The organism is Salmonella sp. 2018103, assembly GCF_026247685.1.
Lineage (GTDB): Bacteria > Pseudomonadota > Gammaproteobacteria > Enterobacterales > Enterobacteriaceae > Salmonella > Salmonella enterica.
The window spans coordinates 1,087,598-1,202,940 of sequence record NZ_CP111029.1; the positions used below are offsets into that span (position 1 = coordinate 1,087,598).

104 protein-coding genes, 1 tRNA gene, 3 rRNA genes, 1 other RNA gene, 3 pseudogenes and 1 other annotated feature (2 of these 113 running past the window's edge) are annotated in these 115,343 nt (G+C 51.7%); of the genes and pseudogenes, 72 read left to right on the forward strand and 40 right to left on the reverse strand.

Translation table 11 applies throughout. The features are described 5' to 3' along the window. From lhgD to OLG56_RS05275, 5 genes are all read right to left on the reverse strand, one after another. A protein-coding gene (gene lhgD / locus OLG56_RS05255; RefSeq protein WP_023212485.1) for an L-2-hydroxyglutarate dehydrogenase crosses the window boundary here: on the reverse strand, positions 1–416 show its 5' portion. Its footprint begins 853 nt before the window's first position; only the first 416 of its 1,269 coding nucleotides appear in the window; its start codon is at positions 414–416; its stop codon lies beyond the left edge, outside the window. A 25-nt stretch (positions 417–441) separates the two neighbouring features. Next, positions 442–1,419 carry a glutarate dioxygenase GlaH gene (glaH, locus tag OLG56_RS05260; RefSeq protein WP_000993105.1) on the reverse strand — a complete coding sequence of 326 codons (978 nt, stop codon included), beginning with the start codon at positions 1,417–1,419 and terminating at the stop codon, positions 442–444. Between the two features lie 301 nt (positions 1,420–1,720). Then, positions 1,721–3,235, reverse strand: a complete 1,515-nt coding sequence (locus OLG56_RS05265; RefSeq protein ID WP_000382034.1) for a tripartite tricarboxylate transporter permease — start codon at positions 3,233–3,235, stop codon at positions 1,721–1,723. A 10-nt stretch (positions 3,236–3,245) separates the two neighbouring features. Then, complete coding sequence (locus OLG56_RS05270) at positions 3,246–3,680, reverse strand: tripartite tricarboxylate transporter TctB family protein (protein WP_001574835.1); 435 nt, start codon at positions 3,678–3,680, stop codon at positions 3,246–3,248. An 11-nt stretch (positions 3,681–3,691) separates the two neighbouring features. Continuing rightward, a complete protein-coding gene (locus OLG56_RS05275; RefSeq protein WP_000744413.1) occupies positions 3,692–4,669 on the reverse strand; it encodes a Bug family tripartite tricarboxylate transporter substrate binding protein in 978 nt (325 codons plus the stop codon). Between the two features lie 154 nt (positions 4,670–4,823). On the opposite strand from OLG56_RS05275, the gene tctD reads away from it, so the two are divergent. From tctD to OLG56_RS05290, 3 genes are all read left to right on the forward strand, one after another. Next, positions 4,824–5,498 carry a transcriptional regulator TctD gene (gene tctD, locus OLG56_RS05280; protein WP_207011543.1) on the forward strand — a complete coding sequence of 225 codons (675 nt, stop codon included), beginning with the start codon at positions 4,824–4,826 and terminating at the stop codon, positions 5,496–5,498. Beyond that, complete coding sequence (locus OLG56_RS05285; protein WP_000872340.1) at positions 5,485–6,900, forward strand: sensor histidine kinase; 1,416 nt, start codon at positions 5,485–5,487, stop codon at positions 6,898–6,900. Before tctD ends, OLG56_RS05285 begins: the two co-directional genes overlap by 14 nt. 132 nt (positions 6,901–7,032) lie before the next feature. After that, positions 7,033–8,046, forward strand: a complete 1,014-nt coding sequence (locus OLG56_RS05290) for a HoxN/HupN/NixA family nickel/cobalt transporter (RefSeq protein ID WP_001059353.1) — start codon at positions 7,033–7,035, stop codon at positions 8,044–8,046. Positions 8,047–8,767: 721 nt separating this feature from the next. Here the strand turns inward: OLG56_RS05290 and OLG56_RS05295 are convergent. Together OLG56_RS05295 and OLG56_RS05300 are read right to left on the reverse strand one after the other, a co-directional pair. Then, a complete protein-coding gene (locus OLG56_RS05295; protein ID WP_000701508.1) occupies positions 8,768–9,664 on the reverse strand; it encodes an antimicrobial resistance protein Mig-14 in 897 nt (298 codons plus the stop codon). A gap of 293 nt (positions 9,665–9,957) precedes the next feature. Beyond that, the gene (locus OLG56_RS05300; protein ID WP_000178742.1) at positions 9,958–10,887 is read right to left on the reverse strand and encodes a VirK family antimicrobial peptide resistance protein; all 930 of its coding nucleotides are present in this window, start codon (positions 10,885–10,887) and stop codon (positions 9,958–9,960) included. 516 nt (positions 10,888–11,403) lie between these two features. Between OLG56_RS05300 and pipB2 the strand changes: the two genes are divergently transcribed. From pipB2 to OLG56_RS05315, 3 genes are all read left to right on the forward strand, one after another. Then, positions 11,404–12,396, forward strand: coding sequence for a type III secretion system effector PipB2 (gene pipB2 / locus OLG56_RS05305; RefSeq protein ID WP_023136559.1), 993 nt, complete (start codon positions 11,404–11,406; stop codon positions 12,394–12,396). A gap of 174 nt (positions 12,397–12,570) precedes the next feature. Next, the gene (locus OLG56_RS05310) at positions 12,571–12,903 is read left to right on the forward strand and encodes a hypothetical protein (protein ID WP_077910037.1); all 333 of its coding nucleotides are present in this window, start codon (positions 12,571–12,573) and stop codon (positions 12,901–12,903) included. A gap of 530 nt (positions 12,904–13,433) precedes the next feature. Further along, the gene (locus OLG56_RS05315) at positions 13,434–15,608 is read left to right on the forward strand and encodes a TonB-dependent siderophore receptor (protein WP_061377562.1); all 2,175 of its coding nucleotides are present in this window, start codon (positions 13,434–13,436) and stop codon (positions 15,606–15,608) included. A 41-nt stretch (positions 15,609–15,649) separates the two neighbouring features. Here OLG56_RS05315 and OLG56_RS05320 read toward each other — a convergent pair whose 3' ends face one another. The 5 genes from OLG56_RS05320 to hin all read right to left on the reverse strand — a co-directional run bounded on the left by OLG56_RS05320 (position 15,650) and on the right by hin (position 24,358). After that, positions 15,650–16,585 (reverse strand): alpha/beta hydrolase, encoded by a 936-nt coding sequence (locus OLG56_RS05320; RefSeq protein ID WP_061377561.1) that lies wholly within the window; start codon positions 16,583–16,585, stop codon positions 15,650–15,652. A 31-nt stretch (positions 16,586–16,616) separates the two neighbouring features. After that, positions 16,617–17,861 carry an alpha/beta hydrolase-fold protein gene (locus OLG56_RS05325; protein WP_061377560.1) on the reverse strand — a complete coding sequence of 415 codons (1,245 nt, stop codon included), beginning with the start codon at positions 17,859–17,861 and terminating at the stop codon, positions 16,617–16,619. A 109-nt stretch (positions 17,862–17,970) separates the two neighbouring features. Further along, on the reverse strand, positions 17,971–21,627 hold the full coding sequence (gene iroC, locus OLG56_RS05330; protein ID WP_061377559.1) for a salmochelin/enterobactin export ABC transporter IroC: 3,657 nt from the start codon (positions 21,625–21,627) through the stop codon (positions 17,971–17,973). 80 nt (positions 21,628–21,707) lie between these two features. Further along, the gene (gene iroB, locus OLG56_RS05335) at positions 21,708–22,823 is read right to left on the reverse strand and encodes a salmochelin biosynthesis C-glycosyltransferase IroB (protein ID WP_001221109.1); all 1,116 of its coding nucleotides are present in this window, start codon (positions 22,821–22,823) and stop codon (positions 21,708–21,710) included. A 962-nt stretch (positions 22,824–23,785) separates the two neighbouring features. Next, positions 23,786–24,358, reverse strand: coding sequence for a flagellar phase variation DNA invertase Hin (hin, locus tag OLG56_RS05340; RefSeq protein WP_000190917.1), 573 nt, complete (start codon positions 24,356–24,358; stop codon positions 23,786–23,788). A 91-nt stretch (positions 24,359–24,449) separates the two neighbouring features. Between hin and OLG56_RS05345 the strand changes: the two genes are divergently transcribed. The 3 genes and pseudogenes from OLG56_RS05345 to OLG56_RS05355 all read left to right on the forward strand — a co-directional run. Next, entirely contained in the window at positions 24,450–25,955 is a 1,506-nt protein-coding gene (locus OLG56_RS05345; RefSeq protein WP_023219298.1) for a FliC/FljB family flagellin, read from the forward strand. 67 nt (positions 25,956–26,022) lie between these two features. Beyond that, the gene (gene fljA, locus OLG56_RS05350) at positions 26,023–26,562 is read left to right on the forward strand and encodes a phase 1 flagellin gene repressor FljA (RefSeq protein WP_000389002.1); all 540 of its coding nucleotides are present in this window, start codon (positions 26,023–26,025) and stop codon (positions 26,560–26,562) included. A gap of 27 nt (positions 26,563–26,589) precedes the next feature. Next, positions 26,590–26,810 (forward strand): annotated as a pseudogene (locus tag OLG56_RS05355) (helix-turn-helix domain-containing protein); the annotation flags it as partial. Positions 26,811–27,428: 618 nt separating this feature from the next. Here the strand turns inward: OLG56_RS05355 and OLG56_RS05360 are convergent. Beyond that, a protein-coding gene (locus tag OLG56_RS05360) for an IS3 family transposase (RefSeq protein ID WP_094300896.1) occupies positions 27,429–28,540 on the reverse strand; the annotation gives its coding sequence in 2 pieces (ribosomal slippage) (positions 27,429–28,279 and positions 28,279–28,540; 1,113 coding nt in all). An 85-nt stretch (positions 28,541–28,625) separates the two neighbouring features. Further along, a complete protein-coding gene (locus OLG56_RS05365; protein WP_077948849.1) occupies positions 28,626–29,855 on the reverse strand; it encodes an integrase domain-containing protein in 1,230 nt (409 codons plus the stop codon). Positions 29,856–30,252: 397 nt separating this feature from the next. Between OLG56_RS05365 and OLG56_RS05370 the strand changes: the two genes are divergently transcribed. Beyond that, positions 30,253–31,338 carry a hypothetical protein gene (locus tag OLG56_RS05370; RefSeq protein WP_023230750.1) on the forward strand — a complete coding sequence of 362 codons (1,086 nt, stop codon included), beginning with the start codon at positions 30,253–30,255 and terminating at the stop codon, positions 31,336–31,338. Between the two features lie 19 nt (positions 31,339–31,357). On the opposite strand, the gene OLG56_RS05375 is transcribed toward OLG56_RS05370, so the two are convergent. After that, positions 31,358–32,386, reverse strand: a complete 1,029-nt coding sequence (locus OLG56_RS05375; protein ID WP_023230749.1) for a site-specific integrase — start codon at positions 32,384–32,386, stop codon at positions 31,358–31,360. Between the two features lies 1 nt (position 32,387). Further along, a complete protein-coding gene (locus OLG56_RS05380) occupies positions 32,388–33,020 on the reverse strand; it encodes a phage repressor protein CI (RefSeq protein WP_052929430.1) in 633 nt (210 codons plus the stop codon). A 119-nt stretch (positions 33,021–33,139) separates the two neighbouring features. Here OLG56_RS05380 and OLG56_RS05385 point away from each other — a divergent pair, with 119 nt between their 5' ends. The 13 genes from OLG56_RS05385 to OLG56_RS05445 all read left to right on the forward strand — a co-directional run bounded on the left by OLG56_RS05385 (position 33,140) and on the right by OLG56_RS05445 (position 40,618). Next, positions 33,140–33,382 carry a Rha family transcriptional regulator gene (locus OLG56_RS05385; RefSeq protein WP_000102105.1) on the forward strand — a complete coding sequence of 81 codons (243 nt, stop codon included), beginning with the start codon at positions 33,140–33,142 and terminating at the stop codon, positions 33,380–33,382. 33 nt (positions 33,383–33,415) lie between these two features. Next, positions 33,416–33,925, forward strand: coding sequence for a phage regulatory CII family protein (locus OLG56_RS05390; protein WP_000460848.1), 510 nt, complete (start codon positions 33,416–33,418; stop codon positions 33,923–33,925). Positions 33,926–33,932: 7 nt separating this feature from the next. Continuing rightward, positions 33,933–34,133, forward strand: coding sequence for a phage filamentation protein Fil family protein (locus OLG56_RS05395; protein WP_000956190.1), 201 nt, complete (start codon positions 33,933–33,935; stop codon positions 34,131–34,133). Further along, positions 34,097–34,438: a DUF5347 domain-containing protein gene (locus tag OLG56_RS05400; protein ID WP_000963474.1), complete on the forward strand. Its 342-nt coding sequence runs from the start codon at positions 34,097–34,099 to the stop codon at positions 34,436–34,438. Before OLG56_RS05395 ends, OLG56_RS05400 begins: the two co-directional genes overlap by 37 nt. Before the next feature lie 67 nt (positions 34,439–34,505). Beyond that, complete coding sequence (locus OLG56_RS05405) at positions 34,506–34,739, forward strand: DUF2732 family protein (protein WP_001244219.1); 234 nt, start codon at positions 34,506–34,508, stop codon at positions 34,737–34,739. Continuing rightward, entirely contained in the window at positions 34,739–34,966 is a 228-nt protein-coding gene (locus tag OLG56_RS05410; RefSeq protein WP_000752613.1) for a TraR/DksA family transcriptional regulator, read from the forward strand. The genes OLG56_RS05405 and OLG56_RS05410 overlap by 1 nt, the downstream gene beginning before the upstream one ends. Further along, complete coding sequence (locus tag OLG56_RS05415) at positions 34,963–35,820, forward strand: DNA adenine methylase (protein ID WP_000104186.1); 858 nt, start codon at positions 34,963–34,965, stop codon at positions 35,818–35,820. The genes OLG56_RS05410 and OLG56_RS05415 overlap by 4 nt, the downstream gene beginning before the upstream one ends. After that, positions 35,817–38,231: a replication endonuclease gene (locus tag OLG56_RS05420; RefSeq protein ID WP_079962202.1), complete on the forward strand. Its 2,415-nt coding sequence runs from the start codon at positions 35,817–35,819 to the stop codon at positions 38,229–38,231. Before OLG56_RS05415 ends, OLG56_RS05420 begins: the two co-directional genes overlap by 4 nt. Positions 38,232–38,384: 153 nt before the next feature. Continuing rightward, positions 38,385–38,573 (forward strand): hypothetical protein, encoded by a 189-nt coding sequence (locus tag OLG56_RS05425; protein WP_023230747.1) that lies wholly within the window; start codon positions 38,385–38,387, stop codon positions 38,571–38,573. A 10-nt stretch (positions 38,574–38,583) separates the two neighbouring features. Beyond that, positions 38,584–38,817 (forward strand): DinI-like family protein, encoded by a 234-nt coding sequence (locus OLG56_RS05430; protein ID WP_001217575.1) that lies wholly within the window; start codon positions 38,584–38,586, stop codon positions 38,815–38,817. A gap of 396 nt (positions 38,818–39,213) precedes the next feature. Then, positions 39,214–39,684, forward strand: coding sequence for a hypothetical protein (locus OLG56_RS05435; protein WP_024144839.1), 471 nt, complete (start codon positions 39,214–39,216; stop codon positions 39,682–39,684). 3 nt (positions 39,685–39,687) lie between these two features. Then, positions 39,688–40,269 (forward strand): hypothetical protein, encoded by a 582-nt coding sequence (locus OLG56_RS05440; RefSeq protein WP_024144838.1) that lies wholly within the window; start codon positions 39,688–39,690, stop codon positions 40,267–40,269. Continuing rightward, positions 40,247–40,618, forward strand: a complete 372-nt coding sequence (locus tag OLG56_RS05445; protein WP_023226820.1) for an ASCH domain-containing protein — start codon at positions 40,247–40,249, stop codon at positions 40,616–40,618. Before OLG56_RS05440 ends, OLG56_RS05445 begins: the two co-directional genes overlap by 23 nt. Here the strand turns inward: OLG56_RS05445 and OLG56_RS05450 are convergent. Continuing rightward, a complete protein-coding gene (locus OLG56_RS05450) occupies positions 40,613–41,104 on the reverse strand; it encodes an AAA family ATPase (RefSeq protein WP_023230746.1) in 492 nt (163 codons plus the stop codon). The two genes, OLG56_RS05445 and OLG56_RS05450, sit on opposite strands and share 6 nt — an antisense overlap. Before the next feature lie 120 nt (positions 41,105–41,224). On the opposite strand from OLG56_RS05450, the gene OLG56_RS05455 reads away from it, so the two are divergent. Then, positions 41,225–41,602 (forward strand): ASCH domain-containing protein, encoded by a 378-nt coding sequence (locus tag OLG56_RS05455; protein ID WP_023230745.1) that lies wholly within the window; start codon positions 41,225–41,227, stop codon positions 41,600–41,602. 11 nt (positions 41,603–41,613) lie between these two features. Next, entirely contained in the window at positions 41,614–42,405 is a 792-nt protein-coding gene (locus tag OLG56_RS05460) for a putative phage abortive infection protein (protein WP_023135804.1), read from the forward strand. Here the strand turns inward: OLG56_RS05460 and OLG56_RS05465 are convergent. Both OLG56_RS05465 and OLG56_RS05470 read right to left on the reverse strand, forming a co-directional pair. After that, positions 42,402–43,445 (reverse strand): phage portal protein, encoded by a 1,044-nt coding sequence (locus OLG56_RS05465; protein ID WP_023230744.1) that lies wholly within the window; start codon positions 43,443–43,445, stop codon positions 42,402–42,404. The genes OLG56_RS05460 and OLG56_RS05465 overlap by 4 nt on opposite strands. Further along, positions 43,445–45,211: a terminase ATPase subunit family protein gene (locus tag OLG56_RS05470; protein ID WP_023230743.1), complete on the reverse strand. Its 1,767-nt coding sequence runs from the start codon at positions 45,209–45,211 to the stop codon at positions 43,445–43,447. Before OLG56_RS05470 ends, OLG56_RS05465 begins: the two co-directional genes overlap by 1 nt. A gap of 142 nt (positions 45,212–45,353) precedes the next feature. On the opposite strand from OLG56_RS05470, the gene OLG56_RS05475 reads away from it, so the two are divergent. The 12 genes from OLG56_RS05475 to OLG56_RS05530 all read left to right on the forward strand — a co-directional run bounded on the left by OLG56_RS05475 (position 45,354) and on the right by OLG56_RS05530 (position 51,165). Next, positions 45,354–46,187 (forward strand): GPO family capsid scaffolding protein, encoded by an 834-nt coding sequence (locus OLG56_RS05475; RefSeq protein WP_079962205.1) that lies wholly within the window; start codon positions 45,354–45,356, stop codon positions 46,185–46,187. 16 nt (positions 46,188–46,203) lie between these two features. Beyond that, positions 46,204–47,268 (forward strand): phage major capsid protein, P2 family, encoded by a 1,065-nt coding sequence (locus OLG56_RS05480; protein ID WP_023230741.1) that lies wholly within the window; start codon positions 46,204–46,206, stop codon positions 47,266–47,268. A 3-nt stretch (positions 47,269–47,271) separates the two neighbouring features. Further along, the gene (gene gpM / locus OLG56_RS05485; RefSeq protein ID WP_000059172.1) at positions 47,272–47,922 is read left to right on the forward strand and encodes a phage terminase small subunit; all 651 of its coding nucleotides are present in this window, start codon (positions 47,272–47,274) and stop codon (positions 47,920–47,922) included. A 93-nt stretch (positions 47,923–48,015) separates the two neighbouring features. Beyond that, positions 48,016–48,480 carry a head completion/stabilization protein gene (locus tag OLG56_RS05490; RefSeq protein WP_001528530.1) on the forward strand — a complete coding sequence of 155 codons (465 nt, stop codon included), beginning with the start codon at positions 48,016–48,018 and terminating at the stop codon, positions 48,478–48,480. After that, positions 48,480–48,683 (forward strand): tail protein X, encoded by a 204-nt coding sequence (locus OLG56_RS05495; RefSeq protein WP_000868175.1) that lies wholly within the window; start codon positions 48,480–48,482, stop codon positions 48,681–48,683. The genes OLG56_RS05490 and OLG56_RS05495 overlap by 1 nt, the downstream gene beginning before the upstream one ends. Before the next feature lie 3 nt (positions 48,684–48,686). After that, entirely contained in the window at positions 48,687–48,902 is a 216-nt protein-coding gene (locus tag OLG56_RS05500) for an HP1 family phage holin (RefSeq protein ID WP_000171568.1), read from the forward strand. Beyond that, a complete protein-coding gene (locus OLG56_RS05505; RefSeq protein WP_023230739.1) occupies positions 48,883–49,392 on the forward strand; it encodes a lysozyme in 510 nt (169 codons plus the stop codon). Before OLG56_RS05500 ends, OLG56_RS05505 begins: the two co-directional genes overlap by 20 nt. Positions 49,393–49,396: 4 nt before the next feature. Then, entirely contained in the window at positions 49,397–49,774 is a 378-nt protein-coding gene (locus OLG56_RS05510) for a DNZ54_00345 family protein (RefSeq protein ID WP_023230738.1), read from the forward strand. Continuing rightward, positions 49,771–50,199, forward strand: a complete 429-nt coding sequence (lysB, locus tag OLG56_RS05515; RefSeq protein ID WP_024133383.1) for an Rz-like lysis system protein LysB — start codon at positions 49,771–49,773, stop codon at positions 50,197–50,199. The genes OLG56_RS05510 and lysB overlap by 4 nt, the downstream gene beginning before the upstream one ends. Further along, a complete protein-coding gene (gene lysC, locus OLG56_RS05520; protein WP_223149275.1) occupies positions 50,084–50,332 on the forward strand; it encodes an Rz1-like lysis system protein LysC in 249 nt (82 codons plus the stop codon). Before lysB ends, lysC begins: the two co-directional genes overlap by 116 nt. Then, the gene (locus OLG56_RS05525) at positions 50,295–50,726 is read left to right on the forward strand and encodes a phage tail protein (RefSeq protein ID WP_001039961.1); all 432 of its coding nucleotides are present in this window, start codon (positions 50,295–50,297) and stop codon (positions 50,724–50,726) included. Before lysC ends, OLG56_RS05525 begins: the two co-directional genes overlap by 38 nt. Beyond that, positions 50,719–51,165 (forward strand): phage virion morphogenesis protein, encoded by a 447-nt coding sequence (locus OLG56_RS05530; protein ID WP_207011542.1) that lies wholly within the window; start codon positions 50,719–50,721, stop codon positions 51,163–51,165. Before OLG56_RS05525 ends, OLG56_RS05530 begins: the two co-directional genes overlap by 8 nt. A gap of 1 nt (position 51,166) precedes the next feature. Here OLG56_RS05530 and OLG56_RS05535 read toward each other — a convergent pair whose 3' ends face one another. Further along, on the reverse strand, positions 51,167–52,018 hold the full coding sequence (locus tag OLG56_RS05535; RefSeq protein ID WP_079962207.1) for a hypothetical protein: 852 nt from the start codon (positions 52,016–52,018) through the stop codon (positions 51,167–51,169). Positions 52,019–52,095: 77 nt separating this feature from the next. Here OLG56_RS05535 and OLG56_RS05540 point away from each other — a divergent pair. The 6 genes and pseudogenes from OLG56_RS05540 to OLG56_RS05565 all read left to right on the forward strand — a co-directional run bounded on the left by OLG56_RS05540 (position 52,096) and on the right by OLG56_RS05565 (position 56,717). Further along, positions 52,096–52,674 (forward strand): annotated as a pseudogene (locus tag OLG56_RS05540) (phage baseplate assembly protein V). Next, on the forward strand, positions 52,671–53,030 hold the full coding sequence (locus tag OLG56_RS05545) for a GPW/gp25 family protein (protein WP_023230735.1): 360 nt from the start codon (positions 52,671–52,673) through the stop codon (positions 53,028–53,030). Before OLG56_RS05540 ends, OLG56_RS05545 begins: the two are co-directional and overlap by 4 nt. After that, the gene (locus tag OLG56_RS05550; protein WP_023230734.1) at positions 53,017–53,925 is read left to right on the forward strand and encodes a baseplate assembly protein; all 909 of its coding nucleotides are present in this window, start codon (positions 53,017–53,019) and stop codon (positions 53,923–53,925) included. Before OLG56_RS05545 ends, OLG56_RS05550 begins: the two co-directional genes overlap by 14 nt. Beyond that, on the forward strand, positions 53,918–54,523 hold the full coding sequence (locus OLG56_RS05555; RefSeq protein ID WP_023230733.1) for a phage tail protein I: 606 nt from the start codon (positions 53,918–53,920) through the stop codon (positions 54,521–54,523). Before OLG56_RS05550 ends, OLG56_RS05555 begins: the two co-directional genes overlap by 8 nt. Next, a complete protein-coding gene (locus tag OLG56_RS05560; RefSeq protein ID WP_023230732.1) occupies positions 54,520–56,175 on the forward strand; it encodes a phage tail protein in 1,656 nt (551 codons plus the stop codon). Before OLG56_RS05555 ends, OLG56_RS05560 begins: the two co-directional genes overlap by 4 nt. Positions 56,176–56,177: 2 nt before the next feature. Then, positions 56,178–56,717, forward strand: a complete 540-nt coding sequence (locus OLG56_RS05565) for a tail fiber assembly protein (protein WP_207011540.1) — start codon at positions 56,178–56,180, stop codon at positions 56,715–56,717. A 3-nt stretch (positions 56,718–56,720) separates the two neighbouring features. Here OLG56_RS05565 and OLG56_RS05570 read toward each other — a convergent pair whose 3' ends face one another. Further along, entirely contained in the window at positions 56,721–57,338 is a 618-nt protein-coding gene (locus OLG56_RS05570) for a tail fiber assembly protein (protein WP_207011541.1), read from the reverse strand. Further along, positions 57,308–58,261, reverse strand: a pseudogene (locus tag OLG56_RS05575) (phage tail protein); the annotation flags it as partial. The gene OLG56_RS05570 and the pseudogene OLG56_RS05575, both read right to left, overlap by 31 nt. Positions 58,262–58,326: 65 nt before the next feature. Here OLG56_RS05575 and fin point away from each other — a divergent pair. The 9 genes from fin to OLG56_RS05620 all read left to right on the forward strand — a co-directional run bounded on the left by fin (position 58,327) and on the right by OLG56_RS05620 (position 65,841). Further along, positions 58,327–58,884 (forward strand): serine-type DNA invertase Fin, encoded by a 558-nt coding sequence (gene fin / locus OLG56_RS05580; RefSeq protein ID WP_023230730.1) that lies wholly within the window; start codon positions 58,327–58,329, stop codon positions 58,882–58,884. 102 nt (positions 58,885–58,986) lie between these two features. Next, the gene (locus OLG56_RS05585; RefSeq protein WP_023230729.1) at positions 58,987–60,159 is read left to right on the forward strand and encodes a phage tail sheath protein; all 1,173 of its coding nucleotides are present in this window, start codon (positions 58,987–58,989) and stop codon (positions 60,157–60,159) included. Between the two features lie 9 nt (positions 60,160–60,168). Then, entirely contained in the window at positions 60,169–60,684 is a 516-nt protein-coding gene (locus OLG56_RS05590) for a phage major tail tube protein (protein ID WP_001207652.1), read from the forward strand. 54 nt (positions 60,685–60,738) lie between these two features. Continuing rightward, positions 60,739–61,041 (forward strand): phage tail assembly protein, encoded by a 303-nt coding sequence (locus tag OLG56_RS05595; protein WP_023230728.1) that lies wholly within the window; start codon positions 60,739–60,741, stop codon positions 61,039–61,041. Between the two features lie 14 nt (positions 61,042–61,055). Next, complete coding sequence (locus OLG56_RS05600; protein ID WP_000763317.1) at positions 61,056–61,175, forward strand: GpE family phage tail protein; 120 nt, start codon at positions 61,056–61,058, stop codon at positions 61,173–61,175. Then, complete coding sequence (locus OLG56_RS05605; protein ID WP_023230727.1) at positions 61,168–63,975, forward strand: phage tail tape measure protein; 2,808 nt, start codon at positions 61,168–61,170, stop codon at positions 63,973–63,975. The genes OLG56_RS05600 and OLG56_RS05605 overlap by 8 nt, the downstream gene beginning before the upstream one ends. Then, positions 63,972–64,457 carry a phage tail protein gene (locus OLG56_RS05610; RefSeq protein ID WP_000980409.1) on the forward strand — a complete coding sequence of 162 codons (486 nt, stop codon included), beginning with the start codon at positions 63,972–63,974 and terminating at the stop codon, positions 64,455–64,457. Before OLG56_RS05605 ends, OLG56_RS05610 begins: the two co-directional genes overlap by 4 nt. Further along, a complete protein-coding gene (locus OLG56_RS05615) occupies positions 64,454–65,554 on the forward strand; it encodes a phage late control D family protein (protein WP_023230726.1) in 1,101 nt (366 codons plus the stop codon). Before OLG56_RS05610 ends, OLG56_RS05615 begins: the two co-directional genes overlap by 4 nt. Positions 65,555–65,622: 68 nt before the next feature. Continuing rightward, positions 65,623–65,841: an ogr/Delta-like zinc finger family protein gene (locus OLG56_RS05620; protein ID WP_000980498.1), complete on the forward strand. Its 219-nt coding sequence runs from the start codon at positions 65,623–65,625 to the stop codon at positions 65,839–65,841. 116 nt (positions 65,842–65,957) lie between these two features. Here the strand turns inward: OLG56_RS05620 and ssrA are convergent. From ssrA to smpB, 6 genes are all read right to left on the reverse strand, one after another. Beyond that, positions 65,958–66,320, reverse strand: a transfer-messenger RNA (tmRNA) gene (ssrA, locus tag OLG56_RS05625). A gap of 71 nt (positions 66,321–66,391) precedes the next feature. Continuing rightward, complete coding sequence (locus OLG56_RS05630) at positions 66,392–67,555, reverse strand: HlyD family type I secretion periplasmic adaptor subunit (protein ID WP_072101449.1); 1,164 nt, start codon at positions 67,553–67,555, stop codon at positions 66,392–66,394. Between the two features lie 7 nt (positions 67,556–67,562). Then, on the reverse strand, positions 67,563–69,743 hold the full coding sequence (locus tag OLG56_RS05635) for a type I secretion system permease/ATPase (RefSeq protein WP_023196890.1): 2,181 nt from the start codon (positions 69,741–69,743) through the stop codon (positions 67,563–67,565). Beyond that, positions 69,740–71,149: a TolC family outer membrane protein gene (locus OLG56_RS05640; protein ID WP_000533871.1), complete on the reverse strand. Its 1,410-nt coding sequence runs from the start codon at positions 71,147–71,149 to the stop codon at positions 69,740–69,742. The genes OLG56_RS05635 and OLG56_RS05640 overlap by 4 nt, the downstream gene beginning before the upstream one ends. A 64-nt stretch (positions 71,150–71,213) precedes the next feature. Beyond that, positions 71,214–82,688 carry a biofilm-associated protein BapA gene (gene bapA / locus OLG56_RS05645; protein ID WP_079900565.1) on the reverse strand — a complete coding sequence of 3,825 codons (11,475 nt, stop codon included), beginning with the start codon at positions 82,686–82,688 and terminating at the stop codon, positions 71,214–71,216. Between the two features lie 617 nt (positions 82,689–83,305). After that, positions 83,306–83,788 (reverse strand): SsrA-binding protein SmpB, encoded by a 483-nt coding sequence (gene smpB, locus OLG56_RS05650; protein WP_001518569.1) that lies wholly within the window; start codon positions 83,786–83,788, stop codon positions 83,306–83,308. 188 nt (positions 83,789–83,976) lie between these two features. Here smpB and OLG56_RS05655 point away from each other — a divergent pair, with 188 nt between their 5' ends. Further along, positions 83,977–84,414 carry a type II toxin-antitoxin system RatA family toxin gene (locus tag OLG56_RS05655; RefSeq protein WP_001537508.1) on the forward strand — a complete coding sequence of 146 codons (438 nt, stop codon included), beginning with the start codon at positions 83,977–83,979 and terminating at the stop codon, positions 84,412–84,414. After that, positions 84,404–84,694, forward strand: coding sequence for an RnfH family protein (locus OLG56_RS05660; protein ID WP_001112990.1), 291 nt, complete (start codon positions 84,404–84,406; stop codon positions 84,692–84,694). The genes OLG56_RS05655 and OLG56_RS05660 overlap by 11 nt, the downstream gene beginning before the upstream one ends. 161 nt (positions 84,695–84,855) lie before the next feature. On the opposite strand, the gene bamE is transcribed toward OLG56_RS05660, so the two are convergent. The 3 genes from bamE to nadK all read right to left on the reverse strand — a co-directional run bounded on the left by bamE (position 84,856) and on the right by nadK (position 87,968). After that, positions 84,856–85,194, reverse strand: coding sequence for an outer membrane protein assembly factor BamE (bamE, locus tag OLG56_RS05665; RefSeq protein WP_001203445.1), 339 nt, complete (start codon positions 85,192–85,194; stop codon positions 84,856–84,858). A gap of 148 nt (positions 85,195–85,342) precedes the next feature. Continuing rightward, on the reverse strand, positions 85,343–87,004 hold the full coding sequence (recN, locus tag OLG56_RS05670) for a DNA repair protein RecN (protein WP_000880965.1): 1,662 nt from the start codon (positions 87,002–87,004) through the stop codon (positions 85,343–85,345). Positions 87,005–87,089: 85 nt separating this feature from the next. Then, positions 87,090–87,968 (reverse strand): NAD(+) kinase, encoded by an 879-nt coding sequence (gene nadK, locus OLG56_RS05675; RefSeq protein ID WP_001059155.1) that lies wholly within the window; start codon positions 87,966–87,968, stop codon positions 87,090–87,092. A 122-nt stretch (positions 87,969–88,090) separates the two neighbouring features. On the opposite strand from nadK, the gene grpE reads away from it, so the two are divergent. Beyond that, complete coding sequence (gene grpE, locus OLG56_RS05680) at positions 88,091–88,681, forward strand: nucleotide exchange factor GrpE (RefSeq protein WP_001518875.1); 591 nt, start codon at positions 88,091–88,093, stop codon at positions 88,679–88,681. A 34-nt stretch (positions 88,682–88,715) separates the two neighbouring features. Here the strand turns inward: grpE and OLG56_RS05685 are convergent, their stop codons facing one another. The 3 genes from OLG56_RS05685 to OLG56_RS05695 form a co-directional block, all read right to left on the reverse strand. After that, positions 88,716–89,321 carry a DUF6630 family protein gene (locus OLG56_RS05685; RefSeq protein ID WP_061377541.1) on the reverse strand — a complete coding sequence of 202 codons (606 nt, stop codon included), beginning with the start codon at positions 89,319–89,321 and terminating at the stop codon, positions 88,716–88,718. A 129-nt stretch (positions 89,322–89,450) separates the two neighbouring features. Beyond that, positions 89,451–90,737: an HlyC/CorC family transporter gene (locus tag OLG56_RS05690; protein WP_127908301.1), complete on the reverse strand. Its 1,287-nt coding sequence runs from the start codon at positions 90,735–90,737 to the stop codon at positions 89,451–89,453. Positions 90,738–90,756: 19 nt separating this feature from the next. After that, complete coding sequence (locus tag OLG56_RS05695; RefSeq protein WP_001537507.1) at positions 90,757–91,548, reverse strand: cytochrome C assembly family protein; 792 nt, start codon at positions 91,546–91,548, stop codon at positions 90,757–90,759. A 165-nt stretch (positions 91,549–91,713) separates the two neighbouring features. On the opposite strand from OLG56_RS05695, the gene ffh reads away from it, so the two are divergent. From ffh to rplS, 6 genes are all read left to right on the forward strand, one after another. Further along, positions 91,714–93,075 carry a signal recognition particle protein gene (gene ffh / locus OLG56_RS05700; RefSeq protein WP_000460052.1) on the forward strand — a complete coding sequence of 454 codons (1,362 nt, stop codon included), beginning with the start codon at positions 91,714–91,716 and terminating at the stop codon, positions 93,073–93,075. A gap of 135 nt (positions 93,076–93,210) precedes the next feature. Then, complete coding sequence (locus OLG56_RS05705) at positions 93,211–93,930, forward strand: hypothetical protein (protein WP_001518348.1); 720 nt, start codon at positions 93,211–93,213, stop codon at positions 93,928–93,930. A gap of 161 nt (positions 93,931–94,091) precedes the next feature. Next, complete coding sequence (gene rpsP / locus OLG56_RS05710; RefSeq protein WP_000256453.1) at positions 94,092–94,340, forward strand: 30S ribosomal protein S16; 249 nt, start codon at positions 94,092–94,094, stop codon at positions 94,338–94,340. Between the two features lie 18 nt (positions 94,341–94,358). After that, complete coding sequence (gene rimM, locus OLG56_RS05715; protein ID WP_000043266.1) at positions 94,359–94,907, forward strand: ribosome maturation factor RimM; 549 nt, start codon at positions 94,359–94,361, stop codon at positions 94,905–94,907. Between the two features lie 44 nt (positions 94,908–94,951). Then, the gene (gene trmD / locus OLG56_RS05720; protein ID WP_000469807.1) at positions 94,952–95,719 is read left to right on the forward strand and encodes a tRNA (guanosine(37)-N1)-methyltransferase TrmD; all 768 of its coding nucleotides are present in this window, start codon (positions 94,952–94,954) and stop codon (positions 95,717–95,719) included. 40 nt (positions 95,720–95,759) lie between these two features. Beyond that, positions 95,760–96,107, forward strand: a complete 348-nt coding sequence (gene rplS, locus OLG56_RS05725) for a 50S ribosomal protein L19 (RefSeq protein WP_000065257.1) — start codon at positions 95,760–95,762, stop codon at positions 96,105–96,107. A gap of 156 nt (positions 96,108–96,263) precedes the next feature. Here the strand turns inward: rplS and dgcN are convergent, their stop codons facing one another. Beyond that, the gene (dgcN, locus tag OLG56_RS05730; protein ID WP_001030985.1) at positions 96,264–97,484 is read right to left on the reverse strand and encodes a diguanylate cyclase DgcN/YfiN; all 1,221 of its coding nucleotides are present in this window, start codon (positions 97,482–97,484) and stop codon (positions 96,264–96,266) included. Further along, positions 97,477–97,995 carry a regulatory sequestration protein YfiR gene (gene yfiR / locus OLG56_RS05735; protein ID WP_001212379.1) on the reverse strand — a complete coding sequence of 173 codons (519 nt, stop codon included), beginning with the start codon at positions 97,993–97,995 and terminating at the stop codon, positions 97,477–97,479. The genes dgcN and yfiR overlap by 8 nt, the downstream gene beginning before the upstream one ends. A 439-nt stretch (positions 97,996–98,434) precedes the next feature. On the opposite strand from yfiR, the gene aroF reads away from it, so the two are divergent. Genes aroF through OLG56_RS05750 form a run of 3 tightly spaced genes read left to right on the forward strand, consistent with a single transcriptional unit; the run spans position 98,435 to position 101,602 of the window. Further along, a complete protein-coding gene (aroF, locus tag OLG56_RS05740; protein ID WP_001168062.1) occupies positions 98,435–99,505 on the forward strand; it encodes a 3-deoxy-7-phosphoheptulonate synthase AroF in 1,071 nt (356 codons plus the stop codon). A 9-nt stretch (positions 99,506–99,514) separates the two neighbouring features. Continuing rightward, positions 99,515–100,636: a bifunctional chorismate mutase/prephenate dehydrogenase gene (gene tyrA, locus OLG56_RS05745; RefSeq protein ID WP_000225191.1), complete on the forward strand. Its 1,122-nt coding sequence runs from the start codon at positions 99,515–99,517 to the stop codon at positions 100,634–100,636. A 57-nt stretch (positions 100,637–100,693) separates the two neighbouring features. Further along, entirely contained in the window at positions 100,694–101,602 is a 909-nt protein-coding gene (locus OLG56_RS05750) for an SMP-30/gluconolactonase/LRE family protein (RefSeq protein WP_000210994.1), read from the forward strand. Here the strand turns inward: OLG56_RS05750 and pheA are convergent. The 4 genes from pheA to bamD form a co-directional block, all read right to left on the reverse strand. Beyond that, positions 101,563–102,723, reverse strand: coding sequence for a bifunctional chorismate mutase/prephenate dehydratase (gene pheA / locus OLG56_RS05755; protein WP_061377539.1), 1,161 nt, complete (start codon positions 102,721–102,723; stop codon positions 101,563–101,565). The genes OLG56_RS05750 and pheA overlap by 40 nt on opposite strands. Before the next feature lie 22 nt (positions 102,724–102,745). Then, positions 102,746–102,871: a sequence feature (Phe leader region), on the reverse strand. Continuing rightward, a complete protein-coding gene (pheL, locus tag OLG56_RS05760; protein ID WP_010989056.1) occupies positions 102,823–102,870 on the reverse strand; it encodes a pheA operon leader peptide PheL in 48 nt (15 codons plus the stop codon). It overlaps the preceding feature by 48 nt. Before the next feature lie 102 nt (positions 102,872–102,973). Next, on the reverse strand, positions 102,974–103,312 hold the full coding sequence (gene raiA / locus OLG56_RS05765; RefSeq protein ID WP_000178449.1) for a ribosome-associated translation inhibitor RaiA: 339 nt from the start codon (positions 103,310–103,312) through the stop codon (positions 102,974–102,976). A gap of 271 nt (positions 103,313–103,583) precedes the next feature. After that, on the reverse strand, positions 103,584–104,321 hold the full coding sequence (bamD, locus tag OLG56_RS05770; protein ID WP_000197660.1) for an outer membrane protein assembly factor BamD: 738 nt from the start codon (positions 104,319–104,321) through the stop codon (positions 103,584–103,586). Between the two features lie 131 nt (positions 104,322–104,452). Here bamD and rluD point away from each other — a divergent pair, with 131 nt between their 5' ends. From rluD to OLG56_RS05810, 8 genes are all read left to right on the forward strand, one after another. Further along, the gene (rluD, locus tag OLG56_RS05775; protein ID WP_061377538.1) at positions 104,453–105,433 is read left to right on the forward strand and encodes a 23S rRNA pseudouridine(1911/1915/1917) synthase RluD; all 981 of its coding nucleotides are present in this window, start codon (positions 104,453–104,455) and stop codon (positions 105,431–105,433) included. Then, a complete protein-coding gene (yfiH, locus tag OLG56_RS05780; protein ID WP_061377537.1) occupies positions 105,430–106,161 on the forward strand; it encodes a purine nucleoside phosphorylase YfiH in 732 nt (243 codons plus the stop codon). The genes rluD and yfiH overlap by 4 nt, the downstream gene beginning before the upstream one ends. A 129-nt stretch (positions 106,162–106,290) precedes the next feature. After that, positions 106,291–108,864 (forward strand): ATP-dependent chaperone ClpB, encoded by a 2,574-nt coding sequence (clpB, locus tag OLG56_RS05785; RefSeq protein ID WP_023200636.1) that lies wholly within the window; start codon positions 106,291–106,293, stop codon positions 108,862–108,864. A gap of 455 nt (positions 108,865–109,319) precedes the next feature. Beyond that, positions 109,320–110,861 (forward strand): 16S ribosomal RNA (locus OLG56_RS05790). Positions 110,862–110,946: 85 nt separating this feature from the next. Continuing rightward, positions 110,947–111,022 (forward strand) — tRNA-Glu (locus OLG56_RS05795). Positions 111,023–111,254: 232 nt separating this feature from the next. Further along, positions 111,255–114,239 (forward strand): 23S ribosomal RNA (locus OLG56_RS05800). Positions 114,240–114,341: 102 nt separating this feature from the next. Continuing rightward, positions 114,342–114,457: ribosomal RNA gene (gene rrf, locus OLG56_RS05805) — 5S ribosomal RNA — on the forward strand. Together the 16S, 23S and 5S rRNA genes with 1 tRNA gene alongside form the textbook arrangement of a ribosomal RNA operon. Positions 114,458–115,067: 610 nt before the next feature. Next, positions 115,068–115,343, forward strand: the 5' portion of a protein-coding gene (locus tag OLG56_RS05810) for a DUF4385 domain-containing protein (protein WP_000985653.1). Its footprint extends 180 nt past the window's final position; only the first 276 of its 456 coding nucleotides appear in the window; it begins with the start codon at positions 115,068–115,070; its stop codon lies off the right edge, out of view.

Genomic DNA, 115,343 nt, shown 5'->3' on the forward strand with positions numbered 1-115,343 from the left:
ACAAAAATCCCGCCCAGGCCAATGATATTGGGTTCGCGTTCACGCAGCTCCGCGGCGCTTAACCACTCGCGCTCTAAGCCGTTGGCCGCCGTCCGCTCCCATAGCGCGCGCATCCGCGCCATTTCCAGCTCCGAGGTGGCGACCAACATTTTGCCGCAGGTGTCGTAGCGGATGTTGTTTTGATCGCAAAAGGTTTTGGTCGCCTGATTGCCCGCCAGACAAAACCGCGCTTTGAGGCTGCCGGGCGTGTAGTACACCCCGGCATGGATCACGCCGCTGTTATGCCCGGTCTGGTGGCAGGCTGGCGCGGACTCTTTTTCCAGCAACGCGATGCGCGCATCCGGGTAGACATCAATAAGTTGCATGGCGGTCGACATGCCGATAATGCCGCCGCCGATAATCACAAAATCATACATCCGCGTAATTCCTTCGCCGTGGCGCTTATTGGTGAGTTTGATAATGGCTGGCGGCGTAGGCGAAGTAACCGCGCTGGCGCATCAGTTCGCGACGCAAGTCAGGATGCGGCGTAAAACGATCGCGTCCATGTAGCCAGAACAGATTGTTAATCAGCAGGAATTTGCCGACCGGTACCGGTACGGAGAGGATGTTTTGACTGGTTTCCAGCGCGTCTGAAAGCTCGCTGAGCCAGACGCCTTCTTCAAAGTCTTTTGGCTGGACGAACTGGTCGATATAACGCATGACCGGGCGGCCTTGTTGGTCGACATCAAACACCGGGTGCCAGACGTCATGGCTAACATTCTTGCTTGGCGGCGCCGCCCAGCGCATGACGCGACGCGCCAGCGGATGGGTAAAAAACGACTCCAGATGTTCCCAGTCATCAAGGTGCAGCAGCAGCGAATTACCGCCTTCCATATTTTGTTCGTCGATTTTCATCATCAGCACGTAGTCGGTCACCTCCTCAACATAGGTGCCGTCATTGTGCAGTTCCATTACGCGGTGGGGCTGGCGCAGATAACTGTCGGAGTTGTCGACGTTTTTGACCACGAAACGCGCGTAATACTGGCCGCTCATCGCATCGTAGTTGGAGCGACCAATAAGATGCGCCACCGCCGTCGCCAGTTTGACCATCTCTTCTGCCTGTGCGACATCATCGATCCCTTCGGCGCTGATCAACAGCGCGCCTTGTGCACGGTTGAGGAGCGTTTTGATCAACAGCGGTTGTAGCTGATTGCCGCACAGATCGTCGAGGATCTTGCCGATTTTGAAACGTAAGAAAGATTTGTATTCCAGCGCCTGCACCGGCCACTGCGCAACCTGATGGAGAAATTGTCTTGTGGTATCCGCCGTAAACGTTAACGCCAGCAGGCGCGGCGACTGCACCGAAGGGGCAAGGGTGAAACCAGTATGGCGTTGGGCTAAATCATCTGTGTTCGCTTTTACGGCAGTCAGTGCATTCATCAGAATCATTCCTCTCGGTAGATGGTCAGGGAGACATGGCGATGCTCATTTCGTAGCCATAAATTAAAAATATCGACATTTTTCAGGAACGCGTATGAAATAACCGCTTTTGTTTAATTATTGTGATCAAAAACAACAAATATTTAACAATGCGAAAGGTGAGGTTAACGGCGCCACGAGCCTGACAACGGCAAGAAGGGGGGTAAAATGAGCGAGTTATGGGAGAGGGATGCTGGCGGGGTTGCCCGGCCTGGCACATGAGCGCGTAGGCCGGACAAGTACAACGTATTTCAGCAGTCAATTAACCGGCGTCAACCTGCGGTTTACGGCTGTGTTTACGGATCAGACGTAACACTGGCGGTACGACAATGACCATGATCGCCATGATCAGCAGGGCTTTGGCAACGCCGCTTTGCCACAAAATCGCCATATTGCCGTTACTGATAGAGAGTGCGCGGCGCAGGTTCTGCTCCAGCATTTCCCCCAGTACGAATCCCAGGATCAGCGGCGACATGGGGAAGTGCATTTTACGTAAAATGTACCCTAACACGCCGAGCGCGACCATCAGCACCAGATCGAAGGTGGTGCTGTGTACCGCATACACCCCTACCGCCGATACGGCAGCGATGGCGGGTACCAGGAACCACAGCGGAATGGTGAGCATACGGGTGAACAGACCGATCAACGGGATATTCATGATCAGCAGCATCACGTTCGCAATCAGCAGCGCAGCGATGAGTCCCCAGACGATATCCGGCTGTTCGGTGAACATTGCCGGGCCTGGCGTGATGTTGTACAGCGTCAGCGCCCCCATCATCACTGCCGTAGTGCCGGAACCGGGAACGCCCAGCGTCAGCATCGGGATGAAGGAGCCGCAGGCAGAGGCGTTGTTTGCCGCCTCCGGCGCCGCGACGCCGCGAATATCCCCTTTGCCGAAGCTATCGCTGTTGCCGCTGAGTTTTTTCTCGGTCATATAGGTAATGGCGCTGGCGATGGTCGCCCCGGCGCCGGGCAATACGCCGACAAAAAAGCCGATTACCGAAGAACGCAGGGTGGTGCCGATACACTGCGCGCCTTCTTTCAGGTTGAACAACATTCGACCCGTTTTGCGGACCATTGTTTGCCCGCTGCTGGTATGTTCCAGCATTAAAAGTATTTCTGATACCGAGAACAGGCCGATCACCACGACGATAAACTGTACGCCGTCGGAAAGATGAACGCTGTCAAAGGTAAAGCGATAAACCCCGGTGTTGGCGTCCACGCCGACGGTCGCAAGGCCAAGACCGATCAGCGCTGCCAGAAATGATTTAAGCGGGTTTTGCGCCATCATGCTGCCAAGACAGGCGATGGCAAAAACCATTAAGGCGAAATATTCCGCCGGACCAAAGGCCAGCGACCATTGCGCCAGTAAAGGGGCGAACAGAATGATGCCGCCGATAGCGATTAATGAACCGAAAAATGAGCTGACTGCGGAAATCGACAGCGCTACGCCGCCTTTCCCTTGCTGCGCCATCGGGTAACCGTCCAGCGCCGTCATGATCGCCGCCGCATCGCCGGGGACGTTGAGCAATATGGAGGAGATCCTGCCGCCATACTCACAGCCAATGTACACCGTCGCCAGCAGAATTAGCGCCGACTCCGCAGGCAGATGCAACGCAAAGGCCAGCGGCAGTAAGATTGCCACGCCGTTGATCGGTCCCAGGCCCGGCAGCAGACCGACGATCGTGCCCACGAAGCAGCCAATCAACGCGATAACCAGGTTTTCCGGCGTCATCGCCACCGCAAAGCCCTGAGAAAGATATATCCAGGTATCCATCGTTGCTCCGTTAACTCAGCCAGGCGCCGAGAGGTAAGGTGACATCAAGCAGCCGGTCAAAGGCATACCACAGCAGAATGCCCAATACCGCGCCGGAGATACCCGCCGCCGGGATCGTGGCGCCGAACAGCATCCCGATAACCATGGTGAGAAGCGCGGTGGCGATGGGAAAACCCAGCCATTCGAATCCCCAGGCATACATCAACAGGATGATGATCATGGTAATTAGCTTTTGCAGAACATGGCGGCGCGGCCAGCTCACCGTGTCGGGATGGCGCAATAACAGCGCCAGCGCGCAGAGCGCCATCAGGCCGATAATCCCCAGCGGAAAAGGGCGGGGGCCGACGGGTTCATAGCTGTATTCGCTTTGGATCTGCCAGGCGATGAATAGCCCGGCGATACAGAGCAACAGCCAGATACCCGCAAAGATACGATCGCTCATCATTGCCTCCGCGATTATTTCGCGAGTCCGAAGGCTTTCGCCTGTTCACGGTAATCAGTAACCTGTTTTTTCACGTAGTCATCGAGCTGCTGGCCGGTCATGTCGAACTCAAACAGGCCGCGCAGATCGCGCTGCTTTTTAAACTCGTCGGTTTGCTGGAGCTTCTTGAAGGTATCCACCCACCACTGGTAATCGGCATCGCTGACTTTTGGCCCGACGTAGAAGCCGCGAATAATCGGCCACACCAGGTCGTAGCCCTGTTCTTTAGCGGTAGGGATATTGGCAAGCTGGCCCGGCAGACGATTTTCTGAAAAGACGGCAAGCACGCGGATTTTGTCGCCGCCCAGATAAGGCACCATTTCACTGAGATCGCCGGAGACAACCTGAACATGGTTGCCCATTAATGCTGTCACCGGCTCGCCGCCGCCCTCAAAGGCAACGTAGCGCATCTTGTGCGGGTCGACGTTCGCCTTTTGCGCCAGCAACGCCGACTTCATCCAGTCCTGGCTGCCAATAGAGGCGCCAGCGCCAATGACCACGCTGTTGGGATCTTTTTCCATCGCCGTCATCAGATCTTTCAGCGTTTTCCACGGGGAATCCGCACGCACGGCGATCATGCCGTAATCAGTGCCCACGCTTGCCAGCCAGCGCACATCATCCACGCCGTAGCGACCAAATTTCCCCTGCGACAGGTTGAGCAGCGAACCGCCGGAAAAGGCGACCACAGTCCCGGGTTCGCCAGGGCGTTGGGCGACTATCGCGTTATAGGCCACAGCGCCGACGCCGCCGGGCATATACGTTACCCGCATGGGTTTCTCGATTGCGCCAGTCTCCAGCAAACTCACCTGAATCAGCTTACAGGTAAGGTCGAAACCGCCGCCAGGTTTGGCTGGCGCGATACATTCTGTTCGCGACGGCGCCTCCTGCGCCAGAACAGAGGTACTCATTAATAAAATGCTTGCAGTAAGGGTACGAAGTAATTGTTTTTTCATTTTTTATCCTCACGCCGGACGTCCGGATTTTTCAGGTTCGGAAGAAGATTTTTGTGATTATGTGAGCCGACATGTAGCAGTTCGGTTGCGTGATTGTTAAAACAATAACCTTTCAATTCCCTTTCAATGCGGCAGAAACTTTACAGGATGTGATATGCGTCTCTTATTGGCGGAAGATAACCGTGAGCTGGCTCACTGGCTGGAGAAAGCGCTGGTGCAAAACGGCTTTGCCGTGGACTGCGTATTTGACGGCCTGGCGGCTGACCATCTTCTGCACAGTGAAATGTACGCGCTGGCGGTGCTGGATATCAATATGCCGGGAATGGATGGACTGGAGGTGGTGCAACGGCTGCGTAAACGCGGTCAGACCTTGCCCGTTTTGCTGCTCACGGCGCGAAGCGCGGTGGCGGATCGCGTAAAAGGTCTCAACGTCGGCGCCGATGACTATCTGCCGAAACCCTTTGAACTGGAAGAGCTGGATGCCCGTTTACGGGCCTTGCTCCGACGCAGCGCTGGGCAGGTTCATGAAGTTCAGCACCTGGGGGAATTGATCTTTCATGATGAAGGGTATTTTCTGTTACAGGGACAGCCGTTAGCGCTGACGCCGCGTGAGCAGGCGCTCTTAACCGTATTGATGTACCGACGAACGCGGCCGGTTTCGCGTCAGCAGCTTTTTGAACAGGTGTTCAGCCTGAACGATGAGGTAAGCCCTGAAAGCATTGAACTTTATATTCATCGACTGCGTAAAAAACTTCAGGGAAGCGATGTACGAATTACGACGCTGCGCGGCCTGGGTTATGTGCTGGAGCGCGGCGATGAAGTGGGTTAAGCCGCAATCGTTGTACCTGCAACTCTTGCTGTTCCTGGGGTTGCCGCTGATTCTGCTATGGGGGCTGTCGGCGTTTAACAGCTATGTCAATGCACTACAGGCCGCCACTCAGGCTTATGATCGTACGTTGCTCTCCTCGGCGCGAACGGTATCGGAACGGCTGGTGGTGCGCAATAACCATCTGGAAGTTAACGTGCCCTGGGTGGTGCTGGATAGCTTCGAGCTTAATATGAATGATCGACTCTATTACAAAGTCGTCGACCCTTCCGGAAAGGTCATTTCCGGTTATGACGATCTGCCCGCCATGCCGCCTGCTACGCCTCGTACCCGGCTTTATCCGGCGCTGGCGTGGTTCTATCATACCGAGTATCGCGGCGAGGCGATCCGCGTGGCGCGTTTGCTACAGCCGGTCAACGAAGGCGGCATTATCGGCATGGCGGAGATTTATGTCGCAGAGACGCTGCAGTCCCGTCGTTATCTGGCGGGCCAACTGCTGTTCTCTTCCTGGATCTCACAGGGGCTGCTGGTGTTGCTGACCCTGGTGCTGGTTGGCTGGTTATTACGCCGGATCCTGCGCCCTATGCGTCAACTTTCGTCATTAATGGTACGTCGCGAACCGGGTCTGTTAACGCCGCTGCCGGAACTGCTGCCGTGGTCGGAAACACGCTTGTTAATCGTGGCGTTTAATCGCTACATTGACAGGCTCCGCGGCATCCTCTCCCGGCAGGAACGCTTTAGCGCCGATGCTTCTCACCAGTTAAAAACGCCGCTGGCGGTGTTAAAAACGCAGGCGGCGGTGGCGTTAGCCAGCCAGCACCCTCATCACTGGTACGAAAGTCTGCAGGCGATGAGCGTAACGCTGGATAGCACCATTCAGCTCACGGAAAGATTGTTGCAACTTTCTGCGGTAAAGCATAAAGAGCAGGGCGAGCGGCGTTTTTCCCCGGTGAATCTGTACGATATCGTACAGAGCGGCTGTTTTACCCGCCTGGCGCAGGCGCGGAGTAAACATATCGACCTGGGCTACGAAGGCGAACAGGAAGCGATGTGGATCGAGGGGGATGAGGTACTGCTTAGCGAGCTGTGCGGAAACTTGCTGGATAATGCGCTGAAATACACGCCTGAGCAAGGCATCGTCACCGCGCGGCTTGAACGGGATAGTGATGCCGTGACGCTGGTTGTCGAAGATAGCGGCCCCGGTATTGATGATGAACACATCCATCTGGCGCTACAGCCGTTCCACCGGCTCGATAACGTAGGAAATGTGGCCGGGGCGGGCATTGGTCTGGCTTTGGTCAATGATATCGCACGCCTGCACCGTACTCATCCCCATTTTTCCCGTAGCGAAGCGTTGGGAGGGTTATACGTTCGGATACGCTTTTTAAGCCTTGTTCCGCAGTAATGCGCACAAATGTGTCAGCGGTAAAGCACGTTTACAAAAAGTCGCATCTTGAGGTGTGACGTTTTAATCAAATGATCATACATTCCCCCTACAAACCGTAGCGTTAATTAAAAATATAGTGGGTGCAGGGGCATGAATAATCATACTAAACGACGGGGAATAGCATTAACCGTCTTTCTTGTTGGGGTTAACATCCTGGCATGGATTTGGGCGTTCTGTGTTTTTCATCACCATGCCGTCATGCTAAGCGCAGCCATACTGGCGTATAGCTTTGGGCTGCGTCATGCGGTTGATGCCGATCATATCGCAGCCATCGATACCGTCACCCGTAAACTGATGCAGCAGGGTAAAACGCCTTTAGGCGTGGGGGCGTTTTTTTCATTGGGTCATTCGACCATTGTCGTTCTGGCATGTCTGGCGATTGTTGTGACGTCGATGGCATTTCGCGATCGTATTGATGTTTTGCATCAATATGGTTCGTTGATTGGTACGGCTGTTTCCGCTTTTTTTCTGCTGGCGATGGCCCTGCTTAACCTGTTTATTTTGTTCAACGTCTGGCGGCAATTTCGCTCGGTTACCCGCGGCGAGTCAGTGAGGGCGCATGACGAGGCGATACCTGGCGGGCTGATGACGCGTATATTTCAGCGTACGTTTCGTTTAGTCACTTCCAGTTGGCATATGTATTTTGTCGGTTTTCTGTTTGGTCTGGGATTTGATACCGCAACCGAGGTTGGGTTGCTGGGCATTTCCGCTTCAGCAGCCAACCAGGGGCTATCTCTCTGGTCGATGATGATTTTTCCTGTGCTGTTTACCGCCGGGATGGCGCTGGTGGATTCCCTGGATAACTTTGTCATGGTCGGCGCTTACGGTTGGGCTTTCTCGCATCCATTACGTAAGCTTTATTATAATATGACCATTACCGCCGCATCCGTCATTGTCGCGCTGGCGATTGGCGGGCTTGAGGCGCTGGGGTTGATTGATGATACGTTACAGTTAAGCGGAACATTTTGGCAGACCGTAAGCACGCTTAACGATCATATGGGGAATGTGGGCTTCTGGGTAGTGGGCGCTTTTGTGCTATTCTGGCTGCTCTCGTTGTTGAATTATCGCTGGCGCGGCTATGATAAAATCACCCTCAATACCTGATTGATTTCTGTAAAAATAACATTTCGGCAGTGGTGTCATATCATTGCCGAAGCATTTTATCTCCTGAGAGTATATTCTTCCCGGTAAGTGCGTTATTTTTCATGCTTGCCTTTCGTTATCAATTTAAGCAATCCGATATAACATACAATACCAAAAATAATAATAACAGTTGTATACCCAAGAATCAGCCAGTCTGCATGTGTCATAATATAATCCAGTTATCAGGTATCCCGTGTTAAGGCGATCTTTAAGCCTGTTGTCAGCAAGAACCACTGTACCCGTTCAGTGCTGTTGACAATAACGTATTGTTTATGCACAAGAGCGTTGTTACAAATAACGTATGCATTGAGCATAGACCCCACCCGCATTTTTGTAATGCCATAAAGCAAGGCTACACCTTTAATCTACTGACGGTATGCCAGGCCAGAAGAGATAAAATGGTGGTTGTCATCATCATCTGTTCCTGACGCCAGGTTAATGACACACACATATGAAAATGTATAACCGCTGCACGCTTTTTAGCACGTTATCTGTAACATACCGTGTTAATCAATTCCATAAAACCGAGTATAGTGTAAGTGAATTTCGAGTAATTGTCATTATGATTATATGGTGGTTAACTTATTTTTTAAATTCTGATTAAATTTTAGTTTTTTATCAGTTCATCAGGATTTATGAAAAATCTGGACGTAAAAAACATATTTACGTCCAGGCTTTCTTTTTAGCAAATCGATTTCCCGGTAAAATAGGGGGTCGACCACATGCGCTTATATTCCCATTCAGGCTTTAGTATGCCGATGGAAAAAAGCAATTTTTTTTGTCTTTCCTGGCAGTAATTTCTGGCGCGGCTAATATTTAGCCACATTAGTATGCTGCCGGGACTGAGTGGCCTGCACTCATTTTTAATTGCACCATTAGATACGTCAAAGTAGACGTTCATCTGGCTTTCAGATTTCAGTACGATATCAAATGCACAGGGTATCCCTTCAATATAAAGAATATGCCCAAACAGAAGGTGATGCAGTTGACTAAAAAAGTTGGCAAGGTTATCAGCGGGATAGCAGGATGAAGTGTTGCCGAAACGAGACCGAAATAACTCGATAAAAATATGAGTCAGTTCATCAGAAGAACAATCAGCAACGCTTTTTACACTTCCGCCTTTTTTAAGAAATCGCTGGTATTCATTACGGCGTGTTTTTTCAAACTTAGAAGAGAACGCTTCTTTGACCAGACAATTTTGTTTTTTTCTGGTGAGTTTCCATATGGCATTGCGTATTTGTGGCTGATGTAACGCCGAAAGCCGGTTAGTACGATCGGGTAAGAAGCAGCGTAAATCTGGTGCCATCGGAATAAGTATCTCATCTGACGATAGCGGGAAGGTTCTGCGCGTCAGGATGCCAATATTCTGATCATTACAAATAAAGTAGGCGCCTTTAATCTTATCATCTTCTTCATAGTGGAAGAATTTAAAATGCCAGTTATGGCGCTTCATAAAATAATCAACAATATCTGGGTGCATATTGATACTACCGCCGTATTGCGCAAACACCTCCCGGTATAGGGTAAAGGAAGACGGCTGCCAGCGGGTTAATATACGCTTAACTTCTTGTATTTTCACCAAAACTCCTGACTTGGCTTACTGAAAATTCTATTTTGTATTATTTTTTTGCTTAACCAAATAAAAATGTGACAAATGTTTAGCTTGTATTTAATGGTTAACATGCTAATCGATGACGTTATGGTGAAGGGAATAAGATTAAGATGTTGATCATAGCATGAGTGAAAGCGACGGTTTAATGCCGCGCTTTTCACTCGCAAGCCATTCTGTATTTAACCATCCAGTAGCGATACAGATTTCAAAGAGATCCGCTGAACGGTAGCAGGATCTGCACATCCGCGTATGAAATAGTTCTACCGGGAGAGGCTGTTAACCTCTTGTATTATTGTATCCAGAATATGATAGCGTTTCCGATACTCTGCGCGTTTTTTGCTGGGGATACTTTCAGGAGCTTTACGCATCACCTGTGATGGCAGATGATATAAGGCACCTTTCTTAACGCCGTTTAGCGACTCCCAGAATTCACTATAGCTGGCCACAAAAGTTTTTTTCTTCTGGAATAAGTACCTGAGTTGACGATAAACATGGTTGTTTTCACTTACCGCATAAATCTCGTCGACATTACAGGCCTGCATCAATGTCGCAAATGCTTCATACAGCATCCGTTTAGGAAAGAGACCGTAACAATCTTTGGTGGCGTTACGTATGACTTGTGGGCCGATATGTTTACTGGGCCCTTGTAACCCGGCAACCAGCGCTATTTGCTTCCCTTCATGGCGGATAAAGGAAAATGATAAACGTGCCAACGGCGTATCATTGAAGCACAGCGTTAATGTCAGCTCACCTTCTCTGTCATAGCCACAGGGACCGCAGTAGATATCTACCAGAGCACCGTTTTTTCCTTCCAGGTGAGCGAGTAAGATTTGTTCCTCGGACAGAAGGATCTTTTTAATTTTACTTTCCGGAAAGGACTGAACGAACTGGTAGTGTTCCAGAATAGCTCTTGCCCGGCAACGTATGCTAAGCCCGGTATACAAATAGGGCCGCTGGATTTTTGCCGGCAATAGGGGACGATGAATGATCAGCGTTCTGGGCTGAGACAGATGGCATAATTCATTGAAGTATTTAATTGTCGTTACGGGGTTAATAAGGCAACGTAATACAAATTTATAGCGAAACTTACGCTCTCCCCAGCGTTTATGGCGATAAGGCGTCTGCGCCATGACTTCTTTTAACATTAATAATGGATTATATCTTTCCATATCACTTTGCTGCATCGTCATACTACGTCCCTACTACTCGATAGACTTATAACCGAGACGGTAGCCTGATTGAGTTAAACGTAAAGGCAACGAAGAAGGCCTGTACAGACGACGTTGTTAAACAGTTTATCAATGGCAGCAATAAAACGCCTGAACACGCTTTTTAATAGATTTTCTGCTAATGAGTGGGATGAGTCCTGAACGTAGTATTAAAACTAATGCCGCGTTTATTATTTTAAATAATGTTTATACTCTAAATAATTCGAGTTGCAGGAAGGCGGCAAGCGAGCGAATCCCCAGGAGCTTACTAAAGTAAGTGACTGGGGTGAGGGAACGCAGCCGCAGCACATGCAACTTGAAGTATGACGAGTATAAGCCAATATATTTATTTGGCTGGTATTGTGTAAGTCAGACAGCAAAGCGTCGTGATGCGTGATTATGTAACCAGACGCAAAGGGGGTATTCACCTTATCTCTAAATGCAAATCTATATGATAAATTTTATCATGTACTATGTTGCTCTCTGGGAGAAAATATTATGCAGCGTTCACTCGGTAGTCTGGCCGGTATGGCTACATCTGCTTTTGGCGCGGGGACTTATGCTGCTATGCGGCAAGCCACCTCTCCCAAAACTATTCTGGAACATATCATTAACTTTTTTACCTGTGGTGGGGTACGTCGGAGAAATGAAACACAGTATAAGGAATTGATAGAGGTTATGGCTGATACATTGAATAGTTCAATGCCTGGCAGAGGTGCTCCGTTGCCAGAAAACATTATACTGGAGGATATGGGCGGGTGTCGTGTCGAATTTAATCTTCCTGGTGAGAATAACGAAGCTGGACAAGTTATTGTACGAGTCAGTAAAGGCGACAATTCTGAGACAAGAGAAATTCCGCTTGTCTCTTTTGAAAGAATATGTCGAGCTTTACTATTCAGAACCGAGTTTTCTCTCCCTCAGGATTCTGTAATATTAACTGCCCAGGGAGGCATGAATCTTAAAGGCGCTGTCCTTCCCGGAGCAAATCTGACGGCAGAAAATTTATGTGACGCAGACTTAAGCGGCGCAAATCTATCGGGAGCATTATTAGGCAACAGTAACTTAACGAACGCCTGTCTGGAAGATACTATTATGTGTGGCGCTATCCTCGATCACGCTAATCTTACTGGCGCCAATTTACAACACGCGAGTCTGTTAGGCTGTAGCATGGTAGAATGTAATTGTTCCGGTGCGAATATGAATCACGCTAATGTTTCAGGCGCAAACCTTATACTTGCCGATATGAGCGGTGCGACATTAAAGGGTGCTACTATAATGGCTACTGATATGGAAGGCGCTGTCTTAACCCGGGCAAACCTGCAAAAGGCGAGTTTCATTTCTACTAACCTGGGCGAGGTTGATTTGTCCGAGGCTAATTTAAAAAATACCAGTTTTAAAGATTGTACACTAACCGGTTCATGTACCGAAGACGCCACAATGTCTACAAGTACACAAGCACTTTTTAACGAATTTTATAGTGAAGATATTTAGTCCTTTTTGACGTAAATCGAAAATAAAAGCAATGTAAGAATAACAATCTGCTACTGAATAGTAGCTGAGAGTTAATTATTTACAGTATCTTTTATTATTACAGGAGTATGCGACGGTAAAAATATCTGAATAACCATTTCTATTTTCTCAAGTAGAACTTCCAACTAAAGCGAATTGTTTGAAAAGGAAAACGCTATGCCTGGATGTATAAGTGCCTGTTCATGCGTTGCCAGCCCGACGCCTCCCGATCCTAAGGGCCCCCCCGCGCCTAAATGGATAGAGTTAAAAGGTTATTGTGTTACATGTAATAGTCAGGAGGATATTCGTCCGCCTAAAGAGGGTGAACCAAAGCAAAAAATGACACCCAGGGAGTTAGTGATGGCACGACGTCTTTTAAAAGACACGGGGGTAACACAACATCCCTGGCAAGACCCGACAGTAAAACCCACTAACTGTGGGTTGCCATTTTTCCCGGTAGATCATGGAGAACGAGAAACCGATGTCTGACGGTTTTCTGTCTGCAAAGCGCCTGATAATTATTACCAGGCGCTTTGTATTTTGGAGCCAACATCACTTTCATTGTCATATATCGAATGACTACAATCGTATCCGATCCCACCATTACCCAGACGGAAAGTCGCTGGCAAACTGTAAGAACGGTTCGCCGTCGGCAGGGAAGCGCCGGTGAACCCTGAACCGCGCTATACCATCTTACCAGGGTGTTTCTTGTCATTAACGCTTTGAAAAATAGTTTTATTTCTCTACTCCTGTTTTGTAAAACCTCCGTTCAGTAGGCGCATTCTGCCCCCCTTCCCGGATTTACTGGCAAAGCGGAGCCCGGACAGAGAGTCATATTGCAAAATCCCGTTTCCGTTTTTTTATTACCAGATTTTTGTGGTCGAAAGATTGCCTTTTCCTTAATTGAATGATAATTATTATCATTAGCATATGATAATAATTACTATATAGACGTAACCTGGCAAGGATGTGAGCTTGAGGGCAACAGCGCTACTTTAGACATTATTTAGGGAATGGGTATGAGAGTTAATAAGTTCCTCTGGTTAATAACCGTGGTTTCTACAGGGGTTAATAGTCCATTATCAGTAGCAGAATCTACTGACGACAACGGCGAAACGATGGTGGTTGAATCCACTGCCGAGCAAGTATTAAAGCAACAGCCGGGCGTTTCGATTATTACTCGTGACGATATTCAGAAGAATCCTCCCGTTAACGATCTTGCCGATATTATTCGTAAGATGCCTGGGGTTAATCTTACCGGCAATAGCGCCTCGGGGACGCGCGGAAATAACCGACAAATTGATATTCGTGGTATGGGGCCGGAAAATACCTTAGTGCTGATTGACGGCGTGCCGGTGACGTCGCGAAATTCGGTTCGCTATAGCTGGCGCGGAGAACGCGACACCCGTGGCGATACGAACTGGGTGCCGCCGGAGATGGTAGAACGTATTGAAGTGATCCGTGGGCCCGCCGCCGCGCGCTATGGCTCCGGTGCCGCTGGCGGGGTGGTGAATATCATCACCAAACGCCCCACTAATGACTGGCACGGCTCGCTGTCGCTCTATACCAACCAGCCGGAAAGCAGCAAAGAAGGTGACACCCGGCGGGGTAACTTTAGCCTTAGCGGCCCGTTGGCTGGAGATACGTTGACGATGCGCCTGTACGGTAATCTCAACAGAACCGATGCCGACAGCTGGGATATTAACTCCTCCGCCGGTACCAAGAATGCCGCCGGACGGGAGGGGGTCACCAATAAAGATATTAATAGCGTCTTCTCATGGAAAATGACCCCGCAGCAAATCCTTGATTTTGAAGCGGGATACAGTCGGCAGGGGAATATCTATGCCGGCGATACGCAAAACAGTACTTCAAACGCGGTTACCAAAAGTCTGGCGCAGTCCGGGCGGGAGACCAATCGCCTGTACCGGCAGAATTACGGTCTAACTCATAACGGCATCTGGGACTGGGGGCAAAGCCGCCTGGGGTTCTACTATGAAAAAACCGATAACACCCGCATGAATGAGGGGCTCTCCGGCGGCGGCGAGGGGCGTATTACCAACGACCAGACGTTCACCACTAACCGCCTGACCTCGTATCGCACCAGCGGCGAGGTGAATGTCCCGGTGATATGGCTATTTGAGCAAACGCTCACCGTCGGCGCGGAGTGGAACCGCGATGAGCTAAACGATCCTTCCTCTACCAGTCTGACGGTTAAGGATAGCAATATCGCCGGGATTCCCGGTTCGGCGGCTAACCGTAGCAGCAAAAATAAATCGGAAATCAGTGCGCTGTACGTTGAAGATAATATCGAACCCATGGCCGGTACCAATATTATTCCGGGTCTGCGTTTTGACTATTTGAGCGAATCCGGGAGTAATTTTAGTCCCAGTCTTAACCTTTCCCAGGAGTTAGGTGAATACGTCAAGGTGAAAGCCGGTATTGCCCGGGCCTTTAAGGCACCGAACTTGTATCAAACCAGTGAGGGGTATTTACTCTATTCGAAAGGCAACGGTTGTCCAAAAGATATTACGTCGGGCGGCTGTTACCTGGTCGGTAATAAGAATCTCGATCCTGAAATTAGTATCAATAAAGAGATTGGGCTGGAATTTACCGTAGACGATTACCACGCAAGCGTCACGTATTTCCGTAACGATTATCAGAATAAGATTGTCGCAGGTGATAAAATTATTGGCAGAAGCGCATCTGGCGCTTATGTATTGCAGTGGCAGAACGGCGGTAAAGCGCTGATTGAAGGTATTGAAGCCAGCATGGCTGTTCCGCTGATGCCGGACCGTCTGAACTGGAATACCAATGCGACTTATATGATCGCTTCTGAGCAAAAAGATACCGGCAATCCCTTATCGATAATCCCGAAATATACGGTGAATACCTTCCTCGACTGGACTATTACCAGCGCGCTCTCCGCTAACGTCAACTGGACGTTATACGGCAAGCAAAAACCGCGAACACATGCGGAGTCGCGTAGTGAAGAGACCAAAGGATTGTCCGGGAAAGCGCTGGGGGCTTACTCACTGGTCGGCGCTAACGTTAATTACGATATCAATAAGAACCTGCGTCTTAATGTCGGTATCAGCAATATCTTCGATAAACAGATCTATCGCTCCGCCGAAGGGGCAAATACCTATAACGAACCGGGTCGGGCTTATTATGCCGGTGTGACGGCCTCGTTTTGATGGATTATGCCCGCCGCTGGCGGGCATAATCTGGCGGCGGGTTAATGGCAACGTGGTTTTTGGCTTGCCGGTTCGCGACTGATATCCAGCAATGCACTGCGAAAAGAGGCGTTAAACATGGGCCCGTGGCCCAGGCCCGGGTAATGCTGCAGGGCCGCGTTAACGCCGTTGTTCTCAAGCGTTCTTACGGTCTCCTGAACTTTTTGCAGGAGCCCGGCCATCTGGCGTTGCCTGCTATCCCCATTCGACGCAGAACCTTCCATTATGATGAGTTTTTTATGGCAGAACGGCGACGGCTTCACTGTCGTAAGGCGATTCAACTGGGCAAAGTTATCCCTGCTGAGTGACGGGCTGGCGCTGTAATAGATATGAAAGAAGGATGACGACAGCCAGGAGTCCAAAACGAACAGGCCGCCATAAGAATGTCCCCATACCCCGCGCCGTTCGGGGTTGATGGTTATTCCTTGTTCCACCTGCGGCGCGATATGTCTCTCCAGTAGCTGGCGGAACGCTGGCCCGCCGCCGGTTTTACGATGAAAACGCGGGTTATTTTCACTGCCTTCGCGATCGATTCCCGGCGCCGGCGTATAGTCATAAGCTCTGCCGTTAAGATCAAACGGCAGGTTAGTCTGATAGCCAATCGCCACAATCACCGGCGGCGAGTGGTCTGCCAGTTGTTTGAGCAGCGCCTCCGGCAGTCTGTCCATCACTGCGTTGCCGTCCAGCATATATAAGACAGGATAACCCGACGGCGGGGCGGCTTTATTGGGGATAGCGGTCCATACCCGGTAATGTCTTGCGCCATCGGCAGATTGAAAGTCATTGACCCTAAAATGGTAATATCCCGAACCTTTATCAGCGATATTCGGCCCTAATGGCTGCATATCCGGCTGCGCATAACTCAGCGCGCTAGAACAAAAACTCACTAAAAATAGCGCCATGCGATAGCACTTGTTGTGGTACTGGCGACCATACATCGGATGTGATTCCTTTTTGGCAGGTGAAGTTTTATCGGGGTAGTAGACGTAATCCGTCAATCAGCGCGCCGCGCCACCAGGCATAATCGTGACCGCCGGTGTACACGCTGCAATGGCTTTCGACGCCGGCGGTGCGCAATTTTTCATGCAACTGTTTGACCTGCGGGACCGTCGAACCTTCCAGCGATCCCACGCACAGATGCGTACGTACGGCTGGCGAGGGCGCGGATAACACATGTTCGCTGACCCATGAACGCTCTTCTGCGCTGAAATGGTCCGGGCGATTGCGGTTGTCCGGCGTCCACCACATTGAGGGGGAGTGGCTCAGCACCAGGCCGAAGCTCTCTGGCGCGTGGCGGGCCGCCATCAGCGCGGTCACGCCGCCGAGGCTTTGCCCTGCCAGCACCGTTTGTGTACGGTCCGCCCACCGCCGTTCCGGGTATTTGGCGCGAAGGGTTGGCAGCAGGCGTTCGGCAATGTCGAGCACCAGCTCGCGGCGACCGCCGAGGATTGCGACGCGTTCACGCGCGTTGATGTTATCAATGCCGAGTACGGCCACCGGCGCGATGCGTCCGCTGCGGATGGCAGCGTCAATGGCGGCACTTACCCCAAGATGGTCGAACCAGATCTCGCCATCCGTGAGTACCAGTAAGCCCAGCGGTTGTACGACAGGAACGTCAGGAAGATACAGCCGCACACGGCGACGTTGTCCGGCGAGCCGATGTTCTGAGGTGAAAAGCTGCCCGGCGTAAGCGCGACAGCCTGACCACTCCTCCTGTGCCGGGGCGTGATCCAGCGCCAGAACGGATTCCTGCGCATTGCCCCGAACATTTATTCCCGGCGTGCTGTTCAGCGGGTCCGCCTTCCCGACAAGGGAGGCGAAACGGCTTCCAAGCTGCAACACCGTCTCGTCCGGGGTTTCCGGTGGTATTTCGACCATCGTATAGGAACCGCAGTAGGACGCCGGTAAGCGAAGCGTCAGATGCCAGATATCCGTTGTGGGCAGTTGCGTCATCATACCTTTCGCCACGTTATCTTTATCGGTGACACGGTTCAGGCGAACATAAACCCCCCGCAGAGGAGAGGCGGCACGCCACAGGAAGGTGACTTCCCGTTCATCGTCTGCGTCGTTAATGGCTGTCACCAGCGGCAGCGCGAGCGAGTTTGCTTCTCGCCAGAAGTGAGAAGCGTCAACCTGGCTTCCGGCGGCGAGTTGACGGCGAAGGCGCGTAGCGGTCTGTATAGCGACAGGAGCGAGGGGCGGGCTCAGTCTCATTCTTTGTATTCCATCTCGTTTATATTTCGGTCAGTATCAATAGCTAAAGCGGCTGTTACAGGAACAGCCGCTTGCGGGCTTTCTTTTGCGTAAATCGTGGCGATAAAAACTATCCTACGACCTCTCCTTGCGTATCGCGTGTCTGGCCGACGCTGGCCCGCCACAGACGAGCATACAGGCCATGAGCCGCTATCAACTGCTCATGGCTGCCATATTCAGCGATACATCCTTTATCGATTACGACAATAACATCGCAGCGGCGAGCGGTGGTCAGCCGGTGCGCGACGATAAGCGCGATGCGTTTCTCGGTATGCGTCACTCTGGTAAGCGAGGTTATTAAGCGCTCCTCGGCGCTGCGGTCGATACGCGCTGTCGCCTCGTCGAGCAGCAGAATGTGCGCCTGCGCCAGTTGGGCGCGGGCGAGGGCAATCAACTGACGCTGGCCCGCGGACAGATCCGTGCCGCCGTTATTGACCGGAGTACGAAACCCCAGCGGCAGATGTTGCACAGTTTCAAAGAGTCCCGCCCGTCGCGCCGCGATCTCCACCTCCGTGTCGCTGCTGTCTGGCCGCGAATAGCGGATATTTTCGGCAATATCGCCGCTAAATAATGCGACATCCTGAGTGACCAGCCCCGTCTGGCGACGATAATCACTAAGCGACGCGGCATCAATTAGGCGCTCACCGACACGGATTTGCCCGCTGCCGGGAGAGTAGAGCCCGGCCAGCAGCTTGATCAGCGTCGATTTGCCGGCGCCGCTACGTCCGACCACCGCGACTACCGTTCCTGGCGGAATGGTGAGCGAGAGCTTATCAAGCACAGGTTGCGTTTTTTCGGGATAGCGGAATGTCAATGCCTCCAGACGTAGCGCGCCGCCAGTGCCAGGCGTTATGGATGACGGTTCAATATTCTCCGTTTCCTCAGTCGCCAATAGCGCATTGATATGTTTGCCGCTGGCGGTCGCCTGCTGCCAGGAATCAACAATGCCTGACAACTGCTGTACCGGGCCATAAAATTGTCCCAATAGCAGGAAGAACGCCGCCAGTATCCCGGGCGTCATTTCGCCTTCGGCGACCCGGGTCGCTCCGATTAAAAGCACGGCGGCATAGGCAGCCTCGGTGCAGAAGGTCAGGAACGGAAAATAAACGGCAAGGTATTTTTGCGCCCGCACGCGGGTGGCGCGGAAGTTGTCTGATAACGCCCGTAGCCTGGCGGCTTCCTGCTGTTGTTGGCCGTGTGACTGTACTACCCGCATACCGGAGACCTTTTCCTGAAGCGTACTGTTCACCTTACCAATTTCCAGCCGTGCTTGGGCGTAGGCAGGCGAGCTCAAACGGCGGTAAATCCACGTCGCCAGCACCACTACAGGCACGGCGCTTAATGCCGTTAACGCAAGAATGGGGTCAAGCCAGAACATTGCCGCGGCGATAGCGACCATCGTCACGATGCTGGTGGCCGCGCTGGCAAGACCGTTTTGCAGAAATCGGGCGAGTGAATCAACGTCGACGGTCATGCGAGTAAGACGCGAGTCGATGTGCTTCTCGTGCCAGGGAAGACTCAGGCGTAGCAGGTGGCTGAAGCTGCGTAAGCGTACCGTATGCTGTACCGACTCTGCCGCGCGGGCGGCGAAGATCGTTTGCAGCGCATAGCAGCACCAACCGATCGCTACCAGACACAGCGCGAGCAGAGCGCATATGCCAATAGTCGACATATCCCCTGCGGCAACGCCTGAGTCAATACCGCGCTGCAAAAGCACCAGCACGCCAACGCCTGCGGCGGAATCAAGCGCGATAAGCAGGGCGGCGATGACGAACATCCAGGCTACTGGCGTCAGCAGCGATGAGACTTGACGCCCGTGGCCTGCCAGCGCCATCTGTACGGCGCGTTCCGGAACGCGCGTCATCCGGTCGACAAAACCTTTTCCGGCGGGTGTCTGGCGCTCATGCGCGTCGTCGGATTTTACCGTCGGCGTTGTTGGCCATAGCGCACGTTGTTCCGCCGGGGCGAGGGCGAGAAAATCACCCTCGCCGCTCATCAGCGAGCGAAACGTCGGACACCTTGCATCCAGCTCCGCCTGGGTACCGATATCCACGACGCGGCCTTTATCCAGCACGACGATCCGATCGGCTAACTGCAGTGTTGAACGGCGGCGTGCAATCACCAGCAGCATATGCTCATTATCGGCATAACGACCAAGAGCCGTGTTAATTTCCGCTTCAGTACCGGCATCGACCGCCGAGGTGGTGTCATCGAGAATCAGCAGTTCCGGCGCGGTAATCAGTGCCCGGGCTAGCGCAATACGCTGGCGTTGGCCGCCGGAGAGGTTGCTTCCGCGTTCGGCCAGTCGGGTGTTGAACCCCTGCGGTAGCGCATTGATGAACCCGCTGGCGCCTGCGGCATCGGCGGCGCGTCGAATGTCGTCCTGAGTCGCTTGCGGGTGCCCATAGGCGATGTTTTCCGCCACCGTACCGGCAAACAGAAACGCGTCTTCAAACACTACGCCAACGCGACGACGAAGCGCCGTCAGTTTCAGGTCGCGAATATTCTGTTGACCCGCAGTGGTGTTGAGCCACACCCCGCCAGAGGTGGGATCGTAAAAGCGCGCCAGCAACATCAGCAACGTTGATTTCCCTGAGCCGGATGCGCCAACCACTGCCACGGTTTCACCGGCGTGAATGGAAAAGGAGATCTCATTGAGGATACGGTTACCGTTGTCGTAGTGGAAACTCATCTTCTCCACGTCCAGCCCAATAATCTGACCCTCAACCGACTCAGTACCGTCTTCCATGCGAGAACGCGTGTCGATAAGCGCGAAGACGCGCTCTACCGACGCCTGTGTGCGCTGTGCAATAACCAAAAACGATGCCAGTACGCGGGTGGGGCCGGTCAGCATAGCGAGAAAACTCGCGAACGCAACGAAGGTTCCCAGATCGATGCGCCCATTCATTACCGACCAGCCGCCATAGCACAGCAGGACGATCTGCCCTATCACCGGTAGCGCCAGCATGGTTGCGCCCGGCATCGCCTGCGAGATAGCGGCGCCGATGCGTACCCGCACCATCTGCCGCGACTGACCATCGAGCCAACGCGTTTCGCGCAACTCCGCCACGCAGGACTTCACCACTGAGATCTGTTCCAATACTTCGCGCATATGTTCCGTCATGTGTGCCAGCCGGTCTGAGGCAAGCCCCGTTTGCGAGAAAACACGGCGACGGGCGCGCAGGGCGGTAATAGCAAGGGCGGCCAGTACGCAAATCACGATAAGCGTCATGGATGGCGACATCCATAGCATCACCGCGATACCGGCCACATAGTAAGTGAGCACCGCCAGCGGCACCGGACACATCTGTAGCAAGGTGTGTACCTGTTGAAGATCGCTGTTGGTACGCGAAATGACCTGCCCGGTACGCAAGGCGTCCTGGCCTGCGCCGTCCAGTTTTTGAATACTGTCGAACGCACGGCTACGTAACGTATGCTGAACCCACAACGAGAGTTCTCCGGCATAGCCGCGGCGCACGTAATTCCCGATAAAATCAAAAAGGGCAATTAACAGCAGGCCGCAGGCAAGTAACGGCAGGTGGGTCGTATCGCCTGCTATCGCGTCATTGACGGCCTGACGCGTTATTAGCGGCGTCAGCGCAGCCAGTAAAATGGTCGATACTGATGCTACGATGACAATGATGCTCAGTGTTTTTCGTTCCCAACACACGCGGGCAAGGCGAACTATCCAGGCACGAGCGGGCATGGGGGAATGAGTCGCGGGCATTAAGCCTCCTTATCGGTGAAAGATGAGTTATGGCGACACAGTCTGGGCTCAGCCGCCATATTGTCATTGCGCTGCCGCGGTTAGCCGTGTTGCAGCATGGCGATCAGTTTTTTTGCCACCTCGGTCGGGCAAGGCTGGGCCGCCATTTCCGCCGCGACCTCCTGCGACGCCTCGCGAAGCGCGTGATTACCGAGGAAGGTATTGATCATGCTGCTCGTAAGTCCGCTCTTACCGGGAATAATTCCGCATCCGCGCTCGACCACGGCGCGGGCATTGACGGGTCTGTCGGCACCCTGACCAAAGACTATCTGCGGAATGCCGGCATGTAGCGCCGTCAGGGTGTTGCCTGCGCCGCCATGGTGGATAAAACCGTCGGCGCCGTTAAGGAAAACGCCCATCGGAAGCCAGTCGACCAGACGGACATTCGGTGGCAGCGAACGTAAATCCGAGCGGGCGTTTGCCGGAAGATGCAGGATGATTTCGGCATCTACTTCGCCGGCAGAATCCATTACCCAGGAAATCAGATCCAGGCCATCCACCATCGGTTTGACGGTGCCGAGGCTGACCAGAAGACGCTTGCGATCAGGTGTACGTTCCCACCATTCTTCCCAGACGGCGCCGCCGTTATACGGGACGTATTGCATGGAGATAACCGGCTCTCCGTCATTTTGCAGTATGCTCATGCTGGGCGGTGTGACATCTATCCACGCCAGATCTCTTGGTGGCGCGCTGACCCCATGGCGGCGGTAGGCGTTAGAAAGTGATTTCGTCACGCCTTTGATGTGCCAGGGCGTATGACCGAAGCCGACGGTTTGCATCACTACCGGAATGTCATACTTAGCGGCAATCAGTGGTCCAACGACCCCAAGGGGAGGGTAGACGATGAGATCTGGTCGCCACTGCCCGGCGAACGCGACCAGTGGGTCAGTCATCTCTTCGCTGAAGAATGAGAAGTTCCCCATTTTTGTTCCAATGTTATTTTCTTTTCGCAATGCCTCCTGACGGCGATAACCCGCTTCCGAATCGAAACCAGGCGCAGCGTCAAATACCACCAACCCAGCTTCGGCTGCTTTCTGTGCAAATTTTCCACCGCTTGCAATCAGTACTTCATGGCCATTAACACGAAACGCTTGCGCCAGTGACAGCACAGGGTATAGCAGTCCATACAGTGGTGGACCGACAAACAGAATACGCATGAGAAATCCTCTCTCTCCACGTCATAAATCGAATAATCTGTTAATGAGAATGATAATAATTACCAATATCATTTGTAAAATGCAATAACTAATACGACACTTGATCATGTGATGATTTTTTGCGTAAAAATCGGGAAAGAGGAGAGCGTTAAGCGGTGAAGTTTGGTTTCAGGCTTATTTATGCGCGTATGGTCGCACAGGCAAAGCGCCAGGATTGGGGAACTGGATTCGCATACCAGACGCCCGTTGATTATTAATCATAACTTCGTAAATAACCTTTCAGACAATGAGGTAAGCGTACTGACAGCAAGGTAACGGTAAACGTCGGTAGTTGTATTGATAACGCGTTGCGGGGCAATTTAATGGTATCCGGCGGCAGATCGTGTTCTGTGCAGACTTTCCGGCGTTAAATCCCGTATCACCTGCGAGCCTGGACTATCTCTGTGGTATCAACTCTGTAGTAATTTTGTCCCCTTCGTCTTCATTAGCCAATGAAACCGGCTTTAACGTCACCGTTCGAATGTTGCGAACGAACAGCTCCTTATGCGGAATATCGTCACCGCTCTGCGATTTTTATAGCGCATCAGCCACACGATTTATTGGTTCTTGAAAACCAAGGTTTTTGATAACCAATGTTATGCCAGGCTTACCTGTGTCATCCAGGTTATCGACACTTAAGGCATAAACTTTACTACTTTTTCTATCCGTAAATGCTTACATCTAACAGTTTGATTAAAAAGCCTTTCTATGTGAACACTGCGTCTGGTAGTGTTTTGAGCGATGTCGTCTATAGCTGGATATAACATAGGCTTTATCGTGAGTGTGTTATACTATATATGTTAATGCGTTGAATTTTTTCTCTTTTTTATTAGATGCTGTCTTTTTCGTATACCCTTTCGGTTTATTCATGCCATACGTCTGTATTACAAAAATGTTATATCCATCCTGTTGTAATTTTTATTTTAATTCATTCGTTTTTTTATACGATTTGCCGGAAAGTATCTGTATAAGGTGGATACGCCAATACCAAAAATAATAGCTAATTGCTGCCGAGGATGGCCTTTCTCTAATAGCCGGCTAATCTGTTCCTGTTCATGTCTATTGATCGCCCGAGGGCGCCCTCCCAGTCGTCCTTGCGCTCTGGCGGCAGCCAGTCCGGCAAGGGTTCGCTCGACAATTAATTCTCGCTCCATTTCGGCCAGTGCTGACATTACATGAAAAAAGAATCGCCCCATCGCGCTACTGGTATCAATACTATCGGTTAAAGAATGGAAGTGAGCTCCACGTTCATGTAATTCTGATATTAACGCCACCAGGTTTTTCACGCTGCGGCCCAGTCTGTCTAATTTCCAGACGACAAGAGTATCGCCTTTATTTACATACTTTAACGCTCGTTTCAGGCCGGGGCGGTTTGCAATCTTGCCACTGATACGGTCCTCAAAAATGCGGTCACAATTTGCACTAGTAAGAGCATTACGCTGTAAATCGATATTTTGGTCAATTGTTGACACCCGAATATACCCAATAGTAGCCATGATTTTCTCCTTTACATCAGATAAAGAAGAATTTTAGTCGCTTTTCTCATGGGAGATTGTTTTATCAAAAACCTTCCAAAAGGAAAATTTTATGGCACAAGTAATCAACACTAACAGTCTGTCGCTGCTGACCCAGAATAACCTGAACAAATCCCAGTCCGCACTGGGCACCGCTATCGAGCGTCTGTCTTCTGGTCTGCGTATCAACAGCGCGAAAGACGATGCGGCAGGTCAGGCGATTGCTAACCGTTTCACCGCGAACATCAAAGGTCTGACTCAGGCTTCCCGTAACGCTAATGACGGTATCTCCATTGCGCAGACCACTGAAGGCGCGCTGAACGAAATCAACAACAACCTGCAGCGTGTGCGTGAACTGGCGGTTCAGTCTGCTAACAGCACCAACTCCCAGTCTGACCTCGACTCCATCCAGGCTGAAATCACCCAGCGCCTGAACGAAATCGACCGTGTATCCGGCCAGACTCAGTTCAACGGCGTGAAAGTCCTGGCGCAGGACAACACCCTGACCATCCAGGTTGGTGCCAACGACGGTGAAACTATCGATATCGATCTGAAGCAGATCAACTCTCAGACCCTGGGCCTGGATTCACTGAACGTGCAGAAAGCGTATGATGTTTCTGCGACAGACGTTATCAGTTCTACCTATAGTGATGGTACTCAGGCGCTTACGGCACCAACTGCAACTGAGATTAAAGCTGCATTAGGCAACCCGACAGTAACTGGCGATACATTGACTGCCACCGTATCCTTTAAGGATGGTAAATATTATGCCACTGTAGGTGGTTATACCGATGCGGGGGATACTGCCAAAAATGGCAAATATGAAGTTACCGTTGATAGTGCTACAGGGGCTGTATCATTCGGTGCTACCCCAACTAAATCTACTGTTACAGGTGATACCGCTGTTACTAAGGTACAGGTTAATGCTCCTGTAGCAGCAGATGCTGCCACGAAAAAAGCCTTACAAGATGGGGGCGTTTCATCTGCGGATGCAAGTGCCGCGACATTGGTCAAAATGTCTTATACCGATAAAAATGGTAAGACAATTGAAGGCGGTTATGCGCTTAAAGCTGGCGATAAGTATTACGCCGCAGATTACGATGAAGCGACAGGAGCAATTAAAGCTAAAACCACAAGTTATACTGCTGCTGACGGCACTACCAAAACAGCGGCTAACCAACTGGGTGGCGTAGATGGTAAAACCGAAGTCGTTACCATCGACGGTAAAACCTACAATGCCAGCAAAGCCGCTGGTCATGATTTCAAAGCACAACCAGAGCTGGCTGAAGCAGCCGCTAAAACCACCGAAAACCCGCTGCAGAAAATTGATGCCGCGCTGGCGCAGGTGGATGCGCTGCGTTCTGACCTGGGTGCGGTACAGAACCGTTTTAACTCCGCTATCACCAACCTGGGCAATACCGTAAACAACCTGTCTGAAGCGCGTAGCCGTATCGAAGATTCTGACTATGCGACCGAAGTTTCCAACATGTCTCGCGCGCAGATCCTGCAGCAGGCCGGTACTTCCGTTCTGGCACAGGCTAACCAGGTCCCGCAGAACGTGCTGTCTCTGTTACGTTAATTTATTTCGTTTTATTCAGCCCCGTGAATTCGGGGCTTTTTCATTCAGCATAGATGAATATATCTTTATGGAATGTATGGCTGTAAATGATATTTCCTACGGGCGAGAGGCTGAAATATGGCCGCGGGATTATTCTATGCTTGCTCGTCGAGTTCAATTTCTACGCTTTAATGATATCCCTGTCCGATTGGTGAGTAATAATGCACGGATAATCACAGGCTACATTGCGAAGTTTAATCCGAGGGAAAATTTGATTCTGGCTTCGGATAAACCTAAAGGAAATAATCGCATTGAAGTTAAATTAGAGTCTCTGGCAATTCTTGAAGAATTATCAGGTAATGACGCTTTTAATCTTTCGCTGGTGCCGGCTGACGAATTTAATCTTCAGCAAGATACTCCATCAAGAAGAGATTATTTCTCGATTTGCAATAAGTGCTATAAACAGGGAGTCGGTATCAAAATCTATATGAAGTATGGACAGGTTTTGACTGGCAAAACGACGGGCGTAAATGCGTGTCAGGTTGGTGTGAGGAAACCCAATGGCAATCATATGCAAGTTATGTTTGACTGGGTGAGCAGGATCACGTCTTCGGACTACGCTGAATAACGCATACGGTAATAAAAAATTCCGTCAGAAAATATTGATCCTGGAGGACAGAGACCATTCGATAGCGCATAGATAGTTTCGCCGCTGCTCGTGCCACTACGGCCTGGACGCTTAAAGCAGCTGCCAGAAAAGAATTGATCATTAAGCTTCGCAAAGAAGGTCTGCTGAATCTTCGCAAATCTATGGATACCGTAGCCCAACATCCTGGCGTCTCACGGGCAACTGCTTATCTTTATGCTCGACAGTCTGACTGCGAGCTTTGCCCCAGCCAGGCAGGACTCTCAGTGAGTGTTCTATTTTCTTTGACTCTCGTATTCCAATTCTTTCGGGAGTTATTGGTGAGACATTTGGCGTTTTGCCCTGTCACCCATTGCGCAGCCGCTTTACCCACCGCGTCAGTTGACTCCAGTGCCCGTGAGGCTCTCAGCAATCCTCACCAGGCGGCAATAGATGTAAAAAAGCCCGCAGGGCTTGTGCCGTGCGGGCTTTCTGTACTTCACTGAACGTCAGTGTATCAATATTTGGGCTGGCGTCCCTGTAATTAACCATTTATTAAATTGATTTATATGGTTCTTTTAACTATTAATTTTACGTATGGTTCTAAAAAGAAACCATAAATCTTAATGCTATTAGTATGAGTCCTCGCGATGAGCAGATTGTATCAAAAAGATAAAAAATCTTCAGTTCAACTCCCTGTCAGTAACTGAACTCATAGTTAAGGTCCGTTGCGCTTTTCATGTTTGGGTGAATGCGGTAACTTTTCTCAATAGTTCGATTCTATCCGCAGGAAGTTCCCGCATAAGGCAAAGGTAGGAGAATGAAATTTGAAAAATTGGACACCAGAACATACTGTAAATAGACCCGTTTTAGTTCCAGGCATTTTTTGAGATCCCGGCCAAATGATTGTGATGCCGATATTCCTCCGGCGTCATATTGTTCAGTGATTCATGAGGGCGTTCACAGTTATATTCTGACACCCATCTTTCCGTGATTTCCCGCACTTCATTCAGCGTTCTGAACAGATAAAAATCGAGTATTTCTGTACGGTATGTTCGGTTAAAGCGCTCAATAAAAGCGTTCTGCGTCGGCTTACCCGGCTGAATAAATTCCAGTTTTACTGCATGTTGCTCTGCCCATTCAGCCAGTGCAAGTGAGATAAATTCCGGACCATTATCCATGCGTAGCATGACCGGATAGCCACGATTTGCCGCGATCCTGTCGAGTACACGGACCACTCGTGGGGCTGGCAGATTCAGATCTATTTCAATCGACAACGCCTCACGGTTAAAGTCATCAACGACATTGAACGTGCGAAAACGACGCCCACAGACCAGGGCATCATGCATAAAATCGACAGACCAGATCTGGTTCAGCGCTTCCGGCGTGGCCAGTGGCGAGGGGTTACGCACCGGCAGCCGTTGTTTGCCCTTACGGCGAAAATTCAGCTTCAGCAGACAATAAATACGGTGGATCCTTTTGTGATTCCACATGTATCCCTGCCGCCGCAGAACCTGAAAAAGCTTCGGAAAACCGTATCGTGGATACCGTTCAGCTGCCGCCTGCAATGCGGTAATAACGGGTTCGTCACGTGTGTTATCCGGACGGTAATGATAAACCGTTCTGCTCAGGTTCAGGCTCCGGCAGGCCTGACGGATACTGAGTCCGAATGCCGTTATCAGATGAGTGACCAGCTCACGCTTAAAGGCTGGTTTTAAAGCTTTTTTTCGATAACGTCTTTCAGCGCCCGGTTCTCAAGGCTCAGGTCGGCAAACATCTGTTTGAGGCGTCGGTTCTCGTCCTCAAGATCTTTTATCTTTTTAATATCAGAAGCTTCCATGCCGCCGTATCTGGACTTCCAGTTATAGTAGGTGGCCTCAGAGATACCGGCCTCCCGGCAGACATCTTTAACGGTTCGTCCAGCTTCAACCGACTTAATCACAGTGATGATCTGATGCTCAGTAAAACGGGCTTTACGCATAGCGATCTCCTTCGTTGGCAGATTGATTATGCCGGATGATCTCTAAATGTGAATGGCACGATTATGCGGGATACTTACAAATTGTTTAGGCAGCATAAGCTTTTAACCTTTGAGCTTGCACATAGCCGCTCCACCATTGCATGAGAACCACTCGTTCTGCGAGATAATCTGCGCGATTATATGCGGCAATTATTTCATCTTTCTTCGAGTGAGCAAGGGCCGCTTCTAAGACATCTGTCCTGAACTTACCCGACTCCTCTGCGGCCGTTCGTGCAATAGATCTCATTCCATGGGCTACAAGCTCTCCACCAAAGCCCATACGGATTATGGCCGCATTCGCTGTTTGTTCATGCATATGATTGAGTGGAGCTTTGATACTGGGGAAAACCCACTCTCTGTGCCCACTGATGGCTTTCATTGAATCCAATATTCGCAAAGCTTCTTTACTTAATGGGACCTTATGTGGCTTCTTCATTTTCATAAAATCGGATGGTATGTTCCACATGCCGGTTTCTATATCAATATCTGACCATCTTGTGCGAACAGCTTCACCAGGGCGAACCCATGTGAGAAGTTGCCACTCAATCAGTAGCCTTGTTTCTAAACGGATAGAAGCATTGTTTAGAGCAACCAGGAAGCGGGGGAGTTCGGAAGGGGGTAATGCTGGCATGTTCTGTTTCTTCGGCTTACTGAACCGTTGCCCAAGGTTATCAGCAGGATTGAACTCGATAAGTTCCTCAGTTGCAGCATAACGAAAAATTTCATTTAATCGGGAAATGATTCGCCGTAAAGTTTCGAGGACTCCTCTTTGCTCAATAGGATCGAGATGTTGCTTTAAGAGTTTGGGGCGGATCTCATTGATAGGAACATTACCCAAGCCGGGAAAGATATTTCTCTCCAGGCTTCGCCAGATGTCTTCTGCATGGTCTTGTGAGATACCTGAGGTCTTTACCTTCTCATCTAACCATTTCCTTGCCACGGTTTGGAGAGTGTGTTCAGTAGCATTCTTTAAGGCATTAGCTTTATTGTTGTTATGGACTTGAGGATCAATGCGATTGGCAAGCAAGGAAAGGTATTCATCTCGCAAGGCTCTTGCTCTTGCCAGAGTGAGGTGAGGGTAGGTCCCAAGGCTCATTTTGGTTCTTTTCTTACTCACTGGCACCGCATATCTGAAATACCAATTCTTCTTCCCTCCTTTTGCGAGAGGAGCGATTCGCAGGATCAAACCATCACCGTCAAACAAGTTGATTTCTTTGTCGGCTGGCTTGGTGCTTTTGATTTCAGTGTCAGTGAGCTTCTTAGCGATTTTTGCCATTTTGGGACCCTCGGTTTTTGGACCCTTCTTAGTGGGTCCCATTCAGGGTGCCATAACTCGTAGTTCTCAGCAATTCTCGCTAGACTACAATAGACGTAAAAAAGCCCGCAGAGCTTGTGCTGTGCGGGCTTAGTAGACTTTACTGAACTTCAGTACATCAATATTTGGTGGAGCTGGCGGGAGTTGAACCCGCGTCCGAAATTCCTACATACCATTTTAACCATAACAAAAACAGTATTTTACTATCAAAAACAGAGATTTAGTTTTACTTGATGTTTGTCCATTTTATAAGTTTTTAATGGTCTGCCGCCAATTTGCCGCCAAAAGCATCGTATGATAATGTTACTAACATTCATGAATGCAAACGTATACATAACAAAAATAGAAGAGATTTTAAATGTCTATAACGAAATTCAGCCGAGTTCAGCGAGAAGCTATCTGGAAAGCATATGGTAAAAGATGCTTTTATACTGATGAAGTACTTTTACTTGATAGTTTTGATATTGAGCATATAATTCCTGAAAATATTTTAGAACGACCAGATGAATGGATTGAACTTAAAAAAGAACTGGGGTTAGACGACGGTTTTGATATAAATGGATACGAAAATTTAGTTCCAGCCAGGCGAAGGATAAATGGTAATAAAGGGGCGACGGTTTTACCTAAACGGGCGTTAATGTATTTTCTTTCTTTCTCTATGGAAAAGAAAAAAATTGTTGAGACCTTTGTTGAGGACTTTGAAAAGCAATCTGGCATTGAAAAAGCAAGGCACTTAATAGCTAAGGCACTTGAGTGCAATGAAGTGACAAAAAATGATGTTGTAAACTTTGCGGATCAAGCTCGTTTTGGTTTTACTGAAATATCAAAAAATATATTAGCACAGTACCCAGAGTTAGAGTTTGATTTGTTCAATGCTGAAGTGTTGAGTGAATTTAGAAAGAAGGCTATATCTGATCCTGTGACATTGGTTGACAGTTCTGGGAATGAGTTAATTGTTTCAACATGTGAAGAGTATTCATCATGTATCAACAAGGGTTATGCAGAAAAGAATAATTATGATATCAAAATGGCTTCAAAGTTAAGGTGCATTTCATCACTTATTAATTTTATTTCTGCTGCAGGCGCTCCTTCTAAAAGTCTTATCCATCAACTTGGGCTTTGTGATATATCAATGATGTGTGCTTCTATGTTTCCAGATCTTTCTGGAGAATGTAATTATAAGAATAAATATAAAACCTATCAGGGGTTGGTTTCAAATGGCAACGCAAAAATTATGTCAATCGGGACGGGATTTATACATATTGAAAATAATTTGATGGGGCAATATATTGTTGAGGTTTGTCGTGGATGCTTTGATGATAAAAAATATGAGCAAATGCTTGTTTTTGAGTATTCATATGCGATAGAAGGTACTTTTTCATATGCTAATGCAAGGCTTATTTCAAGATTGCGGAAAACAAGTAAAATGGCTTTTGTAGATTAATATTTAGAGTTAAAGGAGTTTAAAAATTACTACGGTAGAGATAGCGTAACGGGTTCTTGCTCACAGCATCTTCAAGATGTTCTGGGGCGAAATGAGCGTAAACCATTGTCATTTTAATATCTGAATGTCCAAGAATATCGCGCAGAACCAGAATATTCCCGCCATTCATCATAAAATGACTGGCGAATGTATGACGAAGCACGTGGGTGCATTGGCCCTCTGGTAGCTCGATGCCTGCTCGCTTTACTGCTCGTTCAAAGGCTTTTCTGCACGGGGTGAATAGATTCCCTCTGTTCTTGGGGAGTTCGTCATACAGTTCTTGAGATATCGGCACGGTACGGTTTTTCTTACCCTTTGTCTTGGTATAAGTGATGCGGTATTTAGATAACTGATGGCCCTGCAGGTTTTCGGCTTCACTCCAGCGTGCGCCGGTTGCCAGGCATATTTTTGCAATCAAAAGCAGACTGGGGTTTTGAGAATCAGCGCAGGCATCTAGCAGACGTTTAATTTCTTCCGAGGTCAGGAACGCCAGTTCCCCCTCAGCGATTTTAAATGTTGGCAGCCCGGCGAGAGGATTTGGTGCTGACCAGTGGCCTAGTTTTTTCAATGTGCCGAAAACCGATGATAGGTTACGTTGCTCAAGATTCACCGTGCGTGGTTTTACTGGCGACATTAGTGTGCCGTCTTCGTTACGAACGTCACCTTTTAACCGTGCTTCGCGGTATTTCGTAAAGTCACCGGCTGTCAGTTCTGAGGCGATGGGGTCGCCTAGACCATTACAGATAATTCTAAGTTTCGCCATGAGGCGCTTGGGGTCTGCGAGTGTCTGACCATACAGGGAATACCAAAGCTCAATTAATTCTGATAGGCGTCGCCGATCATCCTTTTCACCCAACCACGGTTTTTTATTCACTTCTTCCATTGTGAAGCTTTCAAAAGCAATGGCTTCGCCTTTCGTAGCAAATTGCTTACGCACGCGCTTGCCATTGCGTCCATTGGGATAGCACTCACACAACCATTTTCCGTTCGGCTGTTTTCTGATGGTCATATCAAAGGCTCTTAATGATTTTCAGTGCGCGGCCCAATACCTCAATGTCATCCAGGCCGCACTCAAACGATGAATCATCCTGATGTACAACTAATCTGTTTCCCGGGAGTCGTGTCAATTTAACAATGCTTTTTATCCCGTCGATGTCCACTAACCACATACCATTTACTGGTGGCGTTTGGTTGCGATCTATTAAATAAGAATCACCAGAAGTAGTCACCAGCAGCAGGTTGCTTGAATCTGAGGGGAGTATGCTGCTATCAATGATTGCTTTTCCCGCATCGATCAATAAACCACCGTTGAGAGTTGCCTTGTCAATTTCAGGAGATACTAGTTCAGAAAGAGGTATAACCTTGTTGGAGTTCACGAAATTGATATTTTTTTTAGGTTCAATTTTTGAACCTGGCTCCCCCTGTCCGGTGGTTAGCCACAGTAAAGAAACTCCTGTTTCCAAGGCGCACTGAATCACCCACTCTGCAGGAAAACTATCTCTTAAGTATCTGTTTGCCATGGTGCTTTTTGATGCGCCTAAGTGATCGCAAAGTTGCTGCCTGGACTTGAAATCGTAGGCTGCCATTAGTCTATGGATAGCCTCTCTTCCCCCTGTATTCTCTCCAGCTTTTACCTGTATCATTTTTTAATCCTATTGACGTATCAAATATTGGATCGTAGTATCTCGATGTATTAAATATTGAACCAAATAAAACAAGATAAAACGACGTAAACCAAACCTTAATCGAGAGATACTGCACTATGAGCACTGATATTTCAATTCGTGTACCAAAAGAGATGGCTACGCCTGCAGAGTTCGCAGAGTGGGAGGGCATTTCCCGTGGCTCTGTTTACCAAAAAATTCACCATGGTCAACTTGCTAAGTACATGGTCAAGAAAGAAAAAAACAAAGGCCGCGTAAGCCTGCGTTATCTGATGTACAAAACCGATCAGGTCCGTGAATCCCTCGGTCATTCCAACTTCCGAGTCATTGTTGGTAAGTAAGTTCAATTATGGGAACTTTCTAAGGGGGGCACCATGTTTGATTACAAGATTTCCAAACATCCGCATTTCGATGAAGCCTGTAGGGCTTTTGCACTGCGCCACAACCTGGTGCAACTGGCAGAACGTGCAGGCATGAATGTGCAGATTCTGCGGAACAAGCTGAACCCAGCTCAACCTCATTTATTAACTGCACCAGAAATCTGGTTGCTTACCGATCTGACTGAAGATTCAACGCTGGTAGATGGTTTTCTGGCTCAGATTCACTGCCTGCCATGTGTACCGATTAATGAGGTGGCAAAAGAGAAACTGCCACATTACGTCATGAGTGCAACCGCAGAGATCGGGCGTGTTGCTGCAGGTGCGGTATCTGGCGATGTAAAAACCAGTGCAGGTCGTCGTGATGCTATCAGCAGCATTAACTCTGTAACACGACTGATGGCGCTGGCTGCTGTTTCATTGCAGGCCCGTTTACAGGCTAACCCTGCGATGGCGAGTGCAGTTGATACCGTGACTGGCCTCGGTGCTTCATTCGGTTTGCTGTGAGGTGCTTATGCTGACGAAAGAACCATCATTTGCATCGCTGCTGGTAAAACAAAGTCCGGCAATGCACTACGGTCACGGCTGGATAATGGGTAAGGATGGTAAACGCTGGCATCCGTGCCGTTCACAAGATGAATTGCTGGCAGAACTATCAACGAAAAAACGGGGGAACAAATGGCTATTGAAGGCGCTGCGGCGACTGTTCCATTAAGCCCCGGCGAACGCCTGAATGGACTTAATCACATTGCGGAATTAAGGGCGAAAGTTTTTGGCCTTAATATTGAGTCAGAGCTTGAGCGGTTTATTAAAGATATGCGTAATCCACGGGATATCAATAATGAACAAAATAAACGGGCACTGGCTGCCATATTCTTTATGGCAAAAATTCCAGCTGAACGTCATAGCATCAGCATTAATGAGCTGACCACTGATGAAAAGCGGGAGTTGATTAAAGCAATGAATCATTTTCGTGCAGTGGTGAGCTTATTTCCAAGACGGCTAACCATGCCGAATTAACCAACTAATGAAATTAATGGCGTAAACCCGCCGGGCATCCCTTTATCTAAATTCAGGAGAATTGATGATGCGTAATATTGAAACCCTCACGACCAAAGCCGGACCGGATGACGCAGGGCTTAATATTTTACTGACAGAGGCTCGTCTGGAAGAACGCCGGGCAAGGGCTGAAGCAATGGCAGCTCGCCTTGATAGCCTGGCGTGTCATATCACATCCCGCCAGCTAAACCACGTCGAAGCGGCAGAGCTGCTGCGTGTGACTGCTGAAGCAATCCAGAACGAAGCGCAGGAGATCCACTAATGGCTGATGCAATGGATCTCGTACAACAGCGCGTTGAAGAAGAACGTCAGCGTCATATCCGTGCTGCCCGTGCCAAAACGCCGGGCGTGTCCCGCGTGCTTTGCATTGAGTGTGAAGCACCAATTCCGCCAGCACGACGCCGCGCCATTCCGGGTGTGCAGCTTTGCATTACTTGCCAAGAAATCGCAGAGCTGAAAGGCAAACATTACAACGGAGGTGCTGTATGAGCACCATCCTGAAATGGGCGGGTAATAAAACTACCATTATGTCCGAACTGAAAAAACATCTTCCTGCTGGCCCGCGACTGGTTGAACCTTTCGCGGGTTCCTGTGCTGTGATGATGGAGACGGATTACCCCAGTTATCTTGTTGCGGATATTAATCCTGATTTAATCAACCTCTATAAAAAGGTTGCTGCTGATTGTGAATCGTTTATATCTCGCGCCAGAGTTTTATTTGAGATCGCAAACAGGGAGGTGGCTTATTACAACATAAGGCAGGAGTTTAATTACTCAACTGAAATTACTGATTTCATGAAAGCGGTATATTTCCTGTATCTCAATCGTCACGGTTACCGTGGTTTATGTCGCTATAACAAGAGCGGGCATTTCAACATTCCCTACGGTAATTATAAAAATCCGTATTTCCCTGAAAAAGAAATTCGCGCATTTGCAGAAAAGGCCCAGCGAGCAACGTTTATCTGCGCCAGCTTTGATGAAACGCTGGCGATGTTGAAGGCGGGGGATGTGGTGTATTGCGATCCGCCGTATGACGGTACGTTTTCCGGCTATCACACTGATGGTTTCACTGAAGATGACCAGTATCACCTGGCATCCGTTCTTGAACATCGGTCATCAGAAGGACATCCGGTCATTGTTTCTAACAGTGACACATCCCTGATCCGTTCGCTGTATCGCAATTTTACTCACCACTACATCAAGGCAAAACGCAGCATCGGCGTAGCAGCTGGTGAGAGTAAATCTGCAACAGAAATCATCGCTGTTTCTGGGGCACGCTGCTGGGTGGGATTTGATCCTTCGCGTGGCGTGGATAGTTCTGCCGTGTACGGAGTGCGTGCATGAGCCATGCTGATATGAACAACTGCAGCGGCTTTAACGAGGCCGTCGCAGCATTCTCATGGAACAGCCCGAAAAAGGCTATTAACCCTTATCTGGACCCGGCGGAAGTTGCGCCGGTTTCTGCGCTTTCAAACCTGATCACTCTGTACGCTGCCGATAACGAGCAGGAACAACTGCGCCGCGAGGCACTGAGTGATCAGGTCTGGGAGCGTTATTTCTTTAATGAATCCCGTGATCCTGTCCAGCGCGAAATGGAGCAGGATAAGCTCATTAGCCGGGCAAAGCTGGCGCATGAGCAGCAGCGTTTTAATCCGGACATGGTCATACTGGCGGACGTTAACGCCCAGCCTTCCCATATCAGCAAGCCGCTGATGCAACGTATTGAATACTTCAGCAGCCTGGGCAGGCCAAAGGCTTATTCCCGCTATTTGCGTGAGACGATTAAGCCATGTCTGGAACGACTGGAGCATGTACGCGACAGTCAGCTATCCACTTCTTTTCGCTTTATGGCAAGCCATGAAGGGCTGGACGGCCTGCTGATCTTGCCTGAAATGAGTCAGGATCAGGTGAAACGCCTGTCTACTCTTGTCGCTGCGCATATGAGTATGTGTCTTGATGCCGCTTGTGGTGATTTGTATGCCACCGATGATGTTAAGCCAGAAGAAATCCGCAAGACATGGGAAAAGGTGGCAGCAGAAACCCTGCGACTGGATGTCATACCGCCTGCGTTTGAGCAACTCCGCCGGAAAAGAAACCGCCGTAAACCCGTGCCCTATGAACTCATTCCGGGTTCGCTGGCGCGTATGTTGTGCGCCGATTGGTGGTACCGGAAATTATGGAAGATGCGTTGCGAATGGCGGGAAGAGCAGTTGCGTGCTGTTTGCCTGGTCAGCAAAAAAGCATCTCCCTATGTCAGCTATGAAGTCGTGATGCATAAACGTGAGCAGCGCCGTAAGTCGCTGGAGTTTTTCCGTTCTCATGAACTGGTGAACGAAGACGGCGACACGCTGGACATGGAGGATGTGGTAAACGCCAGCAGCAGCAACCCTGCGCATCGCCGCAATGAGATGATGGCCTGTGTTAAAGGTCTGGAGCTTATCGCGGAAATGCGCGGTGACTGCGCCGTTTTCTACACCATCACCTGTCCGTCACGTTTCCATTCCACGCTAAATAACGGCAGGCCCAACCCGACCTGGACAAATGCGACGGTAAGACAAAGCAGTGATTATCTGGTCGGCATGTTTGCTGCATTTCGTAAGGCGATGCACAAAGCCGGATTGCGCTGGTATGGCGTGCGGGTGGCTGAGCCGCATCATGACGGCACAGTTCACTGGCACCTGTTGTGTTTCATGCGCAAAAAAGACCGCCGCGCCATTACTGCATTGTTGCGTAAGTTTGCTATCCGTGAAGACCGCGAGGAGCTGGGTAATAACACGGGGCCACGCTTTAAGTCTGAGCTGATAAACCCGCGCAAAGGAACGCCGACTAGCTACATCGCGAAATACATCAGTAAGAACATTGACGGGCGTGGTCTGGCTGGCGAGATCAGCAAGGAAACGGGTAAATCTCTGCGTGATAACGCTGAATACGTTAATGCCTGGGCGTCTCTGCATCGTGTTCAGCAATTCCGCTTCTTTGGCATTCCGGGGCGTCAGGCTTACCGTGAACTGCGATTGCTGGCTGGTCAGGCGGCAAGGCAACAGGGTGACAAAAAAGCAGGTGCGCCGGTACTGGATAACCCGCGCCTTGATGCCATTCTGGCTGCAGCTGATGCTGGTTGTTTTGCCACCTACATCATGAAGCAGGGCGGCGTACTGGTTCCCCGTAAATATCACCTCATCAGAACCGCTTATGAAATCAACGAAGAGCCGACCGCCTATGGCGATCACGGCATTCGTATTTATGGCATCTGGTCACCCATTGCAGAGGGTAAGATCTGCACTCATGCAGTGAAGTGGAAAATGGTTCGTAAGGCCGTTGACGTTCAGGAGGCGGCAGCCGACCAGGGCGCTTGCGCCCCTTGGACTCGTGGCAATAACTGTCCCTTTGCTGAAAATTTGAACCAACAAGGGAAAGACAAATCAGCTGATAGGGATACCAGAACGGACATTATCCGCATGGATGACAAGGAGTTGCACGATTACCTGCACAGTATGAGCAAAAAAGAGCGCCGGGAACTGGCTGCAAGGTTACGCCTGGTGAAACCGAAACGGCGTAAAGACTACAAACAGCGAATTACAGACCATCAGCGACAGCAGCTCGTCTATGAACTGAAGTCCAGAGGATTTGATGGCAGCGAGAAAGAGGTCGATTTACTCCTTCGCGGCGGCAGTATTCCGTCAGGAGCAGGCCTGCGTATCTTCTATCGGAACCAGCGTTTGCAGGAAGATGATAAGTGGCGAAACCTGTATTAATTACGCGGATTAACAATTCGTGCTCTTAATAATACCAGGCATATCAGGCTGATGAACGTAAAAAAACGTTTTACATCAGTAAGATTATTATATACTGTAAATATAAACAGTGATTATTTATACAGTATCACTTGTGGTGTCATAGGAGGAAAGATGCAGGACTATTTTTTGGAGTCTTTGAAGCTCCAGCGCATTGATTTTTTTCTTAAGCTTGTAGCGGCTAGTGAGTGTAGTGATGAAGAGAAGGGCCTGGCTCTGCAGTGGGTTTCTGAACTGACTGATGAACTCATGGCAAAAATCAGAACCTACGAATACAACCGCTCAATGGATGTCATCAGCTGAGGTGACTTTTATGCGCATTGAAATAATGATCGATAAAGAGCAGAAGATTAGCCAGTCTACCCTGGACGCCCTTGAATCCGAGCTTTACCGCAATCTGCGCCCCCTGTATCCCAAAACGGTAATTCGCATTCGCAAAGGTAGCTCTAACGGTGTGGAACTAACCGGATTGCAACTGGACGAAGAAAGAAAACAAGTGATGAAAATTATGCAGAAGGTGTGGGAAGACGACAGCTGGCTGCATTAAGAAACGTTGCTGGCGTCTGAACTTGCTTCTGGCGTCAGCAAGGTTGAACAACGAGCTGTGCGAGGCGTTAGCTCTGTGGTGCATGTCTATGCCGCATGAGATCGCATGATCGTTTGAGGATCGTTTTTGCTAAGGCCCGCCAGAACTGGCGGGCTTTTGCGTGGATCATGCACCTGCATGAAAACCACTACATAAAGCGGGCAGGCGTGGCGGGGATACGAGCGCGCGCTGATAGGGTAATCGTCAAAACAGGCATCAGCTAGGTTGAGTGGTAGCGGTGCTTAAGTTTGCTCGTTGTTTGATAGAGCTTAATGTATGTAATTGCCTACAGCTGTGGTTATCTATTAACATGTAAGGATAAGGTCACTTGCTCGCTGCTATTAGAAGAGGAACTGGATGTCTATCGAGGAAAAATTTTTTAGTGATATCGATTTAAATGATCCGTTTTTTAACAGCTTAAGAGCTGATTATGAAGGATTTGATGTTTGGTTTCTCTCAAAAGGTAAAAATAAGGCGTTTGTATCACGTAATGAATTAGGTGAAATCGATGGCTTTCTCTATTTGAAAATAGAAGATGAAGAGTTGAGTGATATGACTCCAACGTTTCCAAAAATGAAGCGAGTAAAACTTGGCACATTTAAAATCGATGCTCATGGAACCAAACTTGGAGAGCGTTTTATTAGGATTATGTTTCAATTTGCTATGAGAAACAAACTAAAAGAAGTATATGTTACTATATTTGATAAGCATTCAGGATTAATTCGCTTATTAACTAAATATGGTTTTGTTTTAAAGGCGAGGAAAAATCTTTCTACGATTAATGGGCAAGAAGGTGTATACTTTAAAAACTTGGTATGGAAGGAGTAAAAAATGAGCTATGCTAATTATCCCTTAGTCAAATTGCAGGGGAGGAATTATTTATTAAGTATTTATCCTGCATGGCATACACGTCTTTTCCCTGAGTCAAAACTCCACAATGAGAGTGCAGGTATCATCGCTGATATATCACATACCAACAGTATTGAAAAAGTATACTTAACAAAAATGCATGGGGTAGCCAGCCTAAAGCCTGGAGATAATTTGCTTATTTATCGTACTTCAGATGGACAAGGTCCTGCTCGGTTTAGATCTGTTGCAACTTCAGTGTGTGTGGTTCAAGAAATTAAAGATATTCACGATTTCTCAACTTATGAGGAATTTAAGAATTACTGTGGACCTTATAGCGTTTTTGATGAAGATGAGTTACAGCTTCTATATATGAAAAAAAATTATCCAATAATTATACGGTTTACTTATAATTTCCCTTTAGAAAAAAGGGTCATTCGTGATGAAATCATGAATATTACAGGTTATACCAATAGTGATTATTGGGGTTTTTTACCACTAACTGATTCAGCATTTAAGCAGATCGTTTTACAGGGAGGTGTTGATGAAAGTTTTATTATCGATTAAGCCAGAGTATGCAGAGAGTATACTTTCGGGTAAAAAAAAATATGAGTTTCGGAAAAGTATTTTTAGAAATAAAAATGTTGATACGATAGTTATTTACGCAACGATGCCGGTTGGCAAAGTAATAGGTGAGTTTAAAGTAGGAGATATTCTTGCTCTATCCCCTTCAGAATTGTGGGATAAAACAAAAGCTCATGCAGGAATAACACATTCTTTTTTTAAAGATTATTTCCATCAAAGAGAAAAGGCTTTTGCGATTTCCATCAAAAACCCTAAAAGATATAAATTCCCTGTCGACTTAAATGAGTTGATTCCCGGCGGCGTCGCCCCACAGTCTTATCGTTATTTATAATGTTGTCTGGGCATGTTTCTTAACCATGCCCAGCTTTTCTAGGGCAATAGATAGATCGTCTGTTGTTGGGGATTCTAAGATAATTAATGGTACATTGATTTTATTTGTGACATATTTTACGTTTTCTCTTTCAGCTTCCATTAGCTTATTTAAATCATAAGTAATATCACGCCCATCTCGTTTCATTATTCGTTCTCTAATTGTCTCGGACGACTCCTCAACTAAAATTACTCCATCTAGACCCATTTTCTCAAATACTTCTTGCTTGAGAACTTCACTATCTCCATTTTTATTTATTAAGATAAAATGATCACCCAATAAAATATTGGACACATTTGACTTTAATGCATTAAGTGCCGTTAGTAATATTGTTTGGTTTTTATCAGGTGTGGCCGTTAACTTACTGTTATCAAATTTAATATTGAAATTATTTTTTATAAGTTCGCTTGCACTTACATGAGTTACCCCGAAATCATCATTTTGCAAATGAGCACAAGTAACCTTTGCCTACACCATGAACACCTGCTATGAGAATTAACATAGTATTACCTCCGTTTATTTATTTATGTTAGAATGTTATAGCCTTAGCATAGTAGAGGATAGAGCATGAAGTTTCAAGCTATATCGATTTTGACTCCAGCGGTAGAAAATATTATAAATGGTTCTAAATCTATCGAAATACGGTCGTGGTATCCTGAAACGATGCCCTTAAAAAACGTCATTCTTGTTCAGAATGATAAATACCTTAAAAATCAAAGCGATATTGATCATGGGATGGCTATGGCTATTGTCGATTTTGTTTCAGTTAGAAATTGGTCATATGAGGATTACTTAAAACAAAACCAAGAAACTACTCTTAATAAGCCTTGGTCTTCAGGTTATTATGTGTGGGAAATTAAAAATGTTAGAATTTTAAAAAAATCTGTTCCTTGTGTGGCGAGGAAAGGTATTTATACAATAGATTTAAATATGGATTATGTATAAGGTATTGTGAGATGTGTGATGCCATTCTTCGAAATATTAAGCGTTATGCCATTATTTATTCACTGTTGTTTTTAGCTGTTATTTTAATGCTGATAGTGTTTGTTAGCTATGTTTGTAAATTTGGAATGTATTCATGGAGTGATTCTGTAGAGAAATGGGGACAGTTTGGCGATTATATCGGTGGTGTACTGAATCCTGCACTGGCCTTTATCTCTATCATGCTTGTTTGTTTTACACTATATTCTACATCTAGGCAGTCATCTATTCAGTCATTCGAGTCTGTGTTATTTGAGTTACTAAGGTTTCATAAAGATAACTTATCAGAAATTAAAACAACTTATTCAGACGGAAAAGTGTATGTAGGACGGGAGGCTCTTTCATTATACATTACCGAAGTGAAGTTTAACCTACTTAATATTGTGGATGATTCACTTCCTTTGGATGAAAGGTTAGAGCTTTCAGTTAATATGGTTTATCTGGAAGGTGACAATTTTGCGAATGTGGGACATTATTTCAGGAATATTTACCATATTTTTAAACATATTAATGACTCTAACTATTTGACTGAGAAAGAAAAAACTAAGTATGCGAAATTAGTTAGAGCACAAATATCTTCTATAGAATCTGGCGCGATGCTATTAAATGGTTTTTCATCGGTAGGAAAGCCTGCCAAGAAATTTATTGAAAAATATTCTCTCCTTCAGGGGTTTAGTTTAAGTAAGGGATTCAAGCAGCAATTACATGATTTAGGTGCCTTAAAATTATACGATGACGTTGCTTATGAGGATAAAAAAGGGCATTAAATGCCCTTATCTTGGTCAAGGATGTAGTCATTAAATGACACAATATTTTTATTTATCCATGTGTTTAGCTCAATTAGTCTTTTCTGCAAAGGAACTAACTCGTTTCTGACAAAAACCTTCGCGGCTTTTTCCACATCCCCAAACCCCCCAACATTATTCGGCATAACCCCCATCATCTGGGGGGGCACACGATGTGCAGCCATCATGTCATCCCGACTCACATTCTTAATGTTCAGAAATTCATCCTTCGCCGCGACTTCTGACAACGGGATAATCTGAATGCCGTCCTTTTTTCCGTTCGGTGAGTACATGAACAAGTTGCGGAAGTTGCCTGGTCCCTTAGCACTTTTCATCGCTTGGCGGATATTGTTGACGTCCTCCTGGTTCTGTGCGGCATCGGTCATGTACATGATAAAGCCCGCATGGCTGCCGTTAATGTAATACTTGCGGCGGAACAGCGTGGCGGACTCGTTGAGCAGGGCGGATGGAATAGCAGAAAGATAGCCGGGCAGGCCGTAGATCTCCTGATTAATATCCGGTTCCATCAGGTGAAAAATGCTGCCTTTAGTGAACTGATACGGTTGCGTGGTCATGCCGTATTGCACAAACCAGTAGGTATCCAGGTCTAACCCGCGTCGGGTGTATTTTGCCAGCGCAGGTTCAAGGGCGATAACTTCACCGAAGCGGTTCGTGCGTTTCTCCAGGTAGGCGTTACCAAATACCAGATAGTCCTGCACAAAACGTGAAAAAGCCTGCTGGCTAAGCAGCGGGTGAGGGATGTAGGTACTGGTTAGAATGTTGCACTTTACTGCAATCGGGGAGCTGTGATGCACGGCGGCTCGGAAGGTTCGTGCCAGTCCGTCAAAACTAACGGGCGGCTCATACCAGCGATCTGTCTGTACGCATTCCACATAGTCCAGTAGTTCGCGGCGATCCAGTACTGGAATAGGATCGCCAAAGCTGAATGCTTCGGCTGAAGTTTGGCTTTTATGCTGGATCTGGTTCGTCGATGCAGCACGGTTCTTCTTACTCTTTCCCATCAAAAAATCTCCACAATATTGCTGGTATTGGCGGACTCGCCCTGCAGCGGTTCGTTAAACAGTGCGTGCATTGTTGCCCAAGCCAGATCGGCATGGCTGGCTTCTTCGCTGCGGCTGGCTTCATAGGTCGGGCGGTTGCCGCTGGCGGTGGTGGCGCGGCGGATAGCCATAAAGGACTGCGCAATGTCGGTGTGCCCGGCGTCAAACTCCAGACGGCGGTGGCTGATAATGTCGTACGCTTTGAGTACCAGGGCGTTTTTAACATTGGGGTTGTAGACAAACTCCCGGACAGCGGGAAAGAACGCTTTTACGTTCTCGTAAACGCCGTGCCCGACACCGGTCGAGTCGATGCCGATATAGGTCACGTTGTACTGCTGCGTCAGTTTCTTGATGGCGTCAGCCTGGGCGCGGAAGTCCATCCCGCGCCACTGGTGACGTTCAAGAATGCGGAACTTCCCGCCCGGTACAGTTGGCGGTGCCACCACCACGCATCCGGCGCTGTCGCCGTTCTGCGTGCCTTTCGCCGGGTCATATCCGATCCAGACTTCGCGCCAGCCAAACGGGCGCAGCGCCAGAGCCTGAAAATCGGTCCAGACTTCCCAGCTGTCCACCATGCACGCCTGCAGTTCGCTGAGCGGGAATACTGACGCCAGATCGTCAATAAATTCGCACATCAGCAGGTTCTGGTATTCGTCCGGGCTGTACTCCATGCGCAGCTGGTCGAGGTCGAACAGGTTACAGCCGCCGCGCACCGCATCCTCCACGGTGACGATCTGGCGGTACTGTCCGTCAGGGCAGAGCAGGCCGCGCGCAAGGTTGCTGTGGGTCAGGTCAATATCCACCTTGTCCGCTTTGGCACGGCCCCGGTTAAACAGCGCGCCGGACCAGAACGGATAGGCACTGTGGGTCAGGCTGGACGGCGTGGAGAAGTAGGTTTGTCGCCATTTCTTGTGAATGGCCATACCGGAGGCAACCTTGCGCAGCTCCTGGAATTTCGGTATCCAGAAATATTCATCAAGGTACAGATTGCCGTGGTAGCTCTGCGCCGTGCGGGCGTTGGTGCCGAGGAAGTACAGGCACGCGCCGTTGCTGAGCGTCATCGGGTCGCCTTTCAGCTCAACATCCACCTCTTTTGCAAAATCGATGATGTACTGCTTAAAGACGTGCGCCTGCGCCTTACTGGCTGAGAGGAAGATCTGGTTGCGCCCGGTGGCGATGGCATCAATCAGCGCTTCGCGGGCAAAAAAGTATGTTGCCCCAATCTGACGTGATTTAAGCAGGTTGCGAATGCGGTGTTTTACGCCTGCCTGCCACCAGTGGCGCTGATATTCAAACATGCCGTTGCGGAAGATTTCTTCCAGCTTTTCGGTCTGTTCATCGGTGAAAACATTCTTTTCGGGCTGGCGGCGCGGCCCTTTGTTACGGTTGGCAACTTTCGGGTTTAAGTCTGCTTCGTTGCCGCCATCGTTAAATTTACCGATCCGGGCGTGGCGCTCTGACTGGCGCGCCAGCAGGTCAATTTCCTTGAAGTCTTTCCCTTCTTTCTGCTCCTTCATAATGAGCTGGCAGTAACGTGCGGCGGTGGTGAGCTGCATCTGATCCAGCGGCCCATAGTCGCCCCACTTGTCGCGCTTCTTCCAGCTGTGAACGGTTGCAACTTTCTCGCCCAGCATTTCAGCAATGCGGGCTACGCGGTATCCCTGAAAGTACAGCAGCATGGCCTGCCGACGGGGATCGAGGTCTGCGGGGGTCAGTGTCGTGTTCATGGCCCAAACATACGGCCTTGGATGGAGGCTTTCCCCGGCTGCGGTTTGTGTGGTTTACCGTACAAATACAGCGCGTTGTCTCACTCCCCCCATCACCGCAAACATAAGGCTCCAGTAAGTTATTTCTAACGGAGCACGGCTCATGACAGTGAAAGCAAAGCGTTTCCGTATCGGGGTGGAAGGTGCCACCACTGACGGGCGCGAAATCCAGCGTGAATGGCTGGAACAGATGGCAGCCAGCTACAACCCGGCGGTGTATACCGCGCTGATTAACCTTGAGCACATCAAGTCTTATCTGCCGGACAGCACCTTTAACCGCTACGGCAAGGTGACGGCGCTGTTTGCTGAAGAAATCACGGAAGGTCCACTGGCAGGCAAGATGGCGCTGTATGCCGACGTTGAGCCAACGGAGTCCTTGGTGGAACTGGTGAAAAAAGGCCAGAAATTATTCACATCTATGGAAGTCAGCCCTAAGTTTGCCGACACCGGCAAAGCCTACCTGGTCGGCCTGGCTGCCACTGATGATCCCGCCAGTCTGGGCACTGAAATGCTGACATTCAGCGCCAGCGCCGAGCATAACCCGCTGGCGAACCGTAAGCAGAATCCCGAAAACCTGTTTTCGGAAGCTGTCGAAACGCTGATCGAACTGGAAGAGGTCCAGGACGAAAAGCCGTCCCTCTTTGCCCGCGTCACGGCGCTGTTCACCAAAAAAGAGCAGACCGACGATGCGAGATTTTCTGATGTGCATAAAGCCGTGGAGCTGGTCGCCTCCGAGCAGCAGAACCTGAGCGAGCGCACTGATAAATCCCTGTCCGAACAGGACAAGCGCCTTTCTGAGCTGGAGTCCTCCCTGCAGGAACAGCTGGCCGCCTTTGCCGAGCTTGAGCAGAAGCTTAGCAGCGAAGACAGCCGTAAAGACTACCGCCAGCGCGCGCCGGGCGGTGACGCACCGGCAGGCACCCTGACCAATTGCTGATGGAGCATAAAACCCGATGAAAAAGAAAACCCGCTTTGCCTTTAACGCTTACCTGCAGCAGTTGGCGCGCCTGAACAGTGTGGAGGTTGAAGAACTCTCCAGCAAGTTTACCGTGGAGCCGTCCGTGCAGCAGACGCTGGAAGACCAGATCCAGCAGTCCGCCGCTTTCCTGACGCTGATTAACATCACGCCGGTCACTGAACAGTCAGGACAGTTGCTGGGGCTGGGCGTTGGCAGCACCATTGCCGGAACCACCGATACCACCACCAAAGAGCGCGAGCCTACCGATCCGACGCTGATGGAAGACGTGGAATACAAATGCGAACAGACCAACTTTGATACGGTGCTGACCTACGCAAAACTGGACCTGTGGGCCAAGTTCCAAGACTTCCAGGTGCGTATCCGCAACGCCATCGTCAAGCGTCAGGCGCTGGATCGCATCATGATCGGCTTTAACGGCGTGAAGCGCGCCAAAACCTCCAACCGTGCTGAAAACCCGCTGCTGCAGGACGTCAATAAAGGCTGGTTACAGAAAATCCGCGAAGACGCGCCGGATCATGTTATGGGCAGTAAAACCGCAGAAGACGGCACCACTACTGCGGAGCCGGTAAAAGTAGGTCCGGGTGGTAAGTATGTAAACCTTGACGCTGTGGTGATGGATGCCGTCAACGAGCTGATCGATGTGGAGTATCAGGATGATGACGAGCTGGTTGTTGTCTGTGGTCGTGAACTCCTGTCTGACAAGTATTTCCCGCTGGTCAACAAAGAGCAGGAAAACAGTGAAAAACTGGCTGCCGATATGATCATCAGTCAGAAACGTATGGGCGGCCTGCAGGCCGTGCGTGCGCCTTATTTTCCGGCAAATGCCCTGCTGATCACCCGTCTGGATAACCTGTCCATCTACTGGCAGGAAGATACCCGCCGCCGTTCTGTTATCGACAACCCGAAACGTGACCGGATTGAAAACTTTGAATCCGTCAACGAGGCGTATGTGGTCGAGGACTACCGCTGCGCGGCGCTGGTAGAAAACATCGAAATCGGTGATTTCAGCGCGCCTGCCGCACCGGAAGGTGGGGAATAACGCATGAGCCTGAGTCCCGCACGGCAGCACCGCCTGCGCATTCAGGCCGAACAGGCCGCCCGTGAGGGCGGCAGTGTTCGCCATGCGTCGGGCTATGACCTGATGCTGCTGCAGCTGGCAGAAGACCGCCGCCGCCTCAAGGGCGTCCAGTCCACGGTGAAAAAGGCGGAAATCAAGGTGGAGCTGCTGCCGAAATATTCCGCCTGGGCGGAGGGCGTGCTGGCTGCCGGAGGTGCGCAGCAGGATGACGTGCTGATGTACGTGATGCTGTGGCGTATCGATGCCGGTGATTATGCCGGTGCGCTGGAAATCGGGCGTCATGCGCTGCGCCATGGCTGGGTGATGCCGCTGGGCAACCGTAACGTGCAGACCGTGCTGGCAGAAGAAATGGCAGACGCGGCGCAAGGCGCTCTGCTAGCCGCAGCCGGTTTTGATGCCGATCTGCTTTTGCAGACGCTGGACCTGACAACCGATCTGGATATGCCGGACCAGTCGCGGGCGCGTCTGCATAAAGCCATCGGCGCTGTACTGAGCGAAAGCAACCCGGCATCTGCCCTGAATCACCTTACCCATGCGCTGCAGCTCGATCCCCGCTGCGGTGTGAAAAAAGAAAAGCAGCAGCTGGAGCGCAGACTGCGCAATGACAGCCGCTAACGAACGTGCCCCGCGCACGGGCGGCACGGGGTGGCGAAAGGCACAGCCACATCAAAACTCCGTCCACCGCCCACTTATTCAGGAGAAAGCCGCATGAAGTTTGTTGCGCCAGAACAGGCACCGGAACAGGCGGAGGTCATCAAAAATACGCCGTTCTGGCCTGATGTGGACCTGTCGGAATTTCGCAGTGTGATGCGCACTGACGGCACGGTGACGCAGCCGCGTTTAAAGCAGGTCGTGCTGACGGCAATTTCTGAAGTTAACGCTGAGCTGTTCGACTTCCGCAACCGTCAGCAGATGCTGGGCTGGCGGACACTTGCTGAGGTTCCCGCAGAAATGCTGGACGGCAAAAGCGAGCGTATCCGGCACTACCACAACGCCGTTTTTTGCTGGGCGCGCGCCGTGCTCAATGAGCGTTATCAGGACTATGATGCCACGGCGTCAGGCGTGAAGCGAGGGGAGGAGCTGGCGGAGGCCAGCGGCGATCTGTGGCGTGATGCCCGCTGGGCCATCAGCCGGGTGCAGGATGCGCCGCACTGTACAGTGGAGCTTATCTGATGAAAGTGCGTGCGCATCAGTATGACACGGTCGACGCGCTTTGCTGGCGTCATTACGGGCGCACGCAGGGTGTCACGGAGCAGGTACTGAAGGCAAATCCGGGGCTTGCCGAATACGGCCCCTTTTTACCGCACGGGCTGCAGGTGGAGCTGCCGGACATTCCGACAACCACCACCGTGCAGACCGTCCAGCTATGGGACTGAATTATGACGCTTGAGCGAATCAGCGCCTTTATCACGTATTGCATCGCCGTCGTGCTGGCCTGGCTGGGCGATTTGTCTATCAAGGATGCCTCAACGCTGGGCGGCCTGATGATCGGTGTGCTGATGCTGGCTATCAACTGGTACTACAAACACAAAGCCTACCAGCTTCTGCGCGACGGGCAGATCTCGCGGGAGGACTATGAATCCATCAATCGTTAAACGCTGCCTTGTCGGGGCCGTGCTGGCTATTGCTGCCACGCTGCCGGGGTTTCAGCAGCTTCACACCTCCGTGGAGGGGCTGAAACTGATTGCCGATTACGAAGGCTGTCGTCTGCAGCCGTATCGGTGCAGCGCGGGTGTCTGGACCGACGGCATTGGTAATACGTCGGGCGTCATTCCGGGTAAAACCATTACGGAACGACAGGCAGCGGAAGGGCTGATCTCCAACGTGCTACGTGTGGAGCGGGCGTTGGAAAGATGTGTGAAGCAACAGCCGCCGCAAAAGGTGTATGACTCGGTGGTGTCGTTTGCCTTCAACGTGGGAACGGGTAATGCCTGCAGTTCCACGCTGGTGAAATTGCTCAATCAGCGGCGCTGGGCGGATGCGTGCCGACAGTTGCCGCGCTGGGTGTATGTAAAAGGTGTGTTTAATCAGGGGCTGGATAACCGCCGTGCTCGGGAGATGGCCTGGTGCTTAAAAGGAGTATAACGGAATGAAAAAGAAAGTCATGAGCGTTTTTTTTCAGCTGGCATGGGCTGCGCTGTTGGTTATCAGCCTGCTGTATCCGCGCAGCGGTGCGCCGGTTCTGGTTGGTGCGTCTGTCTGGGTGTCATGCTTCCTCGCCTGGCTGCTTGCTGCGCTGTGCGCTGTCGGGTGGTTCGCCGGAGATCGGGCGCGCGAGGAGGTCAGGGCGGCATTAATCAAATTCAGGGCGCACCCCGTAAAACCCGTGCGTACATGGGCTATCAGACTGCTTATTGTTCTGTGCCTGGCGTTTTCTGGATGGGTGAGCACCCTGGTGTTTTACCTGCTGACGCTGGTTTTGTATCAGATTGCCCGCTCGCAGCTTCATGAGCCGATGGCGGCCTGATGCGTGCGCTGGCGGTAGTGCTGGCGCTGGCACTTGCGGCGCTGGGCTGGCAGTCGTGGCGGTTAAACAATGCCAGCCACACCATCGAAACGCAGGGCGCGGCGCTGAAAAGCAAAACGCAGGAGCTGACGAAGAAAAACAGCCAGCTGATCGGCCTGTCCATTCTGACCGAAACCAACAGCCGGGAGCAGACGCGGCTTTATGCGGCAGCGGAACAGACCACCGCACTGCTGCGAAGCCGTCAGCGCCGGATCGAGGAACTGAAACGTGAAAACGAGGATTTGCGCCGCTGGGCTGACACTCCTTTGCCTGCTGACATTATCCGGCTGCGGGAGCGTCCGGCCCTCGCCGGAGGTGCAGCTTACCGTGAGTGGCTGTCCCAGAGTGACGCAGTGCCGCCTGGAAAGGTCAGCGCCGAGCAGTAACGGCGATCTGAATGCGGTGCTGGATGAAACCGAGGCCGCCTGGGCGGTCTGTGCTGACAAAGTGGACACAATTATTGCGTGTCAGGAGCGAGACAGTGAACAAACCGCAGTCCTTACGCAGCGCCCTGAATAAAGCGGTTGCCTATGTCCGGGACAACCCGGACAAGCTGCACCTTTTCGTTGATAACGGCTCACTGGTGGCAACAGGAGCCAGTTCCATGTCATGGGAATACCGCTACACCCTGAACGTGGTGATCGAGGATTTCAGCGGCGACCAGAATCTGCTGATGGCCCCAGTCCTGCTGTGGCTCAGTACCAGCCAGCCGGACGCCATCAACAACCCGGATCTACGCGAAAAACTGTTCACCTTTGAAGTGGATATTCTGCGAAACGATGTGTGCGATATCAGCATGAACCTGCAACTGACTGAGCGTGTGCTGGTCAGCACTGACGGCAGCGTATCGAGCGTTGAAGCGGTGCCGGAGCCGGACGAACCCGAAGAAATGTGGACGGTGAAACGTGGATGAGCTGCAGAAGGTGGATGACTGGCTGACGGCGCTGCTGGCGAATCTGGAGCCTGCCGCACGCAACCGTATGATGCGGCAACTGGCGCAACAGTTGCGCCGGACGCAGCAGCAGAACATCAGGCTGCAGCGTAATCCCGACGGCAGCGGCTATGAACTACGCCGGGTGACGGCCCGCAGCAAGAAGGGGCGCATCAAACGCCAGATGTTTGCAAAACTTCGCACCACTAAATACCTGAAAACAGCAGCCAGTGCGGACTCCGCCGGTGTGCAGTTTGACGGCAAGGTGCAGCGTATTGCCCGTGTTCACCATTACGGCCTGCGCGATCGCGTCAGCCGTAAAGGCCCGGAGGTCCGCTACGCAGAGCGCCGCCTGCTGGGCGTGAATGATGAGGTGGGATCAGTCACTCACGACATTTTGTTTCATTGGTTATCAGTGTGAGTTAATGAAATGGATGTCTGTAATCACTAAAGTCCCAATTGATTGAGGTGTCATTGAATCCAGCTTCTTTTAAAATGACCAGACAGTTTAATCTTTTAAATTGTGAATAAAAATCTTTGAGTGCAAAACTGATTAATTGAGAGCCTCTTTTCATTGGCATGGTTTGGAATTGACCATTATGAAATAATGCGTTCCTTAAACTGCAGTAAATATCAAGTGAAATCTCATGATGTTTGTTATTTTGTTGCTTGACATTAAACCCATGCTTTGTGAGATAACGGTACATGATCGGTGCAATATTAGATTTGAAGTCATTTTCACGCTCGCGGACTAATGACTCAAGACCAGAGAAAAGTAAGTAGTATGATACATCAAGATAATTCACTGGATTGGAAAAAACTAATACGTTCTTATGAAGCATAGTTGTAAATGGACGATCTTCAGCAATGACTATTTTATTAATGGCAAGTTCGATAAAGTAGCGTCTGGAGTTTTTAGAAAAACTATCCTCAAGGAGAACTTCACCTGAACTTGATAAATTAATGTTAGGAATTATATTCCTAGGGTAATTGTCAGAAAGGTTATTTTTATTTTCTTTATCATGCAGTTGATATTTAATGAGCGCGGGTCTTTGTTCTATAAAACTTAGGATTTTTTCCAAATGGAATATAAGGTCAGTTACTTCATTTCTATCTGGAACGTCAAGCTCAAGGAAAGCAGTAAGATACAGTTTATCTTTATCTTGGCGATGTTTTTTTAATTTAAATAAGCTTGTTTCTACGGGGTACATTGTCCCGAACGAAAAATGAGTTACTTTCGTTAAGGTAAAACCATAAATACCAATAGTAAACATTCAATCTCCGTTTTGTATCTTCATCCATACAATCTTCATCGCATTGTCAGACCATTTTAGTGTGAGATTCTTTAGAAATGAATGCACAACTAACAGAAATCATGCGCCTTATCACCAATCTGATCCGCACCGGCACTGTGACCGAAGTGAATCGGGAAAACTGGCTGTGCCGGGTAAAGGTGGGCGAACTTGAAACAAACTGGATTAACTGGCTGACGCTGCGCGCAGGTGGTGCCCGTACATAGTGGTGTCCGTCGCCGGATGAGCAGGTGGTGGTGCTGAGCATGGGCGGCAATCTGGAAACCGCTTTTGCGCTACCTGCCATCTACTCCAATCAGTTTGCGCCACCGTCGGATTCCGTGGATGGCTGCGTGACGGAGTACCCGGACGGGGGCTGGTTTGAATATGAACCTACCACCGGGCGCTGGTTCGTCAGAGGCATCAAATCCATGGTGATCGAGGCGGCAGACAATATCACCCTGAAAACCGGTGAGTTTGTGGTGGAGGCTGACCGCACGCGTATTAACAGCGAAGTGGTGATCAATGGTGGCGTTACCCAGGGCGGCGGAGCGATGAGTTCTAACGGGATCGTGGTTGATGCGCATCAGCATACTGGCGTCCTGAAAGGCGGCGATACAACCGGAGGCCCGGTATGACGCTTTATATCGGGATGAACAATACCAGCGGTAAAGCCATTACTGATATTGACCATCTGCGCCAGTCAGTGCGGGACATTCTGCTGACGCCGCAGGGTAGCCGCATTGCCCGCCGGGAATATGGTTCCCTGCTGTCGGCACTGATAGATCAGCCACAAAATCCGGCATTACGCCTGCAGGTCATGTCGGCAGTGTATGTGGCGCTGAGTCGCTGGGAGCCACGGCTGACGCTGGATTCCATCACCATTAACAGCAATTTTGACGGTTCAATAGTGGTGGAGCTGACCGGGCGGCGTAATAACGGTGTGCCTGTTTCCCTTTCCGTATCAACAGGAGCAGTGAATGGCAGTGATTGACCTTTCGCAGTTGCCTGCGCCGCAGATTGTGGATGTGCCTGACTTTGAGACGCTGCTTGCCGAACGCAAGGCAGAATTTGTGGCGCTTCATCCGAAAGATGAGCAGGAAGCCGTGATCCGCACGTTGGAACTGGAATCTGAACCCGTCACTAAATTGTTGCAGGAGAACGCTTACCGTGAGTTGCTTCTGCGCCAGCGCATTAACGAAGCCGCGCAGGCGGTGATGGTGGCTTACGCGATGGGCGGCGATCTGGACCAAATCGCTGCCAACTACAACGTGAAACGCCTGACGGTGACGCCTGCTGATAATGATGCTGTGCCGCCCGTTGCGGCAGTGATGGAAAGTGATGAAGCGTTGCGCCTGCGTGTGCCTGCAGCCTTTGAAGGGCTTTCAGTTGCGGGGCCAACTGCAGCTTACGAATTTCATGCCCGAAGCGCCGACGGTCGGGTGGCGGATGCCAGCGCAACCAGTCCAGCCCCTGCAGAGGTGGTACTTACCGTACTGAGCCGGGAGGGTGACGGTACAGCAGTAAAAGACCTGCTGGATGTGGTTGAAAAAGCCCTGAACAGTGAGAGTGTACGCCCGGTGGCTGACCGTCTGACGGTTCGTAGTGCGGAGATCATACCGTACCGGGTGGAGGCTACCATTTTTCTTTATCCGGGGCCGGAAGCGGAGCCTGTTATGGCGGCGGCAAAAGCCAGCCTGCAGAAGTACATCGCCAGTCAGACGAGGCTGGGACGTGATATCCGCCGCAGCGCCATTTATGCCGCGTTGCACGTGGTGGGCGTCCAGCGTGTGGAGCTGACGTCCCCTCTGGAGGATGTGGTGCTGGATAAGACGCAGGCGGCATCCTGTACTGAATGGAGCGTTACCAACGGGGGCACGGATGAATAGTCTGTTGCCGCCGGGTTCGTCGACGCTTGAGCGCCGACTGGCGCAGACCTGCAGCGGGATTTCCGATCTGCAGGTATCGCTGCGTGATTTGTGGAACCCGGCAACCTGCCCGATCAGATTCCTGCCTTATCTGGCCTGGGCGTTTTCTGTTGACCGCTGGGATGAAAGCTGGACAGAAAACGTCAAACGTCGTGTGGTGCAGGATGCTTTCTATATCCATCAGCATAAAGGAACAATCAGCGCCGTGCGGCGTGTGGTTGAGCCGTTCGGCTTCCTGATCCGCATCATTGAGTGGTGGCAGACCGGCGAAACGCCGGGGACGTTCCGTCTGGATATTGGCGTACAGGATCATGGTATTACCGAAGACACCTATCTGGAGCTTGAGCGCCTGATAAGCGATGCCAAACCATGCAGCCGTCATCTGGTTGGTATGTCCATCAACCTGCAGACAGGTGGCCCGTATTTTGTGGGTGCAGCCACCTACACCGGCGAAGAAATCACGATCTACCCGTATATCAACGAAACCATTATTTCCGGCGGCACCGCTTATGAGGGCGGGGCGGTCCATTTTATTGACACAATGAGAGTGAACCCATGAGCGCAAAATTTTATACCCTGCTGACGGAGATCGGCGCGGCGAAACTGGCAAGCGCCGCCGCGCTCGGTGTCCCGTTAAAAATTACCCATATGGCGGTGGGTAGCGGTGGTGGTGTGCTGCCCACACCCAACGCGCAACAGACCGCATTAGTTGCTGAGGAGCGCCGCGCAGCGCTGAATATGCTGTATATCGACCCGCAGAACAGCAGCCAGATTATTGCTGAGCAGGTGATCCCGGAAAATGAGGGCGGGTGGTGGATTCGTGAAGTCGGCCTGTTTGATGAAACCGGTGCGCTGATCGCTGTGGGTAACTGCCCGGAGAGCTACAAGCCGAAGCTGGTAGAAGGGAGCGGACGTACGCAGACCGTGCGCATGGTACTGATTACCAGCAGCACCGATAACATCACTCTGAAAATTGACCCTGCAGTAGTGCTGGCAACCCGTAAATATGTGGATGATAAGGCGCTGGAGCTGAAGGTATATGTAGACGACCTGATGGCAAAGCATCTTGCTGCGCCGGACCCGCATTCACAGTATGCGCAGAAGGACAGCCCGACACTCACAGGGATTCCAAAGGTACCGACGCCAGCGGCGGGTAACAGCACTAAACAGATTGCAAACACGGAATTTGTGGCATCGTCTATCGCGGCAATAGTGGATTCTGCGCCTGCAGCACTGGATACGCTGAACGAGCTGGCAGCGGCTCTGGGGAATGACCCGAACTTTGCCACGACGATGATAAACGCCCTGGCTGGAAAGCAACCGCTGGACAATACACTGACGAATTTAAGCGGAAAAGATATCGCCGGCCTTCTCACATACCTCGGTTTAGGCGAAACGATAAATCTGGCAAAAAATGCCGTCCCGGCGACACGGCAGGTTAACAGTAAACCACTGACCGGTGATATCACTTTGTCAGCTGCTGATGTGAATGCATTCGCGCTGGGGATGACGGGAGACTACACACTGGAAAATGACAAATCAGTCGGCTGGAACTGGAAAAGCGGTGTTTACAACGTTCCTACTGGAGGTGCATCCAAGCTGATTTTGCATTTTAATATGAATATCGGCAGTTGTCCGGCAGTGCAGTTTTGTGTGAATTACAAGAATGGCGGTATTTCCTACCGTTCGGCACGCGACGATTTTGGCTTTGAACTTGACTGGACTGAATTTTATACCACAACACGAAAACCATCCGCAGGTGATGTCGGTGCATTACCTGTTAGTGGTGGCGTTATTAACGGTAATCTCGGTATCGGTACACCTAATATATTGGGAGGTAGTTCTATTGTATTAGGCGATAACGATACCGGCTTAAAACAAAACGGCGATGGTCTACTGGATATTTATGCTAATGGTGTTCAGGTATTCCGCTTTCAGAACGACACACTGGAGAGTAAAAAATCCATCAATGTTACCGGACGATTAACGCCAACAGACTACGGTAATTTTGACAGCCGATACGTACAGGATTTCCGTCTGGGTAGTTATGAATCTGGACAGGCATGGATGGGCCCGGGATTCAGTGATACACCTGGTTATGTACTGACAGCGGCAACTAATGGCAATGGTGATGAGCTTATTGACGGTCTCGGAAGACGTCCAATGCAAAAATTGATTGGCAACCAGTGGTATAACGTGACGAGTGTTTAATTATGATGCATCTAAAAAATATCGTAGCCGGTAATCCAAAAACGCCTGATCAGTATCAACTCACTAAAAAATTTGGTGTGGTTTGGCTGTATGATGAAAAAGGTAAAAACTGGTATGAGGAACAGAAAAATTTTGCAGCAGACACGCTAAAAGTTGCCTACGACAAAAGTAATATAATTGTGGCAATCAATAAAGATGCGTCGAAAATAAATCCTGAAGGGCGCAGCGTTGTTGAATTACCGGATATCACAGCTAATCGCCGGGCAGATGTGTCAGGACGCTGGATGTATGATGGCGAACGTGAGCAGATAATTAGGCGGGTTTATACACCGGAAGAACTGCGCCAGCAAGTAGAAGCGAAAAAGGTAAAACTGCTCGAAGAGGCCGAGACCGTTATTACGCCGCTGGCGCGGGCAGTAAAGCTGGGTGTCGTCACCGATGAGGAGCAGCAGCGACTGGTGGCATGGGAACAATACAGCGTTCTGGTCAGTCGGGTGGATACATCTGCCCCTGACTGGCCGGAGAAACCGGCCAGTCATTAATTATTATTGTGGTAATACAGGCCACTGTATTTTATTAAAGGTGGCCTCGTCTGAAATGCTTTTTAAAACCAGTGATTTAAGCTCCCTGATATACGCCATCCATTTAGTCAGGCTGGCCTTATCGTCGTCACTGATTTCACCCAACGCCAGTTCGGTTCGCCAGTCGGCAATGGCGCTGTTAGCGGCATCCAGTAGTTTCTGTCGGGTGGTTTCGGCCTTAGCCTGATAATCCACCGGAACGGGTAAAACCTTACCATCTCTGTACAACCATGAGCCATCACCACGGCAATCATCAGGACAGTCAGCAGCATCTATTTCCGCAACAGACATATTAACCGGCCACAGCATTGATACAGCATATGTGTTTCCACGTTGCGGGACTGGCTTATTAATAACCCCCCAGATAACCCCCTCATGGTCGTACATGATTTTTGCGGTATCATCAGAAAATAATGACTGACATTCATACCAGTCCTGCCCGTCTTCTGATTCCAGAAAATATGCACCTATATTTATTTCGGACTGCGTTTTCCCCCTGTTTACGGGGGCGTCAATAAGTCTGAAATTTTTAATGTCCTGATATTTTTTCATTATGCCGTCCCCCCTTGTACGGTATACCACTGAATACCTAATCTTTTTTGCAAAGGCGCATAAGCAATGCCATCAATATTTTCGCCTTGATTATCTTTCCAGACGGAGGTAACTACATATCCGGGGGTGTTAGGCCAGGAACCTGCATTGTTCCAGGTAGCCACTGATGTGCCAGCCCCTAATTGAACATCTGCGACGAGATTATTATTCAGATGTGTACTTAGCCAGCCGTTCCAGACATTACCAAAAATATCCCCGTTACCAGCCATGCGTGACGTGCCATTTCCTGCCTGTACTTCGCCTGTAGCTACAGCGTTTCCGTTTACTTTCAGGGAAACCATGCTCTCCACAAGATTACCGATGAAACGTAATACATGTGTGTAGTTCGAGTAAACATCAAGCACGCCATCGCCGTTCTGTTTAAAACCAGTGTCATTATCACCAAGAACGATCGAATTGCCGCCCAGCGCATTATCAGTACCAATGCTTAGCGGACCGTTAAGACGTCCTCCGGCAATGGGCAGCGCCTGAACGTCATTTGCTGTGGGTTTATTAGCTGTGTTGTAGTCAACAATCCACGGGCGGCTGGTATTCGGTACAGTTCCCCAGTCCTGACGCTTTGCGTTAGCGCCCATATGCGCGTAATAGTGCTGAAACCAGACTTCACCGATTTTCTCAACAAACAGATATCCATAGCTGTACAGCTTGCTGCCATCCGGATAGGTGGGAAAATCAGCAACTGAGTCAGGTTTGGACACAGACACCCGCCACCATCCAGGTGTATTAGCTGATGCCATCGTGCCGTTATCGGTAATTTCTCCAACAGCACCGGCGGAAATGGCCCCCACATCTGACGCCCACAAAGTGATATCACCGGTCAGTGGTTTACTGTTAACCTGCCGTGTCGCCGGGACGGCATTTTTTGCCAGATTTATCGTTTCGCCTAAACCGAGGTTTATGAAAATGCAGAAAACGGTCGTAAATGGCATGATCCCAGCCTTTTGCGAGGGGGCCTGTTGTGCAAATTGGCTATGTACGGGTGTCAACAAATGACCAGAATACTGATTTACAGCGAAACGCGCTGAATTGCGCAGGATGTGAACTGATTTTTGAAGACAAAATAAGCGGGACCAAATCAGAAAGGCCCGGATTAAAAAAGTTGTTCAGGACGTTATCAGAAGGGGACACACTAGTTGTATGGAAGCTTGATCGCCTGGGTCGCAGTATGCGTCATCTGGTCGTTCTGGTAGAGGAGCTACGGGAGCGTGGCATTAATTTCCGCAGTCTTACGGATAGCATAGATACTTCCACACCAATGGGGCGTTTCTTTTTCCATATCATGGGCGCACTCGCTGAAATGGAGAGGGAATTAATTGTGGAAAGGACCCGCGCCGGACTTGCCGCTGCGAGGGCGCAAGGGCGAGTCGGTGGCAGGCGTCCAAAGCTCACTCCGGAGCAATGGGAGCAGGCCGGACGGTTGCTTGCCGCCGGTGAAACTCGTCATCGTGTTGGATTACTTTTTGATGTTAGCATTTCCACTCTTTACAAGAAATTCCCTGTAAATCAGTCGCGTTGAAAGTGGCGATATTGTACCAGCACTGACACATCGTGAAATACGTGCGCCGCACGCCTGGCAACCAGAACATAAGGTATCCCTGTCAACCGGAGAGACTGCCTTATGGCTCAGGATTACCACCACGGGGTGCGCGTTGTTGAAATCAACGAGGGCACCCGACCTATTACCACGGTGAGCACTGCCATCGTGGGCATGGTCTGCACCGGCGATGATGCTGATGCGTCCGTGTTTCCCCTCAATAAGCCGGTCCTGCTGACTGATGTGCTCACCGCCAGCGGTAAAGCGGGGGAGTCCGGCACGCTGGCCCGCTCGCTGGACGCGATTGCAGATCAGGCAAAACCCGTGACTGTTGTTGTGCGTGTGGCGCAGGGCGAAACCGAAGCGGAAACCACCTCCAATATTATCGGCGGCGTAACTTCCGACGGTAAGAAAACGGGCATGAAAGCGCTACTGTCGGCGCAGTCACAGCTCGGTGTCAAGCCGCGCATTCTTGGGGTGCCAGGACATGACACTCAGGCCGTTGCTACTGAACTGCTGGGCGTGGCGCAAAGCTTGCGCGGGTTTGCCTACCTTGCTGCTAATGGCTGCAAAACGGTGGAGGAAGCTATTGCCTATCGCGAGAATTTCAGTCAGCGCGAGGGAATGCTGATCTGGCCTGACTTCATCAACTTTGACACCGTGCTGAAAGCAGACGCGACGGCTTACGCCTCCGCCCGTGCGCTCGGCCTGCGTGCCAAAATCGACGAGCAGATCGGCTGGCATAAAACCCTGTCCAATGTGGGTGTGAACGGTGTCACCGGCATTTCCGCTGATGTGTTCTGGGATCTGCAGGACCCGGCAACCGATGCGGGACTGCTGAACAAAAATGACGTCACCACATTGATCCGCAAAGACGGCTTCCGCTTCTGGGGTTCCCGTTGTCTCAGTGACGATCCGCTGTTTGCCTTTGAGAACTACACCCGCACGGCGCAGGTGCTGGCTGACACTATGGCGGAGGCGCACATGTGGGCGGTGGATGGCGTGCTTAATCCGTCGCTGGCCCGCGACATTATTGAAGGACTACGCGCCAAGATGCGCAGTCTGGTCAACCAGGGATACCTGATTGGTGGTGACTGCTGGCTGGATGAGTCTGTTAACGATAAAGACACCCTTAAAGCCGGGAAACTGACCATCGATTATGACTACACGCCGGTGCCTCCGCTTGAAAACCTGATGCTGCGCCAGCGCATCACCGATCGTTACCTGCTCGATTTTGCCAGCCGTGTCGCTGCATAAGGGGGAATCATGGCTTTACCACGCAAGTTAAAACACCTGAACCTGTTCAACGACGGGAACAACTGGCAGGGGATTGTTGAGTCTCTGACCCTGCCGAAATTTACCCGCAAGTTTGAGAAGTATCGCGGCGGCGGTATGCCGGGCGCAGTGGATGTGGACATGGGGCTGGATGACGGTGCACTGGACACGGAATTTTCAATCGGCGGTACCGAGCTGCTGTTATTCAAGCAGATGGGCAAGGCAACCGTTGACGGCATCCAGCTGCGTTTCACCGGTTCCATTCAGCGTGACGATACCGGCGAAGTGCAGGCCGTTGAGCTGGTTGTGCGCGGGCGCCATAAAGAAGTGGATTCCGGCGAGTGGAAAACCGGCGAGAGCAGCAGCACCAAAGTCAGCAGTACCAACAGCTACGCGAAGCTGACCATTAATGGTGAGGTGCTCTATGAGGTCGATCTGGTCAACATGGTAGAAATCGTTGGCGGCGTGGACCTGATGGAAGCACACCGTAACGCCCTCGGCCTCTGATTAACCTTAACGGCGCGGGCAGCCGCGCCAGTATTTCATTAACAGGATACGAACATGAGCGACAAGCTGACTGAAAAGACTGTAAAACTGGATACTCCCATCATGCGCGGTAAAGCTGAAATTACCGAAATTGTGCTGCGCAAACCGCAGTCCGGCGCACTGCGTGGCACCCGTCTGCAGGCCATTATGGATATGGACGTGAGCGCAATGATGACTGTGATCCCACGAATCTCCACCCCGACGCTGACCGCGCAGGAAATGGCAGAGCTGGACCCCGCCGATCTCACCGCGCTGTCGGTAGAGGTGGTGACTTTTTTGTTGAAGAAGTCGGTGCTTGCCGGTTTACCGACAGCCTGACGATTGATGATCTTGTGGCGGATATCGCCACCATCTTTCACTGGTCGCCATCCATCACTGACGTTATGCCGCTGACTGAGGTGCTGGCGTGGCGGTATAAGGCAATTCAGCGAAGCGGGGCCAGCGATGAGTGACAATAACCTGCGTCTGCAGGTGATTCTTAATGCGGTTGACAAGCTCACCCGCCCATTTCGATCTGCGCAGGCCAGCTCAAAAGAGCTGGCTGCAGCCATTCAGCAAAGCCGCGCCCGTTTAAAAGAATTAGATGCTCAGGCGGGCCGCATTGACGGTTTCCGCAAGGCCAGCGCGCAGCTGGCAGTCACCGGTAACAGTCTGAAAGCCGCACGCGAAGAAGCTGCGAAACTTGCCACGCAATTCTCTGCTACCAATCGCCCGACGGCGGCGCAGGCACGGCTGCTTGAGCAGGCAAAAAACCGCGTTACGGAGTTACAGAGCAAATATAACGGTCTACGTCAGTCGGTGCAGCGCCAGCGTCTTGTGCTCAATGAAGCCGGGCTGGACACGAAAAAGCTCAGTAGTGCGCAGCGGGAACTGCGGCAGAATGCCGACGAAACCCGGCAGGCCCTGGACCGGCAGCAGAAATCCCTTAAACGCCTGGGCGAACAGCAGGCGCGAATGAACGCCGTCCGCGATCAGTATTCACGCCGTCTTGAGGTGCGGGATCGCATCGCCGGGGCAGGGGCTACCACTACGGCTGCGGGGGTGGCAATGGGCGCACCTGTTGTGGCGGCAGTTAAGAGCTACGCCAGCATGGAAGATGCCATGAAAGGCGTGGCAAAGCAGATAAACGGGCTGCGGGACGATAATGGCAACCGCACAAAACAGTTTTATGACATGCAGGATGCCATCAAGGCCGCCAGCGAACAGCTGCCGATGGAGAACGGCGCTATAGACTATGCCGCGCTGGTTGAAGGTGGTGCTCGCATGGGGGTGACCAATCAGGACGATCCTTACGAAGAGCAGAAACGTGACCTGCTGGCTTTTGCATCCACGGCGGCAAAAGCGGCAACGGCCTTTGAGCTGCCCGCAGATGAACTGGCTGAAGGGCTGGGGAAAATCGCGCAGCTCTATAAAGTTCCGACGCGCAATATTGAACAACTGGGCGATGCGCTGAACTACCTGGACGATAACGCCATGTCAAAGGGTGGGGACATTATCAACGTCCTGCAGCGTATGGGAGGCGTGGCTGACCGCCTTGACTTCCGAAAGGCCGCGGCGCTGGGTTCAACATTCCTTTCTCTTGGGGCTGCCCCGGAAATCGCCGCCAGCGCCTCTAATGCCATGGTGCGTGAACTGTCCATTGCCACCATGCAAAGTAAACGATTTTTTGAAGGCATGAATCTGTTGCAACTCAATCCGGCGGAGATTGAAAAGCAGATGACCACCGATGCCATGGGCACAATTCAGCGGGTTCTGGAGAAGGTCAACAATCTGCCGCAGGATAAACGTCTGTCAGCCATGACAATGATTTTTGGCAAAGAGTTTGGCGATGATGCGGCAAAGCTGGCTAACAACCTGCCGGAGCTGCAACGCCAGCTGAAACTCACATCAGGTAGTGGTGCTAATGGCTCCATGCAGAAAGAATCCGACATTAACAAGGATTCATTGTCTGCGCAGTGGTTGCTGGTTAAGACGGGCGCGCAGAACGCTTTCAGCAGCCTGGGGGAAACGCTGCGCCAGCCGCTGATGGATATTATGGGCATGGTTAAGCGCGTGACCGGGGCGTTGCGTCGCTGGGTTGAGCAGAATCCCGTGCTGGCTGGCACGCTGATGAAAGTGGCGGCAGCTACGGCAGCCATTACTGTTGGGTTGGGGGCGCTGGCAGTGGCGGTGGCTGCTGTGCTGGGACCGCTGGCGGTTATCCGGTTTGGCCTGTCCATGCTGTCAGTTAAAGCGTTACCTTCTGCAGCCGCCGCTGCCACACGTACAGGTAGCGTGCTGCGTCTGTTGATCTCTGGTCCGCTGGCTTTGCTGCGCGTGGCATTATTTGCTGTTGGTAGCCTGCTGGGTGCGCTGCTCAGTCCTGTAGGGCTGGTTGTGGCTGCACTGGCAGGCGTGGCGCTGGTTATCTGGAAATACTGGCAGCCCATTAGTGCATTTCTGGGGGGCGTGGTGGAAGGGTTCAGATCCGCTGCTGCGCCCATCAGCGCCGCCTTTGAGCCGCTCAGACCCGTGTTTCAGTGGATTGGTGACAGGGTGCAGGCCTTGTGGGGCTGGTTCAATGATTTACTTACCCCGGTTAAATCCACTTCCGAAGAGCTGAACAGCGCAGCTGCAATGGGGCGTCGGTTTGGTGAGGCGCTGGCGGAAGGTCTGAATAGGGTGATGCACCCACTTGAGTCACTTAAATCCGGTGTGTCATGGCTGCTGGAAAAGCTCGGTATTGTCAGTAAGGAGGCGGCAAAGGCGAAACTACCTGCGCAGGTTACGCAGCAGCAGTCCGCCACAGTGAACAGTGACGGCAAAGTGGTGCTGCCGCCAGGCGGGTTCCCGGCTTACGCGGGGATGTACGACACGGGCGGGATCATTCCACGCGGGCAGTTTGGCATTGTCGGAGAAAATGGCCCTGAAATTGTGAACGGACCGGCAAATGTTACCAGCAGGCGGCGTACTGCTGCGCTGGCCTCTGTCGTTGCTGGCGTGATGGGGGTAGCTGCGACACCTGCAGAAGCGGCTCCGCTTCATCCGTTCAGTTTGCCTGCGAGGGCATACCAGCCCCCGCTTGCTAAGGCAGATAGCCCGCCGCCGGTTATTCGTTATGAGATAAATGCGCCCATTCATATTGTCGCTCAGCCTGGGCAGAACGCGCAGGATATTGCCCGTGAAGTGGCACGCCAGCTTGACGAACGGGAGCGCCGGGCCAGGGCAAAAGCACGCAGCAATTTCAGCGATCAGGGGGGGTATGAATCATGATGATGGTACTGGGTTTATATGTATTTATGCTGCGCACTGTCCCTTATCAGGAACTGCAGTATCAGCGCAGCTGGCGACACGCCGCCAACAGCCGGGTGAACCGCCGTCCGTCAACGCAGTTTCTTGGCCCGGATAACGATTCACTGACACTGTCCGGGGTTCTGCTGCCGGAAGTGACCGGCGGCAGACTGTCATTACTGGCGCTTGAACAAATGGCTGAACTGGGCAAGGCATGGCCTTTGATTGAAGGTAGTGGAACCATTTACGGCATGTTTGTTATTGAGAGTCTGAGCCAGACAAAGACGGAGTTTTTTGCCAGCGGAATGCCCAGGCGCATTGAGTTTACGATCACCCTCAAACGGGTTGATGAGTCGCTCTCTGACATGTTCGGGAGCCTGAGTGACCAGCTCAGCAACCTGCAGGACTCCGCAGCATCTGCTATTGGGGGGATTAAAAACACGGTTGGAGGATTGCTGCAGTGAACGTTAATTCTGATCTCCTGAATCTGAACAGCAAAAGCCCGGCTTTCAGTATCACCATCGAAGGCAAAGACGTGACGACGGTGATGGACGCGCGCCTGATGAGTCTGACACTGACGGATAACCGGGGCTTTGAAGCGGACCAGCTTGATCTGGAGCTGGACGACGCCGACGGGCTGATCGCCCTGCCGCGACGTGGGGCTGTGATTCAGCTGGCGCTGGGCTGGAAAGGGCAGCCGCTTTTCCCTAAAGGGGCTTTTACCGTAGATGAAATTGAACACAGCGGAGCCCCTGACCGGCTGACCATCAGGGCGCGTAGCGCAGATTTTCGTGAAACCCTCAATACACGGCGCGAAAAATCATGGCATCAGACAACGGTGGGGAAGGTGGTAAAGGAAATCGCCGCCCGGCATAACCTCAAAGTGGCGCTGGGTAAAGACCTGACGGATAAGGCGCTGGATCATATGGACCAGACCAACGAAAGCGATGCAAGTTTTCTGATGAAACTGGCGAGACAGTATGGGGCGATTGCTTCCGTTAAAGACGGGAACCTGCTGTTTATCCGGCAGGGACAGGGAAGAACGGCAAGCGGCAAGCAGCTGCCGGTTATTACCATCACGCGCAAAGCCGGTGACGGTCATCGGTTCACCCTTGCTGATCGTGGTGCCTATACCGGTGTTATTGCCAGCTGGTTGCATACGCGTGAACCCAGGAAAAAAGAGACAACCCGTGTTAAGCGTCGCCGAAAGAAAACCACCACACCCAAAGAGCCGGAAGCAAAACAGGGAGATTATCTGGTGGGAACAGATGAAAACGTGTTGGTTCTTAATCGTACCTACGCCAACCGGAGCAATGCAGAGCGCGCAGCAAAAATGCAGTGGGAACGTCTGCAGCGCGGGGTTGCTTCATTTTCCCTGCTGCTCGCTGAGGGGCGGGCTGATCTCTATACGGAAATGCCGGTGAAGGTGACGGGATTTAAGCAGCCGATTGATGATGCAGAATGGACCATTACCACCCTGACGCATTCTGTCATCCCGGATAATGGATTTACGACCAGCATGGAGCTTGAAGTAAAGATTGATGATCTTGAAATTGAATAATTGGTTCTCAATATTGATTGATGATGTATCATTATTGCGATTACGGCAAAAGTGGTGGGATAACAGCAATGATGAACTGTCCAGAGTGCGGTCATGCAGCACATACCAGAAGCAGCTTTCAGGTATCAGCTACGACAAAAGAACGTTACAACCAGTGCCAAAATATAAATTGTGGCTGTACGTTCGTTACTCATGAAACGTTTGTACGGCACATTATAAAACCGAATCTAATTTCTTCTGCGCCACCACATCCGGGAAAAGGTGGTCAAGGCCACATGAGTTTCTGAACAGAACCCGCTTTAATGGCGGGTTTTTTGTTGCCGCCAGTCCGACACGCTGTCGCCATTTTGCCGCCACTACCAAAGAAAAAGGGCTACGTTTTCACGTAACCCCTTGTTTTGTTTGGTGGAGCTGGCGGGAGTTGAACCCGCGTCCGAAATTCCTACATCCTCGGTACTACATGCTTAGTCAGTCTTTACATTCGCCTGGCACCTGCGGACGGACACGCCACTACCAGACTAGCCTGATTCGTTTTAACGCTTCAACCCCAGGCAGGGCATCCGCGCGATCTCTTTTGGGTTTGACCTCTCTTGATCCCCGTCCTAAGAGCGGAGGCTAGGGAGAGAGGGCTCTAAGCAGGTTATTAAGCTGCTAAAGCGTAGTTTTCGTCGTTTGCGACTATTTTTTTGCGGCTTTTTACGAGGCCAACCGCCCCTCGGCATGCACCTTGGGTTTCGCAAATCCCGTCGAATCCAGAATCAGCCCCAATGTGTAAGGTAAGTATAACAGACTTGTGACACGCGTGACCAGCCCCCGTATCTTCTTATCTTCAACGATTTACCGCTCGCGCAGCGCTTCTTTCGCGCGATTAAACGGTTTGATTAAATAGTCGACAATGGTTTTTTCACCGGTTTTGATATCCACCGTGGCGATCATGCCTGGAACAATCGAAAAACGGCGTCCTGATTTATTTTGTAGATAGTCCTGGTGGGTGCGGATAAACACGCGATAGTAGAAAATTTCCGGTTTCACTTTATCCTGAATGGTGTCTGGTGAAATGGTCTCCACCACGCCGTCAAGCCCGCCGTAAATGGCGTAATCATAAGCGGTAATTTTAACCAATGCGCGTTGGCCGGGATGAATAAAGGCGATATCACGCGGCGAAAGGCGGGTTTCAATCAGCAGACGATCGTCTACCGGCACTATCTCCATCATCTCGCCGTTAGGCGGGATCACGCCGCCAATCGTCGTGACCTGGATATTTTTAACAATGCCACGTACCGGCGAACGCACGGTAAGGCGGGTGACGGAATCCTCGCGTCCTTTTAAAATGGCGGAGAGCATATCGACCTCAGCGTTCGCTTTCGATAACGCTTCGCGTGCCTGCACATAATATTGTGAGCGCAGATCGGTAATTTTTAAGCCTAAATCGCTTTTTTGTCGTTGCAGGCGTAGCACTTCAACATGACTGGCCGCGCCGCTTTTCTCCAGCCGCTGGGTAATGGTCAGCTCTTTATTAACCGACGCCAGCGCATCCCGTAGCTCGGCTTCGGTATCGGCCAGCTGCGCGCGGCGGCTTTTATAGAGACGCGTCTCTGCGGCAATCAGATCCGGCCAGCCGTTCAGCTCAGCGGGGAAGGCGAGAGGTAAGTCGCTGACTTCCGCAGTTAACCGTGCGCTGGAGGCGAGTGAAGCTCGATATTTTGCCGCACTTTCACCCACATTGGACGCCAGACGCGTCGGATCAAGCCGGGCGACAATCTGATTAGCCTGAACTCTGTCGCCTTCCCGCACCGTCAACTGCGCCAGAATGCCGCCATCCAGCGACTGCAGAACCTGTTCGCGTGAACTGGGGATCACTTTCCCGTTGCCGGTGGAAACCTCATCCAGTCGGCCAAACCACGCCCAGATGCCGAGAATGAGAAATAACAGTGAGCAGATCAGAACAATACGACCCGCGCCGGAAAACGCCCGTTCACGCTGAATATCGAAATCGTCCATCGCGGCATCATGCTGACTGATTTTCATTTTTCCACTCCCGACGGTGACTTTGCATCCGATCCGCGTTAAGCGCCTGCGCTTTTGGCGCATCCATCACCAGTTGTCCTTCTTTCAGGACAATGACACGCTCAACCAGCTCCAGTATTGGTACCCGGTGCGTCGCGACGACCAGGGTACGGTTGCCAAGCCACTGATGTAACCGCTGAATAAACTCTCGCTCCGTATGCTCGTCCAGCGAGGCGCTGGGTTCGTCAAGTAGCACAATATTGGGGGAGCGCAGCAGCATTCTCGCCAGCAACAGGGACTGACGCTGCCCACCGGACAGGCCGTTACCACCCTCCATAATGGGATGATCCAACCCTTTTGCCAGCCGCCTGACGAAGACGGCGCCGCCGCTGACTTCGAGCGCGTCAAAAATCTGTTCATCGTTGGCGTGCGGCGCGCCGAGCGTCAGGTTCTCTCGTAGGGTGCCGAAGAAAAGCCGCGCGTTCTGGCTAAGAAAGCCGATGTTGCGTCGTAAATCCGCCATATCGATGTGCGACAAGCTGAGATTATCAAGCCGGGCATCTCCCTGAATCATCTCCAGGCCACCCGCCATCGCCTGTAAAAGTGTGGATTTACCCGCACCGTTACGCCCCAGTATTGCAATCCGCTCGCCTGGCATGATCTCCAGACGCACGAGGCGCAACGGTATGCGTTGATCGTCGTTATGGTAACGAAACTGAGCGTTTTCAAAGAGGTAATGCCCGTGGAGGATGTCGCGGTGTATCAGGCTATCGTCATGCTGTGTCTCGGTGGGCAGTTGCATAATGTTGTCGAGACCCATCTTCGCCGCTTTCACCTGCTGCCAGCGCGCCAGCACGCCGCACAGGTTAGCCATTGGCGCGATCATCCGCGAGCCGAGCATCGACGCGGCGACCACGGCGCCGGTAGTCATACTGCCTTCAATGACCATCGGCGCGCCGAACATAATCACTGCGGCATACACCAGACTTTGTACCGACATCCCCCAACTGATAAGCCCTTGCGTGAGTTTGCGGGTGCGTAGACCCGACTCGCCGGTGATACGGATATAGCTATTCCACTGCTGAAGAAAGCGGTTCTCCGCCTGCATCAGTTTAATATCTTCCAGTCCCTGAACGCTTTCGACCAAGACTGCATTGCGTAGCGTCGCTTCGTGGGCGGCCTGGTTGGCGAGGACAGCCAGTTTTTTTTGCAGTGCGACGCCCGGCAGGATCATCAGCAGAGCCGCCACGGGCGCTATCCATGCCAGCGGTGGGGCAATAATCGCCAGGACTACCATAAACAGGAAAAAGAAAGGCAGATCGACAATGGTCGCCAGCGTTGAAGAGGTAATCATCTCGCGGATCTGCTCCAGTTCGCGTAACTGCGAGATAAAACTGCCGGTGGAACGGGGGATAGCGCTGTTGCGCAGCCTTAACGCATGACCGAATACCCGATCGGAAATGCGCATATCGGCGCGTTTACCGAGCACGTCCATAATGTGCGTACGCGCTTCACGCAGCAGAAAACCGAACAGCACCGCTACCAGCACGCCGAAGGAGAGCACGTACAGGGTAGGATATGACTGAGCGGGGATCACCCGATCGTAAACCTGCATAGAGAACACAATCCCGGCCAGAGACAGCACGTTAATCAGAAAGGCGGCGACCATTACCGGTAAATAAGGGCGAATATCCTGCAGAACCAGCTCGCGCATCCAGTCAGGTTTAAAGCGGGAGATATAGCGGTCGACGCGGCTATCCTTGAGCGCCGATAGCGGGCGTAGCGCGGCAACATAGAGGATCTCCGGCAATAACTCGCTGAGCGTCAGGCGGTTACGCTGACTCTCTTCTTCAATCACAAAAACGTCTACCGCATCTTCGTCATTAACATGTTCGATGACCAATAACTGCCCGTCCCGGAGCTCGACAACCAACGGCAATCGCCACTGACTAAATGCCGTTTTGTCTATGTCCGGCGCATGAAAGGATAAACCCGCCTGCCGCGCGAGCTGCGTTAAGGCGGTCGTTCTGCTTTTGCCCCTAAACCACGGGGCGTTGGCCTGAATTGAACCGGGAGAACAGGCAACGCGATAATGACCGGCGACATAGCTGATGGCCTGCGCCCATTGGCTTAGCGCGCGCTCACTGAGTACCTCTTCTACATCGGGGGCGGCGCGGGTCATGGCTGGATCTCCACGGATTGAATGCTGCGATGATTTAACGCGAACGCCTGACGAAGCGCGCCGGTGTTATACAGACAGTTCAGTTGCAACTGATGCAACTGGCTTTCCGTTTGCAGTTCGGCAAAACGCGCCTGGTAAACTTCCTGCTCCGCATTCAGCACGTCGAGCAGCGGGCGGGAACCGAGGTCAAGGTATTGCTGCTGATACAGTTCGCGCGTGCGTTCGCTAAGCTGCTGTTGCCGACGAAGGATTTGTAACGCGCTGGCAAGACTCATTGCCTGGCTGCGTGCCTCCATTAGTTTCTGGCGGACATCAAGCCGGGTGCGCTGAATGGTCGACTGAGCCGCGTCTACCGCATGGCTGGCGGCGTTGCGTCGGGCAGTCAGCCCTCCGCCCTGATAAAGCGGCATCTCAACTTTCACCCAGGTGGAATACTGGGTTTTATCCAGCACTTCATGACTGGGATATTTATCATTAAGATAATGTTGAACGGAAGGTTCGAGCGAAATTGTCGGCGTCATTTGCGCGCTGGCATAGTCCAGATTCGCCCGCGCAACGTTGGCCTGCGCCCAGGCGGCCAGTACCGCGGGCACCAGTCGATCGTCGGGAGTTGCCGTCTCACAGCTGCGAGCAAGTTTCGCCGGGAAGTCATTATTGATGCCGTTAAGCGAATTCCAGCCCAGCCAGCTCATCAGTGAGGCTTTCGCACTGTCGAGATTGGCCTGATACTGCGCCAGTTGCGAGCGGGCGGATTCGATTCTGGCTTCGGTTTGCACTACGTCAGATAGCGACGTAGCGCCTTCATCGCTGCGCTGCCGGATAAGTTTACCGATGCTGTCCAGCGCGACGAGCTGTTCTTCCGCCGCTTCTACCATTTGCTGCCAGCTCTGCGTTTGTACAATGGCGTTGGCGGTTTCGTGCGCGACGGTATCAATACTGAGCAACACATTGGCCTGTTGCTGCGCTGCGCCTGCGGTTTCGGCGCGAACCTGGCTTGCCACTTTGCCGAAGTCATAAAGCATTTGCGATACCGACAGCACCAGCGAGGGACTATACCCGTGATCGGTGTAGGTATTGCTGTACCCATTGTTCACACCAGCGCTGACTTGCGGATAATATTTCGATTTGGCGACCTCTATTTGTTCATTCTGTGCGAGCAGTTTGCCGACGGCTTCGCGAATAGAAGGATGCCAGCTAACGGCGCGATTGACCGCGTCATTGAGCGTCAGGTTGCCCGGCGCGGCGGCGCTGAGCGGCAACTCAGCGGCGGAGCCATCCAGCGAAGGAAGCATCTGGTCTGTTGCTAATCCTTCGGATGTAATCATTGGCGGCGCTTCTGCGCCCCGGGGCTGGTGATGAAACAAAGCAAATGCCAGTACGATGGCGACAGGCGCGACTCTTCCCATAGTTTATCCCTTTTAAATATCACCGCTTGTTGCCCCGAACGTCGTGGCGTTCGGGGCTTTTTTATCAACCGCCGGTTATCAGGTGGTTGTTTTGCAAAAGATCATTTAGCGTGAGCTGCACATTCTCCAGAGTGACAAGGTCAGTGGATTTAAACGCGCTGCCGACGCCGTCGCGATCGACGGATATCACCGTATTGGCGCCGCTGGTATGAACCTGAACAAAGTTACCCAGCGTCGCCGCCTGATGATCCCAGCCGGTCAGCAGTTCGTGGATATCGATCTTGTCGCCCTGCGCGGTGGAGAAGTTTTGCCAGCGATCGGCGCCATTGCCGCCGGTCGCGTCCGCGCCGTTTAACAGGTGGTAAATCAGCGTATCGCTATAGGCGGAGCCGATGAGAACATCGTTTTGGTTGGTACTGACGATTTGCGGCGCCATATCAATGGTCAATGTGGCGCTATCCGTATGACCCATCTTGTCATCCAGTTGATAGGTAAAGACCTCTTTACTGGTGATGGACGACATCGCGACGCCATTATTCAGGGTGTAGGTGTAAGCGCCATCGAGGTTAATTTGCAATGTGCCGTAATGTCCCTGAATCGTGGCGCTGGTGGTATTCGCCGCGGCGTCCAGCGTGGCGGCGCTGCCGTTATACCCGCTAATGCTCAGGCGGGTATTCACCGTATTAAGCTGATCCATCGCCCCCGCCGCATCGCTGCCGTCAAAAATATTGCCGAGAACGGTATGCGTTCCGGACGTTTCAAAATTATCCAGATCGACGGTGGTGCCGATGACGCGTGGCGTGATCGTCGCCGCCCCGGCCAGGGTATTGGTGCCGGTAAAGTTAAGCGTGTACGTTCCGGCATCCAGCTCCAGGCCGCTCAGGTTGACGGTCACCGTCGCGCTGCCCAGCGTGATATTCGCCACCGGAACGGTTCCGTTGCGTATGACGGTCCCGTTCTCCTGAATGGCCCAGCTAATATTCAGATTGCCCAGCGTAATGAGCGTGGAGACATCAAAGACCAGTGACGCGCCTTTAAGTACGGTACCTGTTGCAACGTCAAAGGTGCCGCTCCCGCTGCCCGATTTGCCGAGTAGCCCCCAACTGGCGCTGCCGACGCTGGAGTCCAGCCAGGCAGAGGTATCCTGAAGCGTGGCGACGCTAAGGGTATCGCTGACATCATTAATCGCATCCAGCGCCCTGGCGGTTGGCGTGATATTGAGCGAGGCCGTATCGGTATCGCCGTTTGGCGCTTTGACTGTATAGATAAAGCTGTCCGGCGTTTTAATGCTGTCGGCGCCGACGCCGTTCTTCAGCGTGTAGGTATAGTTGCCTCTTGCGTCAATGATGAGCGAGCCATACAGTCCGTTTACCTCCGTCGTGCCGGTCGCCGCAATCGCCACGCCGTTTACTTCAGTGAGGAGGGCGTCCGTAGGGGCGACATCATTGGTCAGTACGTTGCCGGTGGTGTTGGCGGTGATACTGTCAACGGCATAGGTGTGGTCCTGGGAAATCGCCAGCGTATAGCCAGTGAGGACGCTAATGCCGCTGGCGGTATTCAGCACGAACAGGTATTCGCCGCCAGGCAACGTCAGGGTCAGCGGCTGGGACTGTCCGGCTAACAGCAGGGTGTTAATCCAGCCCTTTTGCACCCGAAACTGCTCATATTGCTGAATGGCATCGTTGAAGCGATAAACGTACAGATCGAACGTGGAAACCAGTGAGACGCCGCCGACGGTTCCCTGTAACGTCATGGTTCGCGTAGCGCCTTCTTCAACGTTAAAGATGATCGGATTAGTCATATCATCAAGCAGATTCGCGTTCAGTACATTACCAAGTCCGACGCTTAATACCGTGACGCCGCTTTGTGTCGAGGGACCGTTGTTGACGTAGCTAACGTGAGTATCAAAGACCAGAGAGGCGTTATTGTCTGTCGCTATCACGCTGCCCGGTACAGGCGCGGGACCCAGATTGATAACCAGTTGCGCGGCGCTGCTACCGACGCCATTCTGGGTAATGGTGTAGGTGAAGCTCTCTTTATGTCCGTATCCCGCCGTGGGGTTAGTCAGCGTGTAGGTGTAACTGCCATCCTGATTAATGTGCAGCGTGCCGTATTGTCCCTGGATATCCACGCCGCCCGCGCCGACCGGCGTACTGACACCGTTGGCGTTGGTGATGGCGGTGACCGTGGTGCCCGTCGGCGCGGTATCATCAGCCATGACGTTGCCGGTACTGATGGTTGGCCCGCTAATAATACCTGCGCTGGTCTGGTGTACATCGACATCCAGGCTGGTATACGACCCGGTGGCGAGCAGACTGGTGTTATAAGTGAGTACCCGGTACTGGCCTTCGCCCAGGCCGCTCAGGTTCAGGGTAACGCCGCTCCCGGTCAGGGTAAGCAAATTCGCGAAGTCGCCAACGGCGGTGTTGACGATCGTCGTCCAGGCGCCGAGGCTGGTGTCGTAGCGCTGTACCACAATCTCCTGAGTACTGAGCAGCGAAAGCACGATTCCCGTTGCGGCGGCATCAATGGTGACGTCGCCCGTACCACCTTCAGCAATGGTGAACTCAACCTGAGCGGTATCGTTACCCAAAACCGAGGCGACATTGCCAAGCGCGCCAACCAGCAGCAGGCCGTAATCCGAATAGTTTTGCGTGCTGGTGACGGCGGTAGAGGTCAGATCAATACTGGTGATGTTATCCCTTGCCGCCAGCGGCAGAATCGGCGCGGTAATGCCTAACGTGCCGGAGGCGTTACCCGCAGCGTCAGTGGCCGTCACGTTAATGAGTTGACCTTCAATTTGTTTTGTCGGCAAGGTGAGAGACCATGCGCCGTTGCTGCCGGCGGTGGTGGTGAGCGTCACGCCGCCCGCCAGCGTGACGGTTACGGTGCTGTTTGCCTCTGCCTGTCCGGAAAGTGAACCGCCATCGGCGCTGAGCGTACCTGACGGCGTACCGGGCGCCAGCGTATCGACAATCACCGTCGCGGCGGTGGAGACGCTGCCTGTACCGTTGGCGTTAGTCGCGGTGGCGGTGAAGGCGTGGCTGCCTTCGGTCAAATTGCCTGTCGGGGTAAAGCTCCAGTTTCCGCTGGCGTTCGCCGTGGTGGTGCCGAGCAGCGCCCCGTTGTTATAAATGCTCACCGTGGCGCCCGCCTGAGCGGTACCATTCAATGTGGGTTGTGCGTCATTAGTGACCTGACCGTTGGCGATAGCGCCGGTATAAATACCCACATCATCCACTACGTTGGTGATGATCGGTGCTTCCGGCACGCGCGTATCGGGCGCGGTAAATCCGGCGGCAATGCCGGTGTTGCCTGCTTTATCCTGGGCAAATGCCAGTAGCGGCTGACCATTGGTCTGCGCGGGCGTGAGTGTGGCGGTGAAGCTGCCTGTACCGTCGGCGGTGGCGGTTCCCAGTACCACACCAGTCTCAGAGGTAATTGTCACTGTACTGCCTGCTTCCGCGGTGCCCGTCACGCGATTACCGGTAGTATTGATGACCAGGTTGCCGGGCGCGCCGGGCGCAATGGTATCCACGATAATCGTTGTCGATGGCGAAGCGGCGCTAACGTTGCCAGCCGCATCGGCGGCGCTAACGCTATAGGCGTGACTTCCCTGGCCGAGCGCGGCGGTTGGCGTCCAGCTCCAGTTGCCGCTGGCATTGGCGTTCACGGTCGCAACCAGCGCGCCATTATCGAAGATGCTTACCGCGCTGTTGGCTTCCGCGGTACCGTTGAGCGTCGGCTGTGTGTCGTTGGTCGATTGTCCATTGCCAATGGCGCCGGTATTGTTCGGGACATCATCAACGATGCTGGTTATAAGCGGAACCGTTGGCGCAAGGGTATCGACCACGATAGTAAAACCGCTGGTGGCCGGGCTAACGTTGCCTGCCGGGTCGGTGGCGGTCACTGTTAATGTGCGCGTGCCGTCGTTTAACCCTGTCGTCGGCGTGAAGCTCCACGCGCCGCCCGCGTTAGCCGAGGTGACGCCAAGCAGAGTGTTGCCATCATAGATACTGACCACGCTGCCCGCTTCGGCAGTGCCGTTCAGCGTGGGGCGGTTATCATTGGTTATCTGACCATTAGCGAGATTTCCTGTGACCCCGCCCGCGACGTCATCCACCACGGACGTCAGGATTGGCGTTTGCGGCGCGGTGGTATCGACCGTCAGGGTGAAAGCCGTACTGTTCGGGCTGCTGTTTCCTGCGGCATCGGTGGCGACGGCGGTGATGACGTGTGTTCCGCTTGCCAGCGTTGAGGTGGAGACGCTCCACGCGCCGTCAGGTTGAGCCGTTGTCGTGCCAATGACCGTACCATTTTCATAGAGCGTGATCGTGGCGCCGGCTTCTGCGGTGCCGCTGAAGGTTGGCGTAGGATCGTTGGTATTTTGGCCGTTCGCGATCGTGCCGAGGCCTGGCGCCTGATCGTCACTGACTGATGTGATTACCGGCGTCAGCGGCGGCGTGGTATCGACGACGAAATTAACGCTGTCTGAAACGGGACTGGCGTTGCCTGCGGCATCAACGGCAATGACGGTAATTACATGGTTGCCCGTCGCCAGAGAGGTATCGGGCGTGTAGCGCCAGCTACTGCTATTGTCGGCGGGAATTTCAGCCAGCAGCGTGCCGTTATCGTAGAGACGAATAGTTGTGTTGGCTTCACGGGTGCCGCTAATGACAGGGCGCGCCTCGTCTGTGATCTGTCCTGAACTCAGATTGCCGGTAATGGGGCCCGTACCGTCGTAGACCGTATCAATAACAGGCGCGGCGGGAGCCGTGGTATCAATAGTAAACGAGCGTATTTCGGACGCGGCGCTGGTATTGCCTGCCGCATCGGTTGCTGTCGCCGTCAGGTTCCAGACGCCCGCGCCCAGCGAGGTAGACGGTGTAAAGCTCCAGCTACCGTTGGCCTGAACTTGCGCTGTGCCGACCAGTGCGTTGCCATTATAAATCGAGATGGTTGCACCCGCCTCACCGGTACCCGAGAGCGTCGGTCGGGTTTCGTTCGTCGAGCCGCCGTTGGGGACGATGCCCGTTACCGGCGCCGTATTGTCTGCCACACTGGCGATAACCGGCGCGGCGGGCGGTGTGGCGTCAATCGTCAGCACAAATCCGCTGGACACCGCGCTGCTATTACCCGCCGGATCGGTGGCGCTAAGGGTGAACGTGTGGCTACCGTTTGCAAGCGGCGTCTGCGGCGTGAAACTCCATGTGCCGTCGCTATTCACCGTCGTGGTACCGATGGACGCTGGATTGCCGTCAAGATAGACATTAATCGTCGCGCCAGCCTCTCCGCGCCCGTTCAGGGTGGGCGTCGCATCGTTCGTTAGCTGCCCGCTTACCAGGTTGCCGGTAATACCGGGTTGGTCATCTACGACGGAGGTAAGAACCGGGATCGCCGGAGGCGTAATATCGACCACGATCGTCCACGGCGCGGAGACCGCGCTGGTATTGCCCGCCGGATCGGTAGCGCTAACCGTCAGATTATGGCTTCCCTCTGATAAATTGCGGGGCACCGGGAAGATCCAGCTACCGTTTTCGCCTACCTGAGCCGTGCCAAGCGGCGTACCGTTATCAAAAATGGTGATTGTCGCGCCAGGTTCGCCAGTTCCGTTCAGTATTGGCTGCCGATCGTCGGTGAATTGCCCCGGTAACACCGGGACGGTCGGTTGATTGTTATCGTCAATCACGGACGTGATAACCGGCACATCTGGCGCCTGCGCGTCAATGTTCAGCGTAAAGCCGTCCGAAGGCTGGCCGCTATTGCCGGCGGGATCGGTCGCCACGGCGGTAAAGATATGTGCGATGCTCTCCAGCGGCGCGTTCGGGGTGAAGCGCCAGTTGCCGCTTTGATCTACCGTGGCGGAACCGATTTCTACGCCGTTATCCAGAATGCGGATGGTGGCGCCTGCTTCTCCCGTTCCGTTGAGCGTCGGGCGTGAATCATTGGTGAGCGCGCCGTTATCCAGCGTACCGGTCATACCGGGGACGTCATCCGTTGCGCTGGTAATAACCGGTTGCGCCGGCGCGCTAAGATCGACAGTGATCCCGACCGGTGCGGACAGGCCGCCCGGGCCATTCGCATTGGTTGCCTGGACGGTGAAGTAATGTGTGCTTTCGCTTAATGGCGTCGCGATCTCAAAGATCCAGTTCCCGCTGGCGTCAACGGTGGCAAAGCCTGCCGAATCGCCATCAATGAAAACTTCAACGGTAGAGCCGATATCCGTGGTGCCGCGCAGCGTCGGCGTGGTGTCGTCCGTGGCGCCGCCCGCCGCAATATTCCCCTGTACGCTCCCGACATTATCTTCAATCGCCGTGATGGCCGGGACGGCGGGCAGACCGCTGTCGGAAGCGGGAAAATTCGTAGCCGGGCCGTTATTCCCCGCGCGATCGATAGCAATTGCCGTCAGCGTACCGCCATCGGTTTGCGCCGGACTGAGCGTAACGACGAATTCACCGGTGCCATTAGCGACAGCGCTGCCGACCAGGGTGCCATCGATATGATGAATTTCAACGGTAGCGTAAGGGTCGGCAAGTCCGGCCACGCGCGTGCCATCGTCGTCCACCGTCTGGATCGTTGGCGCGGGCGGGGCGGTGATATCCACAGTAATGGTGATCGGTTGGGTTTGCGCCGTGGTATTTCCAGCGTCGTCAGTCGCGCTGAAGGTTAGCGCATGGCTGGCTTCTGACAATTCGGGCGTATTGAATGTCCAGCCCCCGTCGGTGACGAGCGCCGTACCGATTGCCACGCCATTGTCGTAAACCGTGACGGTGCTGCCGTTTTCGCCGCTGCCGTTGATAGTCAGCGTCCGATCGTTAGTAAAGGCGCCATCGGTTAATGGCCCGGTCACTGGCGCAATATCGTCAAGGATCTCATTGACGACGGGCGGCTGCAACGGAACGGTGTCGACGGTGAAGGTAAAGCTGTTCGATACGCCGCTGCTGTTTCCGGCGGCATCGGCGGCAATGGCGGTCAGGGTGTAGACGCCATCCGGCAACGCGCTGGTCACCGGCAGCGTCCAGGTGCCGGTCTCATCGACGGTGACTACGCCTAAAACGCTGCTGCCGTTATAGAGCGTAATAATGCTGCCGATGTCGCCAGTGCCGTGAATGACCGGTGTATTGTCGTCAGTGGTTGCGCCGCTGACAATAGTATCCTGGACTTCGCCGACGTTATCTTCGGCAAAAGTGATAACCGGATTGGCGGGCGCAGTGGTGTCTAGCGTAAAAGTGACTGAGGCGGAAGGTGGACTGATATTGCCCGCTATATCGGTTTCCGTGACGGTAATGGTATAGGTTTCTGGCGTCAGTGCCGCAGGCGTAAAGCTCCAGCTTCCGTTATCGCCTACCGTTGTGCGACCAATTTCACTGCCATTATTGTAGAGAATTATCGTGCTGCCGATCTCTCCCGTGCCGCTGAAGGTCGGCGTGGTATCGTTCGTTGCGCCATTATTGCCGATGTTGCCGATAATCGGCGCGACGTTATCGCTGATTAGCGGCGCGTCAGGCTGCGCTGGAGGCTGGGTATCAAGGGTAACGGAGAAAACGCTGGAGGTGGGGCTACTATTGCCTGCGGCATCCGTGGCGGTGGCCGTCAGGATGTTTAACCCTTCGCTCAGATTACGGGTTAGCGGATAGGTCCAGCTACCCTGTGGATTGACCTGGACGGTAGCCAGTTCTACGCCGTTATTGTACAGGGTGATGATGGCGCCGGGTTCGCCGGTGCCGCTGAGGGTCGGCATACGCTGATTGGTAATACTGCCGTTTGCCAGTAGCACCTCGCCTTCTCCGCCTGTGATGGCGGCTGACACGATCTGCGGCGCATCCGGCGCCTGGGTATCGACGCGCAGGGTAAAGCTGAGGGATTCGGGACTTTCGTTCCCCGCCGGATCGTTGGCGCGAGCGGTCAGAAGGTGGTCGCCGTCGCCCAGCGCGGCAGGCGGCGTAAACTGCCAGCGCCCGTCCGTGCCGACCAGCGCCTGACCTATGGCATTGCCGTTATCGTAAAGGATGATTGTGTCGCCTGCGGTGCCGCTACCGCTCAACCGGGGCTGGGATTCCTGGGTAATCTGATTGGTATCAATCGTATTTCCGTCGCCGTCAGCTACGCCGATAACGCCGGGGGCGGCAGGGGCCTGGGTATCAATGGTAATCGTAAAATCGGTCGAAAAAGGCGTGGTGTTGCCGTTACTGTCGCTGGCCGTCACGGTAAAGGTGTAGGTGTCGTCCGCCAGTGGCGAGGCCGTGGTGTAGGCGTAGCTCCAGACGCCGGAATTACCGACGATAATATCTGCTATCCGGGCGCCATTCTGATACAGGTGTACTGTGGAACCCGGTTCACCTGTACCGTTAATCGTTGGCGTGCTGTCGTTAGTGAGCCCCAGATGCGCGACGCTACCGAGAATACCCGGCGCATCATCTGTAATGAAGGTGATTACCGGTTGCTGCGGCGATTGCGTATCGACCACCAGGTCGAATGACGCGGCCGGACTGGCATTGCCTTTAGCGTCGGTTGCGATTACGGTCAGTCGATGTGCGCCTTCACCTAAATTTTGCGACGGCGTAAACGTCCAGGTGCCGTTGGGCTGTAGCGTGGCGAGTCCCAGCGAAACGCCGTTATCAAAGACTTCGACACGCGCGCCGGCCTCCGCCGTACCGCTAAGGGTAGGACGGTTGTCGTTGGTGGTTTGCCCGTTAACCAGCGGCCCGGTGAAGCTTTCAACATCGTCCAGCACCTGAGTGATAATGGGCTTATCCGGGGCGGTGATATCGGGCGCTTGCGCTGTGGTTGGCGGGCTGACGTTGTTGGCGCTGTCGGTGGCGGTGACGGTAACCTGTTCGCCGTTGGTCTGTGCGGGGACGAGGGGAAGGGTAAAATGACCTTCGCCATCTGCTTTGCCGCTGCCGAGCGGCGTGCCGTCCGGCGTGGCGATCGTGATGGCGCTACCCGGTTCGGCGGTGCCGCTGATACTGGCGCCATCCTCACTAATTACCACGTTTTTCGGCATTTCCGGCGCGGTACTGTCCGGCGCGATAACCGTCGCGGCGGCGCTTTCGTTTTTCGCGACATCGGTGGCGGTAGCGATAAGCGCCTGGCCGTTAGTCTGCGCCGTATTCAGCGGAACGATAAATTGTCCGTTGCCGTTAGCGACGGCGCTGCCAAGTACGGTGTTGCTACTGTCGCGGATAGTGACCGTTGCCCCGGCTTCCGCCTGACCGCTTACGGACAGACCGTCGGTCGCCACGATAAGACCGTCCGGTGCCGCAGGCGCAGTTTTATCCGGCGCGTTCAGCGTTTCTACCGGACCGCTATTCGCGGCTTTATCGGTAACGCTAATGCTTAATGTTTCGCCGTTAATTTTCGCCGGGCTAATACCTATTGAGAAGGTACCGTCGTCGCCTGCCGTTCCACTACCGAGCGTATTTCCCTGGCTGTCTTTGATAACCACAGTACTGCCAGCTTCCGTAGTGCCGGTAAGTCTGTCGCCGACGTCGCTAACCGCCAGACCTTCCAGCACCGGCGGCTGCGTGTCGATATCAATGGTAAAGGAGGCGGACTGCCCGCTGGTGCCGCGATCGTTGGTCGCGGTAGCGGTAAAGACATGGTCGCCATCGGCAAGTGCCAGCGAGGGGGTAAAGCTCCATTTGCCGTCAGCGTCAGCGACAATGGGCGGAAAGGACAGTACAGGAAAGCCATTATCGTTAATCGATATCGTACTGCCTGGTTCGGCAGTACCGCTGAGGGTTGGGCGGTTATCATCTGTGGCATCGCCATTTTTCAGCAGCCCGGTAACGGCGCCAGCGTCATCCGTCACGGTAAGGATAGTCGGCTGGGCAGGATACTGTGAATCAGAAGCGGTAAATTCCGTGGTGGGGCCGATGTTACCGACGGCGTCCTGAATACGCGCTTCCAGACGCTCGCCGTGGGTCTGGGCCGGATTCAGCGTGATGCTGAAGTGGTTATTTTCTCCGGTAATCGTGGAGCCCAGGTAATTTCCCGCCGGGTCATAGATCGACACGGTACTGCCAGCTTCAGCGGTACCGCTAACGGTTGTGCCGTCTTTCGCGACATTATCAATGATAGCGGCGTCAGGCGGCGTGGTGTCCACAATGATAGTAGGCGTTGTCGTCACGCGGCTCACGTTTCCGGCTTTGTCGCTTTGTTCGACGGTAAAGGTATGTTCGCCATCGCTTAACGGTGTAGTCGGCGTAAAGGTCCAGCGCCCATTTTCGTCTACGGTAGCGCTGCCGATAACGGTTGAACCCTCTTTAATCGTGATGGTATTGCCAGCCTCTCCCTGCCCGGAAAATAGCGGTTTTGCCTCGTCAGTCCGGTCATTATTCTGTAGCGGCCCGGTGAGCAAACCGGTGTTATCGGCAATCAGTTCAACGCGTGGGGCATCGGGGCTGAGTGTGTCGATAGTCAGCGAAAAGCGGGCTGATTCGCTACTTTCGCCTTTAACGTTAGTCGCAATGGCGGTGAAATGATTTTCCCCATCCGCTAGCGCGCTGGTAATGGCAAAATGCCAGCTTCCGCTGCTATCAACCGTTGTGGAGCCTATTTCCTGACCATTGGCGTAAATATGGATGACTGTGCCTGCGCTGCCGGTTCCCTCCAGAGTGGGGGTATTGTCGTTCGTAAACTGGTTATTGCTCAGCGTGCCGGTGAGGGGAGCGGCATCATCGATAGCGGCGGTGATAATCGGTGTATCGGGGAGAGGAATGTTGGGCGCATCAATGGTTGCGGATGGGCCGGTATTGCCGGCATCGTCAGTAGCGGTCACGGTAAGTTGTTCGCCGCTAATCTGTGGCGCTGTCAGATCAATACTAAATTTACCGTCGCTATCCGCTTTGCCCTCGCCAACGACGTTACCTGAAGGATCTTTGATGGTAATGGTACTGCCCGCTTCGGCCTCGCCGCTCACCGTTTTTCCGTCCGCTGAAATCAACAACTTGCCGGGAGCGAGAGGCGGGGTAGTATCTACAGGATTACTGCTACCTGGAGTATTGCCGTTAGGGTTACTGCCGCCGGGATTGCTGTTATCAGGGGGATTACCGTCAGGATTGGTGTTATCGGGGGGCGGATTATCGCCATCCGAATGATGGTGGGAATCGCCGCCGCCGGAAGACGCGATAGCGGCAATGCCGCCAGCCGCCACCGCGCCAGCCAGTACCCACGGCCAAACGGCGCCGCCTGCTTCATGGGAAGTGCCGGAAGTGACCAGCAGCTCATTAATATCAGCGATTTGTTCAAAATGTAGCCCGGCTTGCGGATTTTCTACCCACCATAACGTGCCATCGTTTTCCGCCAGTACCAGCTGGCTTGCGCCCAGATCGTTGGTAACGTAAAAGTTTTTAATCGTGATCGTTTCGCCGGAATGGAGCGTCACCACCAGATCCTGATTAATGCGCGTAAGTTGACTAATTTCTTCCCGGGCCACTGATAATTTAACAATTGACGGGGCGTTAAGAGTGACCGCTGAGGATTCCACAGTGGTGGAGACGCCAGTCAATTTCGAAACCACGGCGAGTAGACGCATAAATTAGCTCCTGATGGATTTGCTCTGTGTATTAATTAACGGGCACGACGTTCAGGGCAAAATGCGTAGACGAGCCTTCCCGTTCATCGTGAGAGATGAATTTCCGTAGCCATATTCTTTTTTATGAGCGTAGGTGAAGGTCTGGTTTTCTCGCCGAATAACCCTTTGTTTTTTGTGCCTGACTAGTGCTTTCGTATTAGATGATATAGTCAGAAAAAAATCTTTCTGCAAATTAAGATCTATTGATAAAGGTGTTAGTGCGTCTGAAATATAACGGAGTTTGTGTTAAGGAGATGTAGGGTGGGCTAACAATACATGATAATTTTTTATTTATCTTTATGTTTTATAATGAATTTTAATTTTTTCTTCTTTTTCTCTTTTAACATAAAAACAATACTTTTTGTGAAGGTATTCAGCAATATTAAATTTTATAAAAATCATTTGAAGTATTGTGTTATTAGACTATAAAAATTTTTAAACAAAGAATATATTCTTGTTGTGGTGTGGTATTTATTGCTATTGATAAGCGTCAGACACAGAGAATATATTTTCGAGGCATGCATGAGATATGAATATTGACCAGCTTCATACTGAGAAGCTGGTCACAAAAATGTCTATTATCGGCCTGCATTTTTCATAATGCGTGCTTTATCCAGTTGCCACTCACGTTCTTTAAGATCGGAACGTTTATCATGTTGTTTTTTACCTTTCGCCACGCCGATCTTCACTTTGCACCAGGCATTTTTCCAGTACAGAGAAAGCGCGACGACAGTATAACCTTCACGATTAATACGGCCATACAGTGAATCAAGCTCACGCTGATTTAACAACAGTTTGCGGGTTCGGGTTGGGTCGCATACGACATGTGTCGAGGCGACCGCCATCGGCGTAAAGTTTGCGCCAAACAGCCAGGCCTCGCCATCTTTGAGGATAACGTAACTGTCGCCGATATTGGCTTTTCCTGCGCGCAGAGATTTTACTTCCCAGCCTTGCAGGGCGAGACCAGCCTCGAACTCTTCTTCGATAAAGTATTCGTGCCGGGCGCGCTTATTCAGCGCGATGGTGGCTGAGCCCGGTTTATGTGCTTTTTTCTTCGTCATAAGTGTCGTGAATTCATAGGTAATCTGATATCGAAAACACCCCATTACGTCCTGATGAGGTGCAAAAATCTATCTTAGCATGAGTTGGGCTATGCACGCACAATTAAGGCATGACGGTTGGGGACAGCATTTTTTTTACTCGCTGATAAGTGGTATTATTTACACGATTTATGTTGATGGGAATTGCTATGCCTCAGATTAGTCGGACTGCTTTAGTCCCCTACAGTGCGGAACAGATGTATCAGTTAGTGAATGACGTGCAATCGTATCCCCAGTTTTTGCCTGGGTGTGTTGGTAGTCGCGTCCTGGAGTCATCGCCAGCACAGATGACGGCGGCTGTTGACGTGTCGAAGGCGGGTATCAGCAAGACGTTTACGACGCGTAATCAGCTAACGCGTAACCAGAGCATTCTGATGCATCTGGTGGATGGCCCCTTTAAAAAGCTGATCGGCGGCTGGAAATTTACCCCGCTCAGCCCCGAGGCGTGCCGCATTGAGTTTCAGCTTGATTTTGAGTTTACCAATAAACTCATTGAGCTGGCGTTTGGTCGTATATTCAAAGAGTTAGCGTCCAACATGGTGCAGGCGTTTACGGTTCGCGCCAAAGAGGTTTACCGTGCCGGATAAACTTGTGGTTGAAGTGGCTTATGCGCTGCCGGAAAAGCAGTATTTGCAGCGCGTAACGCTGGAGGAGGGCGCGACGGTCGAAGAGGCGATTCGCGCTTCCGGCTTGCTGGAATTGCGCACGGATATCGATCTGGCGAAAAATAAAGTAGGTATCTACAGTCGTCCGGTAAAACTCACCGATACGGTGCAGGATGGCGATCGGGTTGAAATTTACCGTCCCTTAATCGCCGATCCAAAAGCATTACGCCGCCAGCGCGCCGAAAAATCGGCTGGCAGATAATTAACCTTGCCGGATAACGGTGTGAAAGCCGTACCACACCTGAAGCACAGGTGTGCCTGTAAGCCAGATGAACGTAGCGCCATCAGGCAAATTCGTACCAAATGGCGGGGGAGAGGTTTGCAGGCCTGATGAACGTAACCTCATCAGGCGGTATCACAAAATTACTTCGTCAACGCCGGTTTGTTATCAATATTGGTTAACACGCCGCTGCTGTTAAAGGTGAGCGTCAGAGTCTGCTGCGTCACGTTCTCATGTCCTGGCTGCTGGCGGAAGACATAAAACCAGGTGTTCGTACCAAAAGGATCGGTCATCATCGGCGTGCCTAAAGCATACGCAACCTGTTGTTGCGTCATACCAACACGCACTTTGGCGACATCCGTAGGTGTAAGATAGTTCCCCTGATTGATGTCAGGTCGGTAAACCACTCGCTCCAGAGTGGAACAGCCTGCGGTCAACATCAGGAGTACTGCTGCGGCAGCAGTCAGCGTTTTACAGCGCATAGTGATTGGGTTCCTTTTCGGGCCTGAGCAGTACGTGGCTCATATTAATATGCCGATGATAATAGACCTTTCATCACTTTAAAACCTTTTGCTGTCGGGTCTTACGGCGTTTTTGTTGTGAACTCAGACCTTCGGGAGGTAAAAAAGTTTACGCCGCCAGCAGTTCTTTTGCGTTTGCCAGCGTATTACGCGTAACTTCACTTCCTCCCAACAGGCGGGCCAGTTCCTGTAAACGCGCACGTTTATCCAAAGGTTGCATATGTGTTTCGGTCATTGCCCCGTCTGTTTCTTTACTGACAAAGAAGTGCTGGTGACCGCACCCGGCTACCTGTGGCAGGTGAGTGACGCACATCACCTGAGTGGATTCGCCAAGCTGACGCAGGAGTTTACCGACCACGGCGGCGGTTGGGCCGCTGATGCCAACATCGACCTCGTCAAAAATCAGCGCCGGCGTTTCCATTTTGCGCGCGGTAATCACCTGAATAGCCAACGCAATGCGCGACAGTTCACCGCCAGACGCGACTTTAGCGATAGGTTGCAGCGGCTGACCTGGGTTTGTCGTCACTTTAAACTCCACGCGATCGGCGCCGTCGTTGCTCAGATGATGCTCATCAAATTTCACGTCGATAGTAAACAGACCGTGCGGCATTGAAAGTAAATGCATACTTTCAGTGATCAACTGCCCCAGCTCTTGGGCGTAAAACTGACGCTGTTGATGCAGCGCTTGCGCCGTTTCCAGCGCTTGTTGGTGATGCTTATTAACCGCCAGCGTCAGCGTTTCCAGCGAATCGGCCTGATCGTCGAGCTGCTGCTGTTCTTCGAGCAGTGACTGATAAAGCTGTGGCAGCGCTTCCGGGCTGACGTGATGTTTTCGCGCCAGCGAAATTTGTTTAGCGATGCGCTGTTCAAGTTCAAACAGGCGATTGGGGTCTAAATCCAGACGCTCGCAATAGTGGCGTAATTCATCGCTGGCTTCGGTGAGTTGAATAGTGGCTTCTTCCAGCATATCCAGGATGCCGGAAAGCTTGCTGTCCATACCCACCAGCTCGCTAACCAGTTGTTTTGCGCTATATAACTGGCTTTGCAGGTTAACGTCTTCGCCGTCCGCGAGTAGCGCCAGAGCGTTCTGGCTGGTCGTAAGCAACTGCCCGCTGTTGGCCAGCCGTTTGTACTCTTCGTCAATTTGCTCGAATTCGCCGGCCTGCGGATTAAAGTCGTTCAACTCTTTTAACTGATATTGCAGCAGTTCCGCGCGCGCGGCGCGTTCCTGGCTTTGTTGCTGGTGATGGGCGAGATCGCGGCAGCTTTGATGCCATAATTGGTAGCGGGCAGCCATCTGCTGCGCTAAAGCGGCTTCGTTGGCATAGCTATCCAGCAGCGATTTTTGCTGTTCGGGTTTGGTAAGCTGCTGGTGCGCATGTTGACCATGAATTTGAATCAGCAACTGACCGAGCTCGCGTAATTGAGACAGGGGCACAGCGGTGCCGTTAATAAAGCCCCGTGAGCGGCCATCGCTGCTGATAACGCGGCGAAGTAAGCATTCGCGACCTTCTTCAAGCTGGTTTTCTTCCAGCCAGCGCAATGCCGCAGGCGTGTCTTTCAGCGCAAAGCGGGCACACAAATCGGCGCGGGTCGCTCCGGTACGGACCATATCGGCCTCAGCGCGACCGCCCAGACACAGACCCAGGGCATCAATCGCAATAGATTTACCCGCGCCGGTTTCACCAGTAATGACGGTCATTCCGCTCTGAAAATCGATCTCAAGCTCACGAACGATAGCAAAATTGCTGATGGTCAGTTGCGCCAACATAGCTGTTTTCCTGTATGAAAAACCATGACTGTAATTAAATACAGTATAAACTGGTTTTTTATACAGTAAAGAGGCTAACGTAAAATTAGAATAATTTTTTTGACCAACCGAGTTTTGTGCTTAATGTATTGAAATAGCTATAGTCTTTGGGATGTATCAGGTTGAGGTGGTAGTCGCAGCGGCGAATCAGCACATCTTCTCCTTCCTGAATAGGCAGCGCTATCTGGCTGTCGCAGCTAATTTCCAGATCGCTACGGCGATGCGAAAAACGCAGACGAATCGTGCTACTGCTGTTAATGACTAACGGGCGCGCCGACAAGGTATGCGGGAACATCGGCACCAGGGTGATTGCATCCAGTGAAGGGGTCAGAATAGGGCCGCCTGCGGAGAGCGAATAGGCGGTGGAGCCTGTCGGCGTAGAAATGATCAGACCATCAGATCGCTGTGAAAAAGCGAAGGTTTCATCAATATAAACCTCGAATTCGATCATATGCGCCACTTTTCCCGGATGCAGCACCACTTCATTAATGGCTGTGCTGATACGCTTCTGGCGGTCCTGTTGGCAGACCTGCGCTTCCAGCAGAAAACGTTTTTCGGAGATATAGCGCCCTTCCAGCACATCAGATAATTGTTGCAGGGCGTTGTCCGGATCGAGATCGGTCAGGAAGCCAAGATTACCGCGGTTAATGCCAATCACATTGATGTCATAACGCGCCAGCGTACGCGCTGCGCCAAGCATATTGCCGTCGCCGCCCACGACTACCGCCAGATCCGCCTGTTGACCAATTTCCGCCAGCGTGCCGGTTGGCACATTTTTTAGCTGTAATTCGTGGGCGATTTGTTGCTCCACAATGACCTCATAACCCTGATCGCATAGCCAACGGTAGAGCATTTCATGTGTCGTGAGTGCGGTGGGATGACGCGGATGCCCCACAATGCCGATACACTTGAAATGATTATTCATTTTTCTGAGGTCCTTGTAGCGAAGATTGATGACAATGTGAGTACTTCCCTTGAAACCCTGAATCTGATCCCCATAATAAGCGAAGTTAGCGAGATGAATGCGAAAAAAACGCGGAGAAATTCATGAGTAGTAAAGAACAGAAAACGCCTGAGGGGCAAGCCCCGGAAGAAATTATCATGGATCAGCACGAAGAGGTTGAGGCAGTTGAACCAAACGATTCTGCTGAGCAGGTGGATCCGCGCGATGAAAAAATTGCGAATCTGGAAGTTCAGCTTGCAGAAGCCCAGACTCGCGAACGCGACACCGTGTTGCGCATCAAAGCGGAAATGGAAAACCTGCGCCGTCGTACTGAACAGGACATCGAAAAAGCGCATAAATTCGCTCTCGAGAAGTTCGTCAACGAATTGCTGCCGGTAATCGATAGCCTGGATCGCGCGCTGGAAGTCGCAGACAAAGCCAATCCGGATATGGCGGCAATGGTCGAAGGGATTGAGCTGACGCTGAAGTCTATGCTGGATGTGGTGCGTAAGTTCGGCGTGGAAGTGATTGCTGAGACCAACGTGCCGCTGGACCCGAACGTGCATCAGGCGATTGCGATGGTGGAGTCGGAAGAGGTTCCGGCAGGCAATGTGCTGGGTATTATGCAGAAAGGCTATACGCTGAACGGTCGTACCATTCGCGCGGCGATGGTGACTGTAGCGAAGGCGAAGTAAAAGTCTGATGGCCGATGTAAAGTCGGCCATTTTTTTAGCTTAAAAAATCCTGCACTTCGAGCCATGGAGTGTCGAAGTCAGCTATTTGTTCGTACTCATCCATAGGTAAAACAAATATATTATAGGCATCAGTGCCTTCATTGAGACTGGCTATCTGAAAGCCACGTTCGTTGAGCCGGCTTTGAATGCGCTCAAATATCTCATCGACGTAACGGTCGCCTTTTTTGCAGACTTTGCCTATTTCATCATATCTGGTGAGTGCCAGTAGTCGCGTTTTTAGTTCATCTGTACTGGCAAAATCTTTTGTCAGGCCATAATAACGATTGGCCGCAAAAGTGGCGAGCAGACCTTCTTCACCCTCCCCCTTGTAATCGATTTCTTCAATAACGCCTTCAGTACGTAGAACCTGCATGAATGCCTGTAACAATGCACGATTGTCTAAATCACCGCCACTGCAATCAAGCACTTCCACCATCCCGTAGTCATCGTCCTCGTCGTCTTCAAAACTGGCAGGATCGCTGGCGAGGCGGGAGACGATATTGGGCCATAAATCTGGCGTTTCCTTTAAGAAAATGCTGGCCAGCTTTTTTAAATATTCAGCAAACGCCAGATCCCATTCAACAACGTAATCATCGTACATAGTATGGTTTTCCTTTCCATTAATAAGCTTTTATTGTGTCACTATTCCGGAGAGGAGATGAATGAATAAAATCTTAATTAACAAGGAAAACGGCAAACCATTGGCTGCCGTTTTAAGAAAGGAGGAGGGTTATTCAAGAATACTCTCGCGCAGCGGCTTTACCGGTACAACCTTTACCTGCTTAATCATATTTTCCTGTACATCGAGAATATCGATATCGTACTGCTCAATGCGCACGCGCGTGCCAGCAACCGGAATTTCCTCCAGCGCCTCCAGAATCACCCCGTTGACGGTGCGCGCGTCATCTTCCGGCAGGTGCCAGTTAAACGCTTTATTGATTTCCCGGACGTTGGCGGTACCGTCAATAATGACCGAACCGTCGTTTTGCGGCGTGACCTCTTCCGCCAGTGTCGGCGACATCGATGTGGTGAAGTCGCCAACGATCTCCTCGAGAATATCTTCCACGGTGACCAGCCCCTGGATATCGCCATATTCGTTGACGACCAGTCCGACTTTCTTTTTATTGCGCTGAAATTTGATCAGTTGCGTACTGAGCGGCGTACCTTCCGGGACGTAATAGATTTCATCGGCGGCGCGCAGCATCATCTCTTTGGTGAACTCTTTTTTCTCGGCCATTAACCGCCAGGCTTCGCGCACGCGCAGCATACTGATGGCGTCATCCAGCGAATCGCGATAGAGCACGATGCGTCCGTGCGGGGAGTGGGTAAGCTGCCGCTCGATAGATTTCCAGTCGTCATTGATATCGATCCCGATAATTTCATTACGCGGCACCATGATGTCATCCACGCTGACTTTTTCCAGGTCGAGAACCGACAGCAGCATATCCTGATTGCGGCGAGAGATTTGCGAACGGGATTCATGCACGATAGTGCGTAATTCCTCTTTGCTTAACGACCCGCTGACCACGATGTCCGTTTTAATTCCCATCAGACGCATCAGCAGGCGGGTGATGGTGTTAAGTAACCACACCAGCGGCATCATCAGTATCTGTAACGGCGCCAGCAGGAAGCTGCTGGGATAGGCCACTTTTTCCGGATAGAGCGCGGCGATAGTTTTGGGCAGGACTTCGGCAAAAACTAACACGACAAACGTCAGTACCCCAGTGGCGATAGCCACGCCGGCGTCGCCGTAAAGCCGCATACCCACAATCGTGCCGAGCGCCGAGGCAAGAATGTTGACCAGGTTATTGCCGATCAGCACCAGGCTTATCAGTCGGTCGGGTTTACGCAATAATTTTTCTACCCGTTTTGCCGAGCGATTACCTTGCTTCGCCATATGGCGTAAACGGTAACGGTTTAGCGTCATCATTCCAGTTTCGGAACCGGAAAAATAGGCCGAGATGACCACCATGATGATTAATATGATAATCAGCGTGGTGGTGGAAATGTGTTCCAGGGGAAACTCCTTTAAAAGCTTAGCTTACAAATTGCTGTAATATGCGGCTACCAAAATAGGCCAGCGTCAGAATACCCGCGCCTGCGACGTTAAACCACACGACCCGCCGACCCCGCCAGCCCTCATGGTAATGCCCCCACAGCAGAACGATATAAACAAACCATGCCACGATAGAGAGCACGGCTTTATCAATATTTTCAGTACTGAACAGGTTATGCATGTAAAACAGGCCGGTACACAGAGTAAGGGTCAGCAGTACGACGCCAATCTGCGTGATATGAAACATTTTGCGCTCAATACTCATCAATGGCGGCATTTCATTACTAAACGCCAGCTTTTTGTTCTTCAACTGATAGTCGATCCACGCCAGCTGTAGCGCATACAGCGCGGCGATTATCAGCGTCGCGTAAGAGAAAAGCGACAGACCGATGTGCACCATCATGCCTGGGGTCGCTTCCAGATGCGTAATATATTCATTAGGCATGAACGTGGCGAAGGCCAGGTTAATCAGCGCAAAAGCATAGACAATGGGCAGAAGTAGCCAGCCGCGATTACGCGACGCGACAATGGTCATTACCGTGCAGATCATCAGGCTGACCAGCGAACCGACATTCAGCAGGCTCAGGTTTTGTCCACTGTCGCCGCCGGGCAGAATACGCGATTCCAGCGCGACAGCATGGCACACCAGCGCGATGACCGCAGAAAGAATAGCCATACGCCGCCAGCCGCTGTTTTTTTGCAACAGTCCGGGAACGATCAGCGCGAGGCTGAAGGAGTAGGCGACAAGGGCAAGTAAAGCAAAAACGGGCATAGTTGTGTCGACAGTTGACCAGTGAGAAAGAGAAGCAGTATAGCGTTACGTGACCGCAGCTCCAACCGTTGCATAACAACAAAGACGGCTTCATGGTATACTGTGGCGAAATTCTGTAACTGTGTCGCTGCGGCGACCAACCGTTTCCACCCCAGGCGAGAGACAATGTTTGATAATTTAACCGATCGTTTGTCGCGCACGCTGCGCAATATCAGTGGCCGTGGGCGCCTTACTGAAGACAACGTTAAAGAGACGCTGCGCGAAGTGCGCATGGCGCTGCTGGAGGCTGACGTTGCGCTGCCGGTAGTGCGTGAGTTCATCAATCGCGTAAAAGAGAAAGCGGTTGGTCATGAAGTTAACAAGAGCCTGACCCCAGGGCAGGAGTTCGTCAAGATTGTCCGTAGCGAACTGGTTGCGGCGATGGGCGAAGAGAACCAGACGCTGAATTTAGCTGCGCAGCCGCCAGCCGTAGTATTGATGGCGGGTCTGCAGGGGGCGGGTAAAACCACCAGCGTCGGTAAGCTGGGTAAATTCTTGCGCGAGAAGCACAAGAAGAAAGTGCTGGTCGTCTCTGCCGACGTCTATCGCCCGGCGGCGATCAAACAGCTCGAAACGCTGGCTGAACAGGTTGGCGTGGATTTCTTCCCGTCTGATGTCGGCCAGAAACCGGTTGATATCGTCAACGCCGCGCTGAAAGAAGCGAAGCTCAAATTCTACGACGTGCTGCTGGTGGATACCGCCGGTCGTCTGCACGTTGACGAAGCGATGATGGACGAAATCAAACAGGTCCACGCTTCTATTAAGCCAGTAGAAACGCTGTTTGTCGTCGATGCGATGACCGGTCAGGATGCCGCGAATACCGCAAAAGCCTTTAACGAAGCGCTGCCGTTAACCGGCGTGGTGCTGACCAAGGTCGATGGTGATGCGCGTGGCGGTGCGGCGCTCTCTATTCGTCATATCACCGGCAAGCCGATTAAATTCCTCGGTGTCGGCGAGAAAACCGACGCGCTGGAGCCGTTCCACCCGGATCGTATCGCCTCACGTATTCTCGGCATGGGCGACGTACTGTCTCTTATCGAAGATATCGAAAGCAAAGTTGACCGCGCACAGGCTGAAAAGCTGGCGACCAAACTGAAGAAAGGCGACGGTTTCGACCTGAACGACTTCCTGGAACAGCTCAAACAGATGAAAAACATGGGCGGTATGGCCAGTCTGATGGGCAAATTACCGGGCATGGGGCAGATTCCGGACAACGTTAAATCGCAAATGGATGACAAAGTGCTGGTGCGTATGGAGGCGATCATCAATTCGATGACGCTGAAAGAGCGCGCGAAGCCGGAAATCATCAAAGGTTCCCGTAAACGCCGTATCGCACAAGGCTGTGGGATGCAGGTGCAGGACGTTAACCGCCTTCTGAAACAGTTCGACGACATGCAGCGCATGATGAAGAAAATGAAGAAGGGCGGGATGGCGAAGATGATGAGAAGTATGAAGGGGATGATGCCGCCAGGCTTCCCAGGCCGGTAATAACGGTATCGCGTCAATTTTTTCTGAAAATAGCGGGCAAGTGATGTAACCAGTATCACAGCGTCATCGACAGGGATTAAGATTTCCAGAGCGCCCCTACGGGCGCTCTACTTTTATCAATGGAAGGATATGAAGATGGCCAGGATCGTGGTTTATGATTCTCCTGAGGCACTGTTGTCAGCATTTATCGACTCTGAAGAACAGGCTTTGCTTGACCAGGTTCAGGGGGATGTTTTCCCTCTCGAGCACTATTCGATAAAAAAATTGCTGCCAAAAGCCCATCGCTATCTTAGCCGGGAAGATGCTGTGCGTTGCTATTGCCATTGGCTAAGGGTTACGACGAGTATTCCACTTTTGCCAGATGGAGAGTTCCCTTGTCTGATTGAGGCCTATGAACGTTTTCTGACGCTCGATGAGTATGTTAGTGAATATAAGCGTAGCTACTATCTATTCTGTTTTGGCTATGGGCGTGATGTTTCGCTGACAAGCGGGAAAACGACGAATATGGCGCAGGTGAAAGATTATCGGAAGGTTATGGAGCATCCATTTAAGTACACTAGCCTGCCAGGACAGCGTGCCAAAGTGCAAGGGTTTAAGCAATTTACGCCCTATGCCGAGCGGATCTATGAGATCCTACCGTTTTGCCGGGATGATATTCTGGCATATTGGGGGCTGTTGCTGATTGTGCTGTTATCTCCGTCGACACAGAACCGCATGTTGGATGATTTTTTTAATGGCAAATGGGCGCTGGGCGCAGATGAGTATACCAGGCTACAGCAGACGGTTGAGGCGATACTACCGTTTTGCGAATCTGATGAGCATCGATTTGCTGATTTACTTGCTCGTCTGGCGTAGCCGACGGGAGGGGAGGTCTTTTTCATTAGGTTTTCCAGGGCTGTTTAGCAACTGCTGATTGCAATTTTCCCAGAAATCAGTAAAATTTTCGGGCTTTTAATATGACGCCGGGCTCCGTTCCTCGATGGGGCCCGGTTGTTTTATTCACACAAGAGGATGTTATGGTAACTATTCGTTTAGCTCGTCACGGCGCTAAAAAGCGTCCGTTCTACCAGGTTGTTGTCACCGACAGCCGTAATGCACGCAACGGTCGCTTCATTGAGCGCGTTGGTTTCTTCAACCCAATCGCTAGCGAAAAAGAAGAAGGCACCCGCCTGGATCTGGATCGCATCGCTCACTGGGTTGGCCAGGGCGCAACCATTTCCGATCGCGTTGCGGCGCTGATCAAAGAAGTAAAAAAAGCAGCTTAATCTGTCACGGTGGTCATGATGAGCAAGCAACTCGCCGCACAAGTACCCGCTGAACCGGTTGTACTGGGGAAAATGGGTTCTTCATACGGTATCCGTGGTTGGCTCAGAGTGTTTTCCTCCACTGAAGACGCCGAAAGCATTTTTGACTATCAGCCCTGGTTTATCCAGAAGGCGGGTCAGTGGCAGCAGGTACAGCTGGAAAGCTGGAAGCACCACAATCAGGATCTGATCATCAAGCTGAAAGGCGTTGACGATCGAGATGCCGCGAATCTTCTGACGAATTGCGAAATTGTCGTGGATTCCTCGCAACTTCCTGCGCTTGAGGAGGGAGACTACTACTGGAAAGACCTGATGGGCTGCCAGGTAGTCACCGCTGAAGGCTACGATCTCGGTAAAGTTATCGACATGATGGAAACCGGGTCGAATGACGTTCTCGTCATTAAGGCGAACCTGAAAGATGCATTTGGTATCAAGGAACGACTAGTACCGTTCCTCGATGGGCAGGTTATCAAGAAAGTCGATCTCGCTACTCGTACTATCGAAGTAGACTGGGATCCTGGTTTTTAAACCACCGAATAAACGGTAATAAATGGCGTTATGGGGATTGGCTTGTGTTTATTGGCATAGTTAGCCTGTTTCCTGAAATGTTCCGCGCAATTACCGATTACGGGGTAACTGGCCGGGCAGTAAAAAAAGGCCTGCTGAACATCCAAAGCTGGAGTCCTCGCGACTTCACGCATGACCGGCACCGTACCGTGGACGATCGTCCTTACGGCGGCGGACCGGGGATGTTAATGATGGTGCAACCCTTGCGGGACGCCATTCACGCAGCAAAAGCCGCGGCAGGTGAAGGCGCTAAAGTGATTTATCTGTCGCCTCAGGGACGCAAGCTTGATCAAGCGGGCGTTAGCGAGCTGGCCACGAATCAGAAACTCATTCTGGTGTGTGGTCGCTACGAAGGCGTAGATGAGCGCGTAATTCAGACCGAAATTGATGAAGAATGGTCAATTGGCGATTACGTTCTCAGCGGTGGCGAACTACCGGCAATGACGCTGATTGACTCCGTCGCCCGGTTTATACCGGGAGTTCTGGGGCATGAAGCATCAGCAATCGAAGATTCGTTTGCTGATGGGTTGCTGGATTGTCCGCACTATACGCGCCCTGAAGTGTTAGAGGGGATGGAAGTACCGCCAGTATTGCTGTCGGGAAACCATGCCGAGATACGTCGCTGGCGCTTGAAACAGTCGCTGGGCCGAACCTGGCTTAGAAGACCTGAACTTCTGGAAAACCTGGCTCTGACTGAAGAGCAAGCAAGGTTGCTGGCGGAGTTCAAAACAGAACACGCACAACAGCAGCATAAACATGATGGGATGGCATAGGCCCCCGAATATCAGTTTACCCAGGATAAGAGATTAAATTATGAGCAATATTATTAAGCAACTTGAACAAGAGCAGATGAAGCAGAACGTACCTTCCTTCCGTCCGGGCGATACCGTGGAAGTGAAAGTATGGGTTGTTGAAGGTACCAAGAAACGTCTGCAGGCATTCGAGGGCGTGGTTATCGCTATTCGTAACCGCGGTCTGCACTCTGCATTCACTGTTCGTAAAATTTCCAACGGCGAAGGCGTTGAGCGTGTCTTCCAGACTCACTCTCCGGTAGTTGACAGCATTGCTGTTAAACGTCGTGGTGCTGTTCGTAAAGCTAAACTGTACTACCTGCGTGAGCGTACTGGTAAAGCGGCTCGTATCAAAGAGCGTCTTAACTAAGAACGCGCTTTCGCAACATCCGAAAGCTTGTAGAAAAGAAGGGGCTGGCATTACGCTGGCCCCTTTTTTATGGGTTTGCTCCACGCCATAGACGGTTGCATGATTAGGCTGGGTCTGTGGTCTCAACGCTGAGTCAGAAACGGCCAGGCCCGTTCCTTAGTTTAGAGAGCGTTCCGCACGCCGGTGTTTAGCCTGATACATATTTCGATCGGCTAGTTCTTGTAGTTTTTCGGCAGTGGCATGTTCCCATGTCAGCGCAAAGCCAATACTCAGGGTCATCGTTATTCGCTGGCCGTTATGCAGTTCAAAAGGTCGATTAAATGCCTGGGATAGCGCTGCGCAAATACGTTGTACTTCATATTCCGAATGTACATCGTAAAGCACCATCGCAAATTCATCGCCGCCGAGTCGGTAAGTTTGATAACGGCTACCACCGAATTCCGCTAATCTTTTGGCAACCTCTATAAGTACGCGGTCGCCTGCCGCATGTCCCCAGGTATCATTAATATATTTAAAGTTATCGCCATCCAGAAATAACAATGCCGAACTGCTACGAGCGGAATTGTCCTTCATCAGCGCGTTAATACAGCTGCGAAATGCCGCGCGATTGGCAAGCCCCGTCAGCGGATCGTGCAGCGCGGTACGTAGTAACTGGGCATTTTTAGCCTGAAGCCGTAGCTGCCATTCTTCCATCTCATCCAGAAGGCTATTGAAATCCTGCGCAAACAGGTGAAATTCCGCAATACGCTCATCAGGTACCCGGCGTGAAAAATTTCGGTTAGTGCGAACGTCGTGTACAACTTCAGTAATATTTTGCAGCGCATCCACAACGCCATTGTGTAAATAACGCGTGAGCAGCAGGGCAATGCCGGATGCCAGCAGAATACATCCTGTCAGCACTGCCAGCGATAGCCAGATAAAATGACCAATAAGGCTGTCGCGGGCGACAAGCCGTACTTCGCCGATGGCCCTTCCGTTGTGCCAGACGGGTTGCGATACCGGCAATGGAAAAAGCCAGTGGCTAATTAAGCCGATGAGCTTATCGTCTGCGGCTCGCGCATCATAGCGCCATGAGGCGATAGTACGGCCATTTTTATCGCGGACCTCCGCCGCTGAAAATTGTCCCTGGCGTCCCAGTGTGGCGAGCGTTTCCGCTGCGGCCGCGTTATCGGAAAATACCAGTGCCGCTTCAAGGCTATGGGCCATTGTGGCGGCGGTCAAATCGAGATTCTTTTGCGCATACTGTTTGAGCGTAAGGACAGACGCAACGCAAATTAATAGCCAGATCAATGTCATCGTAAGCAGCACGCTGATTATACTAATCCGCCGAAGTGTGCGTTTAAATGTTGGTCTGGACAGAGAAAATTCCTTATTCATGCTTTTGATTCCGTGCAAGCATTAATACTTCTGGATTTACTCTCACGCCGCTATGCGAGAGGGAGTCCAGGTTGACGGAAAATTTGACTTCATCATTGTTAATGATCAGACAAAATGCGCTGCCAATAATACATTCGGTGTTTTGCTCGGCAATTAATAACAAAGCATTAACTGGATAATGACGCGTTAACTCCACCTGATAAGCTGGCGATTCATTGCCAAAGTAAAAACCATCACAGCGGGCGCTCAGGGCTTCTTGTGTGGTACGGATGACAAGCGGTTGATAAGGGAAAGCCCAGTCAGCCTCTTCGCTAAGTACCCTGACAAAACGCGCAGATGAAAATATGCATAGCCTTGGCGGCCCGGATAACGCCGGCCAGTGTGTATAACTGACGATACCGGAGACGATGGCGCGTACGGATTTCTCTTCTTCCGTGACGCGTTGAGCATACAGAGGCAAGCTGGCTAATAATAGCGATAACAGAAGGATAAATCGGTGAGAAAAACGCATTAACAAGTCCCCACCATCTTCAGTCGTAAAGCATTAAAATACATCCGTGATTGTTTGTAGCAAAATAACATTATTTTGCCATATCGTCATTATGTCTTATTGATAATATGAATAATTTAATTGGCGTCCCTGATATTAAATTCTTGTGATTATGGTATTAATCACCCTATATCAGAAAGTAAAAATATGTGTGCGGAGAAAAAATAATCAAAAAATAGCGAGCATCGCTCATTTTACCGCTTTTCTGAGGCTGGGAATAAAATAATTCACTTGTTGTGTAAAGTTTTTGATACAAAATAAAGGGGTTTAATCGACTATTTTGCATGGTGTAAAGTTTATTTTACGTAATATGGATTGAAATCTTTACTTTTTGTGGTATGGTTTAAACATCCTCGTGGAGGATCAACTATCGCAAACAAGAAAAGACAGGATCGCCATCATGCAAAAAGACGCGCTGAATAACGTACGTATCACCGATGAACAGGTATTAATGACGCCGGAGCAGCTTAAAGCGGCCTTTCCGTTGAGTCTGGCGCAGGAAGCGCAGATAGCGCAGTCCCGGGGAATCATTTCTGACATTATTGCCGGGCGCGATCCGCGTCTGTTGGTGGTATGCGGTCCTTGTTCTATTCACGATCCTGAAACCGCTCTGGAATATGCCCGTCGATTTAAAGCCCTTGCCGCAGAGGTCAGCGATAGCCTCTATCTGGTAATGCGCGTCTATTTTGAAAAGCCGCGGACTACCGTCGGCTGGAAAGGGCTGATTAACGATCCTCACATGGATGGCTCATTTGATGTGGAAGCCGGGTTGAAAATAGCGCGTCAGCTACTGGTGGAACTGGTGAATATGGGGTTGCCATTGGCGACCGAAGCGTTGGATCCGAACAGCCCGCAATACCTGGGCGATCTGTTTAGCTGGTCGGCGATAGGCGCGCGCACAACCGAATCGCAAACCCACCGCGAAATGGCGTCTGGTCTTTCTATGCCGGTCGGCTTTAAAAACGGCACGGATGGCAGCCTGGCGACAGCGATTAACGCCATGCGCGCCGCTGCGCAACCTCATCGTTTTGTTGGCATTAACCAGGCCGGTCAGGTTGCGTTATTGCAAACCCAGGGAAATCCGCATGGCCATGTAATTCTGCGTGGCGGCAAAGCGCCAAACTATAGCCCGGCAGATGTCGCTCAGTGTGAAAAAGAGATGGAACAGGCGGGACTACGTCCTTCGCTGATGGTAGATTGCAGTCATGGTAACTCCAATAAAGATTATCGCCGCCAGCCAGCCGTTGCCGAATCTGTGGTTGCGCAGATTAAAGATGGCAATCGTTCAATCATTGGCTTAATGATTGAAAGTAATATTCATGAGGGTAATCAGTCTTCCGAACAGCCGCGCAGCGAAATGAAGTATGGCGTTTCCGTCACCGATGCTTGTATTAGCTGGGAGATGACCGATGCCCTGTTACGTGAAATTCATAAAGATTTGAGCGGCCAGCTGGCGGTGCGCGTCGCATAAGAGGTTGTTATGGTTGCTGAATTGACCGCATTACGCGATCAAATAGATGATGTCGATAAAGCGTTGTTGAATTTACTGGCTAAGCGCCTGGAACTGGTTGCCAAAGTCGGCGAGGTGAAAAGCCGTTTTGGCCTGCCTATTTACGTGCCGGAGCGTGAGGCCTCTATGCTGGCTTCACGACGGGCGGAAGCGGAAGCGATCGGTGTCCCGCCCGATCTCATTGAAGATGTCCTGCGCCGGGTAATGCGTGAATCTTACTCCAGCGAAAATGATAAGGGGTTCAAAACGCTTTGTCCTTCTCTGCGTCCGGTCGTCATTGTGGGCGGCGGCGGACAGATGGGGCGTCTGTTTGAAAAAATGCTCACGCTGTCGGGCTATCAGGTCCGTATTCTGGAACAGCAGGACTGGCCGCGCGCCAGGGACATTGTTGCCGATGCCGGAATGGTGATCGTCAGCGTGCCGATTCATGTTACTGAACAGGTCATAGCGCAACTGCCGCCCTTGCCGTCCGACTGTATTCTGGTCGATCTGGCATCGGTGAAAAGCGGTCCGTTGCAGGCAATGTTGGCGGCCCATGATGGCCCCGTGTTGGGCTTGCATCCGATGTTTGGTCCGGACAGCGGGAGTCTGGCGAAGCAGGTGGTGGTCTGGTGTGATGGGCGTCAACCGGAAGCGTATCAGTGGTTCCTTGAGCAAATCCAGGTGTGGGGCGCGCGGTTGCACCGAATTAGCGCTGTCGAGCACGATCAGAACATGGCTTTTATCCAGGCGCTGCGCCACTTTGCTACCTTCGCTTATGGGCTGCATCTGGCGGAAGAGAACGTCCAGCTTGAGCAGCTTCTGGCGCTATCATCGCCGATTTATCGACTGGAGCTGGCGATGGTCGGGCGTCTGTTCGCCCAGGACCCGCAGCTGTATGCGGACATTATTATGTCGTCGGAGCGCAATCTGGCGCTTATCAAGCGTTACTATAAACGTTTTGGCGATGCGATCGGATTACTGGAACAGGGTGATAAGCAGGCTTTTATCGACAGTTTTCGCAAAGTTGAACACTGGTTTGGCGATTATGCCAGACGCTTCCAGAATGAAAGCCGTGTGTTATTGCGTCAGGCGAATGACAGCCGACCATAATGATGACATCTATACTAAAAGCCAGCTTTGCTGGCTTTTTTCGTTTAAGGAACCGTTATGACTACGCCGCACGTTTTATTTGATTATGTCGGACATCTACCAGAATGCCCCACATGGAGCGAGGATGAAAGCGCGCTGTATTGGACCGATATCCTGGAACAGGAGATCCATCGTTACCATCCGGCGAGCGGGACGCATAGCGTGCTGGCGTTTCCGGAAGAGGTGGGCTGTTTTGCCTTGCGTGAGCAGGGCGGATTTATTGTGGCCATGCGTCATGCTATCTGGCTGGCCGATAAAAATGGATTATTGCAGCGTAAGGTTTGCGACAATCCCTCTAATACGAAACTGGCGCGTTTCAACGATGGCGGCACTGATGGCGATGGACGTTTTTATGCCGGAACGTTCTGGGCGCCAGGTGACTATAATGGCGCGTTGCTGATGCGGATCAATCATGACCTGACGGCAAAAGTGATCCAGTGCGATATTCAGGGACACAACGGCCTGGCGTTCAGCCCGGATAACCAGTGGATGTATACCTCCGATACGCCGAATGGCGTGATATACCGCACATTGCTTGATAAGCATGGCGAACCGGGCAAGCGTGAACTTTTTCGCCATTTTGGCGAAGGAGAAGGACTTCCCGACGGCGCGGCGATGGATAGCGAAGGGTGCTACTGGAGCGCGATGTTTGACGGCTGGCGCGTGGCGCGTTTCTCACCGCAAGGAGAGCAGCTGGAAGAGTACCGATTGCCGGTACGTTGTCCGACGATGGTTTGCTTTGGCGGCGCAGACATGAAAACGCTGTTTATTACAACTACCAGAGAAAATATGTCTGCTCAGGAAGTGGCGGATTATCCGCTCTCCGGCGCCATCTTCACCCTGCAGGTAGCCGTCGCAGGGATGAAGAAAAGCCGTTTTATTGAACGTCAGGCAGGTTCTACCGGCACGACGTTTTCGCTGGGATAGCAGCCAAGCACTTTCATTGAGCGCGTGATCTCGCCCAGCTCTTTTAGCGCGCTTTGCATTACCTGCGACTCCAGGTTCGCCTGAACATCGAGATAAAACATCTCTTCCCACGGATTGCCGTGAATGGGGCGCGACTCCAGTTTCGTCATGATGAGATTGTGGTTACGCAGCACCAGCAGCGCTTCGACCAGCGCGCCAGCCTGCTGCCCGGTGGCGATTAACAGAGTGGTTTTTGCCGGAACCTGATCGGAAACGTTGATGGCTTTGCGCGCCAGTACCAGAAAGCGGGTGATATTCTGCGTCTGGTTTGCGGCGATGCGTTCCAGCACCTGTAAACCGTGCAACATGCCGCCTGCCTCGCTGCCGAGCGCCGCGACGCGCGGAGAGTTCGCCTGCGCGACTTTTTCCATCGCTGCCGACGTACTCTCGGTATAGTCGATTTTCCAGTGCGGATAGCGGCTCAAAAACTTACTGCACTGCTGGAACGGCTGCGGATGGCTGTACACCGTTTCGATGGTATTCAGATCCGTAGCGCCGGAAACCAGCACGCAGTGATCGATAGTGACGGTCATCTCACCGACAATCGACAGACTGGTGTGTTGCAATAAGTCGTACACATCGTTGATAGCGCCGGAGCTGGTGTTCTCTATCGGAACCACGGCGTAATCGGCCTGGCCGGTTTCGACCTGATGAAAAATATCGGTGAATTTTGCGCAACCGCTCTCAATAAATTGCTCAAAATGGCGTGCAGCATACTGGCGCGCCGCGAGATGAGAATAGGAGCCTTTCGGCCCAAGAAACGCAATACGTGCCGAATGAGGGTGAGTATTATTCAGATGTTGTTGCAGCAGCGCCTGCTGAGTAAGCACGGAGTCTTCAATGATAAGCTGGAACAGACGGGTAATGTAGTGTGCGTCGAGATGGTGGGCTTTACCGAGATGGATGAGTTTGTCCAGCAGCGCGCGTTCACGATCGATATCCCGAACCGGACGATGCGACAGTAGTTTTGCTTGTCCCACTTCAATCGCCAGCGCGCGTCGTTTTGCCAGTAAGGCCAGTAACTCTTCGTCTAAAGCGCTGATTTTATCTCGCAGCGCCAGTAATGGGTTTTCCGATGTCATAGTGTTGCCTTTTTTGTTATCAATAAAAAAGGCCTCCCGGTGGGGGAGGCCTTCTTGTTCGTCTTCGCATTCTTTATCACATGACGAAACGCCTCCCGGTCAGGGGAAGATAAAAAAGAATGCGAAGAAAAACCGGGTTAGCTTCATAACTGTTTCCTTTGTGTACGTAAGTACAGTACCCGTACTGTTTTAATCCTGTCAACAAAAAACGCGCCCGAAGGCGCGTTGGCGATACACTCAATGTAAGGGACTACTCTTCTTCTGCTTCGACGAAGCTGGCATCTTTCACCGATGCGGTGGCACGACGGGCTTCGCCTTTGTGCTGCACTTTATTGAGCTGCCGTTCCAGCTTGTTGATCAATTCATTAATAGCGGTGTACATATCTTCGTGTTTTGCGCTGGCGACCAGATGTCCGTTCGGTGTATTAATGGTGGCGTCAGCAATAAAGCCCTGTGGCTCTTTAGACAGAATGATATGAGGATTAATCAGGTGAGTTTGCCATTTTTCCAGTTTGGCGAGACGGTCTGCGACATGTTGGCGGATTGCCGGAGTAATTTCCATTTGTTTACTGGTAATGTTCATTGTCATAAATTTTACCTCTTGTCTTTCCCGTCTTGGTGATTCCAGCATACCGTTCTTAATGTCAAAATGTGTGATGTAAATCACATTATTTTGTCACTTTTTGTCAAGGCGAACTTTTTGTGAGGCATCGCAGGAAGAAGCGATCTTTTACTTGAGGAATGGCTGAAAGCAGGCCATATTTGACTGGATGCGTTGCAGTGAAATCATTTCTGTTGCATCAGATATCGAATAAAAAAACGGCAGCCGGAAGGCTGCCGTTTTGCTTGTTGGTATTGCTTCAGGTGTTTTTGCTGTTAGCGGCAATAATTTTCGCGACTTTGTCAGCCTGCGCATTCAGCTGCATCTGACGATAGGCGTTTTCCATCAGCGGCAACGCATCGCGCGTGGCCTGCGTATCAGGATAATTGCGTAGCATACCTTCTACCCGGTTTACGACCGCAACCCATGCGCCGCGCGCGGTATAGTACTCTGCGACGGAATATTCATATTTCGCCAGACGGTCTTTCAGGAATACCAGACGCTTAGTGGCGTCGGTGGTGTACTGGCTATTAGGATAGCTGCGTACCAGTTTCGAAAAGTCATTGAACGCCGCCCGCGCATGTTGCGGATCGCGATCGCTGCGATCGACGCCAAAGAAACCTTGCAGCGCGCTATCATCCAGCGCCATGTTCGTCAGGCCGCGCATGTACATGACATAGTCAATATTAGGGTGCGTTGGATTAAGACGCATAAAACGATCGATGGCGGCCTGCGCTAGCGGCAAATCGGCGTTTTTGTAATAGGCGTAGATAAGATCCAACTGCACCTGCTGAGAATACGGTCCGAATGGATAACGATTATCTAACGCTTCCAATTGCGTTATTGCCTGTTTCCAGTTACCGTCCTGCAGCTTTTGCTGAGCAGTCGCGTAGATTTCATTCGGCGGATTATCGGGCACCTCTTCCTTTGAACCCGAGCAACCCGCCAGAAACAGGCTCAACGTGGCTGCTGCCACCAGATATTTCATGCGCGTCATGACGTTTTGACTTTCCTCAAAATGTTTTACGGGAGATTCTCTGTTCCTGCTCCCGGTTAAGACCAGCTACAATAGCACACTATATTAAACGGCAAAGCCGTAAAACCCAACGTTAAACGAAGAAGCTGTATATGGCACAACGAGTACAACTCACCGCAACGGTCTCCGAAAACCAACTCGGTCAACGCTTAGATCAGGCTTTGGCCGAAATGTTCCCGGATTATTCACGTTCGCGTATAAAAGAATGGATTTTGAATCAGCGCGTGTTGGTCAATGGTCAACTTTGCGATAAGCCAAAAGAAAAAGTGTTAGGCGGCGAGCGGGTGGCTATTGATGCGGAGATCGACGAAGAGATTCGTTTTGAAGCGCAGGATATCCCGTTAGATATTGTTTATGAAGATGACGATATTCTGGTTATCAACAAACCACGCGATCTGGTGGTACATCCTGGCGCGGGTAACCCGGACGGTACGGTACTGAACGCGTTGCTACATTATTATCCGCCGATTGCGGATGTTCCGCGCGCGGGCATTGTGCATCGTCTGGATAAGGACACGACGGGGCTGATGGTGGTGGCCAAAACCGTTCCGGCGCAAACGCGCCTGGTGGAGTCTTTGCAGCTGCGCGAGATCACCCGCGAATATGAAGCGGTCGCGATCGGACATATGACGGCGGGAGGAACGGTGAATGAACCCATCAGTCGTCACCCGACCAAACGTACCCATATGTCGGTGCATCCCATGGGCAAACTGGCGGTGACCCACTACCGCATTATGGAACATTTCCGTGTGCACACGCGTCTTAGGCTGCGTCTGGAGACCGGGCGTACGCACCAGATCCGCGTGCATATGGCGCATATTACGCACCCGTTAGTGGGCGATCAGGTCTACGGTGGTCGTCCACGTCCACCGAAAGGCGCATCGGAAGAGTTTATTTCCACGTTGCGTAAGTTTGACCGCCAGGCGCTTCATGCAACGATGCTGCGTCTCTACCATCCTGTATCGGGTATCGAAATGGAGTGGCACGCGCCGATTCCACAAGATATGGTGGACCTTATCGATGCGATGCGCGCCGATTTCGAAGATCATAAAGATGATGTGGACTGGTTATGAATGCACTGATTGTCCCGCAGTGGCCGCTGCCGAAAGGCGTCGCAGCCTGTAGTTCTACCCGTATTGGCGGGGTGAGTTTACCGCCTTACGATTCGTTGAATCTGGGCGCGCATTGCGGCGATAACCCGGAGCATGTTGAAGAGAACCGCAAGCGTCTGTTTGCGGCGGGCAATCTGCCTTCGAAACCTGTCTGGCTTGAACAGGTTCACGGTAAAAATGTGTTGAGGCTTACCGGAGAACCTTATGCCTCCAAACGTGCGGATGCGTCTTACAGCAATACGCCAGGAACCGTCTGCGCGGTAATGACGGCAGACTGCCTGCCTGTGCTATTCTGTAACCGTGAGGGAACAGAAGTGGCGGCGGCTCATGCGGGCTGGCGCGGATTATGTGAAGGCGTACTGGAGGAAACTGTCACCTGCTTTGCTGACAAACCAGAAAATATCATCGCCTGGTTAGGTCCGGCGATCGGCCCGACCGCGTTTGAAGTGGGGCCGGAAGTGCGTGACGCATTTTTAGCAAAAGATGCGCAAGCCGATAGCGCATTTTTGCCGCACGGGGAAAAATTTCTGGCGGATATTTATCAGCTTGCACGCCAACGTCTGGCGAATACCGGCGTTGAACATGTCTATGGCAGGGATCGCTGCACCTTTAGCGAAAGTGAGACTTTCTTCTCTTATCGTCGCGACAAGACGACAGGTCGTATGGCAAGTTTTATTTGGCTGATATAACCTAAAGAATCAAGACGATCCGGTACGGGTAACTTTCTTTTCACATAATTCAGGTCATTCACCTTGAATAATTGAGGGATGACCTCATTTAATCTCCAGTAGCAATTTTGACCTGTTATGGGAGGAGTTATGCGTCTGGATCGTCTTACTAACAAATTCCAGCTTGCTCTTGCCGATGCCCAGTCGCTCGCGCTGGGGCACGACAACCAATTCATCGAACCTCTTCATTTAATGAGCGCCTTGCTGAACCAGGAAGGGGGATCGATACGTCCTTTATTAACCTCCGCCGGCATTAATGCTGGCCAGTTGCGCACCGCTATCGATCAGGCGCTGAGCCGTTTACCGCAGGTGGAAGGCACCGGCGGCGACGTACAGCCTTCTTCGGAACTGGTACGCGTACTGAACCTTTGCGACAAGCTGGCGCAAAAACGAGGGGACAATTTTATTTCGTCAGAGCTGTTTGTTCTGGCGGCGCTTGAGTCTCGCGGCACGTTAACCGATCTGCTGAAATCAGCCGGTGCGACCACGGTCAATATCACTCAGGCAATTGAACAGATGCGCGGAGGTGAAAGCGTGAACGATCAAGGGGCTGAAGACCAACGTCAGGCCTTGAAAAAATATACCGTCGATCTGACCGAGCGGGCTGAACAAGGTAAGCTTGACCCGGTAATTGGTCGTGATGAAGAAATTCGCCGTACCATTCAGGTACTGCAACGTCGTACTAAAAACAACCCGGTGTTAATCGGTGAGCCAGGGGTCGGTAAAACGGCAATTGTTGAAGGACTGGCGCAGCGCATTATTAACGGTGAAGTCCCTGAAGGCTTAAAAGGTCGCCGCGTACTGGCGCTGGATATGGGCGCGCTGGTGGCCGGGGCGAAATATCGCGGCGAATTTGAAGAGCGTCTGAAAGGCGTGCTGAACGATCTGGCGAAACAGGAAGGCAACGTCATCCTGTTTATCGATGAGCTGCACACCATGGTTGGCGCAGGTAAGGCCGATGGCGCCATGGACGCCGGGAATATGCTGAAACCGGCGCTGGCGCGTGGTGAACTGCACTGTGTGGGCGCCACCACGCTGGATGAATACCGTCAGTACATTGAAAAAGACGCGGCGCTGGAACGTCGTTTTCAAAAAGTGTTTGTCGCAGAACCTTCAGTGGAAGACACCATCGCTATTCTGCGTGGCCTGAAAGAACGTTACGAGCTGCACCACCATGTGCAGATCACTGACCCGGCGATTGTGGCGGCGGCAACATTGTCTCATCGCTATATCGCCGACCGTCAGTTGCCGGATAAAGCTATCGACCTGATCGATGAAGCGGCATCCAGCATTCGTATGCAGATTGACTCTAAGCCGGAGGAGCTGGACAGACTCGACCGCCGCATTATTCAGCTCAAACTGGAACAGCAGGCGTTGATGAAAGAGTCTGACGAGGCGAGTAAAAAACGTCTCGATATGCTGAATGAAGAACTGGACGATAAAGAGCGTCAGTACTCTGAGCTGGAAGAAGAGTGGAAAGCGGAAAAAGCCTCGCTCTCCGGTACTCAGACGATTAAGGCTGAGCTGGAGCAGGCGAAGATTGCCATTGAGCAGGCGCGTCGCGTTGGCGACCTGGCGCGAATGTCTGAACTGCAGTACGGCAAAATTCCGGAGCTGGAAAAACAGCTGGAAGCCGCGACCCAGTCGGAAGGTAAAACCATGCGTCTGTTACGTAACAAAGTAACGGATGCGGAAATTGCCGAAGTGCTGGCGCGCTGGACCGGTATTCCGGTTGCCAGAATGCTGGAAGGCGAACGTGAAAAACTGTTGCGTATGGAACAAGAGTTACACAGCCGTGTGATCGGGCAGAATGAAGCCGTTGAAGCAGTATCGAACGCCATACGTCGTAGCCGCGCGGGGCTGTCCGATCCGAACCGTCCGATTGGTTCCTTCCTGTTCTTGGGGCCGACGGGGGTCGGTAAAACCGAACTGTGTAAAGCGCTGGCTAACTTTATGTTCGACAGCGACGACGCGATGGTGCGTATCGACATGTCTGAGTTTATGGAGAAACACTCCGTGTCTCGTTTGGTCGGGGCGCCTCCGGGATATGTCGGCTATGAAGAAGGCGGTTATTTGACGGAAGCGGTACGCCGTCGTCCTTATTCCGTCATCTTGTTGGATGAAGTAGAAAAAGCGCATCCGGATGTATTCAACATTCTGTTGCAGGTGCTGGACGACGGTCGGCTGACTGACGGGCAGGGGAGAACGGTCGACTTCCGTAATACGGTGGTCATTATGACTTCTAACCTCGGTTCCGATCTCATTCAGGAGCGCTTTGGCGAACTGGATTACGGTCGAATGAAAGAGATGGTGCTGGGTGTGGTTAGCCAAAACTTCCGTCCGGAATTTATCAACCGTATTGATGAAGTTGTGGTATTCCATCCGTTAGGTGAGCAACACATCGCTTCTATTGCTCAGATCCAGCTGCAGCGTCTGTACAAACGTCTGGAAGAACGTGGTTATGAAATCCATATCTCCGACGAGGCGCTGAAACTGTTGAGCGCCAACGGTTACGATCCGGTCTATGGGGCGCGTCCGTTAAAACGTGCTATTCAACAGCAGATCGAAAACCCACTGGCGCAGCAAATCCTGTCTGGTGAACTGGTTCCTGGCAAAGTGATTCGCCTTGAAGCCAATGATGATCGTATTGTGGCAGTGCAGTAAGTCACAAATTTGAATAAAACGGGCCCTGACGGGCTCGTTTTTGTTTAAAAACCAGGCGAAAATAGGCTTTTGGTTCAAGTGTTGTTTGAAAAGTGAACGGTTGAGCTTTTTTTTGCATTTAGGTCTTGTCAGGCTCTAATAACTCCCTATAATGCGCCACCACTGACACGGAACAACGGCATACAGGCCGCCGGGTCAGAAAGACTTCGTTAAGAAGTCTGTGAGGAAAGCGAAAATAAAGGCTTGACTCAAAAAGAGGAAAGCGTAATATACGCCACCTCGCGACGGTGAGCTGAAAGCCGCGTCGCACCTGCTCTTTAACAATTTATCAGACAATCTGTGTGGGCACTCGAAGATACGGATTCTTAACGTCCTCGGACGAAAAATGAATACCAAGTCTCAAGAGTGAACACGTAATTCATTACGAAGTTTAATTCATTGAGCATCAAACTTTTAAATTGAAGAGTTTGATCATGGCTCAGATTGAACGCTGGCGGCAGGCCTAACACATGCAAGTCGAACGGTAACAGGAAGCAGCTTGCTGCTTCGCTGACGAGTGGCGGACGGGTGAGTAATGTCTGGGAAACTGCCTGATGGAGGGGGATAACTACTGGAAACGGTGGCTAATACCGCATAACGTCGCAAGACCAAAGAGGGGGACCTTCGGGCCTCTTGCCATCAGATGTGCCCAGATGGGATTAGCTTGTTGGTGAGGTAACGGCTCACCAAGGCGACGATCCCTAGCTGGTCTGAGAGGATGACCAGCCACACTGGAACTGAGACACGGTCCAGACTCCTACGGGAGGCAGCAGTGGGGAATATTGCACAATGGGCGCAAGCCTGATGCAGCCATGCCGCGTGTATGAAGAAGGCCTTCGGGTTGTAAAGTACTTTCAGCGGGGAGGAAGGTGTTGTGGTTAATAACCGCAGCAATTGACGTTACCCGCAGAAGAAGCACCGGCTAACTCCGTGCCAGCAGCCGCGGTAATACGGAGGGTGCAAGCGTTAATCGGAATTACTGGGCGTAAAGCGCACGCAGGCGGTCTGTCAAGTCGGATGTGAAATCCCCGGGCTCAACCTGGGAACTGCATTCGAAACTGGCAGGCTTGAGTCTTGTAGAGGGGGGTAGAATTCCAGGTGTAGCGGTGAAATGCGTAGAGATCTGGAGGAATACCGGTGGCGAAGGCGGCCCCCTGGACAAAGACTGACGCTCAGGTGCGAAAGCGTGGGGAGCAAACAGGATTAGATACCCTGGTAGTCCACGCCGTAAACGATGTCTACTTGGAGGTTGTGCCCTTGAGGCGTGGCTTCCGGAGCTAACGCGTTAAGTAGACCGCCTGGGGAGTACGGCCGCAAGGTTAAAACTCAAATGAATTGACGGGGGCCCGCACAAGCGGTGGAGCATGTGGTTTAATTCGATGCAACGCGAAGAACCTTACCTGGTCTTGACATCCACGGAAGTTTTCAGAGATGAGAATGTGCCTTCGGGAACCGTGAGACAGGTGCTGCATGGCTGTCGTCAGCTCGTGTTGTGAAATGTTGGGTTAAGTCCCGCAACGAGCGCAACCCTTATCCTTTGTTGCCAGCGGTCCGGCCGGGAACTCAAAGGAGACTGCCAGTGATAAACTGGAGGAAGGTGGGGATGACGTCAAGTCATCATGGCCCTTACGACCAGGGCTACACACGTGCTACAATGGCGCATACAAAGAGAAGCGACCTCGCGAGAGCAAGCGGACCTCATAAAGTGCGTCGTAGTCCGGATTGGAGTCTGCAACTCGACTCCATGAAGTCGGAATCGCTAGTAATCGTGGATCAGAATGCCACGGTGAATACGTTCCCGGGCCTTGTACACACCGCCCGTCACACCATGGGAGTGGGTTGCAAAAGAAGTAGGTAGCTTAACCTTCGGGAGGGCGCTTACCACTTTGTGATTCATGACTGGGGTGAAGTCGTAACAAGGTAACCGTAGGGGAACCTGCGGTTGGATCACCTCCTTACCTTAAAGAAGCGTACTTTGCAGTGCTCACACAGATTGTCTGATGAAAAGTGAATAGCAAGGCGTCTTGCGAAGCAGACTGATACGTCCCCTTCGTCTAGAGGCCCAGGACACCGCCCTTTCACGGCGGTAACAGGGGTTCGAATCCCCTAGGGGACGCCAGCGTTCAAACTGATGAGGTCAAACCTCTAGGGGACGCCACTTGCTGGTTTGTGAGTGAAAGTCACCTGCCTTAATATCTCAAAACTGACTTACGAGTCACGTTTGAGATATTTGCTCTTTAAAAATCTGGATCAAGCTGAAAATTGAAACACAGAACAACGAAAGTTGTTCGTGAGTCTCTCAAATTTTCGCAACGCGATGATGAATCGTAAGAAACATCTTCGGGTTGTGAGGTTAAGCGACTAAGCGTACACGGTGGATGCCCTGGCAGTCAGAGGCGATGAAGGGCGTGCTAATCTGCGATAAGCGCCGGTAAGGTGATATGAACCGTTATAACCGGCGATACCCGAATGGGGAAACCCAGTGTGATTCGTCACACTATCATTAACTGAATCCATAGGTTAATGAGGCGAACCGGGGGAACTGAAACATCTAAGTACCCCGAGGAAAAGAAATCAACCGAGATTCCCCCAGTAGCGGCGAGCGAACGGGGAGGAGCCCAGAGCCTGAATCAGCATGTGTGTTAGTGGAAGCGTCTGGAAAGGCGCGCGATACAGGGTGACAGCCCCGTACACAAAAGCGCATATGCTGTGAGCTCGATGAGTAGGGCGGGACACGTGGTATCCTGTCTGAATATGGGGGGACCATCCTCCAAGGCTAAATACTCCTGACTGACCGATAGTGAACCAGTACCGTGAGGGAAAGGCGAAAAGAACCCCGGCGAGGGGAGTGAAAAAGAACCTGAAACCGTGTACGTACAAGCAGTGGGAGCACCCTTTGGGGTGTGACTGCGTACCTTTTGTATAATGGGTCAGCGACTTATATTCTGTAGCAAGGTTAACCGAATAGGGGAGCCGGAGGGAAACCGAGTCTTAATTGGGCGTTAAGTTGCAGGGTATAGACCCGAAACCCGGTGATCTAGCCATGGGCAGGTTGAAGGTTGGGTAACACTAACTGGAGGACCGAACCGACTAATGTTGAAAAATTAGCGGATGACCTGTGGCTGGGGGTGAAAGGCCAATCAAACCGGGAGATAGCTGGTTCTCCCCGAAAGCTATTTAGGTAGCGCCTCGTGAATTCATCTCCGGGGGTAGAGCACTGTTTCGGCTAGGGGGCCATCCCGGCTTACCAACCCGATGCAAACTGCGAATACCGGAGAATGTTATCACGGGAGACACACGGCGGGTGCTAACGTCCGTCGTGAAGAGGGAAACAACCCAGACCGCCAGCTAAGGTCCCAAAGTCATGGTTAAGTGGGAAACGATGTGGGAAGGCCCAGACAGCCAGGATGTTGGCTTAGAAGCAGCCATCATTTAAAGAAAGCGTAATAGCTCACTGGTCGAGTCGGCCTGCGCGGAAGATGTAACGGGGCTAAACCATGCACCGAAGCTGCGGCAGCGAACGTATCACTTAAAGCGATTCAGCGGATGACGATTGACGGAGCGAAGCGACGTCAAAGCGTATACAAAGTCGAGTCGGTTTAAGGATACGTTCGTTGGGTAGGGGAGCGTTCTGTAAGCCTGCGAAGGTGGCCTGTGAGGGTTGCTGGAGGTATCAGAAGTGCGAATGCTGACATAAGTAACGATAAAGCGGGTGAAAAGCCCGCTCGCCGGAAGACCAAGGGTTCCTGTCCAACGTTAATCGGGGCAGGGTGAGTCGACCCCTAAGGCGAGGCCGAAAGGCGTAGTCGATGGGAAACGGGTTAATATTCCCGTACTTGGTGTTACTGCGAAGGGGGGACGGAGAAGGCTATGTTGGCCGGGCGACGGTTGTCCCGGTTTAAGCGTGTAGGCTGGTTTTCCAGGCAAATCCGGAAAATCAAGGCTGAGGCGTGATGACGAGGCACTACGGTGCTGAAGCAACAAATGCCCTGCTTCCAGGAAAAGCCTCTAAGCATCAGGTAACATCAAATCGTACCCCAAACCGACACAGGTGGTCAGGTAGAGAATACCAAGGCGCTTGAGAGAACTCGGGTGAAGGAACTAGGCAAAATGGTGCCGTAACTTCGGGAGAAGGCACGCTGACATGTAGGTGAAGTGATTTACTCATGGAGCTGAAGTCAGTCGAAGATACCAGCTGGCTGCAACTGTTTATTAAAAACACAGCACTGTGCAAACACGAAAGTGGACGTATACGGTGTGACGCCTGCCCGGTGCCGGAAGGTTAATTGATGGGGTCAGCGCAAGCGAAGCTCCTGATCGAAGCCCCGGTAAACGGCGGCCGTAACTATAACGGTCCTAAGGTAGCGAAATTCCTTGTCGGGTAAGTTCCGACCTGCACGAATGGCGTAATGATGGCCAGGCTGTCTCCACCCGAGACTCAGTGAAATTGAACTCGCTGTGAAGATGCAGTGTACCCGCGGCAAGACGGAAAGACCCCGTGAACCTTTACTATAGCTTGACACTGAACATTGAGCCTTGATGTGTAGGATAGGTGGGAGGCTTTGAAGTGTGGACGCCAGTCTGCATGGAGCCGGCCTTGAAATACCACCCTTTAATGTTTGATGTTCTAACGTGGACCCGTGATCCGGGTTGCGGACAGTGTCTGGTGGGTAGTTTGACTGGGGCGGTCTCCTCCTAAAGAGTAACGGAGGAGCACGAAGGTTGGCTAATCCTGGTCGGACATCAGGAGGTTAGTGCAATGGCATAAGCCAGCTTGACTGCGAGCGTGACGGCGCGAGCAGGTGCGAAAGCAGGTCATAGTGATCCGGTGGTTCTGAATGGAAGGGCCATCGCTCAACGGATAAAAGGTACTCCGGGGATAACAGGCTGATACCGCCCAAGAGTTCATATCGACGGCGGTGTTTGGCACCTCGATGTCGGCTCATCACATCCTGGGGCTGAAGTAGGTCCCAAGGGTATGGCTGTTCGCCATTTAAAGTGGTACGCGAGCTGGGTTTAGAACGTCGTGAGACAGTTCGGTCCCTATCTGCCGTGGGCGCTGGAGAACTGAGGGGGGCTGCTCCTAGTACGAGAGGACCGGAGTGGACGCATCACTGGTGTTCGGGTTGTCATGCCAATGGCACTGCCCGGTAGCTAAATGCGGAAGAGATAAGTGCTGAAAGCATCTAAGCACGAAACTTGCCCCGAGATGAGTTCTCCCTGAGACTTAGAGTCTCCTGAAGGAACGTTGAAGACGACGACGTTGATAGGCCGGGTGTGTAAGCGCAGCGATGCGTTGAGCTAACCGGTACTAATGAACCGTGAGGCTTAACCTTACAACGCCGAAGATGTTTTGGCGGTTGAGAGACGATTTTCAGCACTGATTCCGGATTTTCGGGAACGAAAGATAAAAGATTCGTTTCCGGCAACAGAATTTGCCTGGCGGCACTAGCGCGGTGGTCCCACCTGACCCCATGCCGAACTCAGAAGTGAAACGCCGTAGCGCCGATGGTAGTGTGGGGTCTCCCCATGCGAGAGTAGGGAACTGCCAGGCATCAAATTAAGCAAAAGGCTCAGTCGAAAGACTGGGCCTTTTGTTTTATCTGTAGTCTGTCGGTGAGCACTCTCCTGAGGAGGAGAAATCCGCCGGGAGTGGATTTGAACGTTGCGCAGCAACGGCCCGGAGGGGGGCGGGCAGGACGCCCGCCATAAACTGCCAGGCATCAGACAAGTGAAGAAGCCCGTCCGTCAGGACGGGCTTTTTTGCGTGTGTGGTAACTGTAAAACCGTAGGCCTGATAAGCGCAGCGCCATCAGGCAACCTGCACCGCCGGATGGCGGCTCCGCCTTATCCGGCCTGCATGCACTTATCAGGCAGCGCCACTACTCACGGATAAATTAAATTCAACAATGGATACGGTTTCCCAAGACCGCCATAAACTGCCAGGCATCAGACAAGTGAAGAAGCCCATCCTTCAGGATGGGCTTTTTTGCGTTCTGACAGGGGTATGCACCGCCGGATGGCGGCTCCGCCTTATTCGGCCTACAGGAATTATCCCGCCTACGAAGCTGGTGCTCTTGTAGAACTGATAAGAGCACAACCCACCCAATCGTTAACGATGAACTATCCTTTACACGTGCTTATATAAGCAGTGAGGATTTTCATTGGCTATCAAACCTTTTAACTACCAGCAAGACTTTTCCAGCATCGACTTCCGCCAGCAGCCTGAATTGTATCAGGTTGGACGAGGCGAGCAGGGGGTGCTACTGGTTGAACCCTACAAAAGCGAAATTCTTCCTTTCTGGCGCTATAAAGATGAAGCATCGGCGATGAAATCCGCAGAGCAGATCTACCAGTTGTTCGAAGCTTACCGGCAGCAGGATGATTTCGTTGGTATGGACATGGCGCGTAAATTTATTCAGATGGGGTACACCCGCGCC

What these genes read in the sequence shown, in the direction of transcription:
- fljA (WP_000389002.1), top strand. Translation starts at nt 26,023, where the DNA reads ATGGAATGTATGGCTGTAAATGATATTTCCTACGGGCGAGAGGCTGAA.
- OLG56_RS05630 (WP_072101449.1), bottom strand. Translation starts at nt 67,555, where the DNA reads ATGGACGATTTCGATATTCAGCGTGAACGGGCGTTTTCCGGCGCGGGT.
- OLG56_RS05400 (WP_000963474.1), top strand. Translation starts at nt 34,097, where the DNA reads ATGGCTATTGAAGGCGCTGCGGCGACTGTTCCATTAAGCCCCGGCGAA.
- iroB (WP_001221109.1), bottom strand. Translation starts at nt 22,823, where the DNA reads ATGCGTATTCTGTTTGTCGGTCCACCACTGTATGGACTGCTATACCCT.
- OLG56_RS05595 (WP_023230728.1), top strand. Translation starts at nt 60,739, where the DNA reads ATGAGCGACAAGCTGACTGAAAAGACTGTAAAACTGGATACTCCCATC.
- OLG56_RS05510 (WP_023230738.1), top strand. Translation starts at nt 49,397, where the DNA reads ATGAAAAAGAAAGTCATGAGCGTTTTTTTTCAGCTGGCATGGGCTGCG.
- OLG56_RS05590 (WP_001207652.1), top strand. Translation starts at nt 60,169, where the DNA reads ATGGCTTTACCACGCAAGTTAAAACACCTGAACCTGTTCAACGACGGG.
- OLG56_RS05505 (WP_023230739.1), top strand. Translation starts at nt 48,883, where the DNA reads ATGAATCCATCAATCGTTAAACGCTGCCTTGTCGGGGCCGTGCTGGCT.
- OLG56_RS05605 (WP_023230727.1), top strand. Translation starts at nt 61,168, where the DNA reads ATGAGTGACAATAACCTGCGTCTGCAGGTGATTCTTAATGCGGTTGAC.
- OLG56_RS05275 (WP_000744413.1), bottom strand. Translation starts at nt 4,669, where the DNA reads ATGAAAAAACAATTACTTCGTACCCTTACTGCAAGCATTTTATTAATG.
- pheA (WP_061377539.1), bottom strand. Translation starts at nt 102,723, where the DNA reads ATGACATCGGAAAACCCATTACTGGCGCTGCGAGATAAAATCAGCGCT.
- OLG56_RS05475 (WP_079962205.1), top strand. Translation starts at nt 45,354, where the DNA reads ATGACAGTGAAAGCAAAGCGTTTCCGTATCGGGGTGGAAGGTGCCACC.
- OLG56_RS05695 (WP_001537507.1), bottom strand. Translation starts at nt 91,548, where the DNA reads ATGCCCGTTTTTGCTTTACTTGCCCTTGTCGCCTACTCCTTCAGCCTC.
- smpB (WP_001518569.1), bottom strand. Translation starts at nt 83,788, where the DNA reads ATGACGAAGAAAAAAGCACATAAACCGGGCTCAGCCACCATCGCGCTG.
- OLG56_RS05465 (WP_023230744.1), bottom strand. Translation starts at nt 43,445, where the DNA reads ATGGGAAAGAGTAAGAAGAACCGTGCTGCATCGACGAACCAGATCCAG.
- grpE (WP_001518875.1), top strand. Translation starts at nt 88,091, where the DNA reads ATGAGTAGTAAAGAACAGAAAACGCCTGAGGGGCAAGCCCCGGAAGAA.
- OLG56_RS05405 (WP_001244219.1), top strand. Translation starts at nt 34,506, where the DNA reads ATGCGTAATATTGAAACCCTCACGACCAAAGCCGGACCGGATGACGCA.
- OLG56_RS05425 (WP_023230747.1), top strand. Translation starts at nt 38,385, where the DNA reads ATGCAGGACTATTTTTTGGAGTCTTTGAAGCTCCAGCGCATTGATTTT.
- OLG56_RS05655 (WP_001537508.1), top strand. Translation starts at nt 83,977, where the DNA reads ATGCCTCAGATTAGTCGGACTGCTTTAGTCCCCTACAGTGCGGAACAG.
- OLG56_RS05380 (WP_052929430.1), bottom strand. Translation starts at nt 33,020, where the DNA reads ATGATACAGGTAAAAGCTGGAGAGAATACAGGGGGAAGAGAGGCTATC.
- aroF (WP_001168062.1), top strand. Translation starts at nt 98,435, where the DNA reads ATGCAAAAAGACGCGCTGAATAACGTACGTATCACCGATGAACAGGTA.
- bapA (WP_079900565.1), bottom strand. Translation starts at nt 82,688, where the DNA reads ATGCGTCTACTCGCCGTGGTTTCGAAATTGACTGGCGTCTCCACCACT.
- rpsP (WP_000256453.1), top strand. Translation starts at nt 94,092, where the DNA reads ATGGTAACTATTCGTTTAGCTCGTCACGGCGCTAAAAAGCGTCCGTTC.
- OLG56_RS05565 (WP_207011540.1), top strand. Translation starts at nt 56,178, where the DNA reads ATGATGCATCTAAAAAATATCGTAGCCGGTAATCCAAAAACGCCTGAT.
- dgcN (WP_001030985.1), bottom strand. Translation starts at nt 97,484, where the DNA reads ATGAATAAGGAATTTTCTCTGTCCAGACCAACATTTAAACGCACACTT.
- OLG56_RS05435 (WP_024144839.1), top strand. Translation starts at nt 39,214, where the DNA reads ATGTCTATCGAGGAAAAATTTTTTAGTGATATCGATTTAAATGATCCG.
- OLG56_RS05410 (WP_000752613.1), top strand. Translation starts at nt 34,739, where the DNA reads ATGGCTGATGCAATGGATCTCGTACAACAGCGCGTTGAAGAAGAACGT.
- OLG56_RS05620 (WP_000980498.1), top strand. Translation starts at nt 65,623, where the DNA reads ATGATGAACTGTCCAGAGTGCGGTCATGCAGCACATACCAGAAGCAGC.
- OLG56_RS05270 (WP_001574835.1), bottom strand. Translation starts at nt 3,680, where the DNA reads ATGATGAGCGATCGTATCTTTGCGGGTATCTGGCTGTTGCTCTGTATC.
- bamD (WP_000197660.1), bottom strand. Translation starts at nt 104,321, where the DNA reads ATGACGCGCATGAAATATCTGGTGGCAGCAGCCACGTTGAGCCTGTTT.
- rimM (WP_000043266.1), top strand. Translation starts at nt 94,359, where the DNA reads ATGAGCAAGCAACTCGCCGCACAAGTACCCGCTGAACCGGTTGTACTG.
- ffh (WP_000460052.1), top strand. Translation starts at nt 91,714, where the DNA reads ATGTTTGATAATTTAACCGATCGTTTGTCGCGCACGCTGCGCAATATC.
- rluD (WP_061377538.1), top strand. Translation starts at nt 104,453, where the DNA reads ATGGCACAACGAGTACAACTCACCGCAACGGTCTCCGAAAACCAACTC.
- OLG56_RS05285 (WP_000872340.1), top strand. Translation starts at nt 5,485, where the DNA reads ATGAAGTGGGTTAAGCCGCAATCGTTGTACCTGCAACTCTTGCTGTTC.
- OLG56_RS05365 (WP_077948849.1), bottom strand. Translation starts at nt 29,855, where the DNA reads ATGGCAAAAATCGCTAAGAAGCTCACTGACACTGAAATCAAAAGCACC.
- OLG56_RS05550 (WP_023230734.1), top strand. Translation starts at nt 53,017, where the DNA reads ATGGCAGTGATTGACCTTTCGCAGTTGCCTGCGCCGCAGATTGTGGAT.
- gpM (WP_000059172.1), top strand. Translation starts at nt 47,272, where the DNA reads ATGAGCCTGAGTCCCGCACGGCAGCACCGCCTGCGCATTCAGGCCGAA.
- yfiH (WP_061377537.1), top strand. Translation starts at nt 105,430, where the DNA reads ATGAATGCACTGATTGTCCCGCAGTGGCCGCTGCCGAAAGGCGTCGCA.
- OLG56_RS05535 (WP_079962207.1), bottom strand. Translation starts at nt 52,018, where the DNA reads ATGTTTACTATTGGTATTTATGGTTTTACCTTAACGAAAGTAACTCAT.
- OLG56_RS05325 (WP_061377560.1), bottom strand. Translation starts at nt 17,861, where the DNA reads ATGAGACTGAGCCCGCCCCTCGCTCCTGTCGCTATACAGACCGCTACG.
- nadK (WP_001059155.1), bottom strand. Translation starts at nt 87,968, where the DNA reads ATGAATAATCATTTCAAGTGTATCGGCATTGTGGGGCATCCGCGTCAT.
- clpB (WP_023200636.1), top strand. Translation starts at nt 106,291, where the DNA reads ATGCGTCTGGATCGTCTTACTAACAAATTCCAGCTTGCTCTTGCCGAT.
- OLG56_RS05345 (WP_023219298.1), top strand. Translation starts at nt 24,450, where the DNA reads ATGGCACAAGTAATCAACACTAACAGTCTGTCGCTGCTGACCCAGAAT.
- iroC (WP_061377559.1), bottom strand. Translation starts at nt 21,627, where the DNA reads ATGCCCGCGACTCATTCCCCCATGCCCGCTCGTGCCTGGATAGTTCGC.
- OLG56_RS05390 (WP_000460848.1), top strand. Translation starts at nt 33,416, where the DNA reads ATGTTTGATTACAAGATTTCCAAACATCCGCATTTCGATGAAGCCTGT.
- OLG56_RS05545 (WP_023230735.1), top strand. Translation starts at nt 52,671, where the DNA reads ATGACGCTTTATATCGGGATGAACAATACCAGCGGTAAAGCCATTACT.
- OLG56_RS05640 (WP_000533871.1), bottom strand. Translation starts at nt 71,149, where the DNA reads ATGGGAAGAGTCGCGCCTGTCGCCATCGTACTGGCATTTGCTTTGTTT.
- OLG56_RS05290 (WP_001059353.1), top strand. Translation starts at nt 7,033, where the DNA reads ATGAATAATCATACTAAACGACGGGGAATAGCATTAACCGTCTTTCTT.
- OLG56_RS05420 (WP_079962202.1), top strand. Translation starts at nt 35,817, where the DNA reads ATGAGCCATGCTGATATGAACAACTGCAGCGGCTTTAACGAGGCCGTC.
- OLG56_RS05415 (WP_000104186.1), top strand. Translation starts at nt 34,963, where the DNA reads ATGAGCACCATCCTGAAATGGGCGGGTAATAAAACTACCATTATGTCC.
- OLG56_RS05395 (WP_000956190.1), top strand. Translation starts at nt 33,933, where the DNA reads ATGCTGACGAAAGAACCATCATTTGCATCGCTGCTGGTAAAACAAAGT.
- OLG56_RS05440 (WP_024144838.1), top strand. Translation starts at nt 39,688, where the DNA reads ATGAGCTATGCTAATTATCCCTTAGTCAAATTGCAGGGGAGGAATTAT.
- rplS (WP_000065257.1), top strand. Translation starts at nt 95,760, where the DNA reads ATGAGCAATATTATTAAGCAACTTGAACAAGAGCAGATGAAGCAGAAC.
- OLG56_RS05705 (WP_001518348.1), top strand. Translation starts at nt 93,211, where the DNA reads ATGGCCAGGATCGTGGTTTATGATTCTCCTGAGGCACTGTTGTCAGCA.
- recN (WP_000880965.1), bottom strand. Translation starts at nt 87,004, where the DNA reads ATGTTGGCGCAACTGACCATCAGCAATTTTGCTATCGTTCGTGAGCTT.
- OLG56_RS05685 (WP_061377541.1), bottom strand. Translation starts at nt 89,321, where the DNA reads ATGTACGATGATTACGTTGTTGAATGGGATCTGGCGTTTGCTGAATAT.
- bamE (WP_001203445.1), bottom strand. Translation starts at nt 85,194, where the DNA reads ATGCGCTGTAAAACGCTGACTGCTGCCGCAGCAGTACTCCTGATGTTG.
- OLG56_RS05375 (WP_023230749.1), bottom strand. Translation starts at nt 32,386, where the DNA reads ATGACCATCAGAAAACAGCCGAACGGAAAATGGTTGTGTGAGTGCTAT.
- OLG56_RS05385 (WP_000102105.1), top strand. Translation starts at nt 33,140, where the DNA reads ATGAGCACTGATATTTCAATTCGTGTACCAAAAGAGATGGCTACGCCT.
- tctD (WP_207011543.1), top strand. Translation starts at nt 4,824, where the DNA reads ATGCGTCTCTTATTGGCGGAAGATAACCGTGAGCTGGCTCACTGGCTG.
- OLG56_RS05315 (WP_061377562.1), top strand. Translation starts at nt 13,434, where the DNA reads ATGAGAGTTAATAAGTTCCTCTGGTTAATAACCGTGGTTTCTACAGGG.
- OLG56_RS05300 (WP_000178742.1), bottom strand. Translation starts at nt 10,887, where the DNA reads ATGACGATGCAGCAAAGTGATATGGAAAGATATAATCCATTATTAATG.
- OLG56_RS05370 (WP_023230750.1), top strand. Translation starts at nt 30,253, where the DNA reads ATGTCTATAACGAAATTCAGCCGAGTTCAGCGAGAAGCTATCTGGAAA.
- OLG56_RS05265 (WP_000382034.1), bottom strand. Translation starts at nt 3,235, where the DNA reads ATGGATACCTGGATATATCTTTCTCAGGGCTTTGCGGTGGCGATGACG.
- OLG56_RS05320 (WP_061377561.1), bottom strand. Translation starts at nt 16,585, where the DNA reads ATGTATGGTCGCCAGTACCACAACAAGTGCTATCGCATGGCGCTATTT.
- OLG56_RS05445 (WP_023226820.1), top strand. Translation starts at nt 40,247, where the DNA reads ATGAAAGTTTTATTATCGATTAAGCCAGAGTATGCAGAGAGTATACTT.
- OLG56_RS05455 (WP_023230745.1), top strand. Translation starts at nt 41,225, where the DNA reads ATGAAGTTTCAAGCTATATCGATTTTGACTCCAGCGGTAGAAAATATT.
- OLG56_RS05430 (WP_001217575.1), top strand. Translation starts at nt 38,584, where the DNA reads ATGCGCATTGAAATAATGATCGATAAAGAGCAGAAGATTAGCCAGTCT.
- hin (WP_000190917.1), bottom strand. Translation starts at nt 24,358, where the DNA reads ATGGCTACTATTGGGTATATTCGGGTGTCAACAATTGACCAAAATATC.
- OLG56_RS05750 (WP_000210994.1), top strand. Translation starts at nt 100,694, where the DNA reads ATGACTACGCCGCACGTTTTATTTGATTATGTCGGACATCTACCAGAA.
- OLG56_RS05490 (WP_001528530.1), top strand. Translation starts at nt 48,016, where the DNA reads ATGAAGTTTGTTGCGCCAGAACAGGCACCGGAACAGGCGGAGGTCATC.
- raiA (WP_000178449.1), bottom strand. Translation starts at nt 103,312, where the DNA reads ATGACAATGAACATTACCAGTAAACAAATGGAAATTACTCCGGCAATC.
- OLG56_RS05495 (WP_000868175.1), top strand. Translation starts at nt 48,480, where the DNA reads ATGAAAGTGCGTGCGCATCAGTATGACACGGTCGACGCGCTTTGCTGG.
- OLG56_RS05480 (WP_023230741.1), top strand. Translation starts at nt 46,204, where the DNA reads ATGAAAAAGAAAACCCGCTTTGCCTTTAACGCTTACCTGCAGCAGTTG.
- OLG56_RS05460 (WP_023135804.1), top strand. Translation starts at nt 41,614, where the DNA reads ATGTGTGATGCCATTCTTCGAAATATTAAGCGTTATGCCATTATTTAT.
- OLG56_RS05500 (WP_000171568.1), top strand. Translation starts at nt 48,687, where the DNA reads ATGACGCTTGAGCGAATCAGCGCCTTTATCACGTATTGCATCGCCGTC.
- yfiR (WP_001212379.1), bottom strand. Translation starts at nt 97,995, where the DNA reads ATGCGTTTTTCTCACCGATTTATCCTTCTGTTATCGCTATTATTAGCC.
- tyrA (WP_000225191.1), top strand. Translation starts at nt 99,515, where the DNA reads ATGGTTGCTGAATTGACCGCATTACGCGATCAAATAGATGATGTCGAT.
- OLG56_RS05470 (WP_023230743.1), bottom strand. Translation starts at nt 45,211, where the DNA reads ATGAACACGACACTGACCCCCGCAGACCTCGATCCCCGTCGGCAGGCC.
- pipB2 (WP_023136559.1), top strand. Translation starts at nt 11,404, where the DNA reads ATGCAGCGTTCACTCGGTAGTCTGGCCGGTATGGCTACATCTGCTTTT.
- glaH (WP_000993105.1), bottom strand. Translation starts at nt 1,419, where the DNA reads ATGAATGCACTGACTGCCGTAAAAGCGAACACAGATGATTTAGCCCAA.
- OLG56_RS05560 (WP_023230732.1), top strand. Translation starts at nt 54,520, where the DNA reads ATGAGCGCAAAATTTTATACCCTGCTGACGGAGATCGGCGCGGCGAAA.
- OLG56_RS05635 (WP_023196890.1), bottom strand. Translation starts at nt 69,743, where the DNA reads ATGACCCGCGCCGCCCCCGATGTAGAAGAGGTACTCAGTGAGCGCGCG.
- OLG56_RS05585 (WP_023230729.1), top strand. Translation starts at nt 58,987, where the DNA reads ATGGCTCAGGATTACCACCACGGGGTGCGCGTTGTTGAAATCAACGAG.
- OLG56_RS05610 (WP_000980409.1), top strand. Translation starts at nt 63,972, where the DNA reads ATGATGATGGTACTGGGTTTATATGTATTTATGCTGCGCACTGTCCCT.
- OLG56_RS05555 (WP_023230733.1), top strand. Translation starts at nt 53,918, where the DNA reads ATGAATAGTCTGTTGCCGCCGGGTTCGTCGACGCTTGAGCGCCGACTG.